This window comes from Pseudomonas sp. FSO-7 (assembly GCF_059579345.1).
Map to the genome: position 1 here is coordinate 3,325,732 of NZ_CM184193.1, position 115,343 is coordinate 3,441,074.

The 115,343-nt window shown below is 56.1% G+C and carries 101 protein-coding genes and 4 pseudogenes (2 of these 105 only partly in view); 44 read left to right on the forward strand and 61 right to left on the reverse strand.

Going from position 1 to position 115,343, the window contains the following annotated elements; all coding sequences use genetic code 11:
• Window positions 1–317: the 3' portion of a hypothetical protein gene (locus AC515T_RS14615; RefSeq protein WP_496528865.1), read on the forward strand. 310 nt of this gene lie to the left of the window's left edge; the window shows 317 of its 627 coding nt (coding positions 311–627); its start codon lies off the left edge, out of view; it ends in the stop codon at window positions 315–317.
• A 25-nt stretch (window positions 318–342) separates the two neighbouring features.
• On the opposite strand, the gene rtcR is transcribed toward AC515T_RS14615, so the two are convergent.
• A complete protein-coding gene (rtcR, locus tag AC515T_RS14620; protein ID WP_496528866.1) occupies window positions 343–1,950 on the reverse strand; it encodes an RNA repair transcriptional activator RtcR in 1,608 nt (535 codons plus the stop codon).
• Window positions 1,951–2,156: 206 nt separating this feature from the next.
• Between rtcR and AC515T_RS14625 the strand changes: the two genes are divergently transcribed.
• The 3 genes from AC515T_RS14625 (at window position 2,157) to AC515T_RS14635 (ending at window position 5,150) form a co-directional block, all read left to right on the forward strand.
• A complete protein-coding gene (locus AC515T_RS14625; RefSeq protein WP_496528867.1) occupies window positions 2,157–3,383 on the forward strand; it encodes an RtcB family protein in 1,227 nt (408 codons plus the stop codon).
• A gap of 4 nt (window positions 3,384–3,387) precedes the next feature.
• Window positions 3,388–4,419 (forward strand): RNA 3'-terminal phosphate cyclase, encoded by a 1,032-nt coding sequence (gene rtcA / locus AC515T_RS14630; RefSeq protein ID WP_496528868.1) that lies wholly within the window; start codon window positions 3,388–3,390, stop codon window positions 4,417–4,419.
• 95 nt (window positions 4,420–4,514) lie between these two features.
• Window positions 4,515–5,150, forward strand: a complete 636-nt coding sequence (locus tag AC515T_RS14635) for a hypothetical protein (protein WP_496528869.1) — start codon at window positions 4,515–4,517, stop codon at window positions 5,148–5,150.
• 42 nt (window positions 5,151–5,192) lie between these two features.
• Here AC515T_RS14635 and AC515T_RS14640 read toward each other — a convergent pair whose 3' ends face one another.
• The 4 genes from AC515T_RS14640 to tnpA (AC515T_RS14655) all read right to left on the reverse strand — a co-directional run bounded on the left by AC515T_RS14640 (window position 5,193) and on the right by tnpA (AC515T_RS14655) (window position 7,201).
• Window positions 5,193–5,738 carry a YajG family lipoprotein gene (locus tag AC515T_RS14640; RefSeq protein ID WP_496528870.1) on the reverse strand — a complete coding sequence of 182 codons (546 nt, stop codon included), beginning with the start codon at window positions 5,736–5,738 and terminating at the stop codon, window positions 5,193–5,195.
• An 889-nt stretch (window positions 5,739–6,627) separates the two neighbouring features.
• Window positions 6,628–6,756, reverse strand: a complete 129-nt coding sequence (locus AC515T_RS14645; RefSeq protein WP_496528871.1) for a hypothetical protein — start codon at window positions 6,754–6,756, stop codon at window positions 6,628–6,630.
• On the reverse strand, window positions 6,753–6,887 hold the full coding sequence (locus AC515T_RS14650) for a hypothetical protein (protein WP_496528872.1): 135 nt from the start codon (window positions 6,885–6,887) through the stop codon (window positions 6,753–6,755). Before AC515T_RS14650 ends, AC515T_RS14645 begins: the two co-directional genes overlap by 4 nt.
• Window positions 6,888–6,973: 86 nt before the next feature.
• Window positions 6,974–7,201 (reverse strand): IS66-like element accessory protein TnpA, encoded by a 228-nt coding sequence (gene tnpA / locus AC515T_RS14655; protein ID WP_496528873.1) that lies wholly within the window; start codon window positions 7,199–7,201, stop codon window positions 6,974–6,976.
• 311 nt (window positions 7,202–7,512) lie between these two features.
• Between tnpA (AC515T_RS14655) and AC515T_RS14660 the strand changes: the two genes are divergently transcribed.
• Complete coding sequence (locus AC515T_RS14660; protein ID WP_496528874.1) at window positions 7,513–8,700, forward strand: hypothetical protein; 1,188 nt, start codon at window positions 7,513–7,515, stop codon at window positions 8,698–8,700.
• A 416-nt stretch (window positions 8,701–9,116) separates the two neighbouring features.
• On the opposite strand, the gene AC515T_RS14665 is transcribed toward AC515T_RS14660, so the two are convergent.
• From AC515T_RS14665 to AC515T_RS14675, 3 genes are all read right to left on the reverse strand, one after another.
• Window positions 9,117–9,395, reverse strand: a complete 279-nt coding sequence (locus tag AC515T_RS14665; protein WP_496528875.1) for a hypothetical protein — start codon at window positions 9,393–9,395, stop codon at window positions 9,117–9,119.
• On the reverse strand, window positions 9,392–9,682 hold the full coding sequence (locus AC515T_RS14670; protein ID WP_167655374.1) for a hypothetical protein: 291 nt from the start codon (window positions 9,680–9,682) through the stop codon (window positions 9,392–9,394). The genes AC515T_RS14665 and AC515T_RS14670 overlap by 4 nt, the downstream gene beginning before the upstream one ends.
• Before the next feature lie 629 nt (window positions 9,683–10,311).
• Window positions 10,312–11,343, reverse strand: a complete 1,032-nt coding sequence (locus tag AC515T_RS14675; RefSeq protein ID WP_496528876.1) for a tetratricopeptide repeat protein — start codon at window positions 11,341–11,343, stop codon at window positions 10,312–10,314.
• 293 nt (window positions 11,344–11,636) lie between these two features.
• Here AC515T_RS14675 and AC515T_RS14680 point away from each other — a divergent pair, with 293 nt between their 5' ends.
• On the forward strand, window positions 11,637–12,092 hold the full coding sequence (locus tag AC515T_RS14680; RefSeq protein ID WP_496528877.1) for a hypothetical protein: 456 nt from the start codon (window positions 11,637–11,639) through the stop codon (window positions 12,090–12,092).
• Window positions 12,093–12,310: 218 nt separating this feature from the next.
• Here the strand turns inward: AC515T_RS14680 and AC515T_RS14685 are convergent, their stop codons facing one another.
• Both AC515T_RS14685 and AC515T_RS14690 read right to left on the reverse strand, forming a co-directional pair.
• Window positions 12,311–13,330, reverse strand: coding sequence for a hypothetical protein (locus AC515T_RS14685; protein WP_496528878.1), 1,020 nt, complete (start codon window positions 13,328–13,330; stop codon window positions 12,311–12,313).
• Window positions 13,331–13,469: 139 nt separating this feature from the next.
• Window positions 13,470–14,645: a hypothetical protein gene (locus tag AC515T_RS14690; protein ID WP_496528879.1), complete on the reverse strand. Its 1,176-nt coding sequence runs from the start codon at window positions 14,643–14,645 to the stop codon at window positions 13,470–13,472.
• A 243-nt stretch (window positions 14,646–14,888) separates the two neighbouring features.
• On the opposite strand from AC515T_RS14690, the gene AC515T_RS14695 reads away from it, so the two are divergent.
• Window positions 14,889–16,487, forward strand: coding sequence for an LA2681 family HEPN domain-containing protein (locus AC515T_RS14695; RefSeq protein ID WP_496528880.1), 1,599 nt, complete (start codon window positions 14,889–14,891; stop codon window positions 16,485–16,487).
• 107 nt (window positions 16,488–16,594) lie between these two features.
• Here AC515T_RS14695 and AC515T_RS14700 read toward each other — a convergent pair whose 3' ends face one another.
• Window positions 16,595–17,416: an NADPH-dependent oxidoreductase gene (locus AC515T_RS14700; RefSeq protein ID WP_496528881.1), complete on the reverse strand. Its 822-nt coding sequence runs from the start codon at window positions 17,414–17,416 to the stop codon at window positions 16,595–16,597.
• Window positions 17,417–17,554: 138 nt separating this feature from the next.
• Here AC515T_RS14700 and AC515T_RS14705 point away from each other — a divergent pair, with 138 nt between their 5' ends.
• Window positions 17,555–17,869 carry a DUF7693 family protein gene (locus AC515T_RS14705; RefSeq protein ID WP_038450129.1) on the forward strand — a complete coding sequence of 105 codons (315 nt, stop codon included), beginning with the start codon at window positions 17,555–17,557 and terminating at the stop codon, window positions 17,867–17,869.
• Between the two features lie 462 nt (window positions 17,870–18,331).
• Here AC515T_RS14705 and AC515T_RS14710 read toward each other — a convergent pair whose 3' ends face one another.
• Window positions 18,332–19,450: a hypothetical protein gene (locus tag AC515T_RS14710; protein WP_496528882.1), complete on the reverse strand. Its 1,119-nt coding sequence runs from the start codon at window positions 19,448–19,450 to the stop codon at window positions 18,332–18,334.
• 396 nt (window positions 19,451–19,846) lie between these two features.
• On the opposite strand from AC515T_RS14710, the gene tnpA (AC515T_RS14715) reads away from it, so the two are divergent.
• Both tnpA (AC515T_RS14715) and tnpB read left to right on the forward strand, forming a co-directional pair.
• Window positions 19,847–20,164 carry an IS66-like element accessory protein TnpA gene (tnpA, locus tag AC515T_RS14715; RefSeq protein ID WP_496528883.1) on the forward strand — a complete coding sequence of 106 codons (318 nt, stop codon included), beginning with the start codon at window positions 19,847–19,849 and terminating at the stop codon, window positions 20,162–20,164.
• Window positions 20,161–20,496 (forward strand): IS66 family insertion sequence element accessory protein TnpB, encoded by a 336-nt coding sequence (gene tnpB / locus AC515T_RS14720; RefSeq protein WP_496528884.1) that lies wholly within the window; start codon window positions 20,161–20,163, stop codon window positions 20,494–20,496. Before tnpA (AC515T_RS14715) ends, tnpB begins: the two co-directional genes overlap by 4 nt.
• Window positions 20,497–20,982: 486 nt before the next feature.
• On the opposite strand, the gene AC515T_RS14725 is transcribed toward tnpB, so the two are convergent.
• The 4 genes from AC515T_RS14725 to AC515T_RS14740 all read right to left on the reverse strand — a co-directional run bounded on the left by AC515T_RS14725 (window position 20,983) and on the right by AC515T_RS14740 (window position 26,356).
• Window positions 20,983–21,603, reverse strand: coding sequence for a PM0109 family protein (locus AC515T_RS14725; RefSeq protein WP_496528885.1), 621 nt, complete (start codon window positions 21,601–21,603; stop codon window positions 20,983–20,985).
• The gene (locus AC515T_RS14730; protein ID WP_496528886.1) at window positions 21,600–22,304 is read right to left on the reverse strand and encodes an F-box domain-containing protein; all 705 of its coding nucleotides are present in this window, start codon (window positions 22,302–22,304) and stop codon (window positions 21,600–21,602) included. Before AC515T_RS14730 ends, AC515T_RS14725 begins: the two co-directional genes overlap by 4 nt.
• Before the next feature lie 351 nt (window positions 22,305–22,655).
• On the reverse strand, window positions 22,656–24,407 hold the full coding sequence (locus AC515T_RS14735; protein ID WP_496533139.1) for a UvrD-helicase domain-containing protein: 1,752 nt from the start codon (window positions 24,405–24,407) through the stop codon (window positions 22,656–22,658).
• Window positions 24,408–24,448: 41 nt separating this feature from the next.
• Window positions 24,449–26,356, reverse strand: a complete 1,908-nt coding sequence (locus AC515T_RS14740) for an ATP-dependent nuclease (RefSeq protein ID WP_496528887.1) — start codon at window positions 26,354–26,356, stop codon at window positions 24,449–24,451.
• A 442-nt stretch (window positions 26,357–26,798) separates the two neighbouring features.
• On the opposite strand from AC515T_RS14740, the gene AC515T_RS14745 reads away from it, so the two are divergent.
• Together AC515T_RS14745 and AC515T_RS14750 are read left to right on the forward strand one after the other, a co-directional pair.
• Window positions 26,799–26,984: a hypothetical protein gene (locus tag AC515T_RS14745; protein WP_496528888.1), complete on the forward strand. Its 186-nt coding sequence runs from the start codon at window positions 26,799–26,801 to the stop codon at window positions 26,982–26,984.
• Between the two features lie 391 nt (window positions 26,985–27,375).
• The gene (locus tag AC515T_RS14750) at window positions 27,376–28,305 is read left to right on the forward strand and encodes a hypothetical protein (RefSeq protein ID WP_496528889.1); all 930 of its coding nucleotides are present in this window, start codon (window positions 27,376–27,378) and stop codon (window positions 28,303–28,305) included.
• Window positions 28,306–28,509: 204 nt separating this feature from the next.
• On the opposite strand, the gene AC515T_RS14755 is transcribed toward AC515T_RS14750, so the two are convergent.
• Both AC515T_RS14755 and AC515T_RS14760 read right to left on the reverse strand, forming a co-directional pair.
• Complete coding sequence (locus tag AC515T_RS14755) at window positions 28,510–28,755, reverse strand: hypothetical protein (RefSeq protein WP_496528890.1); 246 nt, start codon at window positions 28,753–28,755, stop codon at window positions 28,510–28,512.
• Window positions 28,756–29,254: 499 nt separating this feature from the next.
• Window positions 29,255–29,866, reverse strand: a complete 612-nt coding sequence (locus tag AC515T_RS14760; protein WP_445572013.1) for a hypothetical protein — start codon at window positions 29,864–29,866, stop codon at window positions 29,255–29,257.
• Between the two features lie 175 nt (window positions 29,867–30,041).
• Between AC515T_RS14760 and AC515T_RS14765 the strand changes: the two genes are divergently transcribed.
• The 3 genes from AC515T_RS14765 to AC515T_RS14775 all read left to right on the forward strand — a co-directional run bounded on the left by AC515T_RS14765 (window position 30,042) and on the right by AC515T_RS14775 (window position 34,720).
• Entirely contained in the window at window positions 30,042–31,106 is a 1,065-nt protein-coding gene (locus tag AC515T_RS14765; RefSeq protein WP_496528891.1) for a hypothetical protein, read from the forward strand.
• A gap of 503 nt (window positions 31,107–31,609) precedes the next feature.
• Window positions 31,610–31,966, forward strand: coding sequence for an antitoxin Xre/MbcA/ParS toxin-binding domain-containing protein (locus AC515T_RS14770; RefSeq protein ID WP_496528892.1), 357 nt, complete (start codon window positions 31,610–31,612; stop codon window positions 31,964–31,966).
• Between the two features lie 1,353 nt (window positions 31,967–33,319).
• Window positions 33,320–34,720 (forward strand): hypothetical protein, encoded by a 1,401-nt coding sequence (locus AC515T_RS14775; RefSeq protein WP_496528893.1) that lies wholly within the window; start codon window positions 33,320–33,322, stop codon window positions 34,718–34,720.
• A 424-nt stretch (window positions 34,721–35,144) separates the two neighbouring features.
• On the opposite strand, the gene AC515T_RS14780 is transcribed toward AC515T_RS14775, so the two are convergent.
• Window positions 35,145–36,212: a DNA-binding protein gene (locus AC515T_RS14780; protein WP_496528894.1), complete on the reverse strand. Its 1,068-nt coding sequence runs from the start codon at window positions 36,210–36,212 to the stop codon at window positions 35,145–35,147.
• 197 nt (window positions 36,213–36,409) lie between these two features.
• Between AC515T_RS14780 and AC515T_RS14785 the strand changes: the two genes are divergently transcribed.
• Complete coding sequence (locus AC515T_RS14785; RefSeq protein WP_496528895.1) at window positions 36,410–37,384, forward strand: tyrosine-type recombinase/integrase; 975 nt, start codon at window positions 36,410–36,412, stop codon at window positions 37,382–37,384.
• Between the two features lie 74 nt (window positions 37,385–37,458).
• Here the strand turns inward: AC515T_RS14785 and AC515T_RS14790 are convergent, their stop codons facing one another.
• Complete coding sequence (locus tag AC515T_RS14790; protein WP_496528896.1) at window positions 37,459–37,776, reverse strand: hypothetical protein; 318 nt, start codon at window positions 37,774–37,776, stop codon at window positions 37,459–37,461.
• A gap of 25 nt (window positions 37,777–37,801) precedes the next feature.
• Between AC515T_RS14790 and AC515T_RS14795 the strand changes: the two genes are divergently transcribed.
• Window positions 37,802–38,161 carry a hypothetical protein gene (locus tag AC515T_RS14795; protein ID WP_496528897.1) on the forward strand — a complete coding sequence of 120 codons (360 nt, stop codon included), beginning with the start codon at window positions 37,802–37,804 and terminating at the stop codon, window positions 38,159–38,161.
• Between the two features lie 343 nt (window positions 38,162–38,504).
• Window positions 38,505–38,702, forward strand: coding sequence for an asparaginase (locus AC515T_RS14800; protein WP_496528898.1), 198 nt, complete (start codon window positions 38,505–38,507; stop codon window positions 38,700–38,702).
• Between the two features lie 220 nt (window positions 38,703–38,922).
• Here the strand turns inward: AC515T_RS14800 and AC515T_RS14805 are convergent, their stop codons facing one another.
• Both AC515T_RS14805 and AC515T_RS14810 read right to left on the reverse strand, forming a co-directional pair.
• Window positions 38,923–39,942 carry a hypothetical protein gene (locus tag AC515T_RS14805; RefSeq protein WP_496528899.1) on the reverse strand — a complete coding sequence of 340 codons (1,020 nt, stop codon included), beginning with the start codon at window positions 39,940–39,942 and terminating at the stop codon, window positions 38,923–38,925.
• A gap of 54 nt (window positions 39,943–39,996) precedes the next feature.
• Window positions 39,997–40,503, reverse strand: a complete 507-nt coding sequence (locus AC515T_RS14810) for a 3'-5' exonuclease family protein (RefSeq protein ID WP_496528900.1) — start codon at window positions 40,501–40,503, stop codon at window positions 39,997–39,999.
• A 308-nt stretch (window positions 40,504–40,811) separates the two neighbouring features.
• Here AC515T_RS14810 and AC515T_RS14815 point away from each other — a divergent pair, with 308 nt between their 5' ends.
• The 3 genes and pseudogenes from AC515T_RS14815 to AC515T_RS14825 all read left to right on the forward strand — a co-directional run.
• The gene (locus tag AC515T_RS14815) at window positions 40,812–41,003 is read left to right on the forward strand and encodes an antitoxin Xre/MbcA/ParS toxin-binding domain-containing protein (RefSeq protein WP_496528901.1); all 192 of its coding nucleotides are present in this window, start codon (window positions 40,812–40,814) and stop codon (window positions 41,001–41,003) included.
• A 21-nt stretch (window positions 41,004–41,024) separates the two neighbouring features.
• The gene (locus tag AC515T_RS14820; RefSeq protein WP_496528902.1) at window positions 41,025–41,234 is read left to right on the forward strand and encodes a hypothetical protein; all 210 of its coding nucleotides are present in this window, start codon (window positions 41,025–41,027) and stop codon (window positions 41,232–41,234) included.
• A gap of 461 nt (window positions 41,235–41,695) precedes the next feature.
• Window positions 41,696–41,896 (forward strand): annotated as a pseudogene (locus AC515T_RS14825) (two-component sensor histidine kinase); the annotation flags it as partial.
• Between the two features lie 16 nt (window positions 41,897–41,912).
• Here the strand turns inward: AC515T_RS14825 and AC515T_RS14830 are convergent.
• Window positions 41,913–42,617: a hypothetical protein gene (locus AC515T_RS14830; protein ID WP_496528903.1), complete on the reverse strand. Its 705-nt coding sequence runs from the start codon at window positions 42,615–42,617 to the stop codon at window positions 41,913–41,915.
• A 380-nt stretch (window positions 42,618–42,997) separates the two neighbouring features.
• On the opposite strand from AC515T_RS14830, the gene AC515T_RS14835 reads away from it, so the two are divergent.
• Window positions 42,998–43,597, forward strand: coding sequence for a hypothetical protein (locus tag AC515T_RS14835; RefSeq protein ID WP_496528904.1), 600 nt, complete (start codon window positions 42,998–43,000; stop codon window positions 43,595–43,597).
• 383 nt (window positions 43,598–43,980) lie between these two features.
• Here AC515T_RS14835 and AC515T_RS14840 read toward each other — a convergent pair whose 3' ends face one another.
• The 7 genes from AC515T_RS14840 to AC515T_RS14870 form a co-directional block, all read right to left on the reverse strand.
• Window positions 43,981–45,387, reverse strand: coding sequence for a hypothetical protein (locus AC515T_RS14840; RefSeq protein ID WP_496528905.1), 1,407 nt, complete (start codon window positions 45,385–45,387; stop codon window positions 43,981–43,983).
• 273 nt (window positions 45,388–45,660) lie between these two features.
• Complete coding sequence (locus AC515T_RS14845) at window positions 45,661–47,568, reverse strand: caspase family protein (RefSeq protein WP_496528906.1); 1,908 nt, start codon at window positions 47,566–47,568, stop codon at window positions 45,661–45,663.
• Window positions 47,568–48,188, reverse strand: a complete 621-nt coding sequence (locus AC515T_RS14850; RefSeq protein ID WP_496528907.1) for a hypothetical protein — start codon at window positions 48,186–48,188, stop codon at window positions 47,568–47,570. The genes AC515T_RS14845 and AC515T_RS14850 overlap by 1 nt, the downstream gene beginning before the upstream one ends.
• A gap of 234 nt (window positions 48,189–48,422) precedes the next feature.
• A complete protein-coding gene (locus AC515T_RS14855; RefSeq protein ID WP_496528908.1) occupies window positions 48,423–51,269 on the reverse strand; it encodes a UvrD-helicase domain-containing protein in 2,847 nt (948 codons plus the stop codon).
• 278 nt (window positions 51,270–51,547) lie between these two features.
• Entirely contained in the window at window positions 51,548–52,654 is a 1,107-nt protein-coding gene (locus AC515T_RS14860; RefSeq protein ID WP_496528909.1) for an AAA family ATPase, read from the reverse strand.
• A gap of 264 nt (window positions 52,655–52,918) precedes the next feature.
• Window positions 52,919–53,251 (reverse strand): hypothetical protein, encoded by a 333-nt coding sequence (locus tag AC515T_RS14865; protein ID WP_177069346.1) that lies wholly within the window; start codon window positions 53,249–53,251, stop codon window positions 52,919–52,921.
• A gap of 385 nt (window positions 53,252–53,636) precedes the next feature.
• A complete protein-coding gene (locus tag AC515T_RS14870) occupies window positions 53,637–55,109 on the reverse strand; it encodes a Fic family protein (RefSeq protein ID WP_496528910.1) in 1,473 nt (490 codons plus the stop codon).
• Between the two features lie 272 nt (window positions 55,110–55,381).
• Here AC515T_RS14870 and AC515T_RS14875 point away from each other — a divergent pair.
• A pseudogene (locus tag AC515T_RS14875) lies at window positions 55,382–55,743 on the forward strand (DDE-type integrase/transposase/recombinase); the annotation flags it as partial.
• A 294-nt stretch (window positions 55,744–56,037) separates the two neighbouring features.
• On the forward strand, window positions 56,038–60,114 hold the full coding sequence (locus tag AC515T_RS14880) for a KAP family P-loop NTPase fold protein (protein WP_496528911.1): 4,077 nt from the start codon (window positions 56,038–56,040) through the stop codon (window positions 60,112–60,114).
• A 47-nt stretch (window positions 60,115–60,161) separates the two neighbouring features.
• Here the strand turns inward: AC515T_RS14880 and tnpC are convergent.
• Window positions 60,162–60,900, reverse strand: a pseudogene (tnpC, locus tag AC515T_RS14885) (IS66 family transposase); the annotation flags it as partial.
• Window positions 60,901–61,050: 150 nt separating this feature from the next.
• Window positions 61,051–62,772, reverse strand: a complete 1,722-nt coding sequence (locus AC515T_RS14890; RefSeq protein WP_496528912.1) for an LOTUS domain-containing protein — start codon at window positions 62,770–62,772, stop codon at window positions 61,051–61,053.
• Window positions 62,773–63,225: 453 nt separating this feature from the next.
• Between AC515T_RS14890 and AC515T_RS14895 the strand changes: the two genes are divergently transcribed.
• Window positions 63,226–64,029 (forward strand): hypothetical protein, encoded by an 804-nt coding sequence (locus AC515T_RS14895; protein ID WP_496528913.1) that lies wholly within the window; start codon window positions 63,226–63,228, stop codon window positions 64,027–64,029.
• Window positions 64,030–64,088: 59 nt separating this feature from the next.
• Here the strand turns inward: AC515T_RS14895 and AC515T_RS14900 are convergent, their stop codons facing one another.
• Window positions 64,089–64,292, reverse strand: coding sequence for a hypothetical protein (locus tag AC515T_RS14900; protein WP_496533207.1), 204 nt, complete (start codon window positions 64,290–64,292; stop codon window positions 64,089–64,091).
• Window positions 64,293–64,367: 75 nt separating this feature from the next.
• Between AC515T_RS14900 and AC515T_RS14905 the strand changes: the two are divergent.
• Together AC515T_RS14905 and AC515T_RS14910 are read left to right on the forward strand one after the other, a co-directional pair.
• Window positions 64,368–64,639: pseudogene (locus AC515T_RS14905) on the forward strand (aldehyde dehydrogenase family protein); the annotation flags it as partial.
• Between the two features lie 281 nt (window positions 64,640–64,920).
• The gene (locus AC515T_RS14910) at window positions 64,921–65,976 is read left to right on the forward strand and encodes a hypothetical protein (RefSeq protein ID WP_496528914.1); all 1,056 of its coding nucleotides are present in this window, start codon (window positions 64,921–64,923) and stop codon (window positions 65,974–65,976) included.
• 458 nt (window positions 65,977–66,434) lie between these two features.
• Here the strand turns inward: AC515T_RS14910 and AC515T_RS14915 are convergent, their stop codons facing one another.
• The 3 genes from AC515T_RS14915 to AC515T_RS14925 form a co-directional block, all read right to left on the reverse strand.
• Window positions 66,435–66,932, reverse strand: coding sequence for a hypothetical protein (locus tag AC515T_RS14915; protein ID WP_496528915.1), 498 nt, complete (start codon window positions 66,930–66,932; stop codon window positions 66,435–66,437).
• Window positions 66,933–67,122: 190 nt separating this feature from the next.
• A complete protein-coding gene (locus AC515T_RS14920; protein WP_496528916.1) occupies window positions 67,123–67,254 on the reverse strand; it encodes a hypothetical protein in 132 nt (43 codons plus the stop codon).
• A 177-nt stretch (window positions 67,255–67,431) separates the two neighbouring features.
• On the reverse strand, window positions 67,432–68,163 hold the full coding sequence (locus tag AC515T_RS14925) for a metallophosphoesterase family protein (protein WP_496528917.1): 732 nt from the start codon (window positions 68,161–68,163) through the stop codon (window positions 67,432–67,434).
• A gap of 221 nt (window positions 68,164–68,384) precedes the next feature.
• Between AC515T_RS14925 and AC515T_RS14930 the strand changes: the two genes are divergently transcribed.
• On the forward strand, window positions 68,385–68,852 hold the full coding sequence (locus AC515T_RS14930) for a helix-turn-helix domain-containing protein (RefSeq protein WP_496528918.1): 468 nt from the start codon (window positions 68,385–68,387) through the stop codon (window positions 68,850–68,852).
• Between the two features lie 1,574 nt (window positions 68,853–70,426).
• Here the strand turns inward: AC515T_RS14930 and AC515T_RS14935 are convergent.
• From AC515T_RS14935 to AC515T_RS14950, 4 genes are all read right to left on the reverse strand, one after another.
• Complete coding sequence (locus AC515T_RS14935) at window positions 70,427–71,398, reverse strand: ATP-binding protein (protein WP_496528919.1); 972 nt, start codon at window positions 71,396–71,398, stop codon at window positions 70,427–70,429.
• 13 nt (window positions 71,399–71,411) lie between these two features.
• A complete protein-coding gene (locus tag AC515T_RS14940; protein WP_496528920.1) occupies window positions 71,412–73,406 on the reverse strand; it encodes a hypothetical protein in 1,995 nt (664 codons plus the stop codon).
• Entirely contained in the window at window positions 73,403–74,086 is a 684-nt protein-coding gene (locus AC515T_RS14945) for a hypothetical protein (RefSeq protein WP_496528921.1), read from the reverse strand. The genes AC515T_RS14940 and AC515T_RS14945 overlap by 4 nt, the downstream gene beginning before the upstream one ends.
• A 520-nt stretch (window positions 74,087–74,606) precedes the next feature.
• On the reverse strand, window positions 74,607–75,779 hold the full coding sequence (locus AC515T_RS14950; RefSeq protein ID WP_496528922.1) for an NHL repeat-containing protein: 1,173 nt from the start codon (window positions 75,777–75,779) through the stop codon (window positions 74,607–74,609).
• Window positions 75,780–76,130: 351 nt separating this feature from the next.
• Here AC515T_RS14950 and AC515T_RS14955 point away from each other — a divergent pair, with 351 nt between their 5' ends.
• Window positions 76,131–77,678 (forward strand): TerC family protein, encoded by a 1,548-nt coding sequence (locus AC515T_RS14955; RefSeq protein ID WP_496528923.1) that lies wholly within the window; start codon window positions 76,131–76,133, stop codon window positions 77,676–77,678.
• 87 nt (window positions 77,679–77,765) lie between these two features.
• Window positions 77,766–78,872 carry an NAD(P)/FAD-dependent oxidoreductase gene (locus tag AC515T_RS14960; RefSeq protein WP_496528924.1) on the forward strand — a complete coding sequence of 369 codons (1,107 nt, stop codon included), beginning with the start codon at window positions 77,766–77,768 and terminating at the stop codon, window positions 78,870–78,872.
• A 52-nt stretch (window positions 78,873–78,924) separates the two neighbouring features.
• Here the strand turns inward: AC515T_RS14960 and AC515T_RS14965 are convergent, their stop codons facing one another.
• From AC515T_RS14965 to AC515T_RS15000, 8 genes are all read right to left on the reverse strand, one after another.
• Window positions 78,925–79,893 (reverse strand): ABC transporter ATP-binding protein, encoded by a 969-nt coding sequence (locus AC515T_RS14965; RefSeq protein WP_460078427.1) that lies wholly within the window; start codon window positions 79,891–79,893, stop codon window positions 78,925–78,927.
• Entirely contained in the window at window positions 79,893–80,882 is a 990-nt protein-coding gene (locus AC515T_RS14970; protein ID WP_496528925.1) for an ABC transporter ATP-binding protein, read from the reverse strand. Before AC515T_RS14970 ends, AC515T_RS14965 begins: the two co-directional genes overlap by 1 nt.
• Before the next feature lie 2 nt (window positions 80,883–80,884).
• Complete coding sequence (ddpC, locus tag AC515T_RS14975; protein ID WP_122568616.1) at window positions 80,885–81,766, reverse strand: D,D-dipeptide ABC transporter permease; 882 nt, start codon at window positions 81,764–81,766, stop codon at window positions 80,885–80,887.
• Window position 81,767: 1 nt separating this feature from the next.
• Window positions 81,768–82,784, reverse strand: a complete 1,017-nt coding sequence (locus AC515T_RS14980; RefSeq protein WP_496528926.1) for an ABC transporter permease — start codon at window positions 82,782–82,784, stop codon at window positions 81,768–81,770.
• Between the two features lie 76 nt (window positions 82,785–82,860).
• Window positions 82,861–84,441, reverse strand: coding sequence for an ABC transporter substrate-binding protein (locus AC515T_RS14985; protein WP_496528927.1), 1,581 nt, complete (start codon window positions 84,439–84,441; stop codon window positions 82,861–82,863).
• Window positions 84,442–84,591: 150 nt separating this feature from the next.
• A complete protein-coding gene (gene ddpX / locus AC515T_RS14990) occupies window positions 84,592–85,143 on the reverse strand; it encodes a D-alanyl-D-alanine dipeptidase (RefSeq protein ID WP_496528928.1) in 552 nt (183 codons plus the stop codon).
• Between the two features lie 38 nt (window positions 85,144–85,181).
• Window positions 85,182–86,036 carry a MurR/RpiR family transcriptional regulator gene (locus tag AC515T_RS14995; RefSeq protein ID WP_496528929.1) on the reverse strand — a complete coding sequence of 285 codons (855 nt, stop codon included), beginning with the start codon at window positions 86,034–86,036 and terminating at the stop codon, window positions 85,182–85,184.
• Window positions 86,037–86,434: 398 nt separating this feature from the next.
• Window positions 86,435–87,439 (reverse strand): NAD(P)-dependent oxidoreductase, encoded by a 1,005-nt coding sequence (locus tag AC515T_RS15000; RefSeq protein ID WP_496528930.1) that lies wholly within the window; start codon window positions 87,437–87,439, stop codon window positions 86,435–86,437.
• A 110-nt stretch (window positions 87,440–87,549) separates the two neighbouring features.
• Between AC515T_RS15000 and AC515T_RS15005 the strand changes: the two genes are divergently transcribed.
• The 3 genes from AC515T_RS15005 (at window position 87,550) to AC515T_RS15015 (ending at window position 89,666) form a co-directional block, all read left to right on the forward strand.
• Window positions 87,550–88,173, forward strand: a complete 624-nt coding sequence (locus AC515T_RS15005; RefSeq protein ID WP_496528931.1) for a TetR/AcrR family transcriptional regulator — start codon at window positions 87,550–87,552, stop codon at window positions 88,171–88,173.
• Window positions 88,174–88,315: 142 nt separating this feature from the next.
• A complete protein-coding gene (locus AC515T_RS15010) occupies window positions 88,316–88,945 on the forward strand; it encodes a LysE family translocator (protein ID WP_496528932.1) in 630 nt (209 codons plus the stop codon).
• A 52-nt stretch (window positions 88,946–88,997) separates the two neighbouring features.
• Window positions 88,998–89,666, forward strand: a complete 669-nt coding sequence (locus AC515T_RS15015; protein WP_496528933.1) for a class I SAM-dependent methyltransferase — start codon at window positions 88,998–89,000, stop codon at window positions 89,664–89,666.
• 181 nt (window positions 89,667–89,847) lie between these two features.
• Here the strand turns inward: AC515T_RS15015 and AC515T_RS15020 are convergent, their stop codons facing one another.
• A complete protein-coding gene (locus AC515T_RS15020; protein ID WP_496528934.1) occupies window positions 89,848–91,089 on the reverse strand; it encodes an OprD family porin in 1,242 nt (413 codons plus the stop codon).
• 240 nt (window positions 91,090–91,329) lie between these two features.
• Here AC515T_RS15020 and AC515T_RS15025 point away from each other — a divergent pair, with 240 nt between their 5' ends.
• The 8 genes from AC515T_RS15025 to AC515T_RS15060 all read left to right on the forward strand — a co-directional run bounded on the left by AC515T_RS15025 (window position 91,330) and on the right by AC515T_RS15060 (window position 99,626).
• Window positions 91,330–92,277, forward strand: coding sequence for a LysR family transcriptional regulator (locus tag AC515T_RS15025; RefSeq protein ID WP_496528935.1), 948 nt, complete (start codon window positions 91,330–91,332; stop codon window positions 92,275–92,277).
• A 91-nt stretch (window positions 92,278–92,368) separates the two neighbouring features.
• Complete coding sequence (locus tag AC515T_RS15030; RefSeq protein ID WP_496528936.1) at window positions 92,369–93,160, forward strand: putative hydro-lyase; 792 nt, start codon at window positions 92,369–92,371, stop codon at window positions 93,158–93,160.
• A 40-nt stretch (window positions 93,161–93,200) separates the two neighbouring features.
• On the forward strand, window positions 93,201–93,740 hold the full coding sequence (locus AC515T_RS15035; protein WP_496528937.1) for a hypothetical protein: 540 nt from the start codon (window positions 93,201–93,203) through the stop codon (window positions 93,738–93,740).
• A gap of 193 nt (window positions 93,741–93,933) precedes the next feature.
• The gene (locus AC515T_RS15040) at window positions 93,934–94,869 is read left to right on the forward strand and encodes a LysR family transcriptional regulator (RefSeq protein ID WP_496528938.1); all 936 of its coding nucleotides are present in this window, start codon (window positions 93,934–93,936) and stop codon (window positions 94,867–94,869) included.
• 97 nt (window positions 94,870–94,966) lie between these two features.
• Window positions 94,967–96,346 (forward strand): UDP-glucose dehydrogenase family protein, encoded by a 1,380-nt coding sequence (locus AC515T_RS15045; RefSeq protein WP_496528939.1) that lies wholly within the window; start codon window positions 94,967–94,969, stop codon window positions 96,344–96,346.
• A gap of 176 nt (window positions 96,347–96,522) precedes the next feature.
• Window positions 96,523–97,230: an HPP family protein gene (locus AC515T_RS15050; RefSeq protein ID WP_496528940.1), complete on the forward strand. Its 708-nt coding sequence runs from the start codon at window positions 96,523–96,525 to the stop codon at window positions 97,228–97,230.
• Window positions 97,231–97,364: 134 nt separating this feature from the next.
• Complete coding sequence (locus AC515T_RS15055) at window positions 97,365–98,471, forward strand: enoyl-CoA hydratase/isomerase family protein (protein ID WP_496528941.1); 1,107 nt, start codon at window positions 97,365–97,367, stop codon at window positions 98,469–98,471.
• Window positions 98,472–98,474: 3 nt separating this feature from the next.
• On the forward strand, window positions 98,475–99,626 hold the full coding sequence (locus AC515T_RS15060; RefSeq protein ID WP_496528942.1) for an acyl-CoA dehydrogenase family protein: 1,152 nt from the start codon (window positions 98,475–98,477) through the stop codon (window positions 99,624–99,626).
• A 260-nt stretch (window positions 99,627–99,886) separates the two neighbouring features.
• Here AC515T_RS15060 and AC515T_RS15065 read toward each other — a convergent pair whose 3' ends face one another.
• The 11 genes from AC515T_RS15065 to pssA form a co-directional block, all read right to left on the reverse strand.
• Window positions 99,887–100,660: an enoyl-CoA hydratase gene (locus AC515T_RS15065; protein WP_496528943.1), complete on the reverse strand. Its 774-nt coding sequence runs from the start codon at window positions 100,658–100,660 to the stop codon at window positions 99,887–99,889.
• A 13-nt stretch (window positions 100,661–100,673) separates the two neighbouring features.
• The gene (locus AC515T_RS15070) at window positions 100,674–101,801 is read right to left on the reverse strand and encodes an acyl-CoA dehydrogenase (RefSeq protein ID WP_496528944.1); all 1,128 of its coding nucleotides are present in this window, start codon (window positions 101,799–101,801) and stop codon (window positions 100,674–100,676) included.
• 9 nt (window positions 101,802–101,810) lie between these two features.
• Window positions 101,811–102,998 (reverse strand): acetyl-CoA C-acyltransferase, encoded by a 1,188-nt coding sequence (locus tag AC515T_RS15075; protein ID WP_496528945.1) that lies wholly within the window; start codon window positions 102,996–102,998, stop codon window positions 101,811–101,813.
• Window positions 102,999–103,014: 16 nt separating this feature from the next.
• Window positions 103,015–103,776 (reverse strand): SDR family NAD(P)-dependent oxidoreductase, encoded by a 762-nt coding sequence (locus AC515T_RS15080; protein ID WP_496528946.1) that lies wholly within the window; start codon window positions 103,774–103,776, stop codon window positions 103,015–103,017.
• A gap of 16 nt (window positions 103,777–103,792) precedes the next feature.
• The gene (locus AC515T_RS15085; RefSeq protein WP_496528947.1) at window positions 103,793–105,457 is read right to left on the reverse strand and encodes an AMP-binding protein; all 1,665 of its coding nucleotides are present in this window, start codon (window positions 105,455–105,457) and stop codon (window positions 103,793–103,795) included.
• 262 nt (window positions 105,458–105,719) lie between these two features.
• Window positions 105,720–107,177 carry an ArnT family glycosyltransferase gene (locus AC515T_RS15090; RefSeq protein ID WP_496533140.1) on the reverse strand — a complete coding sequence of 486 codons (1,458 nt, stop codon included), beginning with the start codon at window positions 107,175–107,177 and terminating at the stop codon, window positions 105,720–105,722.
• Window positions 107,178–107,244: 67 nt separating this feature from the next.
• Entirely contained in the window at window positions 107,245–107,538 is a 294-nt protein-coding gene (locus tag AC515T_RS15095) for a lipid-A-disaccharide synthase N-terminal domain-containing protein (RefSeq protein WP_496528948.1), read from the reverse strand.
• A 1-nt stretch (window position 107,539) separates the two neighbouring features.
• Complete coding sequence (locus AC515T_RS15100; RefSeq protein ID WP_496528949.1) at window positions 107,540–108,283, reverse strand: glycosyltransferase family 2 protein; 744 nt, start codon at window positions 108,281–108,283, stop codon at window positions 107,540–107,542.
• Between the two features lie 25 nt (window positions 108,284–108,308).
• Window positions 108,309–109,280, reverse strand: coding sequence for an NAD-dependent epimerase (locus AC515T_RS15105; RefSeq protein WP_496528950.1), 972 nt, complete (start codon window positions 109,278–109,280; stop codon window positions 108,309–108,311).
• Window positions 109,281–109,505: 225 nt separating this feature from the next.
• Window positions 109,506–110,522, reverse strand: coding sequence for an AraC family transcriptional regulator (locus AC515T_RS15110; protein ID WP_496528951.1), 1,017 nt, complete (start codon window positions 110,520–110,522; stop codon window positions 109,506–109,508).
• A gap of 11 nt (window positions 110,523–110,533) precedes the next feature.
• Window positions 110,534–111,877: a CDP-diacylglycerol--serine O-phosphatidyltransferase gene (gene pssA / locus AC515T_RS15115; protein WP_496528952.1), complete on the reverse strand. Its 1,344-nt coding sequence runs from the start codon at window positions 111,875–111,877 to the stop codon at window positions 110,534–110,536.
• Window positions 111,878–111,997: 120 nt separating this feature from the next.
• On the opposite strand from pssA, the gene AC515T_RS15120 reads away from it, so the two are divergent.
• The 3 genes from AC515T_RS15120 (at window position 111,998) to AC515T_RS15130 (ending at window position 113,803) form a co-directional block, all read left to right on the forward strand.
• On the forward strand, window positions 111,998–112,561 hold the full coding sequence (locus AC515T_RS15120; protein WP_496528953.1) for a TetR/AcrR family transcriptional regulator: 564 nt from the start codon (window positions 111,998–112,000) through the stop codon (window positions 112,559–112,561).
• Between the two features lie 44 nt (window positions 112,562–112,605).
• Entirely contained in the window at window positions 112,606–113,085 is a 480-nt protein-coding gene (locus tag AC515T_RS15125) for a nuclear transport factor 2 family protein (RefSeq protein WP_046062452.1), read from the forward strand.
• 316 nt (window positions 113,086–113,401) lie between these two features.
• Window positions 113,402–113,803: a hypothetical protein gene (locus tag AC515T_RS15130; RefSeq protein ID WP_122568584.1), complete on the forward strand. Its 402-nt coding sequence runs from the start codon at window positions 113,402–113,404 to the stop codon at window positions 113,801–113,803.
• Between the two features lie 36 nt (window positions 113,804–113,839).
• On the opposite strand, the gene AC515T_RS15135 is transcribed toward AC515T_RS15130, so the two are convergent.
• On the reverse strand, window positions 113,840–115,343 hold the 3' portion of the coding sequence (locus tag AC515T_RS15135; RefSeq protein WP_496528954.1) for a TonB-dependent siderophore receptor. Its footprint extends 920 nt past the window's final position; only the last 1,504 of its 2,424 coding nucleotides appear in the window; the start codon falls outside the window, past its right edge; the stop codon is at window positions 113,840–113,842.

Sequence of the window (115,343 nt, forward strand, 5' to 3'; positions counted from 1 at the left end):
GTTGGCTGTTGCTATACGGCATCCGCGTCGACGGTGTAGTCAACAGCGTGCTGCACAACCGCGCGCTGACGGTCCATGGGCTGTCGAATGCGCCTTCGAAATATCCGCCGGCGTTCGATATCGACTTGCACGTCGATGATTCCGAAGGCGTGCAGATTGAAGGTGAGGACCATGGCTTTCGCGTGGTCGTGGTGCATCCGGAAGATGAGGGTTGGGCGCAGAAAGTGCTGGATGCGGTCGACATCGTTCAGGCGCAGTTGGCTTGGCAGCAGATGCCCGTCCAGCGGCCTTCGTTGCGCCGGGTGCCGACTGCTTAGGACGTGATTTCGAGCCGCATCCCTTCTATACAAGCTCGCGGACTTGGCTCCATGTAAGGTTGAACCGAGCCAGAAACTTACGGATGCGGTCGGAATCGTTAGGTGATGCTTTGGCTGATCTGCTCTGTGAAAAGAGCTTGCGACCGGCGTCCGCCTGACTTGCCGCGGTGCTGCATACCTTCAACACCGACTCCAGTTGCAGGCGATCAAACAGGTCGACCTCAAGGCCTGCATTAGCCAGGTGTTCCGACAGTGGGTCCGAGGTGGTCGGCATCCGCCAGTCCAGACGCAGTCGTTCCAGTTCATCCTCCACAAGCGCCATGTCGATCCGGCCGCTGTCAGCCAATGTGGCCATCCGGGTGATCGACGCAGAGAGTTGTCGGAAGTTTCCTGGCCAACTGGCATCCCTGCCGGTAGCAAAGGACACATATCGGCGCCGAGCTTCGGCATTGAAGCGAACCCTATGGGCATGGTCCCTGGCATACCGCTGCAGTTCAAAATCGATGTTCGGCTCGATGTCCTCCCTCCGATTGGCCAGTCCGGGGAGGGCAAAGGTCCAGATGTTGATTCTGGCTAGCAGGTCCTCGCGAAACAGGCCTTCGATAACGCGCGCTTGCAGATCTCGATGGGTACCGGCGATGAGGGTGAAGTCCGACTCGACCTCTTTATCAGAGCCCATGGGCAAGAACCTCTTTTCCTCAATCGCTTTCAGAAGCATCGCTTGCTCGTCGAGCGGTAACTCTCCAATCTCGTCGAGGAACAAGACGCCTTTGTGAGCCGAGCGCAGTAAGCCCTCTCGTGCCTGTTGAGCGCCAGTGAACGCGCCTTTGGTATGGCCAAACAACGTCGACATCGCGGTATCACCGCGCAACGTGGCACAGTTCACCGCGACGAACGGACCATCGATCTGGTGACGCCCCCGTTTGAGCTCGTAGACCTGCCGTGCCAGGAAGGACTTTCCCGCTCCCGTTGGGCCGCTGAGCAAAATCGGTGCCCGGGATCGAACGGCGACCCGCTCGATCTGCTCTATCGTACGATTGAAGGCCGCGTTGCGGGTCGCAATGCCAGACTTGAGCAGTTTTGTGCCTTCCAGGCGCTCAGCGTGGAATCGCTTCGCGATCTGGTCGTAGCGCTGAAGATCGAGGTCGGTGACAACGTGTTTGCCGGCAGGCGCCGAGTCATCATTGCGCAGGCCATTTGGCTGTGTCTGTAACAGTTTGGCAGGGACGTGCCGGGACTCGGCCAGCAGGAACCAGACGATCTGCTGAACATGGGTGCCTGTGGTGATGTGAACAAGATAATCCTCGCGCTCCGTGTCAAATGGGTAGCCAGCCGAAAAATCATGGAGTGCGGCATAAACCTCCTCGAAATCCCAGGGGTTTCGCATCGCCATGGTGTGCAGGCGAACCTCGGTCTCTGGCGACACCTGGGCAATATCAGCCGCTACCTTCAAGGCGAGATCGGTGTCCCAGCGTGCTTCCCCGTGAATCAGTTCAAGGCGATCAATCACCAGGTCGGGCTGCTGGCACAGCGAGACAGTCGGACGCCATTTGTTCCAGCGCTGTTCGCCCTTGCCAACTCGGTCGAGCTTCGAGCCAAGGATTCCAATGGCGACTGTCTTCTTGATCTGCATTACGAGGTATCTCAAAAGATAGATTACGATAATGGAGTATAGTTTTTACATCCTGATTATGGGTAGCGTCGCTGCGTCATCATCCGTTGATTAGGATTTAAATCCTTCAATATCAATTGGATAAATAAAATACCCTCCGTCAGCCGTAACATTGGCATGCCGCTCGCTATAGAGCTCCCAAACAGACAATCACAGGAGCGAAAATGATGACCACTCAAACCTTCGAGCTGCTTGAAGTCGTAAACGGCAAGCCCATTAAAATGTGGACCCGAGGTGTCCCGGTTGAGCCAGAGGCCAAGCAACAATTGATGAACACAGCGCAGATGCCATTCGTGTTCAAGCACATGGCTGTCATGCCCGACGTTCATTTGGGGAAAGGCTCGACTATCGGCAGTGTGATTCCAACCAAAGGCGCAGTTATTCCGGCTGCTGTCGGGGTCGACCTCGGTTGCGGGATGTCGGCTGTGCGCACCTCGCTGCGCGCCGGCGATCTTCCCGACAGCCTGTTCGGCCTGCGTACCGCCATCGAGAAGGCTGTTCCCCATGGACGCACCTCGGGGCGTAGTGGCCGTGATAAAGGGGCCTGGGAGAGCGCCCCGGCGATTGTTGATCAAGCCTGGTCGGCGCTTGAGGGGCGTTTCAGCCTCATCACCAACAAGCATCCAAGCTTGGAAAAATCCAACAACCGCAAACACCTCGGAACGCTGGGTACAGGGAACCACTTCGTGGAGGTGTGCCTGGACGAGACCGACCACGTGTGGGTCATGCTGCACACCGGTTCCCGTGGAGTAGGCAACATGATCGGTACCTATTTCATCGAGAAGGCCCGCGAGGAAATGCGCAAGCACATGGTGAACCTGCCTGACCGGGACCTGGCCTACCTTCGAGAAGGCACCTCGAGCTTCGATGATTACGTTGAAGCTGTTGAGTGGGCCCAGGACTTCGCCAAGCAGAACCGCGCCGTCATGATGGTGGCCGTGTTGGACGCCGTACGGTCGATCATCACCAAGCCTTTTGAGTCACGGCTGATCGCCGTCGACTGCCACCATAACTACGTGGAGCGGGGCACCTACTTTGGAGAGGACATTCTTCTCACCCGTAAAGGCGCCGTCTCTGCGCAGAAGGGGCAGATGGGGATCATTCCCGGATCAATGGGCGCAAAGAGCTTCATCGTGCGTGGCCTGGGGAATGAGGAGGCGTTTTGCAGTTGTTCACACGGTGCAGGCCGGGTGATGAGCCGCACCAAGGCGAAGGCGGTGTTCACGGTCGAGGACCAGGTGCGGGCGACCGCTCACGTGGAGTGCCGTAAGGATGCGGCTGTTATCGACGAGATTCCGATGGCTTACAAGGACATCGATGCGGTGATGGCTGCCCAGCGCGACCTGGTTGAAGTGGTTCATACCCTGCGCCAAGTCGTATGCGTGAAGGGGTAACGCAATGCACCAGGATCTGATTCTGATCGACGGAACCCATGGAGGAGGGCAGGTACTTCGTACGGCCCTCAGCCTCTCGATGATCACCGGGCGGGCATTCCGGATGACGGGGATACGCGGCAAGCGCTCCCGCCCCGGATTGTTGCGTCAGCACCTGACCGCAGTACGAGCAGCGACTGAGATTTGTGGCGCTAGAGCCGTAGGGGCGGAACTCAACTCGACAGCGATAGAGTTCCATCCCGCAAGCATAAAGGGCGGTGAGTATGCATTCGCGATCGGAACTGCGGGTAGCACGATGTTGGTACTGCAGACGCTGCTGCCTGCACTTTTGCAGGCTGACGGGCCGAGCACAATCCGGATCACCGGCGGGACGCATAATCCCGCGGCGCCGCCCTTCGAGTTCATACAGCACGTGTGGTTGCCGCTGGTACGGCGTATGGGCGCGCAGGTGGAGCTTGTGCTACTCAATTATGGTTTTGTCCCCGGCGGTGGGGGCCTGGTCGAAGCCACTATTAGACCTTCGATCCTCAAACCGCTGGAGTTGGACGGAGGAATGGACCCCGTCACAATCATTTCGGCTGGAGCGCTGGTTTCAGCCATTCCTGTCTCGATTGGGAACCGAGAAGCCGATCGACTTTCGGCCAGGCTGAAGATCGAACGGCACGACCTCTCTGTGACCGATCTGGGTGACCGGGCGGGACCAGGGAATGTCGTGTCGATCACTGCCTTGAGGGCTGGCGTTACCGCAGTCTTTACCAGTATCGGCCAAGAACGAGTGCGCGCGGAGCAGGTAGCTGACGCGGCGATAGACGAGTTCACTGCGTGGGCCCAATCGAATACAGCTGTAGAAAACCACCTGGCGGATCAGATGATGTTGCCGATGGCAATTGCCGGCGCTGGCAAGCTAACAACGGTGCGCTTGAGCAATCACATCCGCACGAACGCTGCTGTTATCCAGCAGTTCCTCGATGTTGATGTACGTCTCACTCAATCTTGTGATCAAGGGGGCGTTGTTGTTGAGCTTCATGCTCGTTAGGAGTGCTGCATGATGGCCTTTTGCTTTCAAGCTGATCTCGCTAGAATCGTCTCCCTCTCTGTGAGCGACATTAATCTTTACGCAAGGAAGTCGATATGCAATTTGGAAAAGCCATAGGCCTTGCCTTGGCCTTGAGTCTCAGCGGATGCGCCAGTTTCACCAAAGATGAAGTAGCCCCCGTGAATCTGCCTTCGATGGCCAGTTACTCGAACAAGCCGAACGTTTATGTCGATTTCGATTTCTATCAAGGCGATCCCGACAATGCCAAAGCCACCGAGGTGCCGCAGGCTCGAGACATGCTCAAGCCTGATCTGAAGCGGACCTTCGATGAATCAGGGCTCTTTGGACGCGTAGTCTTCGACGAGTTCCAGAAACAACCAGGCGACTACAGTCTTCGATTGAAGGTCTACAACCATGCGCCAGGCGGTGGGCAAATGGTCCTGGCGTTCATCAGTGGCTTCACGTTCACGATCATTCCTGCGTTGGCAACCGACCAGTACACCATGAGCCTGGAAACTCTGGACGAGCAGGGGCAGCCGTTGGGCAAGACCAGCAATCATGACGCGATCAATACGTGGATGGGTATCTGGTTCCTGCCCCTGGCAGGTAATACGCCCAAGGCTGCCGTCACCGACACCTTCAACCGGCAAGTCAATGCGCTGTTGAAGAACTGGGTCGACAACAACCGCATGAAATACTCCGCCGTCGACACCCGCATTCCACGGGGCTGACGCCGATAGAAAAAGAGCCGCAATCGCGGCTCTTTTTTTTGGTCACTTCAACGCTTGAGTGAACTGTGGGTCGCTGTACAAACTCTTCAGCAAGTCTTGCAACATAGGGTTGTAGTTGTTCGCGGCAGCCGGAATGGCGATCGGACCGAAGAAACTGCTGTCCCAATCACGCTGCACGTCTTTAGTGGTTTCGTATAAAACCTGGTCACCTTTACGCAGCGTGAAGCGTGCAGCCACCTCGCCATGGCCGCTGCCTACGCCTGCGGTGAGCTGGCTCTTGACCAACTGAACCTGCAGCTGCCGGTCAGCGCGAGGATCCAACAGACCCGCTTGACGGAGCTCATCGTTGATCGCTGCCTGGATGTGCAGTGGAACGCTGCCCTCGGGCGAAGAAATCGGGTTCAAGCGCACCATCAGCGACCCTTGGCCCGTATCAGCATTGACCTGTGCCCCGCGTAGGGGCTGCATGGGCGCATTTTGCTTGAGCTGCTGAACGTTCTGGAAGTTGGGTTCATAGCGGGTCATGGTCACACCACAGCCTTGTAGCAGCAGTGCGCAGAACGGTAGAGCCAAGTAGAGCTTCTTCACAGCAAATCCTTATGTGCTTTTTGGAGGGCGTGATTATCGACTGATAGCCTTGAGCCATCAAGGGTTAGGGCATGGGGCGGTGCGTTAAGGGGAAGAAGTAAACACGACGTTTAACATAATATACATTATGTGTACTCATTAATGCTTCGGCATCACTGAGATCCAGGTTGTATCCAAGCTGTGGGCTCAGGCTGCTTCAAGGCATTCCAGTCCGCCGAACCAACCTTGACCCCAAATCTGGAAGTAATCGCGTTTTCTAGAGGTCTCGATTCCATAGGGTTCACTTTACTTCTCGCTTCATACGTTTTTCTCGGAATCACTTCGGCACGCTTGTCAACCGTTCAATGCCTATGCGTCACCGTCTTAGATTTGAATCATCCTGTAAAAGCGCTTGGAGACGTTGAGAAAGTCATTCAGGAATCGACGCTTGTAAATTTGCTTCCATGTACCATGAAACCACGCCTCACTAAACATACCGAAGAAATCGGACAAGTGGCTCCAAAAGTTTGCTGGAAGCGAACTTAGATGCTTGGCATCAAGGAAGTAATCCTAGGTGCATGGCATCAAATCTCAGGCGCGACACCTTTAATATTTAATGCGTAAAACTTCAATATAGTCCTTAATTACCGCACATTGAGTTCAGGTGGATGATCAGGTCATCGAGGCTACATTTTTGGCCATCGCACCAAGCGGATCGACACCATTCGGTAGGCTGGACACCCTCGTACATTTCGATTTAGCTTGCCGATATCGCCGCCGCTGCGGTCTAGATGTGGCCCACCCGTAAAAATGGCGCTTTAGGTGACGCCCACCGTCCCCAGCGCGAAAGCCTTGTAGGCCGGGCCTTTGCATGCAAGCAACGCCTCACGAATCTCCATAACATCGTTTTTTATTTCTGGCGGTACCGGTCAAAAACACATGGTTTGGTTCCGGACCACGATGGATGCCCGGCCTTGCGCTGATTCAAGCGTCGCGCCGCTAGCCAAATACCAACGCCGTCATGCACCAGCACCTTCATGCGGTTGGCCCGGCGGTTGGCAAAGAGATAGCCGCACCGAACATGGTAAACACCCGGGCCAGTGCAGTGTCAGTGCCGGCCCGCATGTCCATGGGCTGGGTGGCGAGCCAGATGGAGTCGATACGAATCATTGGGCCAGGCCACGAATAAAACACGCGCAGCCGTCCGGATCTGAGGCTGGCCATTTTACGGTGACGGATTTATCGCCCAGAGCCAGTTAGATGATCACCGTCTCTTCTGTTGCGCGCTTGGGTGCAGCTTGTACGGGGATAAAGGCCGGCAGAGTTGCGGGTGATTGATCCCGGTAAATTGGTAGCCACTTACGGATCACGTTGGCGTTGATGCCGTGATGGATGGCTACGCTGGAAATCGTCGCTCCAGGTTGCAGGCATTCCTGGACGACCTGGGCTTTGAATAGTTTGGGGTAAGAGCTGCGTTGGCGCATAGAAATCCTGGCGATAAGGGTTATCGCGTCCGCTTAATACGAGGACACCATCGCCCTAAATACTGGAGTTCGGTAGGTGTGTTCGCCATCCGCTTTCAATACATCAACAGGATCCGTAACAGCTTGCGCGACATAGAGCAGGAGTAACATCTCTTAGTCGGAGTGAGCCGGCCTATAGATTTGCGGGACTGATGCTTTCGCACTCTAAATGAATCATGCTAAAGTGCCATATTTTTAAGCATTGTAATTCGCGATCATTTTTCGTGAGTAATTTGCTTCCGCCTTGGTAATGGATTTTTAAGGATTGTGACATGCGTCGTATCTTAATTGCGTACAGTAGTCCAGCTGATGAAGAACCACTGCGGTTAGATCGCGAGCAACGACGCGTCAACCAAGCTATAGAAATAGAAAAAGCGGCGGCGCTAGTTGATTTTAAACAAGCGACGACCCTTGAGGATTTGGCGCGAGCGATAGCGCAAACCAAATATGATATCTTGCAGTTTTCTGGCCATGGGGACAGTGGCGGGTTCTGTCTTGATATGCCCTCAGGCGACGAGGGCCACTATGTCGAGTCCAAGCGACTGGCTGCACTGGTTGAGGCGACGCAGCCAGCGTTGTCCGCTGTCGTTCTTATGTCTTGTTATTCGGCAGATGCTGCAAAAAACTTTCTAAAAATTTCACCATATGTGATTACTGTTTCGGGGCTGGCTAATGACCAGGCAGCAATCGATTTCTCAGGTCATTTTTATGAGCACTATTTTAGAACGGGATCAGTTGAGATTGCGTTCAATTTTGCCAGCGCATTTGTGCATAACACACTGGATGTTAGTCTGACTAAGGGGGATGCGCACGAAAGAACAATTCCTCGTCTGGCGGTTTATCCTCATCCTCATAGAGATCCTCTTTATGTCGATCTCACAGAGGCGCGAGATACTATCGCAAAGCTTGATATATCCGAGGAGCGATTCTCATCAATAATGACTCGAAAATTGAAAGTTCACAAATGGATTTTTGATGGTGAGCGCGAGGATGTAATCTTACCAATTGCTGGTTACTTTGCTAGGTTTTCATGGAGAAATGCAAGGGATGTGGTTTACTGTCATTGGGTCTACAAACCCGATGCTGGGCTAAGTGTGGAGGTTTGTAGTTATATTGCGGAACTTATAGTTTGTTATAATGACATTTACGTTAGTTCTTATCGGCGCAGTGACAAGCCAGTGGCTCAGCAAGATCCACGAGCTTTCCGCTATGCGCTTAAGAGCCTTCATGATCTGAAAGATTATTTTCTGCTGAATGATTCCAAGTTCTCAATCTTCGAGGCAGTGAACCAGATTGGCGCCCGGATGTTATTGGCTACATGCGTCTCCAATTTGGCAAAGGCCGACCAGAAGGTGGCGCTTGGAGAACTATCCAGTGCCGTGATTTATGCAGAAACGGCGCTAAGCGCTATTCATGACGCGATCACGAGTCTTGTGGAGAGCATTTCGACCGGAAAATGATTTCCTATTGACGCTTTGCACATGATACCAAGCCTCAGCTGCAGGAGGGCAAGAGCGCGCGTGGATTCTTGCCTATCTTCATGAGATCTATCAGGCGCCGGTTTGGCGGAATAGCAGGTTCATCTGGAGCTTGTGGCAGTCCTGCTATCAGCTCCCGAGCTTTTGGTGAGCCGAAGGTTGCTCGCCTCCCCTGCCCGGATAACGCAGTTGAATATTACTCGATACACTCTAGTCAAGAAATGCCACTAGGGCAGCGGCTGGAAGAGCGGACTGTTTTGAGAATTCATAATCCAGGGTTTCCGTTACCCTTCGCCGCTGCTTCGTACTATTATGAGATCCGTAGCATAGCCACCATATAACTCAACTAAATGATCCATTTAGTTGAGTTAGGCGATAATGCTTTATTGAAACACATCTCAAGGTTTCATCTGAGGCTCAGACCCCACCGGCTCTGATCTTTCTATCGCGCCCTCTTTGTCCTCTGCATTCAGCAGCGCAATGATTTCGCTCGGACTAAACCCGTACTGTAGCGCTAAGTGGTCGAGCTCCCCAAGAAACCTTAAGCAATCCGCCACTCCCGGATCGTCCATCAGCTCGCAGGACAAGCGATAACGCAGCCCGATGTCCTGATTCAGCTCGATCAGCCGGCCCAGCTTCTGATGGATCGTTTTGCCTTGGCCCTCACCCATCTTCATGCCCCCCTCTCTACGCGGGCCTCACCCTCGATCAGGCTGAAGATGTGCCTCAAACGCGATACGGTCAGATTCGGTGCAAGCTCTAGATCTCCCCTCAACATCAGCAGCTCCACCACATCCTGAGAGGTAAACCCAAATTTTTGCATCAGCCCCTGAAGCTTTCCGTAGAATTCCACGTCTTGCGCATAGCCTGGATCCTGCTGGAGTGTATCAATCCGCTGCCTGAGCGTTTCGATCTGCTTTTCTGCGAGGCGAATGCCGACTAAACCGTGTGGTGAGGGGCTCATAAGGACTCCGATGCTTGACCTTCGTGATCCGATAGGGAGAGTGTACTGCACCACCCTCCCCCCTAGTACCGCCCGTCTGATTCAAAATCCAGATTGTTGCAACCTTGGTAACTCAGACCTTGCGTTAAAATGGGGGCTCAATAGATTTTTACAGATATAGGTACAATGCCAAAAATCCGTAGGCGCCCTGCAATATTTGTGGCTCCAACCAAGGACTGTTTTAAGCATATATTGAAAGAGAAAAACTGCTCAAAAATTGCCCCCCCCATGCCGTCGGGCCGCAAATTCAGTTTCCTCAGCGATGACATCCCACCACACCTGAGCCGCATGTCTTGATCGCTCGCAAACCCGTGCGGTTGCGAGAAATCGACTATTCCAATAATTGACCTCTGACGTCCCTGGTTGCTATGCCGTGCCGTCGTCGCACCGGCCAAACGCGACTGTTTGGGTGTTTAGCCGCCCGTCCTGCACAGATTCAAATGCCCAGTCAGCCGTGCCTTTACAGCCAAGAGCCATCAGGACGTTAAGGCAGCGGCGCTTCACAGCCTGATTTCGCAGGGGCAAGTGTGCTGCGCCAAGCGGTCATCAACCCGAATGGGAGAATGGGAGTAAATGGGGCGCGGCCCCTGCTACTCAGCGTTGATCCGCTTACTCACCGAAGCCAGCCTGCGCTTAACGCCAATTTTTGGATTCAAAGCCAGCGCCTCCTCATAGACCTGGACTGCTTCGGGGTACTGGCCCAGCTGTTCGTGTGCAAGCCCTTGGACTTTGAGCGCTGTTGGCTTCCAGGCAGGGTTTTCATCTGCACCGAGCGAGCGGGCACGCTGCACCGCGGTCAGGACTTCCTGGATGCGCTCGTCTGTCAGGTCGACCTCCCCCAAGATCTTTTCCGCGGCGAGGATGATGCGGTCGTAATGGGAGGAGTTGAGGTTGGCATCGCCAAGCGGATCAGCATCCATGAATTCGCCGTGAACGTTGTACCGGAAGCTCCCCATGTCCTTGAACAGCGCCATGAGTTCCCCGGTACCCTCGTCCACTTCGTAGCTTTCAGGCCATCCGGCCTTAGGCGTGACGCTGTACATTTGCACCCGATTGACCAGGTCAAACAAGAACACCTTGTTGCCATGCTCGGTTGGGCTGTTCGCGGTGGCGCAGAATGCGTATTTCCCGTGCCTAGAAATACCGCTGGTGAGAATATTTGCCGTCAACTCTTTAGCTAAGATCACAGAACCGCTGGGATCGAAAACGCTGAACGTCCCAGACAGGGTGCTACCAAAGTGCCCATCTTCCAGGCAAAACACGCCGGCGTCACACACATGGCCGTTGTTTGGCCTAGGCATGCCCCCATGGCAGACAACGGTACCGCTGCTCACATCTGCAAGCACGTAGGCCCCTAAGCCTGATTCTCTGTGACCTCCCCGACCCGCAGAAGGATCAGAGTCTCGCCAAGCGATCGCCCACTTCTTGGACTTGGACAGCTGATAAATGCCCGAGAAATCAAGCGATTCGACAGCGAGAAAAAGCTTATCTCGTCGGATCTGAGGAGCGGCACGGAGCTCTGGATGAGCGTTGAGGGATTGAGATTGAGCGGGTTGTTGCCTTGCTGCGGTATCGGATTTGACAGCTTTGGGTCTGTTGAACAGCCAGCTGAAAATGCTCATCTCCTCCTTTGGAAATTGGAGCGTGCCGGAATGCGGACGCGCATTCCGAGCAATAAATCTGCGTCTGTATTAGCTGACAAAAAACGAGAATTACCTAACCTTCCGAAAGCAAAAAGCCAGGATAGGCGCGCCGGCCCCCGCGGCAAAGCTTGGGCTCGACTACTTAGCGGAGGGCGCAGACTGCGTCCGGCGGCCAATTTCAAATGTCCACAAGGTAGTCCTGATGGGCAGCAGCCGTCTAAACTGGCAGCCTATCCTGTCTTACCGGTGGTCTAATGGTACGCGTCCTCGTAATGACTTTCGCTGTTGGCCTTCTGTGCTTCTGCGTTTACAGGCAATGGCAGCCGATCAGACGCACTACACAGTGGTTGCTCGCGACGATACTGCTTTTTGGCAGCCTGGCTTTGGGCGTTGCCCTAGGAACTGTGACTGAATTAGTGCTGCCTGGTATCGGAGGGATCGTGCTGGGTGGCTCCACAGGTGCTTTGCTAGGCTGGCTCACGTTCTTGCTGACAGGAACACTCGGTATTGCCACTGGCGGAACCGCATTTGCATTGGGTGGTGTAGCCCTGGCATCGATATTCTCGATCGTCGGTGGCCTTGCCGCTACAACAGCAGGTTTCGGAGTAAACGCTGTTCATCAGTGGGTGATTGCAATACCAGTATTGATTTTGGCACTTGCACTCTTCGTACGCAGTCGGCACCGCATGGTGCCGGTGGCTGACTCATCTCCACCCCGTCAGTCCTAAAGCCTAAGCGAGGGCATCCAGGCCTTACCTAGGTTTCAGCGCCAGCTGCTCTTGCTCCATTGCCCCTGCCAATCTGAGTTCTTGTTTGTCAGTCAGAGCCCGGGAACATCTGGCCTCAAGGTGTCCCTGCAAGCAACGAACCGGTTGGGAGCAGCTTACTTGATTCTCAAACCGGCATCGGATCCGCTGCCTGAACCTACCTAGGCAGATCTGGTGATCTAAATCCCCGCTCCGTCGTGGACGTATTCAAACGTCCAGTCAGCAAGTCCTTCACAGCCATGAGCTAGATAGTCTGGTGGTGTTACCACTCTTGGGTCAGTCCCCACTGACAGTGCGGCAAGTCCTGCACTCTGGGCGGATGGGAGTAAACCGTCCCACCAGGAGATTCGGATAGCATGATTCTCACAGGCCAGCGAAAGCCGCATCAGCATATCCTCAAGCTTTGCACCCCTTTGAAAACCTTCTTGCATGGAATCTCGTACCCACTGGCAAGCCTGGTCACTTGACTCATGCCATGCCAGCACGTACGCCCAACCCTCATCTGTCGGGGCTGTAAAGAACGTCAGTAGATCAAGCACTTCGGTCTCATGCCCTAAATCCTGAAGCTTGCGGCCCAGAAAGTCATAATCAGGAAAAAGCAGCCCTGAGGCTTGAACCGAGCAAGGGGAACTCGACTGAAATGCGATGAATCTAAACTCCGCGAAATTGCTTTGAGAGATCGCAGCATCGTAGATCAGTTTGTGTCGGTGCAGGTGTTGAAAACCAAATGCCTGTCCTTGAGCTGAGTCCACCAGCAATTGGCGATTTGCCTGAGGTACCTCAGGATGCTCAATCATGGCTGCTAGAGAGCGGGCGGCGTTTTCTTTGACGAAGTACTCACGACAGATGCTGCGGTAGGCATAGAGAGCTATCTGTTCGTGATCGAATGCCAGTGGTCTGTCATCGATCGGTGCGAACAACCTGTTGTCATGATGTTTGCACATGCCACGGAAGGTGGACACTTTGTTGATACCCACTTTCTTCAGTTGAGGCTTACCCCCGGTAGATTTCAACGTGGTGAGATCGGCGGACAGCTGGTAAACATGACCCTGCTCTACTATCAGGTTGAGCTGGCCACCCTTCTGAATGGAGTGCGCGGAGATGATCGCGTCGCAGCGGGCTCCATTGTCGTAATGGAGGCATCGCCCCCTGTTGCGTTGCTGAGCCATTGCTGTCTGATGCGCATGAGTGAAGGACATGTCGGTCTCTACTGGGGTGTTAGCTGGAGTAGCACTTGTTTCGGCATTGCTAGCGATGACTAGGGTGCCATTAAACTACGTCGGAAGGTCGAGCTCGATCAGACCCGTGTGCTGGATTCAGTATTCAAGAGCCTCAGCCCTAATACGGCCACTGATACGGCTGTGGCCCTGATTCACAGGCTTGGCGTAGTCGCTCTGCGAAGAGCGGCAGCCAAAGCGCGGACTCAGCAACCTGCCACCAGACTTTGTTTTCATCCTCGTCGGTGGCTGACAGCAGATTGTGGGCCAGAAAAACCTCAAAGCCCGCCCTTGCAACCTTGTCTTCGGCGCTGAACTCGTAAAGCCCCGCTTGGTAAAGCAGCTTCTTGACGATCAGGGGCAACAACCAGGCGGAAAAAATGAGGTGATTGTGGCGAGGCCAGATGCTTCCCTTCTCACCATTTGCGGGGCCATGAGCTGCGGCGTTTCGAGCGGCACAGAAATCGTGAACCCAGGCGTCGAGCGGGCGATTGACGTTTTTGTCCCAGTGCTCGCGCCACCACGATTCGTCTAGGTTCCCTTTATGCCAAATGGGAGGGTTCGGTAGCTCATCGAAGTGTTCGTTGATAGCCCTGCGGAAGGCGGCTTTGTCATGTGGGACATTGAGTAGCGTGTCTATGGCAATCCTCATCAGGATCAGCTCAGATCGCTCATCCATGGATGTGGCATCGGTGTTTGCTCTGAGGAAGGAAACCACCGCCTCGTCGATGCGTTCCTTATGCTCCCCATTAGGTAGCTTGAGTAATGCTTCGAGCAGTGGCGTGTCGAGCGAGATCTGCGTGCGGTTGTCGACGACGTGGTAAGGCCGAATGAACTTGAGCCCCCCACTCCCCGCCAACATGTTTTGTGTTCCACCGTCACGCCGGCGCGTGGTCATACAGGAATGACCCGGTGAGGCGACATCGAACCGCTGCGCCACAACTTGGAGAGTGTCGGCGTTGTAATACCCGAACGTTGAACATAGCGATCGGGCTGCCATGGCGGAGAATGCGAGGTAGGAGCTCTGTACCAATCGCTGCTGGATCTGAGCGTCTGAAACCTCCAGTCCTGGTGTGTCATCATCCCAGATGATGAGCGCCGCCTGATGTATCGGTTGAGAGGGGTGAGATCCGAATCCCCGGTCGCCGTAATTGCCAAGGACACCGTCGAAAGCTATTTGCGGGATTCCCAAGACCTCACCAGGCAAACGACCCCGTTCGTACGGGATCAGGCGCATATCTGCGATTCGCAGCTCTTCGGCAGCAGCCACCCAGGGTAGAAAGAACACGACTGCCATCGTTGCCTCGCTCAATTTTTCGCACGTTGAATGATCATAGCCCGCCGATCAGTGCTCAACGGGGCTGGTAACTGTCGAAGCAGAGAGCGCCTCAGGATCAACGCGGGTCGTCCAGCTCTATGAGCGATGCTCGTGCATGAGCCATTCAATTAACGCTGACATAGCAACCTTTCGACTACGCGTGTAGGCGCTGAATGTTTAAAGGCAGCTAAGATAGTCAGCTTCTCATCGCGGTGATTACCCATGGACGATTTCGCTCGCCGTTTTGCTGAGCAGGGTTATGAACCCCACGCAGACGACCGCTCTCACCTTCTGAAGGCATTGAACGAACAACTCGGTAGCCCAAGCGATGCTCCTCGTCTTCGACGCCTCTATGACTCATTGATCGATGCTGCAGACGATGGCGCCGATGACGGCATCTTGCGGCATGCGACGGAGCTAGTGGATTTTGTGGCTTCGCGCGTCGAGCCGGAGAACAGATGCCTCGTTTACTACTCGTGTTCCAACGCATGGGCCGCGCTGAGGAAGCTGGAGGTGCAGTCATGGGAGGACGATACCCTTGAACACCCTGCTCTGCTCAAACAGCTTTATTTCCTCCGCGCCTCCATACAACATTCCGGGTTTAAAGAGCTGGCACCAATGCTTCGCTCCAGAATCCATTGCAATCTGGGCAATGCGCTCAAGGTGTGTGGCCGATGGATTGAGGCGCTTAGGGAGTGGCGTAACGCCTTGGAGGACAATCCGATCTTGGGTATGGCCCTGGGCAACCTTGGCATTGGCTTGGCTCAATATGGCAAGGCGCTATACGACCCTGGTCACACCTATTGGCTCCTTGTGCATGCACGGCGCAAGCTGGAGTTAGCCATCGCGGGTGGAGTGGGCCGTGATGGCGCTACCTATCCTGAAGCGATAGAGTTTTTCAAATGGCATCACGCCAGGCTAGCCGAGTCCGTCGACGACGATGATGATGCAGAGCTGTTAGAGCACAGCCTCGGCTCCTCGAAGGAGGAGCGGCGTTACCGGCGATGGTGCCTTGAGGAAGAGTTATTCCTCAATCCCATGAACGACCTGGGAGCGTTCCCCGCCGCCGCTCAAGACGTACTGAGGTTACCCGATCATGGCGCCGACGCTGGAATCACGTACCTAGGCTTTTACAACCAGCTGAAGCAGGAGTACGGGTTCGCCCGTCATTGTATTTACCTAGGGGAACACGCCAAACCCGGTCATGTGGCAGACAGGGGCATGTCACTTGCCTTCAATTGCGATTACGCGCTCTATGGCATGGGTCTGGAGCAGATCAAGACTGCCTATCGCAGCGCCTATTCGTTGCTGGATAAGGCTGCCTACTTTATCAATGCCTATTGGAAGCTGGGCATACCCGAAAAGGCGGTAGGCTTCCGGACTGTATGGTTCAAATCGGACAAAAATGGTCGTCTTCTCCAGCCGCGGGTTGTGCGTGATGAATTCATGTTCACCCGGAATCTTCCGCTTCGCGCGCTCTATTGGGTATCCCAAGACATCTACTCCAAGGAGCTGAAGGACGTAGCTCGACCTGATGCTCAGGCGCTTGATGAATTGAGAAACCACCTTGAGCACAAGTACGCCAAAATCGTGGATTCTTGCCATTGGATTGGCGAGTCCTCAGAGCTCTGGGCTGATCACTTGGCATTTGTGCTCGACAGGGATGACCTCGCCGCAAAGAGCCTGTTGATGCTGAAGCTGTCCAGGGCCGCGCTGATCTATCTGTGCCTGGCAATGCACTTTGAGGAATCGCAGCATAAGCCTGAGGGCCCGGTTGGCCAGTTGCCAGTCGAAGACTACCCGGACGATCTCAAAACCTGAGACCAGCGCCCATACGATGAAGAACCGTCTTGAGCCGCCCGCGGCCACATCAGAAAACCTAGCGAGCGGCACCCAAGCTGAAGGGCTCAGCAAGCCTACGATGAGCCTTACCGCAGCCCAAAGCCCATCCGCGCCAGCTCACCCAGAAGCTCCTCACGCCCATGCAGGCTCGAAACATTCCGGAGTCTGCTGACCACTTGCTCCGACCAGCCGGAAGCCTTCATCCCCTCGCGCTGATAGAACGCACCCAGGCGCGCATCGTATTCCGAGAGGACGCCCTCCTCGGCGGCGATAGAATAGGTTTCATGATGCAATACGGCTTGCTGCGGCAGCCGCGGCTTTACCTTTGCAGGTTGGTCAGGTGATGGGTAGCCGACGCAGAGGCCGAAGACGGGATAGACCTGTGGCGGCAGCCCCAACTCTTTTGCGACCCCTTTAATGTCATTACGGATACCACCAATGTATACGCTGCCAAGCCCCAACGACTCCAGAGCAACCACAGCGTTCTGAGCTGCCAAAGCTGCGTCGATCGTGCCGAGCAGCAAGCTTTCCAAGTACGGCAGCGCCTCCAGCTCTACCCCTGCCTGCTCCGCGATGCGCGAGACTCGGGACAGGTCTGCAAGCCATACAAGGAACAGTGGGGCTTGATGGATATAGGCCTGATTGCCCGCCAACGCCGACAGGCGCTTCTTACGATCGACATCTTGAACAGCGACAACACTCCAGACCTGCAGGTTTGAAGACGTAGAAGCGGACTGAGCGGCTGCGACCAGGGTCTCGATCGTGCCTTCGGGCAGAGGTTGATCAGTGAACGCCCGGACGCTCCGGTGATCCAGCAGTTGCTCGATGACCCCATTCCATTGGGTGGCCGGCGAAATGTCAGGGGCGCCATAGCGGGCGTTGAGCTTGGACTGGGGATCGGCTTTCATGAGTGTGCTCCAAAAGGCCGAAGGCTACCAAATTGATGCCCGCGCAACACGCTCAACACGCAAGGTTTCATTTACCATTCGGTCAGCCCAGGTCGGACACGGATAGACCGACAACACCCAGATACAGGTACCGTTCTTTTGGAAGCAAAACCACTGACAGCCCGCGAGGCTTATCAGATCCTGCGGGACATCGCTCTCGGGGTTCGTAGCATGAGACGACTAGGTCAGCAGTCGTGGGCTGAAATCTACTGCGGTTTGATGACAGTCGAGGCCGATGGCTGGGTGCTCACGTTCTATAACGACTGCGACACGCTCGACTATTGCGACAGCTGTTACAGCCCAGAGGGGCGAGCCTACGTTTTCGACTCGATGCAGTCGTACAGCACTGACCCTGTAGAGCTGCTGAGCACCTGGGAACATGCGCAGCTGGAAAAGCTGTTGGGCGTCGCGTAGTCGGCCATGGGAGACCGGCTGAGGCTGCGCTAGCAGGTGTTGTAGCAGCGCCGACCTGAGTTTGAACATCGGTGTTTGCCCTTCGCCGGCACGAGCCATGCAAGATCGCTTCTTTCTGGCTGTATCTCAGCTCGTGACATGAGGTTGTGCCTAGCATTGATTGTCGTCGACTGCTTTGCGACCAGATGCTGCGGATTGCGATGAGTCGCTACTGGAGCTCTTTCGCAGATAGGCGATGCTAGCCGGCCAGCCAAGCCACCCGTGAACCGAAGCCAATCGTAGACCTGTAAACCTGCTTTCTATACTGTTAACCAGCTTGGTTTACAGTGTGAAAAAGTGGTTTACAGTCAATCTGACTTGCCATTCCGACAATTATCCTAACCAGGCGCGGAGCAAGCTCGGCCGCCTGAGGGCGCCACCTATGAGCGCTCTTTCAAAAGAGCAGCGGCCCTATGGGTTTGCTCAGTCAAGCGAGGTGGTGGCGTCTTTGCCCAGAGGGTCGAGTACATCGACGTGCTCCCTCGCCCACTCCACCCACTCCTTCACATGACGCCCCTCCTCCTCGCTGACCTCTCCAATGCCAGCTGCTACGGCATCAATGAACCTTCTCAGGCGTACCGCTTGCTCCCACTTCTCCATGTTCTCCACTAAACGCAGCTGCAGCGCTCGCTGGTGCTCTGCTTTCATGATGGCTTGGCGTCGAATGGCTTCTTCACTCTCACGCTGACGGCGCCACTCCTCCATGCTCGCCCGATACGCCCTCATCCGCTCTATTACTTTGGCGAGACCTGTGCAGAACTGATGAAGTTTGTCTTCCAAGTGGCCCGTCTTACTGTCTGTCCAGCTTCTCTGCGACCCTACGTCTGGCTTTTCTTGAGCAATCAGCGTCAATTCGCCAGTCGAGCTATAGACGTAGATTTCCCGTCGCCCCAACCACATCACCGGCTCACGCATCCGGCGCCGCTTGGGCTGGGGCTCTGGGGGTGGCGGAGGTTTCACTGCTTTTGCAATACGCTCTCGCAGGGTCACGTAAACCATCTCGCCGTCGAACGTTACCGTGGTTCGGTTGTGATCATCCACCGCCCAAATGCATCCGCGTTTTGAGCTGTCTTTTATCAAGGCGTCCAGAAGCAATGCAGCGCGATCGACCATGTCACGCGAAATACGGGTATACAACACCCGCTCGCGCCATAGCTCCACCCGTCCTTCAACATCCTTCGCAGCCCTGACAGCCTGGAGCCATTTACGCACCAGCGGGTGGGGGTCTATTAACTTGTCCGGCACACTGAGTTTCTCTAGCTTGGGAGTGCTGGGCGGTTTGGGCGGCGCTGGAGGTAGCAACGTCCTGTCCAATACTCGAAACGTAATCAGCTCGGTAGAGTTCGGCGGAGCGGGCTTGCTGGGGCGGTTCTCGGCGGGCTTGGCCCAATGTCCACGAGCCGGCAGTGAAATGCCAGCCTTCCTGCATGCTTTGCTCAGCGCGACATCTGAAACACCAATCTCCCGCGCCAGCCTCAGAACCGGTGTAGACCAAGCCCGATCGAATAGCTCGCGAGCCGTAAAACTCACGTTCTTATACATGCGGTCTCCTTGAGCGGCCTGACGATAAGAAGAATTTCTAAGATGGACTCGCATCAAGGTACATTCGTACCTGGCTCCTATGTCGGCTATCGGATCGGTGTTCACCAAGCACATCACCAGGAGCTGGTGTACCACTTCACGCCCTGCTCCGAAACCCTCAGTAAAGTGCGCTCTCACGGCTACCACACTCGCTATGACGTCACCTGGTCGCAGCTCAAGGATTCGCGGCAGCAGTAGTTGAGGAAGTGATGATCCTGGAAGGAAGTTTGCGAACAAGGGTCAGCGGGCACTGCAAGGTAAGCGGCCAGCGAACACACCTTCAGAAATCCTGAATTAAGGACGATGGTGTCCGCCTATTTTTAAGCGGACGCGATCACCCTTATCGCCAGGATTCTCATGCGCCAACGAAGCTCTTACCCCAAACCCTTTAAGGCCCAGGTCGTGCAGGAGTGCCTGCAACCAGGCGCCACTGTGTCCAGCGTCGCCATCAACCATGGCATCAATGCCAACGTCATCCGCAAGTGGCTGCCGATTTACCGGGACAAACCCGTCGCTCCACTTCCCGCGTTCGTACCGCTGCAACCGATACCTAAACGGCACGCTGATGAAGCGGTGGTTATTGCACTGCCGATGGGCGACAAATCCATCACGGTCAAATGGCCCATCTCCGACCCGGACGGCTGCGCACACTTTATCCGCAGCCTATCGCAATGATCCGCATCGACGCCATCTGGCTCGCCACGGAGCCCATGGACATGCGTGCCGGCACCGACACGGCGCTGGCCCGCGTGGTCGCAGTGTTCGGTGCGGCGAAGCCGCACTGCGCTTATCTGTCCGCCAATCGTCGTGCCAACCGGATGAAGGTGCAGGTGCATGATGGCGTGGGCATCTGGCTTGCCGCACGGCGGTTGAACCAAGGGGAATTCCATTGGCCTGGCACTCATCGCGGCCTGGAAGTCGAACTCGACGCTGAACAACTTCAAGCGTTGGTGCTCGGTTTGCCATGGCAGCGGGTTGGCGCTAACGGAGCAATCACATTGATTTAGCCTTATTTTTACGCTGTGGCAGGTGGATCGCTTAGGTAAAATCCACTGCATGACTTCCTCGCCCAATCTCGACCAGATGACACCTGAACAACTGCGCGCAACCGCAACGACCTCGATGCCCTTCTTCGGCATTGTCGTGAGTTCGCCCCAGGTAGTGGGGATGCACGGGAAGATGGTCGCTTGGCCGACGCCTTGGAAACGCTCGCTACTGCCTTGGAAGAGGCAGCACACCCGTCCTTCGTAGAACACCAAGAATGATCTGATCGAGGAAGGAGTACATTTGTACCCCTGTGGGCTCGACGCCAGAAACTGGTCTCTCGGGCATAGCGCGATTCAACCTTCTCGTTCTGCCGGGGGTGGCCGTCAGCATCATGTCTGACCAGCACGCTGGGTGCTTTTGACAGGCATAAATTGCCCCATAACAGCCTGTCTGCGTAGGCGGCTTCAACCAATCACCGGAACGATGCGGCATTTTCAACCCTTGAGTCAGATGAGGGGCACACCTAGCGCAATTGCCGCGTCTTTTCGCCATCTCCCGATGGCTGTATCTACTGAATGCTGGTCGGCCAGCTTAGCCAGCTCAATACTCTTGCTATATACGCGATACCCAGGAACAGACTCGCTGCTACCCACTTGTCCATCATCTGGATAGGGAAGTGGGTTCCATACTTTGTTGAACCAGTTCCCTATGATATCGTTTGGCTCATCACAGATCACAACAGATAGAACGAGGGTGCTAGTGGATGCCTCGGCTGTTTTCGTTGTGTAGTGGCCTTGATACTTGTCAAATCCTGTATCACTGCGCACCCAAGCACCAAACATCAAGTCACCAGGTAGATGCTTATCCCAGTATTCCTCTTGGTTTTGGTGTCGGAGCCATATCGCCGAAACGTCTAGGAAGGGAAGAAAACGCAAACCTGCATTAGCTTGGTTTTCCAATCCGCGCAGATCACCTGGGCGAGAAAATGCATAGTCCTGATAATAATTTACAGCTTCTAGTTTGTTGCGAATATAGGAAAGCAGATCAAACTGACGCTTTTGGTAGTTTGCCAGCAAGCGATATGCTCGACGAACATCAAGCAAGGCGGCGTCAAGTTCTTTATTCATTTCAGGTTCCATCGTTCGAAAATGCTCGGTTGGGTAGTCAGATGCATTGCCTCTAATGCGTTTAGCCATAACGTGCGATGAGTGCGCAAGCCATGCCAAGAATAACAGTCAGAAATATCTGAGAGCATTCGTTGTAACCCTGAGCTTGATTCTTGCTTCAGCGTGTCTTCTAGCACGCTGAATAGTCGCTGCCAGCTGCAGCAGGCCAGCTTGAATCGATATTCGTTGCCCGGAGGGAGGTGCGTGACGATCTCACTGTACAAGTCTTCATGTGCGCTGCGGCTGAAATCGGTTAAGCCACCTAACGTGAGCAGTATACAGTTTTCAGCCAGTTTCCCCTCACACCAGCCTGCCTGGAGCTCTGCCGCCAATTGTCCTGCAGATTGTTGCCGATAATCGTCATGGCGCTTGGCTTCAACTAGCAACGATTGATTCCCATCGCTAATCACTACATCAGGTTCGACGCGACGGCCATCAGCCAGGTACCACGATGGCCAAAATTCGATAGTTTCAATGGCTCCAATACCTACACCTAACACCGTGGTAAATGCCGTGATGAATAAATCATCTGGTAAGTAAGCAATGCGCTCGAAGACGCTCGCGGTGAGTACATCTTCCGCACCTTCGGCTTGCCCAAGCTTCAACAGGCTTCCTTCAAAACCAGTTCCACGCTTCTTTCCAGAAATGACAGCAGTTAACATATTCTTCTCATGTAGGATTCCGCTCTCACCAGAGCGGCTGATTTTAGCGATTGATATTAACGCCAGTACGATCCGGGGTGCGATGGAAATGGATGGTTAACTCGGTGTAATTGCCTAGCTGAAACCCGGTCGAACGAGGCAGAAGTGGGAGGATATATGTCATTCTGATCCCTGACGGTCTCGCTCGGATGCTCATCCTCCGCCATGGTCTTCTCTCCACATTAGCTTCTGAAAGGATCTTGCCCGTTGGCGTGATCCCCTGGCTCGATGCAATAGAGCACATTTGTACTCCGTCCGAAATATGTCCGATCCCTGCTAATCGTCCTCCACATGAGCGGGCAGCAGATTCGGCTACGGGAGTTCAAATCCTAGCTGTGTCAGTACGTCCCGTTCCTTGGGCTTCAGCTTTTTCACGGCCCAGAACAACCTGTGCTGCGGCCGTGAACTGGCAACGTAGGCGAATCGCGCGGCCTCCGCACTGCGGTCGCGTAACCAATCACGCCAATGCGAGAGATGAACGCCTGGCTGCTGTGATGAAACGAGAACCGTGACATCGTGAGTTTCGCCTTTCACCTGGTGGATGGTCTCGTAACGTAGGCTATCCGGCCGGTACTCCTGGCGGTCGTGACTCATAAGGCGAACAGACACCTGGTTTTTACCCTCCCCGGCCCGGGCAATTATGTTCAGCTCACGTAGACCTTCCAGATCCTCACGAATCTCTGCGGGTACGAATGCCTGATCAGGTAGCTGGCGCAGCGCAAGCTTGGCATTCCGTGCCCAGGCAGACCACGTCATGTTCGGGTCTGCAGCTCCATTGGCGGCCATGAACTTGAGGCTTTCGTAGATGAACTGCCGCCACGCCAGCTTGGACTCCATTGCGACCGGGCAATGAGGCCCTGCCCGGCTTACCTGCATCTCCAGTTTACCGGTCAGCCATTTGGCGAACGCCCGAAGGCTCTCCTTAATGTCCTTGAGTGAGCCGGTGCTGGCGCTAATGAACGCTACTGCGAGTACCTCGATACCTTCGAAGGCATCGCCGCTGCGTAAACGCTGTAGGGTGGTATGTCCCCGGGCAACCAGCACGACTCTCCGGTACTCCCGGGTTAAGTCGCGAATGGTGGGCAGAAGCTCCGACGGACATTGCTGGTATTCGAGAATTTGCGGGGGGACTGAGGCTATCTTAGGGTTGCCCTTGATTCGGCCGATCCCAAGTAGGTTACTGCACAAGTCAACGATCGCCTGCCCGCTTCGCCAATTCGCCGTCAATTCGTAGGGCTTGAAGTCGAGCTTGACCATCAGCTTCTCGACCCTTTCCGGGTTTGATCTCCGAAAGCCATAAATCGACTGATTGAGATCCCCGACAAAATGAAATTTGACCCCACGATCGTGGAGCTTTTCGACGATCCTGAGCTGCTCTTCTGAGAGATCCTGGCACTCATCCACTATCACCAACGGGAATCGGCGGGCCAGCCGGGTGAAGTAGGCGTCGTACTTCGCCTCCCTCAGTACCATGAGGGCGAGCATGTCGATATCACCGTAGGTTGCGAAGCCAGCCTCCCATAGCCTTTTCTTAGTAGCTATGAGGTCTTGCCGGGTAGCTTCGTCGATGATGGCGCCGTTAAGCTGCTGATCCAGTGACCGTTCACCGGTTGAAAAAACGAACCGAGCTGAATCTAGGTCATAGTTAAACCGGCACGCTGGGATTCGTCGACCGCAGATGGGGTTGCGTGTAGGGATAATCTTCGCTGACTTTTCAAGAATACGGATCCGGTAATCCCCATCCTTCCCTTTGTAGCCCGTCAGATCATGTGCGATCTTCCCCACGAGCCTGGTGAAAACAAAGCTGTCAAAAGTGGAAATGCTATGCGGATAGCCAATGGGCCCGCGTAGGTGCTTGTGTACCCTGGCCTTGAGCTCGTCCGTTGCACTGTTCGAAAAGGTCAGCACTGCGATACCCGAAGGGAAGTGACACCATTCGTCCACGATCTTGGACACCATGGCTGCAACAACCTCGGTCTTACCACTACCAGGGCAGGCTTTCAGGTAAACGTGTCGATCGAGAGGGGCGTCGAGGTAGTCCAGCTGCTCCCGCGTGAAATCCAATTCATCAGCAGCCGCGGCCTTTCTCCCATCATCAATCACAGTCATTGCTCTGCCCTTTCCTGCAGGCCGCAAGCCCAGAGGACAGCCTGGCGAATGTAATCCGGTACTACGAACTCGCCTTCGAGGGTTTCAAGCATGTCGGCAAAGGCTTGCGCGTAGACACCCTTGCCGATTTCGTCCGTGTCAATCCGACCCAGTAGCGCGTGCGCATACGGTGCTTTCGTTTCTGGCTTCATTGATTTGAAATCAAGTTCGGCGTCACTGTTGAGCGCCCTGACCACTGGCCCGTCCGCAACCGGCCACAGGTTGGCTGCAACGGGCATCATCCATCGGAGATTGTTGCCCTCCAGGGCAATGTCGTACTCAAACGTTTTGTATTTACCGGCAAACAGACGGCCGAATTCGGACTCGTTGATGACGGCTTGGAGCCCTAGCGCAAGATTCTCACCGAGCTGGTAGTCATCGGCATGAGGCTGGTAGGGCACATCTTTTTTCCCACCTTTGCCATCATCGATGGACACAATGGATTTGGGAGGATCATTGTCTGTCAGTCCGGCACACCTGATTGGGACGTTCTCGCCAGGCTGCTCACCAGTGACGTCACAGAAGAGCTGCATGAAATGCTTGAAATAGATGCCGCCGAGGTTGATCACGGAGACACCGTAATCGTCCAGTGAGTCCTTGCCTTCGCCGTATTGGCGCAGAACGAAGCGTGCGAGCTCTGGCACGACAATCGCCTCGGCAATGCCCTCAACCAGAATCGCGCCTTTGGAGAACAGCAGATTCGACTTGGTTGCATCCAGCCACCGATCGACAAAGCGCCGACTGGGATCGGGCAGGCCACAGCCCTGCAGCGACACTGCCCGAGGTCTGCCCTCGTTGGAAATGTGGAGTATGTGATTGACGGAGACGGCAGCCGAAAGCACGGTCGAATGGGTGGTGATGATGACCTGGATGCCCCGTCTCTCTGCGACGGTTTTGAGATGTCGAAGCAGGCGCAGTTGGAGCTGCGGATGCAAATGCGCCTCAGGCTCCTCGATCAGTAGCAGCCGCAGGTAGGTCTTTTCGCCCTGCCCCTCGTCCTCTTCTAGGATCAGCTCTGCCAGAATCGACGCGATGTACAGGAGGTTGTTGTAGCCGAGGCTGTTTTCCTCAAGCGAGCGGAACTGTGCAGGATCCACCTGAGTGAGATCCGGGAAGTAGAGCAGCCGCAACCCTTCCACGATCCGCGAGAAGCTCACCTCCGAGAACTGTATTACCGTGCTTTGGGACAGGTGCAGGCCCAGGGCAGCCTTCAGGCTTTCCCCGATGCGCTGGTTGGCAAGTTTGATGGCAAATTCGTCGCTCTCAGCAAGCTCACGGTTGAACTCCCCTACTCGCTTTTCCAAGGGGTGAAGTTCTTGCGATTTGCGGGCAGCGTCCAGATCCTTGCGACACAGGGCTTTGAGCAGGCGAGCTAGCCTGGACTGTCGCCCCTCTCTCAGCTTGGTTTCAGCGTCACGCAGCGGTGGTAGGTAGATACAGTGTATGAGGTCAAGCGTCTCGGTTTGTAGGGGGTTGGTGTATTCGTGACCACCGTACGAGTGATGCTTGAAACGCCCCCTGGACTCCTGGTTCCGGGCTTCGAATGTCAGCTTCGCTTCGTCGTGGTGTCCACACCAATCCTCGAAAGCCACCGCATCATTCGCATCCAGATCGCTAAAAGTGGCCTGGATGTGGATTTGCTCCGATGCGACAGCGCCGGCGTCAAAGCCGCGATGGAAGTCACGCTCACTGATCATCCGTTTGCCAGACTCAGAGTCGTTGAACAGCTGCCGTACGGCGCTGATAACGCCTGTTTTCCCTGCTCCGTTTTCGCCAACGAGGACATTCAAGCCGTCATTGAACTCGATGGTGAAAGGCTCACCGAAACATTTGAAACCGCTGACGTCTAGCCTACGCAGGTACATGTGAGTCCTTTCAGAGTGGGTCGTCTCATGGCAGAGATTGTTGAATCGCCTGAGATATTGGAGGCAATTTAGCCTAGTTTCCTCAGCTCGGGAACGCTTCGATGACCCACCATGCCAGTGGATAACGAGGTTCTAACTCTTGGGTCGCAGGGGCGATATCACCTCAAATGATTGTCGGGCCGCTAAGCCGCGAAAACCCTAACCGTTTCGGTAGTTAGATCTGCGCATGTTGAGCCAGGGGACTTGCATGGCGTCGGTTAACCAGGTGCAATCGATAATTCAGAGGTGCGAAACTGGTCTGATCCGGAGCACCGCTTGTGAACGTGGTTGGTCAGTCCGCACTGGCCAACCTACCCGCGCTCAGGCGTGGGTTGCGACTGTCTTTTGAATCAGGCGGAGATATGCTCCGCTGTCTATACCTGCCCCTATGGATTCGCCAACCATGAAGTCATTTATAGATCGCAACCCGAAGGAAAAAGCTGTGGAGGAAGCATTCGCGTTCTTGGCGCGCAACGGCTATGAGAGCGAGCGTCCGGATCCAGCAGACAACGTGTTCGTGGTCGCCGAGCAATTGAAGCGCGAGCAGGATCAAGTCAAGGCTTCACCCTCCGTACCTGAATCACCTTGAGGTTTTTCGGAGCGTGCGGTTCTTAGACAAATACCTCAGCACCATCCAGTGATCGCACCCTGCCCCCTCCGCGTGACCTAGCGCCCTCCTACGGTCACAGCTCACACCTGATTGAACGCCCCTCGCGCAGCCTCCCCTCCCAACCCGGCAGCCTCGCAATCCATCACCCATCCCTACCCATCAGAATCGCCCCCTTATGCCCCTCTAAAGCTCTCCTGATGAAACCAGGCACTAGTTTTCGTAGTGTGCCACGTTTACAGTTACTACTTTCCAGGCAGCCATCTCGCCCCGCCTCAAGCGCTCCAGCAGCTAACAATTGCTAAAGCAGCTTTCAGCGGATTCGCATGGTTCTGTGAACTTACTATTCTTCACTGCACACGGAGAGTTGACAGTGACTGCACACGTGATCATTTCAAACCAAGAGCGACAGGCAGATTCATCCCTGGAACTACTATTTTCCGGTTCAACTTCTATTCCATTCCCGAATCAACTAAACTCACTGGCCCTTCTAGACCCGCGACACCCTGCAGTCGATGAAAGCCTGCAGAAGCAAATTCTACATGCCAGGTATCACAAGCAACTGATTGCCGACGGCATTGAAACTGGGCACTTCACTCCAATAGGCAACGATCTCGTAACATTCCGTACCAAGCTCCCGCTTCATTCCTTTGCCGGCTTCATCTTCGAGGCCTACACTGTAAACACCTTCAACAACAACATGAGAACCATTGGCAGAAAAGCGTTCTCATGGTGCACCAATCGGGAAAAGTGCAAAGATTCGTACATCGACCAATTCAAAGTAATTGGCACCGGCTTTGTTACAACCCAAAGCCAATACCCAAATTTTTACGCACCCCAGAATAGCTTCGACCTTATATTTATAAGAAGAAACAATAAAGCAGACGTAGACGAACCTGCCACATTCATGGGCACGACTAACACAGCTGGAATCCAGATAAAGGCCATTACCGGCGCAGAAGAAACCGAGATCATCCAGCCCCTATTATCTGGAAAGTACTGCCACGTACTAACAGTCCTTCGCCACGCCGATGGTGTTCACAGCCATTCACGCTGCATGGACATAATCAAAACGATGTACAGCAGAGGAACCATTCAGTTACATCAAAAAGACCATCTTGAATCTCGGATCGCCTGCCCCGAAATGTTTGGTATCGACCAGCGGAACATTGACGACTATTACCAGTATGTTAGCTATTGGTATAGCGGACACGCGCAACCGGATCAGTTTATTCGTCAAGGTGTTGGCTTAGAAGTCAAAGGCTATAAATACCTTAATGGCCTGCTTGTACCTGACAACTGAAATATCATGAGGCGCCGCCCATCCGAGCCCCTGCACATGCCCCGTCAATTGGAGTGCTCCCAGACAGAATGCTAGAGCCACAACAGACAGCTGGCGTCCTTGAGCTACATCCTAAACTCCCTGGCCATGGTGCTGACGACATAAGGATGTGCTGTGGGTTGATTGTCGACGTCCAAATCGAAGCGAGCTGCCTGGTAATCCGGCTCAAACGCCACGGGATGCTTCGCTGAAGTTCGCTCTGACTGGAATGTACGAGCCTGTGCCGGGAATTCGTAAACCACTTTGACAAGACTCCGCTCGTGCGGCCGGCAGATTCCAGTAGCCATTGGTACTAGCGACGGTGCCCACATAGAGGACGCCGATGCCGTCACGCAGATGGCGCTTGCCCTTTGGGAGCGGCGGGAAGTCCATCAGCGTCAGCAGGACAGGCAGCACATCCTGAACACCCATATCTCGGTACCGCCAGATGCCGTGTCGATCAGCGTATCGGAGAACGGAGACGAAATCGAAGACCGAGGCGTAAGCTTGAATGACCGTGGCTATGGCCTACCCAGACAAAGGGCAATCCCAACAAGCACATCGTCGTCCACAATACTGCGCTCCTGGCTTTGGATGCATGGTTCACAAGCGCCAAGGAGTATCTGAGCCATCAAGGAATGGGTCAGGACCAGCGCTATCCCGACAGTGCATTCAAGCTCTACCCGTGATTTGGATACGGGATGCTGTGTGTGGCATCCCGCTCCATTTCCTAGCGCTGGCCGGTTGGGTTTTCAGGCCCGCAGTAACATCAGGTCATGGCGACGGACTGACCATACGAGTTTCGTTCGTCGTTGTACGCGGTGCATAGCACGTGGATCACCTCAGCCAGTGTCATCCACACTCCACTCATAAATTAACGGTGAGCACAGCATCTCGGCCACCAAGGGCACCCCGGATCAACACTTCTAAATCAATTGTCAGCGTTGAACCAGAGAAATTTGTCGAACACACGTTCTTGGAACCAGAGTGACGAAACGACGTCTGAGACCTCCTGCTCGTCTTCGTCATGCGCCATCGAGTAATCCAGAACATTCACAAGCCCGGAACACGCGTGGTCTATCTCTGCCCTATGATCTACGAATGCGCAGAGCCACTGTTGTCGATATCTGGTGTAGTCGTTTGCAGGCACCTTGTACCCATTTTTGTTAAGCCATTTTCTTGCCCGAGAATCGAAAATCACCACGGGACTTTTATGGCGTAACCAAAGGAATTTCGATGCCGCTGAAATCGCGTTTTTACCGTAACGGCTCTCAAACTCCGAAGCCAGGCGATCCACCGTTTGGCACACATTCTTCTCAGTCAACGCACCTCGCCTAGCACTAACCAGGTCAAGTGCGGCCTGGAGTCGGCTCTCGGACGCGTCAATGGGAAAGTTTCGAGTGACCTTGTAGTACTTTGCAGCGTGGTGGAAGGCATCCAAGCTATCCTTGTCGTCGTTAGAAAATATGCGCTCCGAGAATGGCTTATCCCAAAACTGCCAGTCATTCAGGTACATAAGTGCAAAATACTTGAAATTTTCCAATACGTTCTCTCACATCATAATTTGGTTGATAGACGTGGCGCAGCAGCTGCAGACGGGATTAACTTCTCTCAAGCGATTCGCCCCTGAGTCATGCATTCGTAGCAGATAGATCACCCGTCTGGAGTATTTCAGAAACGTCGAGTGACTTCATCATCCTGAGAAACCTCTGAGATTCATGAGTATGACAGCCACTAACAGCCCCCAACCCTATACCGGCCAGGCGATCATCTACCTTGATCAGAACGTGCTCGACATGGCAGTCAAAGGTTATGACCCAGAGTTCTTCACGTCCCTATCCGAGCCTTTTCAGATCATCTACTCCGACGACACACTTCGTGAAATCAAGCGCAGCAATCAACCTGAAAAATTTCTAGCGGCACTGGGTACGCTCAATGCACTGCACTTCAGGTACCAGCTGGACGATCGTTTCGAGCCTACCGGAGAGATGATCCTCCATGCCCTACACCCCGCCGAAGCCTACGCCAATTATCTGCAGGTTGAGCCGGTCTACGACATCATGCTGGCCGCATCCCACCAGACCACATTGAAGCTTTACGGGGGGCGGGCCGAATCAGCGTTTGCAGATATCGCCTCCGAGCAGGTCAAGGCATTCGGCGGCCTGTTGGAGAGCATGTCGGATCGAATAGCCGAACTGGACGACACCCACCCAGAGCTGCGGGCGCCGATTGAGCAATACCTGCGACACCTACAATCCCAATACGAGCAAGTCTCAGCTATGGCTGGTGCCGAAATGACGAAACACGTTGGTGAAGGCTCAGGTTTGTCAGGAGTGAATACCTATCGGGCTGGTGTGGGGATTGGGCCGAAGGAACTCAACAACGTTAAACCACCCCGGGTCATCGAGAAAATATGGCAGATCTATCAAGATCTTGATGGCTATCGTGGCCAAGGCTATTCGATCGAAAACTTTCTAGGCATCGCTGGTAGCCCGCTTTACAACCGTGAGATGCACATCCCCGAGAAGGTCACTGCCATGTATAACCTCCTCAATGTCATCGGCTATCGGACTGACAGTAAGCTCAACCGTGAACATCGACATATCGCAGCTATCAGCGACGCTGCTCATGCTGCAATCGCTTCTCGCAGCAATTGCCTGCTGAGCGCAGATGAGGTATTCGTAGACAAAGTGCGCGCCATCTATGAGTACCTTGGAGTGACCGCCGAAGTAGGGCTTGTAACGCTGGTCGATGGCAAGATCCTTGTCAGAAGCCAGGACTAGTCGAAGGTAACAGGCGGCCAAGACCGCAATCAGGCCAGCATTGCATCGCCCGCTTCAACACCCTAAATCAGCAGCAAACCTGAGCCCACGCAACGGTGGGCTGAGCACGTCGACGGTAATGCTTGCAGCAGTGCACCGAAAAGTATCCTGTGGCATTTACAGTAGAACGGGACTTCCCGACCGGGCCGTTGGATGGCCGACCGTTCCATATGACCACCGAGATACAAGCAGAGTCTATTGATGAGCAGCCCACCGTCGATGCACAGCCAGCTAGGTGTCGTAACAAACCCGTGTAAAGAGCTGTGCCGGTCATATTGCTCGCGCAGCCAGCGACCTAGCCCCTCTTCCCCCATGATATCAAGCGCTAAGCTGTACAGCTTACGCTCATGGCTCCAGCTATCCATTGTCCCGGTTGACCTCAAGTAATTTTCGGAATCCAGCGCATCGGCTTCGAATGCCAGTATCATTTCCATACCCCCTCAGCCCTACGGACATGCATCGAGATGCTGATCGAACTCGACCTGAACATGAATGACTCCGAGTCACTTCTGCGCCACTGTGCTGACTTTCGGCCGGCGTCTGGGGACTGCAAAGAGGACTCCCGACTCGCTGACGCTTTGTCAGCCCTGGCTTTTGCGATCAAAGACTCTATGAACGCGGAGCGCTCAATCGTTGAGCCGGTGGAAGCGATTGATCCCAAGTTGCTGGGCGCAGCGATTGGCCTGTTTCAAGACAAAGCACTGGCGATTGGCTGGTTGACCAGGCCAATGCGGGGGTTAGGTGGCAAGCGCCCGCTGGATGTCCATATTGAGGAAGCCCTCGCACTCGTCGCGCGCTTAGAACATGGGATTGTTGCCTAAGCGTTGGTGGACAATGCCCTCTTTTTTTCCCTCGACTATGTTTAGCCGGCGATACACCTTCCACTGCTTGCCCAGAGCTCGATGGCGCTCCTCCATGATCAGAACAGTACCGGGAAAATAACGCTCACCAAGCATTAGGCGGCGTCGGTTAAGCAAGTGCTCTGCAACAGAGGATTTAGGGCAGCCCACCAATGGCACTTTTGCAGGATGGGCGCTCCACCAAGCCAGACTGCTGTCGCGGATGCCCCGGCTCGTCCGGAGAGCGCGTCTTCTTTAGGTTCGTTCTGGAAATTCCTAGGTGCACGACCGCAGTAATTACTGATGCTGTGAGCTCATTCCCCGTTCTAGGCTCCCGGCGCTTAGCGCGCACATCTGGACGCCTGCGCGCTCCGCTTACCTTTCAGAACTCCATGCACGGTGCTCACGACCCAGAGCTTGGTAACAACAACTCCCCAGAGGCTGCCGCATTGGGGTCTTACGCAACCCCACTTTAGATAATCAGTCCCAGGGGCGTTCCATTAACGCGGATCTAAAAAGCAGGATCATAAATGAATCGCGCGGCGAGCACCGTGACGATCTCTTTGATGTCTGGCTGCTTACGGGTGACCGATACAGACAGTCGGGTGCCGGAGCCTTCACGTTCGGAAAACTCCTCTGAGCGCACTACAAGGGGGCTGGGCCAGACTCAGTGCCCACCACGAAAGTGATTTTGGCAAGGCCGGCAAGCTTGAGTCAGCAATCGGTTTCACTCGGCACAGCTGTACTCAAGAACGCGCGGACAGCTTTTCGAGAAGGCATGGGCAGAAAGCCAAGAACTGTAGATCGAAGCCGATGCGGTGGTGGAAATCCAAACCCGGGTGCCGCACCATTGGCGAGAGCAGGCAGTTCGAGGCAGCTGAAGTCGCTCACGCGTCACTGCAAGAGCTCCGCCCCCCCCCACCCGCTTCAGAAAGTCTGATGAGGTTTGCGAGGATGATGATTGAGCTTGATTTGAACCAGAACGACGCTGATGCCCTCCTGCGTCATTGTCAATCATTCACGCCCGCGAGCGGAGATGCGCGGGAAGATCGAAGGCTGGCTGACGCGGTTCAGGAGCTGGCGGAAGCGATTGAGAGGGGGTGCGGCTCTCAAACTCCCCTCACCTGACAATGCCTAGCTACTCCAATAGTAGGCTGCCTGTAGACCTGATCTACTCTCAATACTCCGGCTGATCAGGTCGAGACCGAGCTATTCTCAACCCTCTGACACACGCCAAAAACTTCCTTAGCGAGTCGTGCCCCAGAGCCATCCGCCATAAACGAATGGGCGCTGGGCTTGATCAAGACTGTGGCCAACGCCCAGACGGAGAAATAGATGATCAATGTGCCGATCACCAGCATGGACTTAAAGCGTTTCTCAGCACTTATCGGTGAGTCTCGCAGCCCTATGACGGAGTTTTTTACCCGAGAGATCGGATGGTTTTCCAACCAAGAGGAGACGGTTCTTGGTGTTATCCTGATCGATATTATTGATCGCGATTTCTCCGCCATTTTGCTAGGGAGAGATGCGGTTGGACGGTATCGTTGCATTGACCAGAAAGTGTCAATGGAAACGCCTCGCGACGCACATAGCTGGCTGGTGGACAGAATAACGGCCACGACCTTGAGCGGCCAGGCGGTCTTCCTGCAAGACGATGAAAACGGTGAGGCATTGGATCTGTTTGCTCCGGTCAAGGCGGAGGAAAAGCTTCATCCCTACTTCCTCATCCTGTCAACGCAACTTTCCCATGTGGCAGCTAGAGGCATTATCCGAGAAATGATGCCCCACTACGTCGATATCGATGGCAACTTCATCGAGCAATTCCAGACCACCGGGTTTGATGCCAGGATTTGGGAACTGTACCTCAATGCGTACTTGGTGGAAGAAGGTCTTTTTTTGGATCGCAGCCACCATGCCCCTGATTTCATGGTGCAAAAATACGGGCATACCGTTGCGATCGAGGCAACCATCGTGGGGCGTAAAGGCAAGCTGACGGACGCGGACATAGCAAACATCACCCAACTGACGCCTGAGCAGATTCAGGAGAAAACTCGGAATGAAATGCCCATCAGATTCGGCAGCCCGCTCTTCTCCAAGCTGCAGAAGAAGTATTGGGAGCTTGAACACGTTGCTAGCAAGCCTCTGGTCATCGCGATCGCCGATTTTCACGAAAACCAGTCGATGCTGTGGACGTCAACGGCCCTCATCAATTACCTATACGCGGTGCATCACGATCATCACTACGATGAGTCGGGGAAGCTGGTAATTACCTCTCAGAAAATAGATAAGCACATCGTGGGCGAAAAAGAGATTCCGTCGGGATTTTTCTTCCAGCTTGGCGCCGAGAACATCAGTGCAATCATGTTCTCCGCAAGCGGCACCGTCTCCAAGTTCAACCGCATGGGCAAGCAAGCAGGTTTTGGGGGTGACAACGTTAAGCTCTTCAGAATGGGGACTTACCACGACCACGATCCTGATGCTTCACTGCCGAAAATGTTCACCTATGAGGTCAACGAGGACTGCGCAGAAACGTGGGCGGAGGGCATGAGCATGTTTCATAACCCGAATGCCCTACACCCCGTGCCAGAGGAGTTATTTCCTTCGATCGCTCACCACTACTTCCAGGACGACCGTATCGTGAGCCATCTCCCCGAGTTTCACGTCTATTCCTCAATGACCACGATCCTGAATGTGGTAAGTGACGAAGAGTGGGAGCGCCGAAAGCAAGGCCAGTAGATTCAGGCTTTAGGGGAGCGGTGGCGCGCTGACCCGACTGGGCACGTCATCTGCGATATGGACGACTACGAGGCCAGGCTTGGGGCTGCTTCTACTCTGTGCCACTCTATCTGCCAGTCAGGCGTTATCAACGGGGTGTTCGTTGAGCTTAAACCCCTGGCGCTGACTTGAAGCACTTCTCAACAAACGAATTGGCCTCAAAGAATGCCGGGGCCTGTGACCTCGCCTTTGTCCCACCAAGCCCTGCGTCAATAGATGGCGTGAGGTTCCTCGCACCTAAGCGAGTTATTTGCAACCGGGGGCGCCTTACGTCCCAAGGCTTCATCAAGAAGCCCGCGCCCAACCAGTCGATGGATCTTCTCGTGGGCCCACTGCATTCCGATATCCTTCTGACGACCCTTCGCTGATTCTTGGCAAGCAGCTTTCATGGCTTTTTCCCTCTTCGATTGTTGGGCGGTACTTTCGGCGTTGGAATGTCCCGAGTCGCAGCAACAGGTTCGGCCGGAGACAGGACTGAGCCATCATCATTGCTCGTATAGCTGGCAAGCTCTATCTGCAAGTCGACGATCTGCCTGCTTAGGTCAGCCTCTCGGCCGGTCGCCATTGCGGCCGCAATGTTTAACCCTTTGACCTCTTCACGAAGCCCCAGCACTTGGGCCTGGTGGTGTTCGATGATTGCGCCTGCTTTCGCTTCGGAGAGTGTTAACGCTTGAACCTGAGCGGTGAGCGATTGCACCTGATGGGTTTGCGTATGTAGTGCTTTAGCTTGCTGGCGAGCCTCGCCGATTAGTCGCTCGTTGTCTCGGTTCAGTCGTGTCAGCTCATCCTGTTTGACTACAAGAGTCTCTCGAACCTGGCGGAGTTCTCCCTGGCAGGCCTGGAGCTGGCTTTCATCTCGGCGTTGGTCTTGTTCACGCTGTTCCTTGATCGCCTCGCGGTAGTGCTCTAGGGCGTTGCGCGCATGCACATGTTTTTCTTCCAGGGACTGGATCAGCTCATCCTTTTCGCGGATCCGGCGCTCCAGCTCTACACACGTCTGGCTCAATCGAGCGTTGCGGCCCAGCTCTTCCCGCAGGGAAGCTTCACTGACTTTCAGCTCAGCAGTTTGAGCCTCCAGCGCAGAGTGCTGGGCCTCGAATTGACGCCTCAGCGTTGTGAGCTCTGCCTGCAAATTCTGATTGCTCGCCTCCAGGGCTCGTACCTGCTCATCGAACTGGGCTTGAGCAACAGAGAGTTTCTCGCTGCCCTCTTCCATAACCTGGTCGAGCAGGCTCTCAACACTTGCTTTAAGGGCGTTGCCAATGCGATCGCGAAGCTCGATGGCTGGGCGCCCTGACGCTTCGAGCTCTTTCAAATAACGCGAAATCGTGGACTTGGAGCCCGTATTTCCCAATTCGATACGCACAGCGTCGATGCTCGGGTGCGTACCCTTCGCCAGCAGCGACTGCCGTGCTTTTTGCACCACAGCCTTATTGATTCCGCCCCGAGCCATGCGCCTCTCCTACGATTTCGTACTGTGTTACATGTCATGTAATTACATGAAACGATCATCAAATTTTAGCTTCATTTACGTTGATAGGCTAGGAGTCTATAATTGAGAGTTATAGCTTCTTTACTCTCGAAAAGGCTTTTAGCGGTCGCTAAAAATATGGAATGCTGGGATCACTCAGATTTTGAAGGCAAAAGGTGATGGACAAGGCTGACCGGTACCTCATGGCAGGCACCAGAGAGAACACCCGGAAAAGCTACCGGGCGGCGATCGAGCACTTCGAAGTGACGTGGGGCGGCTATCTGCCCACAACCGGCGACGGCATCGTTCGCTACCTGGCCGAGTATGCCGACAAGCATGCAATCAGCACGCTCAAGCAGCGGTTGGCCGCGCTGGCGCAGTGGCATATCACCCAGGGATTCCCAGACCCGACCAAGACGCCTAACGTGCGCCAGATGATCAAGGGCATCCGTGTCATGCACCCCGCCCAAGTCAAGCAAGCCGCTCCCCTTCTACTTAGGCACCTCGAGCAAGCCGTGAAATGGCTTGAAGTGGAAGCCGCTGCCGCGCTTGATCGCGGTGACTACAAGACGCTGCTGCGCCACCGTCGCTCGGTTGCAATGGTGCTGATCGGATTCTGGCGGGGGTTTCGCGGGGACGAACTGGCCAGGCTTACGGTGGAGAACACGCAGGCCTATAGCGGTGAGGGCATCACGTTCTTCCTAGCTCACACCAAAGGTGATCGCCAGTATGAAGGGACAACCTTCCAGACGCCGGCGTTGACGATGCTCTGTCCGGTCGAGGCCTATATCAATTGGATCACCGTCGCAGGCCTTGTGAAGGGCCCTGTCTTTCGCCGCCTGGATCGTTGGGGGAATTTGTCGGACACCGCCATCCAACCTCACAGCCTGATTCCGATGCTGCGCCGCATCTTCAAGGAGGCCGGGTTGCCTGAAGAGCTATACAGCACCCACTCGATGAGACGAGGCTTTGCGACATGGGCGTCGGCTAACGGGTGGGACATCAAGGCGTTGATGAGCTATGTGGGCTGGAAGGATATGAAGTCGGCGTTGCGTTACGTGGATGCTGGGATGTCCTTCGGCGGTTTGGCTGCGCGCGGTGCTCCGTCGCGCCTGGAGACTTCTGGCCATGCCGCACCAGGCGCAGTAAAGTGAAATCAAGAGCAAGAGTGGCCCGAGGCAAGCGGCCTGAATAAGTGCCGACCTCCGCACATCTGCATGACGACGGATCAGAAAGCGGATAGCAGGTCATGAGGAGAAACATCTGTCCGCTCAAACTGAATCTCTTCAGGGCGACCATCGATGCCCACCACTTTGGCCGGCCCAGCCTGATGACCATGCAGACGGACGAGGGTGATGGTGACGTTGTTGGCGGGAACGATCGCTTCATGGAACGTATGCGCCTTGATCATGTAGCTGTCACCCGCGACTAATTGAAGCCGTGCTGTTTCTTCGACATGCAGCCGGGTGTCAGTTCGACGCAGCAGGTTGACCGCCTTGTCCTTTGTAGAGGTGGTCGATATCGGGATCTCGCCCGATCCAGACATCCTCCTTCCCACAGCATTGGACTGGATGAAGGAAAAGATTCGTAACCTCGACTTGAAAGGCTTCAGCCTCGAGCATTCTGACTTTCTTTCGGATGTGTCTTACCGCTCTAGCCTGTTCCTGCACAGAATCGATGCCAAATTCCGATTCAGCACCTCGGGCCTCGATGGTGATTGCGTGATCTCTCTTGGCTTCCCAGAATTTTCTGCGGCCCAGAAAAAAGACAGTGAGATTGAACTGAGGATCAAGCAAATCAGCTTTGACAACACGGGCCGATCTATCGACAAGAATGACGCCAAGGAAACGATTCTGAAAGAGTTGGAGTCCGAGAAAATTGAGACCTTCAAGACCCTATCGATCCCTGCCGGCGGTGCGTTTGCGCCTTAACCCTGATGGCCGAACGCAACAGAAGGCGACGAGATCGATTTGCTGTAAGCACCAATATCTGATGTTCTCAAGCAGTCAAGGATTCACAGCAAGATGGATCTCGTCGACACACTACGTTGTAAAATTCAGGTCTTGGGTGACTAGAATGTGTCCCTGGCCTTAGGGCTGTCCTACTCCACATAGAACAGCGTTCAAACACCTGTCACGAGGTCAACAGGAAGGTGAGGGCCCTGCTTCACTGTAACCGTCCGGGCAACACATCTTCCTGATGCCATCGCTTAAGGCGATGGTGTCCACCTAAATAGGCGGACACCATTGCCCTTAATTCCGGATTTCTGAAGGTGTGTTCGCTGGCCGCTTACCTAAAGTCGGTGCAGATGGTGTCTACACGGTTGGGATTCGTAGTCGCGGCCTGGGTATAGCTATTAAAATTGCAGACGGAAGCCTAGGGCCGCTTTACACGACTGCTGTCAGCGTACTACTACAGCTGGGCTTGATTCGCGAACATGAGCTTCTAAACCATGGGTTGATCCAGCTGTGAGGAGCATTGCGGGTGAGTGCGTAGGTCAATTGCAGACAAGATTGAAGCTAGCCAAGCTCTGAGATCGGCCACACGATTCCCGATACCCAAGCTGCTCCATGGTATGTTCGTTACAAATCCGCAAGGTGGGTTCGCCAGACGCTTACACCGCAACGGCGGTAGCCGTAAGACTACGAGAGGAAGATTCATGCTAGATAGCAGCTCCTGACCTAGCCTTCGGCTAGCACCTTGGTACCGACATGATTCGCTGCATGAGCTCAGTTGCTGGCAAATGGGGTTCATCAAGCCATATGGCAGGAGGTAGCACTGTTTTCTGCTCTTCTGGCACTTGACTCAATGCCACTACTACCAGTGTCTGCTTGCCAACCTCTCGCATCAGAGCTTCTTTCCCATTGACCACGGCACTGATGTCTTCATCAATGATCAAAACGTGAAGTCTTTCGAATGGCTGAATCAGCCCGCGATCCTGAGGACGGTGGATGGAACTGTGCATGTTTTTGTGCCAGGCGGCATCCGAAAGGCTTAGAGCTAACGCCTGCACACGCCCCGCGAGCTCAAAGGAAAGGATGTTTAGCCTTACTGAGCTCCAGACGCTCGCCCCTATGCTGCTCGGCGCTAATTCGTCGCCAGTGAAGCAAGCCCGCACAAGCGCCTCTCCGATGGGAACAAGCTTGTTTTCGCGGACAATCTTAGCTGCTACCAGTGATTCGTAGTTGAGCTGTTCAATCTCATCACTGGAGCTGAGGCCCAGGAACTCCCGTTCCTCACGCTGCCCCCCTCCTTGTTGAGGTTTAAGTGAGTGTCGTTTGGCTATGAATGCCTTGCGCGCCATTTGCAGCTGGGCGTGGGATAGATCCTTCAGCGCCAGAATGAGAAACCGCTTTTCTCGACCGTTTACTCTCCCTAGCGCGATAGCAGAGGCCATTGCGCCGTATAAAGCTGCTTTTTCGGACTCCATTTCGTTAAGGCAGGCGCTGAGTAGCGCGTGGTAATCTTCAATATCCAAATTCTCGGCAGTGAACTCGTCGAGCTTTTCGCCTGCGATCAAGCGGCCATGGAACTCCTCACATCTCTTCTGGGCTCTGCGCTCCATGTATTCAGCCATTTGTTCCGCGCCAAGGCTGAGCAGTTCGTAGATTCCGACTGCGACGCTTACGCCCGGGACAAGCCCTAAGCCAGCTTTGGTTATGCTTCCAGTTACGCTTGAGATGATCTTGCCGTTGTCTTTATCTTTGCTCATCAAGAAACCACCTTCTTGCTGGGACGGTAGCTATAGTCAAGCCGTAGAGCTTCGTCACGAGCTATCACTCTCTACCCTGATTGGAGCTGCCGCCAGGTGGCGGTAAAACGCTGCAAGAATCCTGGCATCGAGCAACGCATGATGAGGAAGTTCTGGAAGTCCTACATCATCGATATCGTCTGCCCCAAAATGCCTAAACAAATGGATCAGATTGATGGGCCGGTTGGTCACGTGACTTGGCCACCTGTGCTCCACATACGCTAGCTGACAGAAAAAATCCCAATCCCAATCCGGGGCGTCGGAACAGACTTCCAGCTGGCATTCAAAATTGCCAAGGAAGGCCTTCAGAGCGGCTTGAGCTTCCAACAACGACATCCCATAGCGAGGCAGGCTCAACTGCGGCAGGACATTATGGATTACGAAATCACTACACTCCTCGAGCCGGTATGTATCCGTCAACTCCACATAAAACTCGTCGCCAGTCTCCGAGACCAAGGCTAGCGAGATCAGCTTTGTATTTTGATTGAGCTGAGTGAACTCGCAGTCCAAAATTAGCTTCATCACATATCCTTCCAGTGCGTGCTCATCCGTGCTCCAGACGCAGGTGTATCCTGGTCAGGGCGAACGCTGGCTGGTGTAATCTGCTGCCCCAGCACCACGCTTTTGACAGCTAAAAAGGTGTCCTCCTGGCCGTGGGCTCGAAACCTATTGCAAACAACCAGTCGTCTCAGCCGAAGCAGGCCCAGTTCCTGAAATCGTCTGGTTTTGCTGGCATTAGTATGCCACTAATCTCATGCAGGGAAAGCGACCATGCAGGCAAGAGCCATAATGGATACTCTCACCCGCACCAACAAGTATGAGAGCCAGAAATGAACTACGTTGAGTTGGTACAGCTCCAGGTCGAAGCCGTCTTTGGCAACAAAACAAAAGCCGACAATTGGCTGATCCAACCGAAAAACACCTTCGGTGACAACACACCATTGGAGCTCGTTCACACTGAAGAGGGATACGAACTCGTAAAGGCTGAGCTTGAAAAACTCAGTCACGGATTCGCCTGTTAACTGTTCCACGGAGGAATCACGATGTCCAACTCAGACCTACTTCCTTCCCTTCTCTACAAAATTAATCAGAACCAGCTAGCGCTCGAAGCGGCGATCATGGAGCTTACGCTGTGGGTCGAACGACAGGGTTCAGCGGAGGTTGCTGTCAGCGTTCGGGGCGCTTTGGATACCATCAGCAAGAATGAAGAATTCATCAACATGACTCTTGCAGTGCTCATGACTCCGGAGTGAACAGATTCGATCTGAAATTAGTGCTCTCGCCCAGTTCTCCAGAGCCCAGTGGCTCGCTTAGGGCAAGCTTGAAAACTCAGGCACGGATTCGCCTGCTAATTCGAGTTCCCCACTTCCAAGCCCAGGACTCAACATGATTGTTTGATCTCAACATAAAGGATGCGGAAGGGTCGCGGTAGGGATGGCAGGTACCTGCCACCCCCCCCCATAGATCCGTATACCGCATACGGCTCCTGCCTTGGCTGCGTGACGGGAAGCGATCCTCAGGATACGGGTGTGCATTTTTTGGGCTCGGTATGTAGTGAACCACCACGATGAACACAAATATCGGATAGAAGATGGCCTTCCCATTGTCATCACGGAAGGCAACAAATGGCTGACCGAGCAAACGTACTGCCGCGAGCTCACCGGTCAATTGCGAGGATGGCAGGACAGTTGCTACCTGGAAAAAACCAGTGTCCGAATTGGCTACATTAGTGCGCGAGGAACTTGCCGAATTGACACCACTTGCGCTGGAAAAAGATGTCGAAGTGGTTTTGGACGGATATCACAACTGTCTGATCGAAAGCTATCCTGTCGCTCTGGCCGTTGCCTTGCAGAACCTGATCACCAATGCTCTCAATCTTTCCCCGCCAGGCAGCGAAGTAAGGGTTCAGGTTCGATTGCATCGATACTTTTTTAATTTATTCTCAGCGTCCTTTTATTTAAGAAGCACGTGCTATTCGGCGCAGCATAAGGATTATCTATCGACCATTTATAGTCCGGAACATCCATTCCATTAAATAAAATGTTCAATTTACCAGAGCAACCACCATAGCTTCCATTTCTTACTTCCACCTCAATGACATTTGTGCCCTTTTTCAGCTCTGCCAATATATCAAAAAAGGGCGGAGTATCTCCATAATTTACTTCAAGCAACTGTTTTTCATTAATCCGCACAATCATTGAATCGTCAACATTTGAAATCTGGGCCTCAGCCTTCTTCAAACTCTTTAACTTTCCATCCCATGAAGGTGGAGGTGGTGGCGGATTATCAGCCGGATTGTATAATATTGAGCCTAAGGTAAACGCAATCAAAAAAGTTGCCACCCCTCCTCCCGCACTGAATTCAGCAGTGTAAGCTTCAGGGACGAATGGAATTTTCCCTTTTGCCGCAGCGTTTCCACCTATAAAGGCCCCGGAAAAAGACAAACCAAATGCAATTATTGTTATAACGATAAATCTACTACCTGGCGGGACGACGAGTGCAAAGGTAGACATTATTACAAGCGCCATAAGAAAAAACATTGTTATTGCCCCTAATGCCACCCCTACGATTAACACCCAATTTTTTTCAAGAAACAGCTGCTTGCTCTCTACCTCATATTGGGGAGGCTGTTTCATATCGATATCCTCTGCAATTATGCGGATGCGCTTTGGCTTGAGCGTATTAGACAAAATAAAATCGTCCAGATTTTTTTATGATGAATTGGAATTAAAAACCAATTTTAGTGATCGCAATTAGTCCAGCTTTAAGCATCTCAGCAGTGACAAGCACTGGCATTCCAAAGCAGTTAATTGTCCGCCGAAGAGAGAAATTAAGCATTCGTGTGGCGGGCAGCTCATCAAATTTTATAATGCAACGAACAAAAGTGTAAACCCAATGAAACAGATTATGGAAATTTGTCTCCATTGGTCATTTTTTCGCCACTCCAGATATTACCTACACTAAATTCTACTGTATTCTTCCGTTCAGTCTGGTTCATGCCTAGGAGTTACCTATTATGTTATCACCAGAAAAGCCAAGACTAAGCACCCCAAAACTTTTAGAGCTATTGGAGCCATATAATATAGATCGTAAAACTTACCCTCTGATTGTAGTTGGCATTCGAGGTTACTACAGGGAACAAATGGGAGCCCCAGAGGTAAATGACAGGGGGATATACGACGATGCAATTTTCATCTGTTCGCCTCAAGCAATGGTGGCCTATAACGGTAATACTGACCCGTCGAAGTACCGTAAAGGCGAAGGGGATGGGGCTGAAAAAGGAATGGCCTCACTAAATCCTGGAGTGTGGTATGCGCACCGCTTCGACTACCACAAGGGAGAATATCTCGCGCTTTGTCAGCGTGAAGGGAAAGTTTCAGTAACTAGAGATGGTGACCCGCCCTATCTAGACACAGGGTATTTTGGGATTAATATACATCGGGGCGGATATAATACAACCTCAAGTGAAGGGTGCCAGACCATTCACCCTTCTCAATGGGATAGTTTTATACAATTAACTGAAGACCAAGCAAAGCGATACTACTCCAGCTCATGGAAATCTGAAGTCATCCCGTATGTACTGCTGGAACCTGACACAGTTTTAATTGACGCGTAGAATTCTTGTTAGCAATCTGCGCGGGCAAATTTCAGCTAGTTGTACTGGGTTTGTACTCTGGAGGACAATTACACCTGCTTTTTCCTAGACGCTATCCGTCGTTTGACCATCCAAACATCTCGTTGCAGTGCATCGGAGGTGGGTAGCAATTTGCTTCGGTGACGATCATAAAATCTATATAATCGTGCGGGTACGCACCAAAGTCATGGCTTCTGACATGGTAATCGGAATTTCGGAGCTATTCGATCATGGTAGCGTGCGAGGTCAGGACGAGGTCAAATCCACCTTAGCCACAACAAAATCCGTTCCCAAACATAACAATGCGCTATGCCTGAGCGATAGCACGGCATAAAAGTCACTCCTCTGCGTATGCATACGGTTGCTCATAAGTTAGCTAGCCCGTACTTCTGACGTTGTTCATTGATGCATTGTTTGACCCCGCGAATATCTTCATAGTCCTTATCAAAGTTTCGACTCAAAGAGATATGCCCAACCTTAGAAAGACTCCCAGTAGCTGCCTCTTGTTTTGTATACTCCCTATCAACTGATGCTCGGACATAATACACCCTAGAATTAATGATCTGAATATATGCAGCCTGGTTAAATGCTACATAAGTATGACAAAGCGCAGAGGTGCTACCAGCAGACTTCAAATAACTCTCCATATCTGAAACACCAAGCTGACCATCTTTATCGTAAAAGGTAGCCCCCTCCTGCAAGACCTTTTTTGCCTGGCCATCATATAGATAGTTTAAAAAATGAGTGTCTTTTTTATTGTTTGGAATATCAAGAACTTCATCTGCAAGCACTTTAAAGCTGAGCGCCTCCATCGGTTCATTTACCGCATAACCGAAACATCCCTCAATACTAGCTGCTGTCAGTGCTCCACGGTGATTGTTTAACAAATAAGCCTCGAGCAAGCGCTGCATATCTGCTTCGTTAAGCCGACTTTGATAGGTTGATTTCAAATACGCACACTCGTTTTTTATCAGAACCAAATCGCCTGAATGGGAAGGCAATTTTTCTTTGGCTCGCCGGATCTCCAAGGCCTCTTGCGGTCTAACACCACTGTCCAATGGCTGGGTCATGATTGACGCAAATCCCTTACTAGAGAATAGGTCATCGTTAACGGTCAAGTAGAAATGGAACAACTGATGTTTCGACTGTCCAATATACCCCCACAAAGTCTCCTGAGTAAATTTGTCATTACTTGGCATTTGGAAGATGATGGAATGGTCGTCCGCCGAACTTGCCGCCGAAGCGAATGCAGCATCTAAGAATGGAGCTACTCCCGCAGCAATTGGGCGGGCTAACAACTGTCCTGTTACGTTGGGCAGTTGAGCACCCATCTCAACAAATTTCTCGAGCGACTTTATATCATCACGGGACGAATAAATTAAGTTAAGCTGGTGTTCTTTATTTGCGTTTCTGCTTAACTCAAACCCACTAAAATCTCTCTCCTGCCACGTAGCCTTTGTACATTGCTTCGTTTTATCGTCATATTCCAATTTCATGATTGGAACCTTATCCATCGTTAATACCAAAAGAGCTCTATTGTTTTTTCCAATTAAATTTCTGGCAAATGAATTAACATAACTGTCCTTGCAAAACCCTTCGATGCCCGCCGTTTTGATCGTGATTTTTTGATATGCCTCATCGTTTATTTCTCTTGGGGCAGACGGCTTTAGATCCAGCTTTACCTCTTCGGTTTTATCCCAGAAGGCGGCTCCTGCAATTGTCGGCATTAAACATCCCGCCATCATTACCCAACCCACTAGAATTTTAACCATGTTTCTTATCCTTACGTGCCTGTCGCGCCAGTGGCGGATTGCCATTAATGGCTATAGACGAAAGATGCCAAAGCTGCAAGTCAGGACGTGGCAATACGCATTCTGCGCCACAATATCGAGTGCTCTCCGCCTTTCCCAGCAGGAAAACTCCATCAGCGTGGTGTGCAGCTTTACGCCATACGGAGAATCGTGCGGCCTGATCTGGGGGGCTGAACAGCCAATTGCTCCTTAGCCCCGGTTGACCAGGCTCAGAAGCCCTCGCTGCGTTCGAGGTCATTCGTCGTTGAGCAGAAACCATGGCACTCGATCGGGGAAGATCAGTGATGCGCAGATGGCGCCGATCCGCGTTGCAGGGTTTTGCAGCGATGTGTCTTGAAGCATCTGGGGCCTGCATACTTCCTCCCAGCGCTGAACGACATCCGCCACCGTCCATACCTTCTGGCCGACCTGGAATACGTGATTTATACCGTTACGAACGAATGGCTGGCTGAACTCCAGGTAGCTTTGCGGAAGGAAGATGTTGAGGTGTGCGTGATCGAGGCTTGCCAGGTTGTAATCCAGCTCTTCTTCAAGGGAATGACGACGGCTGATGAGCAGGACAAGCGCCAAGGTCTCCGAGGGTGAACTACTCAAACGCTTCAACTCGGCGGGATCTTTGTCGGCGCGTGCTTTGAGATAGCCGAAAACGTTCTCTGCCGACAGCAACGGCTGGGCAAGTCGCCCCTCGTGCTCAACGAGCGCGTTAATCAGCGTACTGACGACCAATTCGCCAAGGCCATTCGCGTCATCCGTTTTAATGGCTGTGAGGAACGCGGCCCAGTACGGTGCTTCGTCTTCGCTCATGCCCGCACAGGCGCTAGCGTAGTGCTCCACCAGTAGGGCACTCATTTGCTCCAGAGCCTCTCTGAGATTAGCGTCACTGACGCCAAGCTCCCGAGCCAAGTGCACCGCTGCGCCTGCCCAGCCTAAAATTCGAGAAATGCGTTGCGGGAGGTAGAACAGATCGGGAATGCCATGCCGGGACAGCGAACAAGGGTTTTCTCGAAGCCCATTGACGATGTCCCACAGCCGGTACTCAATCTCTGTCACGATCTCGTGAGCGAGTCCCAGAATGCAGTCGCGAGAGGCATTGTCCTTCTGGGACGACTGAAGGAGCAACGCTGCGCACGTTGCGCTCAGATCGACCCGAGAAAAGCTGTTGGTGTGGCGCCCTGCGCCCTTCTCCAAGGATTGCCAAATGCCGCCGATAAACGCGCCGGCTGCGTTGGGTATGTCGGCCAGGCTATCAACGCACGTGGAAAGGACAGGAAAAAGCTTTTCGGCGGTGAGTTCATGTTCCGGGGCAAACATCAGCTTGTACAGCTCGGCGGAATGAGCACTGATGGCTTGTCCGGCCGGGGACGCGGGGGAGATGCCTGTGATCCCCAACAAAGAGGACGCCGGATTGTCGGAAGTATGCGGATTGCCGAACAGCGGCATATGACCGTATAGGTTGACGCCCCACACGGAAGGCATCTGTCCTCCCCGGGTCTGCTCCGACACGAAATGTGCAGCCGGTCGACCAATATCCAGTAAATCGAGAACGCCCGCTCGCGACCCGGTATCGATCTCGCCACTCAACACTTTGAGCAGTGCAAGGGTTCCACACCCGCCTTCACTGGTTTCGCTGGCGTACTGATCTGCTGCTGACGATACAAAAAACGACACGCCAAATGTCTTGGCCTTACCAATCACTTCAGGCTTGAGCAAGATACCGAGGTTGGACACCATGCCACCGGCGTGGCACGCATCAATGATCACATTGCAGTGGGCAGCTTTGAGTTCGTTAAAGTATTCGAAGAGTCGACTGAGCGCAAAACCCGTGGTGGAGAGACGATCTGCACGAGTGTCGCTGAGGCAGAGAAAATAGCTGTCGTTGGCCTCACCGCCATGCCCGGCGAAAAATAGCGTGAAGCTGTCGATTTCATCGTACTTGTCCTGAATCTCAAGCAGCATTGCATCCAACTGACTCCTGACAGGAGAGCGTAGCAAGTACGCGTCCTCTGACTGGATACGGCTCAATGGCCCTATCGAGAGTGCAGAGTGGATGGAGAGCGCGTCATGCTCGGCTCCGGACAATTGGCTGAGCGTTGGAGATTGGTAATTGTCACAACCGATGCACAGCAAAACCCTGGCGCCCATCACTGCCCCCTACTACGAAATTTAGATTTTCGCGCGGCTTCCGCTGCCAAAGCCTGGGTGATTTTGATCTTCTTCACCTCCTCGACCCTGGCAAGCAATTCTGGCTCATGCAGCGAGGGATCCGTATGAAGGCGCTTCGCGAGGCTGGGATGCATGCGAAATTCTGGAAGCGATACCTGACCATCCCGATCAACCGAATATTCGACTGTTTCGATAGCCTTGAGCATCTGTTCGCCAAGGCTGCACGCGGAACCATCGATGACATTGCCGTGCTCTTCGCAGGTATCGGAGAGCATCTTGTAGAACGCCTTGGCGTAGCTGTCGGCCATGCTGCTGGATATTTCATCAACCGTGCGCTCGATGACGTCTAGCCGGCCTCCCATTATGTCCTCAAAGCGCAATCTTGTTTCGTGCTCGATCGTCTGCATCTGGTCGACGCGATCAGGGTCGTAACTGTGATGCGACTGCCACGAGCCACCGTGGCTGAATCGCTGGACGTTATCTCCCCCACTGACCTGTCTTTGTGCCCGATTGAGTTTCTCTCCTGTGGCTTGCATGAACGTCTTCATGACGATTTCTGCTTGCGCATCAAAGGGGAAAGGATGGGCTTTATCCCTCATGTCTGACTCCTGACTGACCAAGCACGAATTATTAGACGCCATGATGCAGAGAGATCTTCCCAGCTCCCTCTTCGTGGCATGGCAATAGTATGACCTCAATCCTCCACTCAATGCGCTGAACAACCTCCATGGAATGAAGGGGTGGCAATGGATGGAAATTGAAGGCTGAAAGCAACTCAAGCTCTCCTGCGCGCCCGAGTCGCCTTGCCCCCAACCTTCTGGTTTTGAGGCCCGCTACACGCGGAACCTTTTTTTGCCGTATCGATTGCCTGTATACCGAGCTTTCTTCGCGGGCTTTTTCTTGGGAGGCTTGTAATCGCACTCCGGGAAGTTGGTGCATCGAACGAACGGGCCGTTCTTGCTCTCCTGCACGACCAAGTCGCCGACGCAGCAACGGGGGCATGGATGGAGCCTGACCGGAGCTCCGTGTACGTCCTCAACCTGAAGCGCACTGTCGATCGCCAGTTCCTTTATGAAAATCGAGACCTTGCTCGCAACGGTGTACATCACCACTGTACGTCTAGCCCGGGTCAACGCAACGTAAAAGAGGCGGCGCTCTTCTGCGAACGGATAAGAATCCCCATTGGGCATGACGAGACCAAGGACTGGGTCGTCAGTCATGGTGCTGGGGAAGCTGCGGCCACGCTTCATGCTCACCATCGATGGCAAGATCACGTAGTCAGCCTCGGTACCCTTGGAGCGATGTACGCTTAAGAATGACACTTCAATAAATTGACCGAAGCGCGCCTTCCAGTTGCCGGGGACGAATTTGATCTCTTTGTTGTACCTTCCGAGAATGCAAACCTTGATCAACCGGTCATCTGCTTTAGGGATCGTGCCATCTTTCAGCCCAGCTACCAGGCCTTCCAGGAAGCTGTTGATGCCGTGATCAATACTATCTGCATCCGGCACCATTACCGCCCTAAGCGCAGGCCCCACAGCGGGAGTCTTCGAGTACACCGTCTTAGTCAGCTGCACCGGGTTTCTACTCACGAAGCGGCTGGATACGTCACACAAAGCCTGGGGGCACCTGAAGGTCTGCTCCAGCTTTAACAACTGGCCAGATCCGAAGTACTCCCTGAACTCAGTCATCACAGACACATCAGCGCCGGCGAATCTGTTGATAGATTGCCAGTCGTCGCCGACAGCAAAGAAGTGGCGACCCGGGACGCTCACCAGCGCCCGACAAAGGCGCGCTCTCGCTTTTGATGCGTCTTGAAACTCATCGGCCATGACCAACCGGAAGTTCGGTACGCATCTGCCCTGCTCCACATGCTCGGCGGCCTGCACCAGCATGTCCTCGAAATCGAGACCTTTATCATCCTTGAGGGCCTTGTTCCACGCTTCCATAACCGGCCAGAATATGTCGAGGAACATCTTGTAGCGATGTTTGAACAACCCCATAGGAAGCTCATCCACCCGCTTGAGCAACTCATCTTCCGTCAGGCAGTTACTTTTGACATGGGCGATGAAGGTGCGGATGAGACCAATCAGCTTGGTAGTGGATAGCGGCGGCTGGCGGTCTGGGGGAACGGGACGATCGGGGTTCGGGTCGAGCTCAATCCCCCGGCTGGTGAGTTCCTGCGTGAGATGTTCAACCCACGTGTTCTGTCGGATTTGGTGCGATGTTGTTTCGATCAGATGGGTACCACGCTCACGGTGCAGCGCGCGCTTCCATAGCGCGTCTTGCAGATACCCCTCGAAGTGCCCCGGTGGCTGTCCCTGCTCGTCCAAAGCAAAATGCTCGTGATACAGGCCAATCTTTGGGTAGTAAAAGTCAGGACGGTACTGGCTATGAGTCGCAGTAGCCGTGTCATGCTCGTAGGGGCGCTCATAGACGTACTCGACACCGTTATAGTGGAGCCAGTTCGCAATCATGCACTCCTCCAGGCTCTTCACCGGATCACCTTGGATCGGATTGAGCCGGCCAGCTTTTGTCCCGGCCTTTGGAGGTGCTTTCATGGATTTAAAGTCGGGAAGATCCCGACCGAACACTAGGCGGAACAGATCCCAGCGACTGCGGAATGCCACCGAGTTGTCCTTGAGATGATCGACCAATTCCTCCAGCTTCTTAAATGCCAACGGCTCTTTTACAACCCACTCAGGAACTCGTGGTTTCTTTTTGGTGGCATAGCCAATGATGGCGAGGCCGAGCCGGTGGAACGTCTTGGCGCGTACCGTGACGCCCTCCATCTTCAGCCGCTTGAACGACTCCTCAGCGCGCTCCGCCAGCTCTTTGGCTGCATCCTTGTTGAAGGCCAGCATGACGATTTCTTTTGGCTGAAAAAAACCTCGATCAATCGCGTACGCTGCCTTGGCAACCATGGTAGAGGTCTTGCCGGAGCCCGCTGAGGCCGCAACCAGAACGCGATTATCAAAGCAGATCACCGCCCGCGCCTGCTCATCGTTCAGAGGCCGCTTTTCGACCTTTGACAGGAGCGGTTCACAAGCAACGAGTTCTCGTTTGGTGTGTTCTTTGTTGAACTCGCGCCACTTAATGCTCCAGTCCGCTCGCCAGAAAGTAAGCACGCGCTCGATATCTTCAAGGCGAATGCTAAGAGCAACCCTCAAGTCATGGTCTTGAAGTAGCTCATTCAAATCTGTCTCAGGGATTCCCAATCTTGGCCTGGTTGCCTGCAAACCCATCTGCTGCTCATGAGTTACCCATCGCCGCTGGGCCATCGCATCATTGAAGATACGAGCAGCTTCCCCAAGCCAGTCTCGAATCTGCATGTACGCGATTCGAAAGCGTTCATGCCGCGCCAGGGTGCGTTTCTCGGCCTCACGCAGCGTCTCCTCGCGCAATCGGTCGTGGGCCTTGGTGACATCTTTTATGACCGCGTTGAGCCCCGAAACTGAAGCTTTCGGTAACCCGCCTACGCTGCCGCCCGGGTAACTCACTCGGCCCGAGAACAGACCTCTTGTCGCTTGCATGCTGGATACTTCGTCGGATCGAATCACAACGCGCTCGCCATGAACATCCAGCTCAAAAAAACCGTCTGCAAGGCGCATTGACCATGGTGGTGACATCGACAGTATCCGGCCGAAAAACGAAGGGCCCCAAACGTATTCCTTACTCAAACCTTCCTCCGTTACGACGATTGATCGCGAGCGAACAATTGCTCGTGCCCCTGTGGGATCGTCATTCATACCTTAAAAAAGATCCGGCCCCAACGGCCCAAAATTAAACACCGACCCTAATGAGCCACCCTGATTGATCATAGAGTGGGTTGAAGGCAGAGCAGCCCCGCATCATGAGTTTCGGCCAGATCATAGCGATGGTAATCAGTCACAGTGCCCTGCGGTTCGGTTAACGGCCCTATCAACTCCCAGTTGCCGATCTGCAGGCGTACGCATGGCTATAACCGATAATCAACGAGCTCTGCCGCCAATCGACGTATCTCGTCCGCAGCATGCGATTCGGGGGAGATATCCAGGACGGAATCGAAGTACGAAAAACCCTCCATGAATGGTTGGTCATAGTTGTATTTGTCGATCACGACTTCATGAGCGTTGGTCAAGTGAGTCATCAGGCGAGTCAAAGGCAAGGACTTGATGTCCTTGAGAATATGTTCTCGGAATTTACTGGAGCTGAGCCGCCTTGCTTCCAGCCCTTCTACCAGCGCAGGAGGAATCTCCAAGCCTCCACAAAACTCCTCCAATTCTTGGCTTCTGCCACCTACATCATTGCGCGTGACTAACCCATAGCATCTCGGTGTACGGCGTCCGCCCTTGCTTGTGAGCAATCGCACATTCAATCGCTGGGCGCTATCCACTGATTGATGGCAGGCGCTGTCGATAATGATCACAACCAGGTCTGAATGGGCACGAATGAGGTCGACCTTGAGATTGAGGTCAAGCAGGACATAGTCATAGTCGGCCTTGATGTCCTTGAACATTCTGGAGGATGCAATCCTTTCGACCATTGAACCCAGCGTTCCACCCATTTCGAACTCCAGTCCGCTGCGATCCATGGGGGATCCATGATCCACGATGTGTCGCAGTCGCTTGGTGAAACTGCTTTTTTCGGCCACGCTAAAAAATACGTCTGTATAGCCAAAGAAGTCGACACCGGCAGCCAGTGAATGGGCCTTGGGGTGCTTCCCATTTGAAACGTCATCCTCATAACAACAGTCGTGCGTAATGATTGCGACGTTGCTTCCTCGCTCCACCAAACATGCTGCTACATCAACGGTAATGGGCGACTTACCGACCCCTCCCTTGAGAGATGTAATGCTCAGCACGCGGGCTGATCGCGCAACCTTAAGCAGCTTGACGATGTTCGAGGGCATCGAAATGCCCGATCGGTCAAAAAAATTTCGTACGACGCTTTTGCGCGGTGAGCGCTGACCCTGCTCGTAATATCTCCAGGTTCGTTCGCTCACGCCTGCGCATTCTGCGGCCCTGAATCTGGACATCGAATGTTCGATCCGGGAATTCATGAGCGCAGTGGCCAGTGGGGACATAGCAATTCTCCTTGTCTGTCGAAACAGCCTAAGGGTTTGCGAGACGAGAAAAAAGATGGCACAGAGTTCCGCAGGATTCGCGCGCAAAGGGCACTAAATTAGTCGAGGGCAGAGTACCAAGCGTGATCGTTGGATTGATCTCGTAAGAGGATGGAGGAAGGGATGGAGATGAACCTGACCACCCTGATGTGGGCCAGCGTCGCACGTGGACAATCACTCAGGCTCAAACCACCGAGCATCAGGTGATCATGCCGGCGTCAGCGACTACATCGACTTAACCTCCACCACCTCGACGTAGCGAAATTTCTTCCGGGCAGCCTTCACCGCCTCCTGCTCCGCCAGCAACTTGCTCAGGGTGTCGGCTTGATGGATCAACTCAAACATCTTGCCTTCGTATTCGTTGCCGACCATCAGGGTCACTTGCAACCTGGGTGTAAAGGCCTTTGCCACCTTCTTTTTCTGCAAAGACGCCTTCGGTTTCTCGAACACGAGTTCACCAGTCGCCTCCGGCACTGGTGGAGGCGTCACCAGCGGTGCGGGCTCAGCATCACCAAAAAGCGCCCTGCGCATTTCCTCTTCACTTAGATCTGAAGTCATCGTAATTCTCGGTGGGGGTCATCAGATTCTACTAGGATTGCTGCACACGGCTATCGGCGATGCTCATGGGGGTAACGCTCAATCTCTAAAGGTCATTTGTATGGGAATGGACATTGTTTCACCCCCATAAATATTGCGCGTTGCCGATTGGTATGGACGTCCATAGCTAGAACGGCGTCCATGAAGATAATTGGCTGTTGGGTGGCTAACCTAGTTTTGAGAATACCGGCCAAACGCTTCCGCCGATGACGGTTTGGGAGAATATTGACTCTCGCGTTTGATATTGGAGCTGTGAGCATCTGATAGGAGTGGTCGAAGGGACTTGAGAGAGTGCTCCCTAACACTCTCTCAAGTCCCTTCGACCACTCAGAACGCCTTTTTTGACCTAAAGGGTTCGTTTCCACTCAGCGAGTGCGATAGCAATAGAGCTTTCTAACCACTCAGCGAAACGTCGCTCAGTGCTATCGATTTGCTCAACATAGTTGAATTGGAAAAGATCTGTTGCCGCAGGTCTCAGGCTGATTGACTCTGATCCACCACCTTCTTTTGGCGCCTTCAGGTTAGTGAAGGCCGACACTGCAAGGATGCCACTTTCCCCAAATCCGTAGCCATGAAAACTCAGAACATAATCGATTTCGTGCTCAGTGATAATCGTCGCGCGCACCCACGCTCGATAATTATCGAAGTTGGCAAAGTAGTCGAACTGCTCATTCGCAATCGAAACAATTTGCTTCTGGAAATAATGCCGCTGATCAGAAGAATTATCTGCTGAATTTACACGAGCATGATACTTGGGCTTTCCTGGGGGAGTTACTGAAACCAACTCTTTATCAAGTGCACTGAAGAGCTCTTTGAACTTTTCATTTGCCACTTTAAATAGTTTATCGGCATACCCATAAACTGCCGACGCTTTGACTTTTTCTTTAGAAAGCTTGTCACGCAGAAGCTCTAGAGCAGAGTTTATGATCTGCCCAGCATAGTTACCCTGTTGTACCTGCTGCTCCAAGCCCAGAGCTCTGAGGATTGCTTCGCGTTGGCGACGCGCGAAATAGTTTACAAGAGGGCGAAGATCTCCATCGTCAGCTGCTTCAAGCCCACCTATATATTCCTCGCGATCTGAATCACGAACAACAAGAGGGAAAAGTCCGTCCTTCAGAAACACCAGCGAAGCGAGCGCTCTAGCTACCCTCCCATTGCCATCTTGAAACGGATGTATCTGAGTAAAACGGTGGTGAAGCCAAGCGGCCCGAACTTCTGGCTCAAAACGGGACTCGGCCCCTCGGTACATTTCTATCAGGGCTTCCATTTCCTCTTTAGTTAGCTCTGGCGGGCAGTATGAGTGCATGGCGCCATCGGCACGGCGCGGATTGTTGGGAAGCTTTTTATACTCACCTTTGAGCAGGGCGACGCTTATTATATCTCCTGCTGCTGTTACTGCCTCCGTGTGATCTTGGTGGGCAGTAAACTGGGCTTGCAGGCCTCGGATGAAGTACTCGGACAGAGGATCTTCACCCTTGACGTAGCCAAACAATCCCTCGACCACCGACAAATGATCATCGATCATGGACTTTATGTGTTCCGCTTGCCCCTGCGATACGCCACCTTGGTGGGAAATAATGGATGATTCAACACCCTGTTCGATAAGGGCTTCAGTAACACCGCGATCCCAGTTGTAAAGGCGTTCTATGATCCCAGTTTCAATAGCCCACTCACGCTGAAGTTTTTTCAGGAATTCCTTGTAAGCGCCATTCTGCTCCAACTCGAATTTACGCTCTTGCCATACTGCGGAGAGCGCTCGAAGCTCAGGAAATGCAAATTCTTCAGCACCATCGAAACCCTTGATCTTTTCATAAGTCATTGCGGATCGACCCCTTCTGTCCCTAAGATTTGATTATCCTGTGTTGCAGAATAGTAGGATCGCATGCGTAGGTGATTACAGCCAGAGCTTTGGCCAGTTGCGCGATACTGCAGAGCACTCAGTTCTGGTCACGGCACTTCCCCGCCCTCTGTACCCGCTTTCGAGAGCACGCCGCGTACGCCACCATAGCTAGACCAAGACCGTAGGGAGGCCCGGATCGGCCCTCCACCAATTTGTAGCCAGCCTTCTGCTTTGGTGAAAAATGTCGACAGCAGGCGCTGGACATGACCTATGAGCAGCGTGGCCGGCCTCAAAAATGTGCTACTTCACAGCGATGAGGGCAGTCAATACGGCAGCCGGAGCTTCCGCCAGAGACTATGGCGATACCGCTTCAAACAGAGCGTGAGCCGGCGCGGCAACTGCCACGAGTACGCGCCGATGGAGCGGCTGTTTCGCAGCCTGAATACATAACGGATACTGACGTCGGGTCACATGAGCGCTGCGCTAGCGCAACAGAATATCGTCCGATTCCTGATAGAGCGGTACAGCTGGCGGCGACCGCATCGGTTCAATGATGGCTTGGCGCCTGCCAGTGCTGAGGAAAAAACTTAGCTCGGTGTCCGGGATCAGTTGACCACTACACTTCGTCGATGCATGGCGTCGGTACTAATAACTGATCGAGAGGAGAACATACCCGCATCTCTTGGAATGGCGGTGACCAGGCCTCTCGCTTCGACCAAAGTCGCCGGCATCAGGCTTTTCAACCCCATCGTTGCCTAGGTATCTGAGGTCGGTCGATGGTTAATCCAGCATTTACTCAATGGCGGCAATATCTTTCCAATTCATGGTTGTCTTGAACTTCCCTACTCAATTAGGCTTACGGCATTCTGGCGTAATGCCACCCCTGCGTTTTCAAGGAATTCGGCGAATGGATAGCTCGCAAGGGTCAATGCCCGCTGTACTCGACCGGCAGATTGACAGTGCTGACCAGGACGCGTTCGGTCATCGGCACCTTGCCCAAGCACTGCGTAGCCTTGTCGAGTCCGACCATCATAAACCTCCCTTCAGCATCGGCTTACTCGGCGGCTGGGGTACAGGGAAAAGCTCGATCAAAGAGCTTTACACCAAGAACCTTGAGCTTGATGCATCGGTTTCACCCGGCAAACCTGCCCGTAAGGATCGCGTCAAAAGCATCACGTTCAATGCATGGCGGTTCGGTGGCAAAGATCAGGACATCAAGCGAGCACTGTTGCGCCATGTCTTTATGGAGCTTGGTGGAGACGAACAGGCGCTCCACGACCGTCTGTTCAGAAATATCACCCAAGTGGAGCACCAGTGGAAAGGCTGGAAAGACTATTGGGCGCAGCTCTGGCGGGCTTGGGCTATGCCGCTGCCCGCCTTCATTGGCGCGATGCTGCTGCTGTTCGGCTTGATTTCATTGGGGCTTTGGCTGCTTCCCTGGACTGATCGGTTTTCACAGTCGATATTCGTGGCCGCGATCTCCGGTGCATACAGCTACCTCCTAAAGAATCTGAAGCCCTCCAAGGTCGAAAGCTACAGATCGATCACCAAGGTATCGCTGCCCAGCGCCAGTGCCGAGCAGTACGAAGCAATGCTTCTTGAGCAGCTGGATATATTCAAGAATAAAAAAGAAGGGCTTCTTAGTAGGCCCAACTCCTGTGAACGCCTGGTCATTTTTGTAGATGACCTCGATAGACTGTCTTCTGAGGAGATGGTTCTAGGGCTAGATGCGGTCAGAGCGTTCATGGAAATCCCTTCGGACAAACTTCCGCAGGGCTTGGGGCTGGTGTTTGTTATCTCCTGCGACGAAGCGAAAGTCGCAGATGCACTCGCGCGAGGCCGAGGCAACCCTGAACAACCTGGCAGCGTCTTCACACACATGGACGCTCGTCGGTATCTCGATCGAATCTTCCAGTTTCGCCTGGACATTCCGCCGCCGCCACGAGGCGATATGCGCCAATTCGCACTGAAGCATCTGTCCGCGTTCGAAGATATTGTCGCGGATCTAAAGATTCGAGGTTTCACCCCGGAGGAGATAATCGACCGGATGATCCACGTGAAAGTCGCGGATCCGCGCAATGCCTTGCAGATCGTGAATGCGTTTGCCCAGTCTTGGTGGCTCGCGAAACGGCGGGAGCACGAGGGAATAATCAGCACACTTCCGGGTGGTCTGCACGAAAACGCGGTCACCGGACATCCCATTTCGTTGGGCGCGCTGAGCGCGGCCCGGGTCAGTTTTCCTGACTTTTACGGTGATCTGCAAGACGATCCGCAACTGCTGACGAGGTTAACGGCGCTACTGGTCAACGACGGTTCGGTCATGGATCAGCCAGTTGATGCGCGGCCGTTATTGCTAAAGCGCTATGTCAATCACGACAAGGAAGCCAATGTCACGACCGCTAAAGAGAGCTGCCGTGACCTTCGTCAGTTTTTGGCGAGCCTGGTCGGAGTTCGTTGGCCTGACTCGCTGCAGAGCATATTGCTGCTCTCCGAAGATCCGATCACCCGCAAATTTGGCGCCGGCGCCAATGCGCTGTTTGGCCTGCTCGTTTCAGGCGACACAAAGGGGGTCATTGAGCAGCTATCCTCCAGAACTGACAAAGTATCGCTTAGCGAAGACCAGGCACAACTGCTGCACCAACTGATGGGTGACCTGCACCTTGAGTCTCCTGCACGCAGACATAACGCTCTGCGAGTGGTGGCAAGCCTCATAGGCTATCTGCCGGAAAGAACCACCCGTTTGATGCTGGGCAAGCTCTGCACCGAGCTCGCAGCCTCTGCCAACCTACGGTCATTGGTGGGTTTAGACAAAATCGGCACCGTCATCGCACTGGCCACTGCACAAGAACAACGTCAGATCGCCACCGCTCTGATTGACGATCTGCTTACTACCAACCAGAAAACGGAATTCCGCCTCTCGACGCTCGAATCCCCCAGCCTCGACGAAGCCAAAGCAATGGTTATGCAGGCATGCGCCATCGTACTTGACGTGCGTAAGAAACACGGTCTACCGGAGCGACAAGATAAGGTTTTCAATGAATGGCTGAAGGTTCGGGATGTGGCCACTGCATCAGGGGCTTACCATTTCGGATTCGAAAAGTTGGAGCAATGGATTGCTGAGAATCCAAGTATGTTGCTGGAGATGCTCGGCGATGACTACGTCTCGCTGCTCGCCTCCGAGGTCTCATCCGGTCGAGGACGGGCCATTGACCTGGAAGGCGCAGCGAGCCGTGTCGATCAAGTCTTCGAGGAATTGGCGAACGGTGGTCAGGAGAGTCGCGAGAAACTTTGGCCGCTTGTAATCGAGCTGGTCTCATCTCCATCAGTTGAGCTCCAGGGAAGCGCCCTGACTGCTTTGGAACTGCATCAGCATCTCGCAACAGGAAGTGAGCTCAGCCAGTGTGTAGGGGCGGTAGCTGCGGTGTTGCGCGATCACCCCAAACCGGAGGCAGATTACAAGCGGGGGTTTGCCTGGCTGCTGACAACGGCTACGGCGAAGTTCGAACACCTGCAGCAGGACACGAAGGATGTCCTATCGGCCCTGAACACCAGCCTGTCGACAGCGGAAGGCCTCCAGCAGGATTCAGTCGCACTCTTTGATAAGGTCATCAAGCAAGACCGTGCCCTCCTCCATGAAGTGACAGGCACCTGGGTGGAGTGGCTACCTGACACCCTTTCCATGGGCTGCGCGCAGGCGCTGTTTGAGAGCTTCGAATTACTGGAGGACTCAGCCCAGGAAGGTATCGTAACGTACCTGGACTCGGGTTTTGACACGAACCAAACGCCGCTGCGCTACGACGAGCTCTACGGTATGGCGATCAATTCCATTCCTACTGCCGCGTGGGACAAGGGCCTCCTGCATGAGCATCTGGATCGATCTCTGGGCAAGCTCCCATCCAAGGCCAGTAATGAACTTATCGAGCTGCAGCCGATTGCAGAGGGGATATCCAAGGTCTACCTACATGGTACGCCTGCCATTGTCGCCGCAAGTCTGAGAGATACGTTCAACACAGCCAGAAGCTATCCACCACAACACAACTTACTTCATGAGTGTTTTGCGGGCACATGGCCATCTCCTGAAACGATCACGCCGGGATACGATCCGGAAACCATATTCACCCAATCCATCGCGGTGGGAACCCGCTATCCAAGCGACGCTGAGAAAGGATTGCTTGCTTCCTTGGATTCGATGATAAATGCCGGCTGGGTAGACACAGCATCTCAAGCAGCCCTTATCGAACTGGCATGTGTCATATGGCAGACCCACCTAGCCGAAGCTCATCCATTTCTTGCCAAAACACGTGCGATTTTCACACCCGCACAACTAGTTACGTTGGCTGATGCCGTAGATTGGGAAGACGGCGGTGAAGTCACGATGCTCAAAGAGGCTTGGACGAACCTGACCAGTCATGTGCCTGCATCTGACAAAGCGTTAGCGACGCAGCAATTACTTGCTAAAGGCCCGCTGGGTACCGCCGCTCTTCCCGACAAGGGTCTCACGCTATGGGTAAGCGCCCTCGAAACCGGCGCTTATTCAGCTCTCAAAGATACAGTGTTGGATGACGCGACGGCTGATGAAGGACGCCGGCGGCTTTGGCGGCAGATCATCTCCCTCACTACCCAGCCTCCACTGCGTGACCTCATCAATCTTGCGTGCAAGGTTGTCCAGGCCCCAAGTGCACCGCAGACAGTCATCCAGGTCACTCAGGATCTGGGGGCGATTATCCAGCGTCTCTCGGATCAAACCAGCAAGCTTGAGGTGTCTCAGCAACTGATGCGAGTCCTGCCACAGTGCGCCTTGCTCACGACAAAGCAGGCACTGGCCAAGCATGCCTTCGACCATGGCAGCCCGGCTGTGCTGACCTCCGTAGACGCATCAACCTTGAATGAGGCTGATGTCGAGATTATCGAGGCAGTTTTTGGCAAGAAACCGAGTGAAGTGAAGGCATTGAAAAGGCGGTTTGCGAAACAGCGGTCGGCTTGATCGTAAGCGCTCCATAAACCCCACCGAACTCTATATGGCTGGTGCGCTCAGCTAGGCGATTTGGGTGAGCAGTTCCACGGCAACAAGGCTTCGTAATCTTCAACCGATGTCGCTGTTGGCAGCCGTTCGAGTGCGTGGCGCAGCCACGCATAGGGCTTCTGGTCGTTGGCTTTGGCAGTCTCGACCAGGCTGTAAAGTTGAGCGCTGGCCTTCGCGCCTCTAGGCGTGTCGTTAAAAAGCCAATTCTTTCTCCCTATCACGAAGGGGCGGATGGCTCGTTCGGCGGCGTTATTGTCGATAGGCAGGTAGCCTTCCTCGACATACCGTTCAAGCTTGTCCCAGTTGCTTGCCAGATAGGTTACTGCTTGCCTAGTGCATTCTGCGTAGTCACATAGGGCAGCGTTTTGCGCAACCACTCTTTGAGTTGTCCCAATACGTGGCAGCTCAAGTCCTGACGAGCTTTTTTGCGCGCCTCATCGCTTTTCTCTTTGTAAGCGATTTCGATACCGTACAGTTTGCTGATCAGTTTCAATGCGATATCTGCGCGTCCCGTCTTGCCTTTGGGTTGCACTTTTGTGCTTCAGCAAACTTGCGACGAGCATGGGCCCAACACCCCAGGCGCTCAACTCCAGCTTGTGCGCCCAGCGCATTGTAACCGGCATAATCATCGGTCATGACTTAGCCACGATAGCCATCGAGCAGACGCGTAGGCACCTCCTGCGCTCGGCTGGTGGAGTAATCAAAAAGGATCACCGGCTTATCCGGCGGCCCGCCGGTTTTGCACCAGGCTGCTCGTCAGAGCCCGGCTAGCTGCGCAGCATGCGCAGATTTCTGGATTGAGAGACCGATCGCGATGCGCCATGTGTAGTCATGCTTCCGGTTCGTGCGGGCAACATTGGACGTTTACTACAAACTGACCAGTCGTCTACAAGCCCTTCACAAGCCATTGCATTCAAGCGTGGCTCTCGGAGCGGCCCATCTTGGGTAGATGATTGAGCGCCAGTCGATAGGCCTCTCCTGGTCGAATTCATCGCCCATATGGCGCAGTTGCTTAAGGTGCGGAAAGTCCTTCGCGGCTGCACTCAATGCTGCCAACGCACCAGGCGAGTCGCCAGCCAGTCGGTATCGCTCGGCCAGCGCGAGCCCCATGCACGCTTCCACGTTCTGCGACACCTTGATACCGGTCTTCATGTGGCGTTTTTTGTAATATTGGTCGAGCTGCTTTTTATGCTCGGAAGGTGCCCAGCCAGTATCACTTCCCATCAGAGCCTGGGCGATCAACGAGTCAACGCCTGGCCGGTTCAAAAGGTCGACCTCAGTTTGGGAAAACACCCTGTGTGTCTGCTCTGTTCCCAAGAAGAAATCGGACAGGTAGGCGAACCCCAAAAACGACACTCTCATGGCTTCGGCCATCTGGGACTGAATGCTGAATCCCTTGTCGATGACGCGCGTTGGGTGATGGAGCTTGCAATTGGGGAAGTCGACCAAGCATTGATCAAGTAGAAGCACGAGCCCTTCTAGATGGTGTCTGGGCGTCTGGCTGTTGAAGGCCTCGGGATTGTAGATCCAGAGCGATGGGTCAAGTTTCATTCTCAGCAGGTGTGGATTATCCCACTCGTAATGGTACGGCTCATGATCGACTTTCTCCGCCTTGCGAACGTATTCAATGATCACCGCGCGCGTGAGACGGAATAGCCCCTGAAAGGTAAAGGTGAGCTTGTCATCGTCTTCACAGGTTTCCCGGTGACTGGCGAAATGAAGAAATTCCTTGGTCAAAGGCTTAAGCGTGTGAACGTAGCCGGAGCGTACGCCATAGAGGTTTTGCAACGCGGCTTCCAAATCGCGACGACCAATCGGATGTTTTTGCGCATCGGCTTGCACGGTGAAGTAGTCGGCCGGCAGGTGAGCCAGGATGAACTGTCCAAACCGGTAACTTAGGCGAGGATGAATGACGTCCAGTACCGCGCCCCTCACCGCTCGCGCAGGATCGTGATCGACACCCTCCAAAGCCTTCTCCACCCCTCGTCTCTTTTCTTCGGGAATGTCCGACCACTGGGGTTCGTGTCCATCAAATTTCTGAACCAGGGATTCGATGCACATGACCAGCAATGTGTACGCAAGGTTGAGGTCGTCGCTCATCCTGTGAACGGCAGCGACGTAGGTTCTGATCGACTGAATGACCGCCATGTAGGTCACGCGCTGCAGTCCGATCAACTGTTCGGTGAACTCGTTGAAGGCTGCAATCTCGGCAAGATCCGCCCGGACTGAGGCATCGTAAAAACGCGCAAGGCGTTCACTGGGGTGCGGCTGCCCTGGCCGGCGCCGTTGATTCAACAGGCGCTCGGCAATATGGACATCAGGCGAGCAAATGACCCGGAGGCTGAAAGAAGCCACGTCTGCAAAGTCATCGATGTAGGCGCCCATGGTTCGCGAGACGAGAACGCCCGGCTCGGGTTCAGCTGCCTCCATGTACTCCGTCATTTCATACCCGAGCGCTGTTGGGGTATGCGAGGTGTCCATGCTGGTCAGCGTCCCTACCTTGGTGGTGACCTGGTCTACCACTGCGAGATCAAGGTTGGTGTAGACGACTCCCTTCAGGAGCGTCGTCCTTGGATTTTCACGGTTCGTGAACAGCTTTCCGGTCGCGGCTTGCAGCATAGGCACTCCTTGCTCGATGGTTCTCTGGTTTCAGGCCGCGCCTCACGACAACTTCGACGCTAACTCACCACCATTGTGCACGCCTTCAGGCGCCTCAGGCCAGCAGGCGCAGGTGTCAGAGTCACTGCGCTGCATAATTGCGTGGGCTTGATAGCGATTTGCAGTCGAGGTGATCTGCGCTTGCGATGAACTTGACCCGTACGTTGGATGGCTTCGACCGTCGAAATTTCGACCAAAAGCGGACGCCCTTTGTGGGGATCGGCAGACAGTGGATTCGGGCTATGCCGGAGCGCCGATGTGGCGAGTGGTGTGCCCCAAAGTGATGGGCAGAGCGCCAGGATAATGCCTACCTTCCCCAGGCACGGGTAACCGCCACACGTGCCCCCACTCCCACCCTATGGCCCCGGTGTACAATCACGATTACAATTTCCCGAAGCTGAGCATAAGCACTCGATGAGCAAAAGCACCGCGATCGACAGCCTGGATCACGAATTTTCAGAGACCTGCAGGAGCGCCTGCGCCGATTATCTTAAATACTTGGACACACTCCTCCTCCCCGTTTTTGAAGAGCTCAAAAGCCACTCTGATAGCCGCAGCCTGAAGCTGCATCAGGTTATCGGGGCAAATCTCTGCGCCGCACACGCTATCGACTACATCATCGCTATCCGGCGCGTGCTCGGTTTAAAGGAGGGCCGGGGAGCTCTGATCCAGGTGTTTGACGCTGAATATGCAGTTGCTGGTGCTCGGATCCAGGGCGGAAAGATGACGCTGGTGGATGCAGTAAACAACGCCATGAAACATATACGCATTGAGCCGAAGCGGTATGAGGACTTAATTCGGCAGTACGGCCAGGTCAGCTTCGAATGCTTAGTCGAGGACGACGGCAGGATCCTTTGCCTTCTGGACGGATTTCGATTTGACTACGTCCGAGTCGTGCTTCTTCCCGTCTTGGAAGCACTATGCGCCTGGCACTTCGAAGACGAGGAGGCAGTCGCGGAGTTCGCCCGAGGCGGTATGGAAGACATGGATTTCGGAGCGCACAGCGGGATCGATGACGACGACCCGATTGATGTCCTGATCAACGCTTGCAACCCCACGTGCATCAACTGCGGTGAGGGTGAAGACTATTGCCAGTGTGCGGAGTACGTGTTCGCTGGTGAAACAGGGGAATTTGAAGCCCGGTTTGCGACCAGTGCAGAGCTTGACACCCTCTTCTACGCAGTGTCCGGCTCCTACCGGCGCGACAGGCTAGTCTGAGCAAGTGGCTCAGAGGCATACAAGGGGGCGCGCATCCCTGCACATTTTGGTTCCAGCTACTACGAGATCGCTTCCGCAGCGTACTGAAAGGAGCGGCAGCGTGCGACAGGGTCATAAATCCTGCAATCGATCATCACCTCATCGGCGCCCGTCTGCATGATGAAGTCGGTAAGCCATGCACCTTCCACTTCCTTGTCACCGATGGCCGAGCATTCCAGCGTTTGCGCAAGGTCGCGCCGACGGACGTCGTTCAGACCGGCCAAGCACCCGTCGATTGGTTTGCTGAGCGACCAGGTCGGCCCATATGCAACTGCGCAAACCAGTGCCTGTGCGAGCTGAATGCCCCCTTCATCGTGTTCGATGACGCCGACCTAGACAAGGCAGTCGAGGGCGCAATCGTCTCCAAATTCCGCAACAACGGTCAGGCCTGCGTTTGCGCCAATCGGCTGGCCGAGGCCCCGAGTACGGCATGGTAGGCATCAACACGGGGCTGATCTCGAACGAGGTGGCGCCTTTCGGGGGAATCAAGGCTTCGGGATTGGGCCGTGAGGGTTCCAAGTATGGGATTGAGGACTATCTGGAAATCAAATACCTCTGCTTGAGCATCTGAGGTTTTTGGCTGTAGAGACTGAGTCATTCAGCACTGCGCCGGTGCCAGTGCTGGATGTCTGACTTGGATGTGCGTATACGGGTCATGTCGCGCCGAGACTGCCACCCCCACTCTGGCAGGTTCCAGACGCAAACCCGTGACATCGACCCGGTTTCCTGAGCTAGTGCCTACTTCGATTATTGCTGCAGCTCATGGATGTGCCAACGTGCTTCTCTGATGGGGTGATCTATCATTTGGCGGTAGCCCAAAGACCATTTTCTGAGAACGTACAAGGACGTCCTATGACACGCGCCCTGCACTACCCATCAATTGAATTTCAGGATACGGAGGCACTTAAACGGTCGCTGCTGGTTTGGGATGGTATCCATCGGATAGTACCTACAGGATATGTGCCACAAGATGACGCGGAGGTTCGGGAGGCGGTGCAAGCAGGAGCGGTAGTTGATCTGACGCTAGAACCGATCGAGAAGCACAGAGCAGCCCATCGCTTTCTGGATTTCTATCACCTCCGAGCGCGCACGACGAGTCCACTGGTATGGCCTGCAGGATGCTCGTCCGAATCATTCACGCGGATAAATCCGGATAAGATCGAAGCCAAGCTCTTGCCATTGTTTGAAAGTCTGACCCAGCGTCTGAGCGCAGATGGCTTTCTAGAGGTGCCAGAAGACTTAGCGGGCGGTTACATGTTCTACCTTGCAACGTCAGTGGCGGAACGACGTTCACTGCAGCTTACAACGGACTCGTCGGACTGCTGGGCAGTCGGTACCTACTTCGCCAACGAAGGGTGTTTCACCGAGGCCGTCTACGATGATGACGCCAATGCTTACCTCGCAAATATGGCCATCAACGACCTTCTGCCGCGCAGCCTGGCGCACGTGAACATCGACAAGCTTTTGAGGTTTCGCGAGGAGCACGTCGAGGTCAGGACGCAGTTTCAGAACGAATTGAAGCTGTTGAAAGCTGAAATCTCAACGTGCAACAGCAAAAGCCATGCTCAGTACATCGTCGGTGATTTCGTTAAACGCTTTGAGCGCGCTAAAGCTGACTATAGGGATTCGATTGGATTTTTTCGCACCGATGATATCTGCAGCATCTTCTCAGTCGGAATCCCAGTGGCAGCCACGATGATTGCCCTGCCAACCTTCGGCTCCGGTGACCCCTACGAGCCTTGGAGGATTTGCACGGGGATGTTGATTGGTGCCGTATCTGCTTTGGCCGCTCGCGAGCCGGGACGAAAGCCAAAGACCATCGCGTCATACCTGGTGGGAAGTGAGCGCATCTCCAAATATCCCGGGCACACACTCCACCGGAAATTTGAAGAGTTCATCAACGACTGAAGGGGCACCAGATAGTGTTCATCCTCGATGGCTCTCTGCGTGGCCTGCAATCCCGTCGATACGAAGACTAGTTTCTGCAAGAAAAAAGGCGGTGAACTCGGGCAACGAGAGGGCCATCGAGTTCACCACCTAAAGCCTACCTAACAGAAGATCAGTGACGAAGTGATCTGCCCGCCCGCTCGGTATAAATCACGTCCGGACGGGAAGCAGGTCATCGCTTGGGTCTGGTATCCAAGCGCGGCCTGGGGCAAACAGTATCGGCCACGTTCCGATTAGGGCGGGTTTGGCCGAAGATCGTATTGTCAAAGCACGAAGCCATGCTTCGTCAAAGCCGAAGTCTTTTCGAGACAACTAAATGGCATGTCGAGATTACATGAACACCAAAGGTTCTTAGTTTCGCGGAGCCTGGTGCGACGCCGGCTCTTGGGACTACCAAATCCTGAGGGACGCACTCGTCATCACTGCACGACAACACCATGAGATGCTAAATCACTGACCAAAGTCTTACGGCGCAACATTTTCGGTATTTTGAAAATGTTCCTGTAGCTGTAAAAAAGGCCCACAGGAACGAGCAGCAAGCCGAATCCATATGTGGCTGTGCCAACAATCACACCTACTGGAACAGCCGCCAGCCCGTACAGAATGCCCCTCAGAAAGGTCGATCTGGCAACGAGTCGCATATGATCAAGGTCGTACTCAACCTTCCCATTGCCCTTTTCAAATGCAACCAGCACGATTGATTTTTTCCCTAGATGCTTGAAGAACCAAGTTCGGGGGGTATCAGTCATCATCGCGCCGTGTCTCTTGAGGTAGTTCAACATCACGACCTCTTTGAAGTGGTGAGTATTTCCTTCCTCATCTTCGCATCGCACCATTGTAAAAAGCGCGTCAAGATCTCCACTCGCTTGCAGATTGAAATTCTTGACAACAACTGTAATTTTTTTGAGTTCCGACATACCTTTCCTTAAATATTTGTGGAACGTTATCTGCTGAAAGTTGGCCATATAAAAGTTTCGAGGCAGGTAAGTGCGCCCCTCGTGCATGACATAGAATGCCAATCACCAAAGTTCAGATACTGATACAACTAGTCAACCAGCCTCGTGGATCTCGCCCCCTGCCCCGCGCTGGTGCTGCAGCACAGTGGCTTCAAGCGTCTCCAGCATCACGTTCCGGGAGCTCGGTGACGATGACATAATGATCATCACCACTCCGGCTACGCACCAGCGTGAAGCCGCTGCGCTGCTCGATAGCGCGAACCGGTGGAGTGACGACGGTCATGCCATCGCTAATCGTTCCTGACTGGTCTCCATAGACAGTGGCTGCGTAGCGATCCCCCACCCGCGCTGCGTCTACTAAATAACCATCGACGGTCACGCCCCAACCTATGGCGCTCGCCCGTACAACTCTCGTTGGGAGTTCGATCAATTCACAGGCACTCACGCTGTTCTCCATACCTCATACAATTTCAATGATTTTGCCTGGGTCAAATCCGCAGACTTCACCTGGATAGCCTCGTTGGTTCGACACCAGTCGGCACCCGCCCAATACGGTGTCGATCGAGTAATGGGTATGACCGAACGCCCAGAAGTCGGCCTGCTCCACCAGAGAGTGCCATGTGTTGTAGTATGCGGCGCTGACATGCCCATCGTGCTCATCGCCCGCCACCTCAGCCAATGGGGCGTGGTGAGTGACAACGAATGTTTTCCCCGCGAATGGCCGACTCAACTCTAGGCAAAGAAACTCCCGTGTCGCGTGGTTCTTGGCAATAAGGTCGGCCGGCCGCAGGCGCCGATAATTCGAGTCGGCTCTGATCATTTTGAAATCGTTCATCACCCGGCCGCAGGTCATGGATGCGGCGACCGTATCGCCCGTCGAAGAAAAATCCGTCCATGCGGTACCCACCAGGAATCTCACGTTTCCCAAGGTCAAAACCTCGTTCTCCATCACATGGACGTGGGGGGCCGCCGCCGCACGCATTTTCTCGATTGTTCGGTCGAGGTGCCCTTTGTAGCACTCATGATTCCCAGCGCAGTACACGACTGGAGCTTTAAAGGTCTCGTTTGCCCACAAAACACCCCGCGCTTGCAGATCGATGTCGCCGGCGAGCACCACCACATCCGCCGACACATCTTGTGGGATGAAGCGGTCGAATTCGCGATGCAGATCTGAGTAGATGAGGACTTTCATGGGCTGGTGGTTTTGGCCTTGCTGGTAAGATGCGCAGACTGGGTTGAGACCGGTTCAGGGCTGTCCGGAGCTAAATTCGGTTTATGCATAAATTGGCAAAATCCGCTAGCAATAAGGGCCCGCTGTCGACCAGCCTACCCCAATGCAAAGTCGCGTGACTATAGACACTTGCGTATGACAAGGCAAATTCAGCATATCGTTGCGTTTGAACGGTAACGCTCATGTCGCTTCGCTCTGCCTACGCTTCTGCTTTGCAGTATCTACGCAACCATCGCGAATCCTCGAAGCAAGAACTGGCTCGTGCGGCCGATCCTTCCTACCTCAGCCGACTGGAAGCAGGTACGCGCTCAGTTACCCTTGACGTCAGTCAGCAAATTGCTGAAGCCCTTGACGTTGATCCGCTCAGCCTTTTGGTACTGGCCTACGCTGCGGAACGCGGGGTGACGCCGCAGCAGATTTTGGAGCACCTTGAGAGCGACCTGAAAGCCACAGGATTGCTCCAGTGTGAGATCCCTCCGCTACCGTCAAAGGCTATTCATCCTGTAACCGCTGCTGCTGAAGAGTTGCGCGCGCAAATAAAGGGTCTTGCGGCTCAAGGTTTAAGCCAGGCAGAGGTTGCAAGGCAGCTAGGGATCAGCCGTCAAACTGTTAGTAACCATTTAAAGAAACTCGGCTTGCAGGCCACCTGACACGCGAGTGAGAGTCAGGGTGACTAAATGGTTTCGAAACACACAACGGAAGCAAACTGCTGGCGAGTTTATTCATCTGCAATGGTCAGATGTAAAAATCGCACGAGCCTGAGGCGCCCTTTGAAAAGTTGTAAATGGCACAGTAGATCGTGTGTCTATCGAGCCTTCGAAGCCCTACTTCATCGCTATCGATGACCAGTCGGTACGGGCTCTGGCTCTTGCTACAAAGGCTGGCTAGGATTTCTGGATTTTTCATAAATAAGTAGGCGCCCTCACGCGCAGGGAGGCCGCGATTGCGACCGATTTCGAAGATGCCCGAGTATCTGCATGTCCGCTTGGAACAAAAGAATTGAGAGCTGAACATAATGCATTCTGCGCCGGTTTTTTCGTAGTTAGCTAAACCATCGAGCACCTCATAAAAGGAACACAATACGCTGACAGCGTCCAACTCAAAGCTTGCCCCAATACCTCCATCATTCAAATTGATGGTTCTTTGCTTAAATCCGGCTGTGCAATCATAAGAGCAAGTGCCTCGAAAAAAATAATAAGGAGAAACCTGCCAATACTTTGCACAAACCAAAGCATAAGCAAGGACGCCAGGGCATATCGCTCTTGCATCCATTCTTACCCACTCTGCTTTGCCGAGTTCTTTGAGCTTTTTGAGACAGGATCGATGAGGCTTCACATATACGCGAAAAAGGTACCTGCGCAACGCCCGGATAACCGCTCGCATTTGAGTACTAGATATCACCCGACTGCCTGCTGACATCAACTCATTATTGCAACATGCATAAGCTGGGAATTCCTGCGAGCGCAAGGTTTAAAGGGAAGTATTTCTGAAGACAACAGTCGACTCAGAATGCCTCGTAGTGAAGCCTGGAACGCCCAGTCGTTCGACTAGGTACCCAAGCGCTACGTGGACATCTTGCAACGCACAGGCATGATTTACAGCGATTACATCATAAGCTGTCTCGCCTAACAGTTCGTGACCTCGTTGAACCCACGTAAAAAACGTATTGCACCAAGTCCGTATAACGTCAGCTAGATCTGCAGGCAACGGGTCGTTTTTTGCAACCCTTAAGATAATTGGAATGTGTTCACAGAGATTTTCAGCATTATAAATTCCCTTTTGTATACCCCACTGCTGATCAAGAATCATTGAGCACTGCTCACACCGCTCTAGAGTATCTCCATGCCAGGGGCAGTGGGTGACAACGCCAAAGTAAAATACTACAGAATGGTAACCGTGCTTTATGCATTGAGGGCAATGTCGGATCTGAACTCGCTCCCTCTGACTTGTTAAATCATGCTCATATGGTTTGGGGGGGGGAAACCAACCATCGACGAATGACAGTTTCAGCTCTACAGGTGACACTCCCAGCTCCGCGCTCAAGTAATGCAATGAGCCTGAGCAGTTCCACCATGTCTCCTGGCTTGGGTTGCCCAATACGAAAGCCTGTAGAGCATGATAGTCTGCGAGGCAATTACACCTCAGAATATCTAAGTAGACCTGCCATGAGGAAGGATATGACGCAATCATGGCAGGGTAAATGAGCATATTGCCACCTGGATAATTATTTTCTAGTCAGATTAGTTGTGTAGTTTGCCAAATTTGCTTCCGCTACGGCTGCTTTAACGACATCTTGTGGAAGTTCAAACCCAGCGTGATCTAGTTTTTTTGCGCGAATTAAGATCAGCCTGCATACTTCTAGCACATGAGCAGTCGGAAAAAGCTTCAAGCTTGCCTCGCGAATAGCTTGCTCCATTTGTAAAAAAATTAGCTTTGCGCTATCAGCCAACCTGAAACCGCCTGCGAAGGCTAGTGGTAGAAAGAACTCCGTATATGTGCATTTACTATTCGGAGGGTAGGTCATCTTCTCGTCAAAAAATGTGAGGGTTTCCGTAAGCCATCCAACATTCGTGCAGTGCGGCAGGTCGTATACTTCATTCAGAAAACGAACAAGTAGTTCGGGTCGCCCTTGCTCCCTCAGCAAGGTAATTGAGTCATTCACTTGTGTCTGGGCGAATCCGATCACAGTCATACCGATCCCCTGCAAGGCGAGTTCGTTCTGCAAGAACTGGAGGTGTTCATATTCCGGAATCAGCAATGCCTGCATTTCGTCGATCAACAGAACGAAATGCCTGCCACTCACCGACCTGAGCTTGTTCTCGATTGCCGCCAGAGCATCTCTGCGCAGGTTTTCGAGTTTTGGCTGATTCGGGATTGCAAGATTCAAATTCCTCACAATCGTGCGGATTATATGTTCATGGCGGCGTGGATCCGCAGTGATCATTAAGCAAAAACGATCTTTGAAGCTCTGCCCTTCGTCAATGGCCGCACGTGAAAGCCGGCAGGCTGTGGATTTTCCCATTTGGGGATGAGCCCGGAAACAGATACTCCTCTTATGCAGCATGACGCTTTCTACGACAATATTTAGAACTGGGGGTATACTGGACGTGACAATCGTATAATCTTTTATAATAAGAGGGTGGCTGGGAAAGTACTTAAGCTGCATCGCCAAATCTGTCGGCTCATAAACTTCCATCGACCGTTCCTCGTTAAATCTTCTTGATTAATGCATCAATGTCTACACTATCCTCAGGCAACACCCATTCCCGCTCAGGAGCAGGGCGAGCAGGAACATCTGTCGTGGAGGTTGTCCCCCCACCGTTTTCACTGTTCGTGCTCCATTCCATCTCATGCCTCAAACGATCCAGTTGCGACGCAAGTTTTTTCGACTTCGGTTTGGTTTGAACGCTGTTCTCTAGCTCCGCTGCTAGATGGTTATGAAAAACCACCACAGGGCTTTGGCCCTCAACATTACTTACAGTTTTTTTGCGTTTGCCGCTATTAACTGCTTTGCGGGTTTTCCTAGAATGTTTAACATCTTGCCAATGACCTTCAACTTTGAGAGCTCCTAGAGAGCGCCCATCCAAGCGATACCCATAAATCGTCCGCACGTCACTTTCATTGACTTTGAGAATTATTACTTGATTGATGAGACTACTTTCCTTTCTGAGAGCGTCATTGGAATAGCGGGCCCGCTCAAAATTCACATAGGGCCTGATGCCCTTTTCAATACTGCCTCGTACTGTGCGCCTTTCGGATCTCAGCGCCAAGGCGATCGTATTCATTTTGTCAGCAGGTAGAAATCTAGGTATGAAATGATTATTCCCCTGGCGTAGTCGCTGCCCAATAACTTCCAGCGGGCTTAAGAATCCTTTCCCTTCAGTTGCCTCTACATTATGATTGGCAAAAACAGTGTAGCAGAGCTGCTCTAAATAAGAGCTTTTAATATTATACTTCACTGCTGCTTTATCTGCGCTGTTTCCTGTGTTTCCTCCAGGTCGAGACCCCACTGTGCTTACCAAACGTTGAAACAATTCGTGCTCAAAATCTAAAAAATACCTTTCAATCCCAGGGCGTCTTTCAAAATGTCTAGGCGGGCCGTATTCCACAGCCCAACCTAGCTCCTTCCGGAGCTCGCAACTGACTTTTGTGGACAAATGTGCCAGTGCGTTATCCAGCCGCAAAACTGATGGTATTGCGCAGGCAATTTCAGGATGAATCTCTGTGGGGAAGCCTGCACCGGGCTTGAGCTCTAGATCTGGAATAAGTACATCAGGCTTTGGCAAATTTCGACTTAGCATCTCCCGCAACAATGAGATGACATCTTCTGCATCTGCGTCCAGCCCGTACACCACATGAAACCACAATACTGCGTACGAAGATGGCTCCAAAGCCACAATCACGTGGAGGCGCTTAAGTTCCACTGAGCTTACCAGGCCTGACGAATTTTCGAATTCGATTACAAACTCGGAATCGATCGTATGACTATCAATCACTATAGAGTCATACAAGTTTTTGAGGTTCGCCAATGTGGACTTACCCCTCCCTACTGCCAAATGCGCAACTGCAGACACGTCACCTATGATATGAACGGCACGATCAAAATTTTCAGCGCGAACTCTGCGAGTGAATTCTGAGATGGTTTTAACGCCGTAGCTTTGGGTTGTGTAGGGCCAGGCATCGTTGGGGTGGGATTTTTTCTCTAGAAACTTTATGAAGCTATGATGAACCGCTTTTGGCTTGATTGCAGCCTCTTGTATGACCACATTCCCAGTACCAGGCTGAGGCTTCGTGCGCTTCAAGATCAATGCACGTAGATAGTCTTCTAGATCGGGGTATTGTTGAAATAGGAGACCAAGCACTCCGGAAAGGCCACTCCCACCTATTCGTGGTTTAACGGGGGCCGTTCTTTTATAGATTTTTATTCGAATATTTGGTATCAACGCCGTATATCCGTATACGACGCCACGCGCATCAACGAGAAGACATTTTGCGATGAGCTTTCTTAGATAGTTGCCGCCAATCTTGGTTTGTAGCTTTATCACTGAAAGTGAAGCACCTGCCATATACACTTCCAAGGCAGAAACCCTACGATTGTACGTGCTCAGTGCATCCTCAGAAAACAAATCAGTACAAACAGGCTCCCATGGCATCGTTGACTCAAGAACCCGTACCGTGGTCGCACGACTGTTTCGTGCTGTCATGGTAAAGACCACCGGGTATTGTTACCAAATCCATCGACGCTTGCTTCCACTTTAATGGTGCCCGATAAGATCATTTGGCACATCGCACCAAGCGCGAGCGCAGTATCTTGAATCGGGGTACTGGCTAAGAGGGTGCGTACATCCCCGCCCTTTTGCACTGTCATCGTCGAGTGGATTAACTCCATCTCGTGTTTAAGATTGTAGCTGCGTACCTGCGAGGCAAACGCATTGACTTTTACCCAAAAGCCGAGGTGCTTACTCGCCAAATAGAAGTTTGTGCTTGGCAGGTCTACAAGCGTACCTGTTGAAACGGAGCTGCCGACCTCCTTGAACCAGACGGAGACGCGGCGAACCTCATCCTTCACATCGTCGCTTTTGAAAATCCTGTGCAGCTCTACAGCGCCATCCACGCAAAAGACTTTAGTGCATTTTATGACTTCGAATTTATCGTCTGCCACTGGTTCCTCTGCCGAAACCTCGACCTCTACGCCAAGCGTGAAGCTAGCCACCTTTGGATTGGGTTCCAGATTTGTAACCCAGTGCAAAACCTCACAATCACCAACCAGTGCAATATCCTCCTGCACCTTGTGGCTATAAAAAAGCCAAATACTGTAGTTATTGCCCGTCGCCTTTCGTGAGGCTGTGAGCTGCCGTCGTAGGTGGGTTCTCGGGCTCGCCATGCTAGTTACCGTGTCACGAAGGGATGTGAATTGCTTCCGAAAGCTTAGCTTTGCAGCACTACGGGCATAGGAACTATTCGCAACATAGTTGAGGGTTGAAATTTCAATCGGCGATGAAAACCGGGGGTTTACGACTGTCGGTGGTGTGAATATCTAGAAACCGTGGACTGAAGGGTTAACAAAGCTGCGGCCATGGGGTCACTTTTACTTTTCAGTGCGTCCAACGGTTCACTTTTATTGCTGGCGAGCGGAAACAACCCTAGTGGCTTATGTGCACGCGCGAGTGGCTGGCTTTTACCAAACTGCTGATTTATGGGGGGGGTTGTTGGAGGGCTATGAGGGTCAGGTTTACTTCGGCGGACTATTCCGTGAGAAAGCCCTCTTGGCCGTTCTCGTAGAACCCGCCGCATGATTTCGGTAGCGACGTTCTACAGGACACAACCTGCGAGGCCTTTCAGGCAGATCTCCGCACTGCAGGGAATTGAGCACCCGCTTGATCTCCGCAATTGGATCTTTATGCCTATGCAATATAACGCACTATCCCTTGTTCATTTCCCCAAACCCAACCGGATACCACAATCTTTCCGTCAGGTTGTATGGCAACCCTCCTAGCCATATCCATTCCTCGCATGTTCGTTATGACCCTGCCTTGTGTGCCGAACTCAGTATCAAATGCTCCGTTGGGAAGCAATCGTGTCAATCCGAAACCGACGCCGCCAGCCCCCGACGCAGGCGCTGTTGCCAGGATTTTATGGTCGGGTTGTATGGCGATGCCACTGCCTTGAGTGTCGTAACCGGGAAACTCAATGACAGCGGGTTCTCCTTCGTTAAAAGTATCGTCCATGGTTCCGTCGGAATTAATTCTTGTTGCAATTATCCGCCAGTGTGATTCGATACTAGCCCCGCCAATGCCCATGATTTTCCCATCCGCCTGTAGTTCTATTGCGGTAATCTCCGATAGGTTATTCGAACCGACTTCTATGCGGACCACGCCGCTCTTGCCAAAGTCGAGGTCGCGTCGTCCATCGCTCAGAAAAGCTGCAAACAAGGCACCACTCCATCTTCCTCCGAGCACCAGCCGGCTGTCGGGGAGTACAATGACTGACGGAAATTGATACCCTCCCACTACAGACACCATACCGGCTTCACCAAAACTCAGATCCGGGTTGCCCGTGCGGTCAAGGCGAAAGAGCTCTGCAGCAGGTAGGCTCGGTGGCTCGGTTTGTGCGACGAGGATAATTTTTTCGTCGGGCTGGATAGCCAGCGCACTGGAGGAGTAGGACTGACCCGGAGTCGGAGATCTCACATAGGCGCATCCCCCTTCGCCGAAATCGCGGTCCAATTCGCCCCCAGGCAAGATACTAGCGACATAGAGCATGGTTAAGGCTCCCACTTTAACAATGCCAAATATCAATGCACGGCCACCGGGTTGGGACTTCACGGCGGTGACTTTTACGACCGAGCCGTTCAAAGTGATGGTTTTTCTTCCTTCTTCGCCAAAAGATACATCTACGTTGCCATCATCAAGATGTTGGATTAGCAGGAGGCCAGGACGATCATCCCGCCTTCCTGCCGTAAGTATTTTTCCATTATCGAGTAATGCTGATACCCCTTGAATGGGGCCTATCACTTTCCCTCCTTCGCCAAAGCTCGGGTCCAACTCACCAGCCGATGCCTTACTTTGAGTAGCCATGTCTGTTTCTCCTTATCTGATGGAGCTTGATTAAAAAGAGGCGGCTTCTGCATCGCTACTGTCAACTTTGACAGTAGCGACCAATGGTTGGGGCGTTTTGATGTACAGATGCGATTGGCAGCGTTCACATCAATCGCCCCTGTCAGATCCTGTAATAAATCGCCTCGTATGAAGTATTGGAAACCGTTGTAGGATTTCTTCCCCAATTATTTCCAGGTCTGTATGAACACCCTCCAGGAACCTCCCAGTCGCCTTTCAAAGAACCGTTTTCTCTTTTGCGCCCCTGCGGCCTGCATACGCGTGTTGCAGCCCCCTTCCCTCGCCTTGATCGTCCGAGGGAACGAATAAGCCATGGAATGGATCGTTGACCCCACGGCCTGGCTGGGCCTGCTGACCTTGATCGTGCTGGAGCTGGTGCTCGGCATCGATAACCTTGTATTCATCGCCATCCTGGCCGACAAACTTCCGCCCGAGCAGCGCGACCGTGCCCGTATCATCGGCCTGTCCCTGGCGTTGCTGATGCGCCTTGGCCTCCTCGCCAGCATCTCCTGGATGGTGACTTTGACGAACCCGCTGTTCGAGGTCTTCGGCAAGACGTTTTCGGGGCGGGACTTGATCATGCTGTTCGGTGGGGTGTTCCTGTTGTTCAAGGCAACCATGGAGTTGCATGAGCGACTCGAGGGCCACGTGGCGCAACGGTCCGGCAATGCCGCCTACGCGATGTTCTGGCCGATCGTTGCGCAGATTGTGGTACTGGACGCAGTCTTTTCCCTGGATGCGGTCATCACGGCCGTGGGTATGGTGGAGCATCTGTCGGTCATGATGATCGCAGTGATGTTCTCGATCGGCTTGATGATGATCGCGAGCAAGCCGCTGACAAAATTCGTCAATGGCCACCCTACCGTGATCATGTTGTGCCTGGGCTTCCTGATGATGATCGGCTTCAGCCTCACGGCCGAAGGCTTGGGCTTCCACATTCCGAAAGGCTACCTGTACGCCGCGATTGGTTTCTCGATCCTGATCGAACTGTTCAACCAGTTGGCGCGTTCCCGTCGCAAGAAAAGCCTGCAAGGCCTTCGGCCGATGCGCGAGCGTACCGCCCATGCGGTGTTGCGCCTGCTGGGCGGTCAAAAGCTGGGGGCCGATGAAGTCGGCGAGGAAATCGCCGACATGTTGGAAGGCGACGAACCGGAGCAGGTTTTCCATCGGCGCGAACGGGTCATGATCAGTGGCGTGCTGCAATTGGCCGAGCGCCCGATACGCAGCGTGATGACGCCCCGTGCGCAAATTGACCACCTCGACTTGGCCAATGCGGCGGAAGAAGTCCGTACGGCGCTGATGCACTCTTCCTACTCACGCTTGCCGTTGATCCGGGAAGGACGTGTGGATGAGCCGCTAGGCTTTGTCCATAAGAAAGAACTGCTCAAGGAAATACTGGCGGGCAATCAGCCGAACCTGGAGGTCATGGCGCGCAAAGCCATCAACCTGCTCGACAGTTTCACGATTCTCAATGCACTGGAGCAAATGCGTAAGGAGTCGACCCACATCGCATTCGTGGTGAACGAGTTCGGTGATTTCGTCGGCCTTCTCACCATGACTGATATCCTGGAATCCATTGCAGGTGAACTGCCGGATGCCAGTGAAATCGAAGGTCCGAATATTGTCGCCCAGGATGGAGGTTTCCTCGTCAGCGGTGCCCTGAATCTCAGTCAGGTCCGCGAGCACATTGGCTTCCAGGCGAATGCGACGGAGGATTACCAGACGCTTGCCGGGTTGGTGATGAGCCTGCTGGATCGTTTGCCGATCATTGGCGACACGCTCAGTTGCCAAGGGTGGAGCATGACCGTGATGGAGGTTGAAGAGCGTCGGGTGACCCGGGTGCTGTTGCGTAAGGAATAAGGACAGGACGAGGCCGCCTTCCTCGCCCGCAACCTCTCCCGAATATCGCGCCTGGGTGGCCTCTAACGATTGAAAGGAGCCGTGACGGTGAGTGTCGATATCGATTGCGTAGTGGTGGGTGCGGGTGTCGTCGGTCTTGCCGTCGCACGCGAAATGGCCCTGGCAGGTAACGAAGTACTGGTGATTGAAGCGGGAGAAGCGATTGGTATCGGCACAAGCTCGCGTAATTCGGAGGTAATCCATGCCGGGATCTACTACCCGCCCGGCAGTCTTAAAGCCCGGTTGTGTGTCGAGGGCAGGCACGCCCTCTATGCCTACTGCGACACCCATGGCGTCAGCACACGTAAAACTGGAAAGCTGATTGTCGCCAAGGATGAAGCGCAAACTCGCCAGCTGGAAGTCTTGCTTGAGCGAGGTCTGGAGAATGGCGTGGATGATCTGCGCCTGCTCGATCGTGAGCAGGCCCTCGCGCTGGAACCTGCGCTTGAATGCATCGCAGCTTTGTATTCGCCTTCGACCGGCATCGTGGATTCACATGCATTGATGTTGGCATTGCAGGGCGATGCCGAAGCGGCGGGCACCACCATTGCGTTCTACTCGCCCCTGATCAGCGCCCAGGTTACCGCTGACGGTTTCCTTCTAAACGTCGGAGGGACGACACCGATGGCGCTGTCCTGCCGCCTGCTGATCAACGCGGCCGGCCTTAAAGCGCCTGCACTGGCCAGGCGCATGGAGGGCTTGCCGCAACAGACGGTACCTCAGGATTACCTGTGCAAAGGCAGCTACTTCAGCCTGGCCAAGCGCGTGCCCTTCACCCATCTCATCTACCCCGCGCCGGAGGCCGCCGGCCTCGGGGTTCACATGACCGTGGACCTGGGCGGCCAAGCGCGTTTCGGCCCAGACACCGAATGGGTCGAGACCGAGGACTATCAGGTCGATCCAGCGCGGGCCAATGTCTTCTATTCAGCGATTCGCAGCTATTGGCCTGATTTACCGGACAACAGCTTGCAGCCTGGGTACAGCGGGATTCGTCCGAAAATTTCCGCTCCTGGCGAACCTGCCAGCGACTTTCTCATCAGCAGTGAACGGCAGCATCACGTTCCGGGACTGGTCAATCTGTTCGGGATCGAATCGCCTGGGTTGACCTCTTGCCTTGCCATTGCCAAGCGGGTTCGGGCGTTGCTTGAGCACTAGCCGCACGGCACGTCACGTGCAGAGCTGGTTTGAGATTGGCGAAGCCAGTGACTCAACCCTGTAAATGACAGCGCACACACTGCTGCTCATCTCCCAGCAAGGCCTGAGGCTTCTCGCAGCCAACGGTGCATAGACTGCACCGTTCACGGAAGAAGCAGCCACTCGGTAGTTGGCGGTTCCCTGGTAATTCGGTAGGCGCCGCGACTTGCTCGTCGTGCAGTGGCACGCCCAGTCGTGGTACCGCCTCAAGCAACAAACGGGTATAGGGGTGACGTGGCTGATCGAGCACTTGAGCCGCGCTGCCCAGTTCAACGATTTGCCCCAGGTACATCACCGCCACCCGATTAGCCATATGACGCACCACTGATACGTTGTGGGATATCAGGATGTAAGTCAGATTACGCGCACGTTGCAGCTCGGCCAGCAGGTTGAGAATCTGCGCCTGGACCGAGATGTCCAGCGCCGAGGTGGGCTCGTCCAGGACAATGATATCCGGGTCTGATGAAAGGGCTCGGGCGATGGCGATACGCTGACGCTGCCCCCCGGAAAACTGGTGCGCGAAGCGGTCCAGGTACTCCGGACGGATGCCGACCTGGGCCGCGACCCTGGCGGCTACCTCACGCATCTGCGCATGGTTGACGTGGCCTCGGGCGTATAACGGCTCGGTGATGATTCGCCAGATAGGCAGGCGCGGATCAAGGGACGACTGTGGGTCCTGGAAAACGATCTGAACGTTGCTACGGCCTTCGCCGCTGCGATTGGCCCAGTTCAGCGCCCCGCTGCTGGGCGGCACCAGGCCCATCAACAGCTGGGCCAAGGTGCTCTTGCCGCAACCTGATTCGCCGACAATACCCAGGGTTTCGCCTGCCCGCACCTGAAGATCAATACCGTTCAGGGCGTGGGCATATCCACGCGGCCGCCCCAACCAGTCATTGCTTACGGGGAAACGAACGTGAACATCGTCAAGTTGAAGAATCGTGGAGGCCATCTGAGTGATGGGGCGAAGCACGGCACTGTTCATCACGAAAGCTCCTTGACCGGTAACCAGCACGCACTTTTACGTTGATCATTACCGTTGATGGTGTTGAGACTCGGGCGCTGGGTACAAACCGGCATGGCGTACGCACACCGCTCCTGAAACGTGCAGCCCACGGGCAGAGAGGCCAGGTTCGGCACTTGACCGGGAATGGTCAGCAGCGGTTGGCCCGGCTCGACCATTTCCGGCAGACCACTGAGCAAACCTTGCGTATAGGGGTGTTGCGGACTTCCCATGACATCGGCCGTGCGGCCCTCCTCGACCACTGCCCCTGTGTACATGACGTAGACCCGGTCGCAGAACTGCGAAACCAATGCCATGTCATGGGTAATGAGCAAGATGGCCGTGCCCCGCTGCCTGGCTTTTTCTCGTAACAGCAACAGCACCTGGCGTTGCACGGTCACGTCGAGGGCCGTTGTCGGCTCGTCGGCGATCAGCAATTGAGGTTCGCAGGAGAACGCCAGGGCGATCATCACCCGCTGACGCATGCCGCCAGACAGTTCGAAAGGATAGCTCTCCAATACCTGTTCCGGACTGGCGATGTGCATGTCGCGCAACAGTGCGATCGCCTTGAGACGGGCTTGGGTGGCGCTGATCTTCTGGTGATGAATGATCACATCGAGCATTTGCCTGCCGATACGCCGGGTCGGGTTCAAGGCGGTCATCGGCTCCTGGAAAATCATCGCGGCATCGCGCCCACGAATCGTCAGTAACTCTTTTTCAGGCGCTGCCAGCATGTCGCGACCGAGCATGCTCAGGCTGCCGGCGGTGATGCGATAGCTGCGCTCGGGCAACAATCGCATGCTGAGCATGGCCGTGACTGATTTGCCCGATCCGGACTCGCCGACGACGCCGACGATTTCGCCGGGATTGACGTGCAGCGACACACCGTTCAGGGCTTTGACGTTGTTTTTGTAAGCCGGGAATTCCAGGCTCAGATTGTCGATGGACAATACTGGACTCGACGCATGCATGGTCATTTCCCCTGTTGCCGTGGATCGAGCAGATCGCGTACGCCATCGCCCAGCAAGTTGAACCCGGTGGCCGTGATCAGAATCGCCAGGCCTGGAAAGGTCGAGTACCACCAGTTATCGAGGATGTAGTTGCGCCCGGTGGCGACCATCGCCCCCCACTCGGCCGTAGGCTGCTGCGCCCCCAGGCCGATAAAGCCCAGAGCCGAGGCCATGAGGATCGCGCTGCCGATATCCAGGCTCAACTGCACCAGCAATGGCGGCATTGCATTGCGTGCCACGTGCCAGTGCACGACGTGCCAGCGCCCTGCCCCGAAGGTTTGGGCGGCTTTGACATAGCCCATCTCGCGGATGCTCAAGGCTTGGCCACGGGCTAGTCGGACATAGGAAGGAATTCGTACTAGCGTAATCGCCAGCATCGCGTTGAACAGACTCGCGCCCAACGCAGCCGCCAAGGCCATGATCAGCACCAGCGATGGCACCGACAGCATGATGTCCATCAGGCGCATGATCAATGCGTCGAAACGACCACCGATGACCCCGGAAAAACATCCCAGCAACCCGCCGATAAAACAGGATGCAAAAGCCACGAACAGACCGACACCCACCGACTGCTGGCTACCGAACAGTACGCGGCTGAACAGGTCGCGCCCGACTTCGTCGGTGCCGAACCAGTGGGCGCTGGACGGCGGCGCCAGGCGTTCGGCCAAGTTCAGCGCGTTGGGATCGTGACTGGCGAGCCAAGGGGCGAAGACCATGCACAGCAAGACAATACAGGTGATCGCCAGCCCCGCCATGGTCAACGGACTGCGGCGGACGCGGTAGGTCAGATAGGCGAGTTTTTCGTTCCAGCGCGGGCGACGCGTGGCCATCAGGGTAGCGGACATTTCAACTTACCTCGCCGATGCGTGGGTCGATCACGCGGTACACAATATCGATGGCCATGTTCAGCAGCACGTAGATGAACGAAACCAGAATGGCGAAGCCCATCACCGCCGGGAAGTCCAGCGACTGGATCGACTTGACGACATAGGCACCCATGCCGGGCCAGGCGAAAACCGTTTCGGTCAACACCGCGCCATACAGCAAATCTCCCAGGGTCAGCCCAAGGACAGTCACCGAAGGGATGAGCGCGTTAGGCAGTGCATGGCGCAGGATCACAGTCCATCGGGACAAGCCGTAGGCGCGGGCGGTGCGAATATAGTCTTCGCCAAGTTGATCAAGCATGGCTGAACGAATCTGCCGTGCGACAACGCCCAAGGTCACGAACCCCAGGGTCGCCGCCGGCAGGATCAGATGCTCCACGGTATCGAGAAACAGCGCGCCCTCACCGGCGAGCAGCGAGTCGAGCAGATAAAAACCGCTGATTGTCGGCGGCGGAGCAAGCCCTTCGGACAGCCGCCCGCCTCCGGGCAACCAACCCAGATGCCCGTAGAACAGAACGATTGCCCCCAGGCCGAGCCAAAAGGCTGGCGTTGAAATACCGGTGACCGCCAGGGTCCGGGCGATCTGGTCAATCGCCCGATTGTGGTAAACCGCTGATAGCACGCCAAGCGGCACGCCGGCCAGGATCGCCAGCACCAGTGCTACCAGCGCCAGCTCCAGTGTCGCCGGGAAGAACGTCTGCAAGTCCTCCAGAACGGGACGGCTGGTGCGTATCGAGGTTCCCAGGTCTCCTTGCACCAGGTCCATCAGGTAACGACCGTATTGTTGATACAACGGCAGATCCAATCCCAGTTGATGACGTATGCCGGCCACCAACGCATCGCTGGCACGGTCGCCGGCGATCAATCGAGCAGGATCACCCGGGATCAGGTGCGAAATTGCAAAGGTAATCAGCGAAACGCCGAACACGACCAGTAACAGGCCGAGCAGGCGCTTGCGCAACAAAGTCAGGAAGGCCATTTTGGCACCTCAGTAACACTCGCGACGAAAATCAGAAGCCGCGCCAGCCACGAATGACCAGCGCGAGGGAGCCGGTTTACTTGCTCATGCTGCCCAAGTTGAACACCTGCTCGAGCATGGGGTTGAACACGTAACCCTTGACCGAATCACGCATCGGCAAGGTATAGCTCTTCTGATAGAGGTAGGCGTAGACGCTGTCCTTGAGCACCATTTTCTGCGCGGCCTGGTACAGTTCGACGCGCTTCGCGGTGTCGCTGTTAGCGGCCGCTTCTCGGATCAGTTTGTCGACTTGCGGGTTGCTATAGAACGAGCGGTTGCCTTGCAGACCCTGCATCTTGGAGTCGAACCAGAAGTTCATGAACATGTACGGGTCGGCAAAGTCCGGGCTCCAGGCACCGACCGCGATGTCGTAGTCCGCCTGGCCGACGCGCTCACGCAGCGTGGCATTGGCGAGCTTTTCCAGTTTGAGGTTAATGCCCAGCGGCGCCAACGCTGCTTGCAGGGTCAGGCCGATCGGTTCCCAGTTAGGATCCTTGTCTGAATACATGTAGCTGAGGTTGGTGATTTTCTGCGGTGTTTTGGCGAGGCTGTCCTTGGCCGCTGCCATGTCCTGCTTCATCGGCGGCAACGAGCTGTCATACGCCCACATGCCGTCCGGGATCGGTCCGTTCAGGAGCTTGGCCTTGTCCCTGAGAATGCCTTTGACGATGCCGTTGTAGTCCACCGCTTCGGTGATCGCACGACGCGCATCGACGCTGGCCAGGGGCCCCTTTTTGTTGTTCAGGTAAAGATAGGTGACCCGTAGCGACGGGAACTCCTTCACCACCACGCCGGGCTTGCTGGCAAGCACGCCGAGCTGGTCTTCGGGCATGTCTTCGATGATGTCCAGGTCACCCCGCTCCAATTGCAAGCGACGCACGGAGGGCTCACCGATGATCTTGATGACCACGGTTTTCAGCGCAGGTTTGGGACCGGCGAAATAGGTGTTCGGCTCCATGGTCAGCGACTGGCCTTTTTGCCAGTTGCTCAAGCGGAAGGGACCGGAGCCTGCGGTATGGCTCGACAGCCAGGCATTGACGTCCGCGCTTTTATTGACCACAGCGGGGTTGATGATCGAAGCGCCATTGTGGGCCAGGGTAAACAGGAACGGCGAGAAAGGCGTCTTCAGGGTGAACCGGATGGTCAGCGGGTCGACAACCGCGACCACCATGTCCTCCGGAAATGCTCCGGAAGGTCCCTGCTTGAGCGTCATCAAGCGATCAAAGGAAAACTTCACCGCGGCGGCATCGACAGGGGCGCCGTCGTCAAATTTGTTGCCTGGTTTGATTTTGAATTCCCAGACCAGATTGTCCGGAGAAACGGTCCAGCTCTCGGCCAGGTCACCCTGAACTTCGGTGCTGCTTTTGTCGCCTTCGACCTTGTAGCCGACCAGGCGCTGATACGACGGGTAGGTAATGGTCCAGTCGTTGTTATCGAAGGTCACGGCCGGGTCGAGGGTCTGGGGATCAGCGGGCTTGCCGATGACCAGGGTGTCTTGTGGTACAGCCGCTGTCGCGGCCTGCCAGGCACCGAGGCTCAGTGCACTGCACAAAACGCTCAGCAATAGCTTGCCAGCGCCGGGAAAGGGTTTGCTGGTCACGGTGTTCATTGGGTTCATGCCGGTTTCCTTGATCATTCGATAGAGGGAAGTACGTCAGGTTTTTTATAAAAGCTATAACCGGGCAGTTGCAGGTGAAACGTAAGTAACGCTGTCTTGTTATTTTGTTATCAGCCGCACTAACGTGGGCCGCGCGGCGTTGCAGGGCTATCAATCCGTGGTTTGAACGTTCTCCAGTAATGGGTAGTCATCGGCATTCGGAAGTTCGTAATGCCACCACTCGGTGGCAATCGTCTGGAAGCCGGCGGCGAGCATGATCCCCACCAACAGCAATCGATTGCGTTGCACGTCTACTGGCAAGTCGGGATAGAACTGGTGGGACTTCTCTTCCATTGCGTCGAATTCAGTCCCCATATTCAGCGGCTCGCCATCAGCACCGACCAGAGTCAGGTCCACTGCCACGCCACGGCTGTGGTGGGAGCCCAAATGCGGGTCACGTACATAGTCGTTGTTGGGCAGCGCGTCCCACAGCAGGTACTGGGCATAAGGCGGCCGATAGGCGTCATAGATGCGAAGAGTAAACCCGGCCTGACGCGCAAGCTGACTGGCCTTGTACAGACAGCCGGCAGCCTGGTGATGTAACAGGCAACGGGCGTCTGGATAAATCACTCTTCCTGCCAGGTTGTCTGCACCGGCGTAGATCAAATCGATTTGCACCTGGTAGCGCTGGGCATCGATCTCTACAAGGGGGCTGTTGTTCACGCCAATACTCCAGTTGGGATTCGGTGGGACGATGAGGATCAGCCTTCGAACTGCCCGAAAGCTTTTTGCAATTGACGATTCTTGGCCAGGCGCTCATCGAGCCGATCCCCGTATTTCTCGGCGACGGCTGACACGATGAGGTTTAACAGGCAGGCCAATGGCGCTGGAGAATCCCAGAACTGCCCGACATCGGTTTTCAGTTGCAAGAGGTCGAGTGGGTAGTCTCGGGCCCAGGGGCACTGCAGGTCGGTGATCAGCGCCAATGGGAGTTTGTTGTCTTTGGCCGCGTCGCAGAAGGTCTGAGTCACGCTGGAATAGGCACGGAAATCCGCAATGATCGCGTAGGGATTGGCGAAGCCGGAATTCAGGGTTTCTGCGTAGATGCCGGATAGACCGTCGACGTAGTAGACCTTGGGGCGGATGTACTCAAGGTGACTATGGAACGCGGTGAGAATTCCTCGCGTGGACTGAATGCCGAGAATGAACACTGCGTCGGCGTCGTAGATACGTTGCACGATATCGGCGAAGGCGTCGCTGCGTGCCAAACCGTAGACATACCGAATGGCCTCGATCTCGCGGCTCAGGGAACGATCAAGAGCATCTTGCTGATTGTTTTCGGCACGAAAGGCGCCGATGCGATCAGTGATAAGCCACGACGCTGGTGTTTCAACGCGCAAGCTTTGTTTGACTTCATCAATGTTCTGGTAGCCAAGGGATCGAAAAAAGCGCCCTACGGAAATCCCAGTGGTGGAGGTCTGCTGCGCGATGCTATCAGCCGACTCGAACGGAAGCTGTTCAGGGTTACCCAACAGATAGCTGGCGATCCGCTTGCCCGTCGGGGTCAGGTTGGAGAACTCTCGCTCCAGCAGCTGCAGGAAGCTGTTTTTTTCCATGGATTTCAGAGCCCCCGAGCGCCAAGTGTTATTAGGTTGTCATTATTTATATTCCTGTTATTAGGGTAACATTCGATTTCGAGGCAACACAATGGCTATCTTTCAGTAGACGTCCTGTGATGGTCAGACGAGAGCAACTGACGCTTTTTATGTGCTTCGATGAGACGCCGGGCAGGATTTCCTGGCTCGGGTATCTGCGCCAGTGAATTGGTAAACGGACAGCCTCTATAAGACGCCGCCGAAAGATCCTGGGCGATGAATTCGGCAAACCCGAGAATCTTTGCCTTGGGATCGGCCGGAAAGCTATAGCCTCTCAGCGTCAGGTCTGCTAGCCGGTAGCCAGCTAGCAGACCTGACTAAAGGGAGGAAACGCTCAGCACACAGGCTTGCCTAGTTGATTACGCCTGCAGCTTGCGCAACTCACCACCCTCCTCCTCCAAACGTTCCAGATAGGTGGCGGCGTCCAACAGTTGATAAGGGAAATAAAGCCCTGGCGGCGTCGGTGGCTGGCCGTCCAACCCGAGCAGGCGCTCCAGAGTCATTGCGACGCTGAGGCCAGTCAAGGGTGCAGCGCCTGCTGGGTGGATGACCGCATGACGTGTATGCAGCGGCTCTCCCTTGAGACCCTCGCCAACGAGTTCGATGATGATCTCGGTAGACATCGGCCTACCCTGACGGCGGCTTGAGCTCACCGCGGTGGCCAAGTTGAACTCGACATTTGCCGCACCCGTCGCCGCCGCCAGGCCGACGACATCAATGGACGAGAAGCCGGAAGCCTCGATTTCCGTACCATCCACCGCGTGGAAGCTTGCCTTGGACTCTTCCCCTTCGCGCCAGACGAACACACTGTCGCGCCGTGTCAGCGCGGCGGGCAGCATTTTATTCAGGTGTTCAAAATCGGTGGCGACGGTCGGGCCGCCCGTGTCCTGCTCATCGACCAGTGCGTTGATACGGATGTCGTGGACCCGGCCGAATGCCTGGGCAATGCTCAGCGTCGACACTGTCGTCGCGCCTACCAGCCATTCGTAACCGAGGACAATGGGCGAGGCGTCAGGCCTGTGCATGTACGTCGCGATTTCCGGCGCGATCTCGAAAACGCCGGAGGAAATGCTAAGGTGCGGCACGCCGCGCTTCTGCGCAAAACGCAATCCGGCAAGGGCGTGGTCCATATAAAAGACCACGACGGCACTGACTGGGCGACCGCCGAGGCCCAGGTCATCTGCGGCGGAGTCAATCACCACGCCCCGCGCCCCACCCATGTGCTCGGCGGCGCGCTGGGCCTTGGCAAGGTCGCGGCTACCGATCAGCAGTGGCACATCGGGATGAGCGGCGCGCAGCGCCCGAGCGGTGTGATGGCCAATGGCGCCAGAACCACCCATTAGCAAGATAGGATCAAGTGACATGGTACGTTCTCCTTGTCTCTGGTTTAAACCTACTTTCAGTAGGTAAGCTAACACACCATCACATACTTAAACCTACCATTGGTAGGTTTTTGTCGACCAGGAACGAAAACGTGCAGAAAAACACTGAGCACAGCCCTATCAGTTCCCCGCCTCGCCGGCTTACCAAAGCCGAGCGGCGGCGACAGTTGCTGGATACCGCGTTACTGATCGTGCGCGAAGAAGACGCGGATCGGCTGACCTTGGGGCATCTGGCCGTTCGCGCTGGCGTGTCCAAACCGGTGGTCTACGATCATTTCGGCACCCGTTCGGGTCTGTTGATCGAGCTCTACAAGTGGATCGATACCGAGCGGGTCAGCGCTTTCCGTGACGCCATGTCCAAGACGGCGAGGAGCCTGGAGGAGACGGCCCGGGTCCTGGCCAGCGCCTACATTCACTGCGCGGCCGATAACACCGACGAATTCCATGCCGTGGGCGCTGCCCTGGCAGGCAGCGAAGAGAAGGCGGCGGTGTTCCAGGAGCTTCTAGATAACTGCGTGCAGATGTTCATATCTGTGCTCGAACCTCATACGACGTGGCCAGCGGACGAACTCGAGCGATGCTGCATTGGCCTGGTTGGCGCGGGAGAAGCCCTGTCCGGCGCGTTGGTACGGGGGCGGCATGGCGAGGACGGGGTCATAGAAACATTCGCTTCACTGATCCGCAGCGTCGTAAAGCCGACAGAGGCGCAGCTTTAGGCACTGGGCATGCTGGTGTTTTCGCCAAGCTCGGTGGATTCATCGCGAGAGACGACTGTTGCTATCAGATAAGCCTGGACTGTAACTGACGCCCTCCTCGCCCTTCACTTACTGTCGTGGCTCATCCCACGGAGTGATCCCCATGCAGGATACCGCTAATCTCTACCTGTTCGTGGTTGCTGTCGTGCTTCTGTTGATCGTTCCGGGGCCCAACATGGCCTTTGTCACCAGCCATGCGTTGGCCCACGGCTGGCGTGCTGGCGTCGCGGCCGCCCTCGGCATTTCTTTTTCGGACGTGCTGATGACGCTGATGGTCAGTGCTGGCATTGGCGCGCTAGTGATGAGCTGGGCACCAGCGTTCGACGTGCTGCGCCTGGCAGGGGCCGGTTATCTGCTGTGGCTGGCCTGGCAAGCCCTGAGAACGCCGGCGGCGACGCAGGACAGCCAGCTCCAGGCGGCTTCGCTGTGGAAAATCTTCTGCCGAGGTGCCCTCAACAGTCTCTTGAATCCCAAGGCGCTGCTGTTTTTCATGGTGTTCCTACCCCAGTTCGTCAACGTAAAGAACGGCGGCGTAAGCCTGCAACTGATCTTCCTCGGCGCGCTGCTGGCACTGATTGCCCTCGTCTTCCATACGCTGCTGGGTGTTTGCGCCGCACAGCTCAGGACGAAACTGGCAAGCGGTGGGATTTCAAGGCGCCTGGGCACGTATGGCTTTGCCGGGGTCATGACAGCGCTGGCGGCACGCCTGTTGTTTCTTGATCGGCCGCTGTGACCTGGGCCAACGATTGTCCTATGCTGACCCCATTCACTGCGGAGCTGGATCCATGTCGACCTCGGAAACCACCCTCCTCCAAAGCTGGCACCACAACGCCCAAGCCTGGATCGAAGCCATTCGCACGGGTGCCATCGAAAGCCGCCAAACGGTCACCGACCAAGCCATGCTGCTCGCGGTACTGAGCCGTCAGCCCGAGCGCGTGCTGGACCTGGGCTGCGGCGAAGGCTTGTTGTTGCGGGCGCTGGCCGAACGAGGCATCGAGGCGGTGGGTGTGGATGGCGACGCGACGCTGGTCGAGGCGGCCCGGGCGGCAGGTTCCTCGCCAGTGCATCTGGCCAGTTATGAAGCGCTGGTGGAGGCGAAGGTGGACGTCGGCAGCGGTTACGACCTGATCTGCGCCAACTTCGCCCTGTTGCATCAAGACATCATCCCGTTGCTCGCCGCGATGAACGCTCTGCTCAGCCCAGGCGGCGCGCTGGTGGTCCAGACGCTGCATCCCTGGGCGGTGGCGGCGGGCAATTATCAGGACGGCTGGCGAGAAGAAACCTTCGATGGGTTCAAGGGCCAATGGCAGCCCATGCCGTGGTACTTCCGCACCTTGTCCAGTTGGCTCAATGCCCTGGACATGGCCGGTTTTCGACTGGTGGGCCTGCAGGAACCGCAGCACCCACAAAGTCCGGTGCCGCAGTCGTTGTTATTGGTGGCCGAGCGCTGGTAAACCCGTGGCGAGGGCGCTTGCTCCCGCTCGGCTGTAGGAGCTGGCGAAGCCTGCGATCTTTTGATCTTTCGCTTGAAACTCAAGTGTTTGGGGAAAGATCGCAGCCTCGTTGCACTCGACAGCTCCTACGGCGCAGCCCAGCGGGAGCAAGCTCCCTCGCCACAATTTGCCGGAGGGTTTCTTACCACAGCGCCATCGTATAGCTGACGATCAGCCGGTTCTCATCCAGGTCGTTGCCAAAATTCGAGCGCACCGTCGCGTTGCGCCATTTCAAGCCCAGCCCCTTCAACGTACCGTCTTGCACCACATAGGCGATATCCGTGTTGCGCTCCCACTCCTTGCCTTCGCCCGCGGCGCTGCGCTGGACGTTGTCGCCCGTGATATAGCGGGTCATGAAGGTCAGCCCGGGCATGCCAATGGCCGCGAAGTTGTAGTCATAACGCGCCTGCCAGGAACGCTCGTCGATGTTGGCGAAGTCGCCGATCTGCACGAAGTTGACCAGGTACGGATCGCTGCGGCCGATGTAGGGGAACGGATCGTCGCCGCTCATGCGCTGGTAACCCAGGCCCACGGCATGGCCCGCCAGGCTGTAGGTGAACAAGGCGCCGAAGGCCTGGTTGTCGAGATCGCGGAAACTGCCGTCTTCGGTGCTGCGCGAATAACGCACGTCACTCTTGAATGACTGGCCTGCGCCCAGGTCCAGGGTGTGGACGAACCCGAGGTAGTTTTGCTGGTAGATGTCTTCCAATTGGCTGTAGCGGTATTGCGCCGTCAGGTTTGGCAGAAACTGATAGTCCGCCCCGGCGAACTGGAACTTATCGCTGCTTCCACCGATGCGGTTGGCGGTCATGTCCTGGTAGTCGGTGGAGTCGACAAAGTTGATCTGTGTGAGTTGCCCGGCGGTCAGCTTCAAGCGGTCGATTTCCTGCACGCTCAGCAAGCCGCCCTTGAACGTTCCCGGCAACAGGCGCGTGTCGTTGGAACTCACCGCCGGGTCCTTGATCTGCAACGTCCCCAGCTTCAAGGTGCTCTTGGACAGGCGCACCTTGGCGGTCAGGCCCAGTTCGCCGTAACGGTCTTGGGAACCGCCCGACAAATCCGCTGGCAACAGATTGGTGCCGGCCGTGCCGCCCCCGGAGTCCAACTTGAAACCGGCCATGCCCAAGGCATCGAGGCCGAAACCCACGGTCCCGGCGGTGTATCCCGATTCCATCCGCAGCAGAAAGCCCTGGGCCCATTCCTCGGCCTTGTCCCTCGCCCCTTCCTGGCGAAAGTCGCGGTTGAAGTAGAAGTTGCGGGCCTCCAGGCTGCCTTTGCTGTCGGCGATGAAGTCGGCCTGGGCGCACGGCACGCCGATCAGGCTCAAGCCCAGCAAGGTGCCCGCCGGAGTGCAGGTCCATCGAGGGAATGTGGCGTGTTGCATGGCGCGCTCCTTTTATGGGCGCGAGCGAACCCTCCAGGGCTGTGCGCACGCCTCGTTATTGTTGTCATGGGGATGCCGGCGCAGTGGACCTGCGTCGTGGAGCGGATTCTTTGCGGCGGATCCGCACAGCGTCAAACGGGAAAAAAGCCGGATCGGGCATAAGAAAAATTGATGCGCCCGCTGGCTCGATCTGGAGTAACAATTGCAATCATAAGCACCACACGCACACCGAGAGCCTTCATGAACCTCAAATTCCTCGAAACCTTTGTCTGGGTCGCCCGGCTGCAAAGCTTCAGCCTCACCGCCGAGAAGATGTTCAGCACCCAGGCGGCGATCTCCAGCCGGATCGCCTCGTTGGAGGAGGAATTGGGCCTGCGCCTGTTCGTGCGTGATTCCCGCGGGGTCTCGCTGACGCCCGAAGGCCTCAAGGTGCTCGACTACGCCGAACAGATGCTCGAAGTCCAGCGGGCGTTGAAGCAATCACTGGATACCAGCAGCCCGCAGCAAGGCCTGGTGCGCATCGGCGTGATGGACACGGTGATCCACACCTGGCTCAGCCCATTGATGTCGATGCTGATGCAGGCCTTCCCCGCCGTGGAAATCGAAATCACCGCCGATGCCGCGCGCAACCTCTGTGAGCAATTGCAGAAAGGCTACCTGGACATCGTGTTCCAGACCGATCTGGTCCGCCACGAAAGCGTGCGCAACCTGGAACTGGGGCACTACCCCATGCACTGGATCGCTGCCAGCCAATCGATCTATGCCCGGCCCTATGCGTCGCTGGTGGAGATGGCCAGCGAGCGCATTATCACTTTCGTCAAGCATTCGCGACCGCACCAGGATGTGCTCAACTTGCTGTACGCCCACGGCGTGAGCGCGCCGCGGGTCAGTTGCGTCAATTCGGTCTCGGCCATGACCCGGCTGATTCGCGATGGTTTCGGCATCGGCGCGTTGCCGTCCGCGCTGGTGGCCAAGCCCCTGGCCAGCGGCGAATTGATCCAGCTCGAACCCGGTACCGCCCTGCCCCAATTGGACGTCGTTGCGTCCTGGCGCGCGGGCGTCGGCCTGGAGTTGATCGAGAACATCATTCAAATGAGCCGCCAGGTGGTCAGCCAGTACGCCGTCGATGTCGGGCCGTTGCGCATGGTGGCGGCCCCCGGCCTGAACGGCCAAGCGCCTCTCGAATAACTTTTAGTTGTCGCGGGGTACCAATATTCCTTGTTGGACGTCCTCACCGCCGTGTTCTCAAAGTAGCGAACGAACGCCAGGAGAACCCGTGATGACGTCCTTCGAACAACTGCAGCAATGCACGCCTCTGGCCCTGCGCCAAAGCATCGCCGCCGGCCAGTACCAGGGCCATACCAGCGGCCTGGGCCAGGGTCGCGTGCAAGCCAATATCGTGATTCTGCCCGGCGACTGGGCCAATGAATTCCTGCGCTACTGCACCCTCAATCGCCAGGCCTGCCCGGTGCTGGACGTGACCGAGCCAGGGGACCCGTTCTTCCGCAACCTGGGCGCCGCCATCGATATCCGCCATGAGGTGCCTCAATACCGGGTCTATCGCCACGGCGAGTTGAGCGAATCGCCGCTGGACATCGAACACCTGTGGCAGGACGATCTGGTGGCCTTCGCCCTCGGTTGCTCCTTCTCCTTCGAACAACCCTTGCTGGAGGCTGGTATCCGTTTGCGGCACATTGAACTGGGACGCAATGTCGCGATGTTCCAGACCAACATCGACACACGCCCCACCGCCCGCCTGTCTGGCAAGATGGTGGTGAGCATGCGCCCGATGAAAGCCGCCGCGGCCATCCAGGCGATCCAGATTACCGGGCGCATGCCCAATGTTCACGGCGCCCCGGTGCACATCGGTGATCCGTCACTGATCGGCATTCAATCCCTGGACACGCCGGATTACGGTGATGCCGTGCCGGTGGAAGCGGACGAGATCCCGGTGTTCTGGGCCTGCGGTGTGACACCTCAATCGGTGGTCCAGGCCTCGCGCCCACCGCTGTGCATCACCCACGCCCCTGGCTGCATGCTGGTGACGGACTTATGGAACAGTGATTTGTAGGCCTCGGACGAGGCTGTTTTTCAACCTGAAGGGAGACACGATGAACACTGCTCAGCGCTCGATTCAACACTACATCCGTGCCAAGGACTGCAACCGCCCGCACCTGCTGGACCAGGCCTTTACGCCGACGGCTGTTCTGGACATGGTCGTGCGCACCGGTTCCATCAGCTTTCCCGACCACGTTGAAGGGCGTGCCGCCATTGGCGATGTGCTGGTCAGTCGCTTCGGCCAGACCTTCGAAAACGTCTACACGTTCTGCCTGGCCGCCCCGCCACCAGCCAACGTGGAGGCGTTCCAGTGCAAATGGCTGGTGGCGATGTCAGACAAAAACAGCGGCGAGGTGCGAGTCGGTTGCGGCCTGTATGACTGGCAGTTCGATCCGCAGTCGCAATGGGTCGAGCGATTGACCATCACCATCGAGCACATGAAAACCCAGCCGGCGACCGATCTGCCGACGATCATGGCCTGGGTATCGAAGTTGGACTATCCCTGGTGCCGGCCTGAAGCGGCTATCGATAATGTTCCGGATTTAGCCGAGTTGCGAGAAGTCGTCCTGTACCTGGCTAATGCCGAGCAGTGAAGAATATGAAACCTGCCTAGCCACTGTGCGAGGGGACTTCCCTGTGGGAGCAAAGCTTGCTCGCGATGCACGCACCTCGATTTCCAGGAAGACCGAGTTATCTTCAGCGCGGGCAAGCCTTGCTCCCACAGGGAGGGGATACGCCCGTCGCCACTGTTTCTATGCTTCATGACTGTGCCAAGGGAACTCCGAAGTGAACATCAAGTTTCTCGAAACCTTCGTCTGGGTCGCCCGCCTGAAGAGCTTTCGCCTCACCGCGGAAAAGCTGTTCACCACCCAGGCCTCCATTTCCAGCCGGATCGCCGCCCTGGAGGACGAAATGGGTGTGCGCCTGTTCGTGCGCGATTCCAAAGGGGTGTCGCTGACCTCCGAAGGCCAGCGCGTGCTGGAGTACGCCGAGCGCATCATGGACACCATGCAAAGCATGAAAGCCGTGATCAAGGACCCACGCCAGGTGCGTGGCCGGATCCGCATCGGGGCGATGGATACGGTGATCCACACCTGGCTCAGCCCCTTGGTGACACGCCTGATGGAGTGCTACCCGGCCCTGGAGATCGAACTGTCGGCCGACACCGCGAGCAACCTCTGCTCACAACTGGAAAAAGGCTACCAGGACATCATTTTCCAGACCGATATCCTGCGCCTGGACAGCGTGCGCAATGCACTGCTGACCCGTTATCCGATGCACTGGGTGGTGCGCACCGGCTCCGCCTATGACCGGCATTATGCGTCGCTGGAAGATGTGTCCCAGGAACGCATCGTGACGTTCTCGCGCAACTCGCGGCCCCACCAGGACATCCTCAACCTGCTGCATTCGGCCAACATCGTCTCGCCCCGCATCAACTGCGTGAACTCGGCCTCGGCCATCACCCGTCTGGTTCGCGACGGCTTCGGCATTGGCGCCATGCCGGCGGCGCTGGTGGTCGGCGAACTGGCCCAAGGCACATTGACCTTGGTGGACGGCGTGCCGCTGCCATCGGTCATGGACATCGTCGCCAGTTGGCGGACCGGCGCCGGCATGGAACGGGTGGAGGACATCGTCAGCCTGACTCGGGAAGTGGTCAGCGAATTTGTCGCACAATTGCCAGCAGCGTACCGATTGGCGGCGCAAGACTTCAGCGGACTGTAAGTGAACTGCAATATCCCCGACTTATTCTGAACCAAGCGCACTGCGGCGAACGCTGGTTGTGCATGTCGCTTACTCGGAATGATCCAGGGAATCCGCCATGAAGATCAGTGTATTCGGAAGTGGTTACGTAGGTTTGGTGCAAGCCGCCGTGTTGGCCGAGGTGGGCCATGACGTGGTGTGCATGGACATCGACGAGCGCAAGGTCGACAGCCTTCGGCAAGGCCAGGTGAGCATTTTCGAGCCCGGCCTGGCCGCGCTGGTGCGTGAAGGCCTGGAGGCCGGACGCTTGCATTTCACCTGTGACGAACAGCTTGCCGTGCAACACGGCCAGGTATTGTTTATCGCGGTAGGCACGCCTTCCCGGGACGATGGCAGTGCCGACCTGAGCCAGGTCCTGGCCGTTGGCGAGGCCGTCGCCCGTTATCGCGAGCAACCGCTCATCGTGGTGGAGAAGTCCACCGTGCCGGTGGGCACCGGTGACGTTCTGCGGGCGCACATCGACAAATGCCTGCTCAAGGCCAGTCGTTTGCTGCAGTTCGATATCGTTTCCAACCCCGAATTCCTCAAGGAAGGCTCGGCCGTCGCCGATTGCCGTCGTCCGGACCGCATCGTGATCGGCTGCGAACGTGATGAAGTGCGCGAAACCATGCGCGACCTGTACGCACCGTTCAACCGCAACCACGACCGGGTCCTGTTCATGGACCTGCGCAGCGCCGAGCTGACCAAATACGCCGCCAACGGCATGCTGGCGACCAAGATCAGCTTTATCAACCAGATCGCCGAACTGGCCGAACACCTGGGGGCCGACATCGAATCCGTGCGCTTGGGCATCGGCGCCGACTCGCGCATTGGCTACCACTTCATTTATCCGGGATGCGGCTACGGCGGCTCGTGCTTTCCCAAGGACATGCGCGCGCTGATCCACACCGCCGAGCAGGCCCACTGCTCCAGCGACCTGCTGCAAGCGGTGGAAGCCATCAACGATCGGCAAAAACACAAGCTGTTCGAGCGGATCAAGGCGTTCTACCAGGGCGATCTGCGCGGCAAGACCTTCGCGCTGTGGGGCCTGGCCTTCAAACCCAACACCGACGACATGCGCGATGCGCCGAGCCGCACCCTGCTGGAGTCGCTGTGGGCGGCGGGCGCCAGTGTCCGGGCCTTTGACCCGGAGGCGATGCAGCAGACGCAACTGCTCTACCCCGACGAGACCCGACTCATGCTGATGGGCACGCCGGAATCGGTGTTGCCGGGGGCCGATGCGCTGGTTATCTGCACCGAATGGCAGCCCTTCAAGGCGCCGGACTTCGACTTGATCCGGCAACGGCTCAAGGCCCCGGTGATTTTCGACGGGCGCAACCTGTTCGACCCGGAGCGCATGGCCGACAAGGGCTTCACCTATTTCCCGATGGGCCGCGGCCAATCACGCAACCTGCCCATTGCCCAGCAAACGTGGTTCCCCGCCTCAAGAAGCGCCTGAGCCTGAGCGTTACCTCAAAATTAATGCACTCAACCAGCATTAATATGAATTTGTAAGCAGGGGTTGTGACCGGCACACTGTGCACCGTTCCTCCCCCAACTGTTGGAACACTTAAAGGGCTTTCTGGGACTCTCCCGTAAGCCCCTTTTTTTGTTCGTTTTTTGGATTGTGGCTTAATGCTTTCTCGTTGGTTCCCCGCCGCTATCAATACCCGTCCCACCGAATGGAGCCGCGCCGCCATCGGCATGGCGTTGGGGACGATGTTCAGTGTCTGGTCATGTGGTCAGGTCTTTGGCCTTGAGGTGGCGCAACACCTGATCGGCCCCCTCGGCGCCTCGGCCGTGCTGTTGTTTGCCGTGTCCTCGGGCGCCCTCGCCCAGCCCTGGTCGATTGTCGGCGGTTACCTGTGTGCGTCGGTCGTGGCACTGCTGGTGGCCCATGTAATGGGGCGGACCCTGGGCAGCGCCTGCCTGGCGGCCGGCATGGCGCTGGTGTTGATGTGTTGGCTGCGTTGCCTGCACCCGCCGGCAGGCGCCCTGGCGGCGACGTTGGTACTGGCGGATCCGTCCATCATTGCATTGGACTGGCAGGCCGTCGGCGCGGCCATGCTGGCCGGCTCCGGGTTGCTCGTCTTTGCGCTGGCCTACAACAACCTGACCCGGGTGCGCTATCCCAAGCGTGCCAGCGAGCCGGCAGCCGTCATACCGGCTGACCACCCGCCCGTCGATCGACAGGCCATCACCGCCGAAGACCTGAAACTGGCCCTGGCGGAAATGGAGGCCTTCTTCGACGTCACCCCGGAAGATCTCGAACAATTGATCCACGTCAGCGAGCGAAATGCCAAGCGCCGCAGCATCACGGAGGTCCTTTCGGGTCGCGGCTGAGCCTGTGGCTGCTATAAATATGCAGACAGGACCTGCACGTATCCCGGTTGTGCAAGGCAAATTTGCACTGGTACGATCCTGAACGGGTACGCGCGACACAATTCATAAAAAACAATAAAAGCAGGGAGTTAGCGATGACAGCTCAGGTTTCATCCCAAGCTGCGGAAACCCTCGAATCCGTGGCCCATGAGGTGCTGGTCGACGTTCGTAATCACATTGGCCACTTGACCCTGAACCGCCCCGCCGGCCTCAATGCCCTCACCCTGGGCATGGTGCGCAGCTTGCAGCAACAACTCGATACTTGGGCAGTCGACCCACAGATCCGCGCCGTGGTATTGCGGGGCGCGGGCGACAAGGCCTTCTGCGCCGGCGGTGATATCCGCTCGCTGTACGACAGCCACAAGCAGGGCAACACCCTGCATGAAGATTTCTTCGTCGAGGAATACGCCCTCGACCTGACGATCCACCACTACCGCAAACCGATCCTCGCCTTGATGGACGGCTTCGTCCTGGGCGGCGGCATGGGGCTGGTGCAAGGCGCCGACCTGCGGGTCGTGACCGAACGCAGCCGCCTGGGCATGCCGGAAGTGGCCATCGGTTATTTCCCGGACGTGGGTGGCAGCTATTTCCTGCCACGCATTCCCGGTGAGTTGGGGATCTACCTGGGGGTCAGCGGTGTACAGATCCGTGCCGCCGACGCGTTGTATTGCGGGCTCGCCGACTGGTACCTCGACAACCACAAGCTCAACCAGCTCGACGAACGTCTCGATCGGCTTGAGTGGCACGACACGCCGCTCAAGGACCTGCAAAGCCTGCTGGCCAAACTCGGCCAGCAACAGCTCCCTGCGCCCCCCCTGGCCGACTTGCGGCCGGCCATTGACCATTTCTTTGGCTTGCCCGACGTGCCCAGCATGGTCGAGCAGTTGCGTCAGGTCACTGTCGCCAACAGCCACGAATGGGCGCTGAAGACCGCTGACCTGCTGGACAGCCGCTCGCCCCTGGCTATGGCCGTGACCCTGGAAATGCTGCGGCGCGGCCGGCATTTGAGCCTGGAAGACTGTTTTGCCCTGGAACTGCACCTGGACCGGCAATGGTTCGAACGCGGCGACCTGATCGAAGGCGTGCGCGCCTTGCTGATCGACAAAGACAAGAACCCGCGCTGGAACCCGCCGACCCTGGAGGCGCTGGACGCCGACCATGTGGCGAGTTTCTTCGACGGCTTCGACCACCACGGGAACTGAGCCATGCACGACCTCGAACTGACCGAAGAACAAGTGATGATCCGCGACATGGCCCGGGACTTCGCCCGAGGTGAAATCGCCCTCCATGCCCAGGCGTGGGAAAAGGCTGGCTGGATTGACGACGGCCTGGTGGCGAAGATGGGCGAACTGGGCCTGTTGGGAATGGTGGTGCCGGAAGAATGGGGCGGCACCTACGTCGATTACGTGGCCTATGCCCTGGCGGTGGAGGAAATCTCCGCGGGCGACGGTGCCACCGGGGCGTTGATGAGCATCCACAACTCGGTGGGTTGCGGGCCGGTCCTGAATTTTGGCACCGATGAACAAAAACAGACCTGGCTGGCCGAGCTCGCCAGTGGCCAGGCCATTGGCTGCTTCTGTCTGACCGAACCCCAGGCCGGCTCCGAGGCCCACAACCTGCGCACCCGGGCCGAACTGCGCGATGGCCAGTGGGTCATCAACGGCGCCAAGCAGTTCGTCAGCAATGGCAAACGGGCGAAACTGGCAATTGTGTTTGCCGTGACGGATCCGGAGCTGGGCAAAAAAGGCATTTCGGCGTTCCTGGTGCCCACCGATACACCAGGGTTCATCGTCGACCGCACCGAACACAAGATGGGCATCCGTGCCTCGGACACCTGCGCGGTCACCTTGAGCAACTGCACCGTCCCCGAGGCCAACCTGCTGGGCGCTCGCGGCAAAGGCCTGGCGATTGCGCTCTCCAACCTGGAAGGCGGCCGCATCGGCATCGCGGCGCAAGCCCTGGGCATCGCGCGCGCAGCGTTTGAAGCGGCGCTGGCCTACGCGCGCGATCGCGTGCAGTTCGACAAGCCGATCATCGAGCACCAAAGCATCGCCAACCTGCTGGCCGACATGCACACCCGCATCAACGCCACCCGCCTGCTGATCCTCCACGCCGCCCGCCTGCGCAGCGCCGGCAAGCCATGCCTGTCGGAGGCTTCCCAGGCCAAGCTGTTTGCCTCGGAAATGGCCGAGAAGGTCTGCTCCTCGGCCATACAGATTCATGGTGGGTACGGGTACCTCGAGGATTATCCGGTGGAGCGCTACTACCGCGATGCGCGGATTACCCAGATCTATGAGGGGTCGAGCGAAATACAACGGATGGTCATTGCCCGGGAGTTAAAGAACTACCTGGTGTGATGGCTGAAAAAGCATCGCGAGCAAGCTCGCTCCCACAGGTTTGGTGGTGTATGCAGATGCTGAATACACTTCAGATCCCATGTGGGAGCGGGCTTGCTCGCGAAAGCGCTGGGTCAGCTTGCATCAATGTTGAATGTGCCACCGCCTTCGCGAGCAAGCCCGCTCCCACACTGAGTCTTAGGCGAACATAAATTTTGTGTTCACTGCAGATCCACTGTGGGAGCGAGCTTGCTCGCGATGGCGTCAGTAAGGACACCGCATTACTTGTCCTGAAACTCCGCCGCACGCTTGGCCACGAACGCCGCCATGCCTTCCTTCTGATCCTGCGTCGCAAACGCCGCGTGGAATACCCGGCGCTCGAAACGTACGCCTTCAGACAGGCTGACCTCAAAGGCGCGGTTGACGCTTTCCTTGACCATCATGCTGATGGGCACCGACTTGGAGGCAATCAACGCTGCGGTTTTCAGCGCATCGTCCAGCAGCTCATCGGCTGGTACGATCCGCGCGACGATACCGCAACGCTCGGCTTCCACCGCGTCGATAAAGCGCCCGGTCAGGCACATTTCCATGGCCTTGGCCTTGCCTACCGCCCGGGTCAGGCGCTGGGTGCCGCCCATGCCCGGCAGCACGCCGAGGTTGATTTCCGGCTGGCCGAACTTGGCATTGTCGCCGGCCAGGATGAAATCGCACATCAACGCCAGTTCGCAGCCACCGCCCAGGGCAAAACCGTTCACCGCCGCGATGATCGGTTTGCGACGGTTGGCCACGCGGTCACTGTCGCTGAACAGGTCGTCCAGGTAGATCTGTGGGTAGGTCAGCTCGGCCATTTCCTTGATGTCGGCACCGGCGGCGAAGGCTTTTTTCGAGCCCGTCAGCACGATGCAGCCAATCCTCGGATCCGCCTCCAGGCTATCCAGCGCCTGGTTCAGCTCGCTGACGATCTGCGCATTCAAGGCGTTCAACGCCTGGGGACGGTTAAGGGTGATCAGGCCGACGCGGTCCTTGATCTCCAATAAAATCGTTTCGTAGCTCATGCAGGACTCCTGTTCAAAGATTGCGCGAAATGACCATGCGCTGAATGTCGCTGGTGCCTTCGTAGATCTGGCAGACCCGCACGTCGCGGTAGATGCGCTCCAGCGGGAAGTCGTTGAGGTAACCGTAACCGCCCAGGGTCTGCAACGCCATGGAGCAGACTTTTTCGGCCATTTCCGAGGCGAACAGCTTGGCCATGGACGCCTCCACCAACGCCGGCTGGCCATTGTCCCGCAGGGCGGCGGCGTGGTGCACCATTTGCCGGGCCACGGCGATCTGGGTCGCCATGTCCGCCAGGCGGAACGCCACGGCCTGGTGCTCGATGATCGGTTTGCCGAAACTGGAGCGTTCCCGGGCATAGTCACGGGCAGCCTCGAACGCAGCGCGGGCCATGCCCACCGCTTGCGCCGCGATGCCCACCCGGCCGCCTTCCAGGTTCGCCAGGGCGATCTTGTAGCCTTCGCCCTCCTCCCCCAGGCGATTAGCCAGCGGCACCTTCACATCCTCAAAGAGGATCTGGCAAGTGTCGGACGCGTGCTGGCCAAGTTTGTCTTCGACCCGCGCCACACTGTAGCCCGGCGAATCGGTTGGCACGATGAACGCACTGATGCCACGCTTGCCGGCGCTCGGATCGGTCACCGCAAACACAATCACCACCCCGGCGTTCTGTCCGGAGGTGATGAACTGCTTGCAACCGTTGAGCACGTAATGATCGCCCTCCAGCCGCGCCCGGGTCTTGAGGCTGCTGGCGTCCGAGCCGGCCTGGGGCTCGGTCAGGGCGAAGGCGCCAAGCATCGCGCCGCTGGCCAGGGGCGTAAGGAATGTAGCCTTCTGCTCATCAGTGCCGAACTTGAGGATCGGCACGCAACCTACCGAGTTATGCACGCTCATGATGGTCGAGCACGCGCCGTCGCCGGCGGCGATTTCCTCCAGGGTCATGGCATAGGCCAGGTAACCGGTGTCACAGCCGCCCCACTGCTCTGGCACCAGCATGCCAAAGAACCCCAGTTCGGCCATTTCAGCGATGGCTTCCCGGGGGAAACGGTGCTCACGGTCCCACTCGGCGGCGAACGGTTTCAGGCGTTCCTGGGCGAACTGTCGGGCCATGTCGCGGATTTGGGTCTGTTCTTCAGTCGGGAGCATGGTGGTTCCTTAATACAGGCATTCAACAGCCATGGCCGTGGCTTCGCCGCCGCCGATGCAAATGGCCGCGACGCCGCGCTTGAGACCCTTCTGGCGCAGGGCCGATAGCAGGGTCACCAGGATCCGTGCGCCAGAGGCGCCAATCGGATGGCCCAGCGCGCAGGCGCCGCCGTGGACATTGACCTTGTCATGGGCGATTTCCAGCTTGTCCATGGTCACCAGCCCTACCACGGCAAAGGCCTCGTTGACTTCAAAGAGGTCGACCTGGTCCAGCGACCAACCGGTCTTGTGCATCAGTTTCTTCACGGCACCAATCGGCGCGGTGGGAAACAGGCTCGGGGTATCGGCAAACGCCGCGTGACCGTGAATCACCGCCAAAGGCTTGAGGCCGCGCTGGACCGCTTGGCTCTGGCGCATCAGCACCAGGGCGGCGGCACCGTCGGAAATGGAGCTGGCGTTGGCCGCCGTCACCGTGCCGCCCTCGCGGAACGCCGGCTTGAGCGAGGCGATCTTGTCGATCCGTGCTTTCGGTGGTTGCTCGTCGTGGCGAATGGTCACTTGTTCCTTGCCGACCATGACCTGAAGCGGCACGATCTCGGCGTCGAAACTGCCGTCCTTGATCGCCTGCTGGGCGCGGGTGGTGGACGCAATAGCGAAGGCGTCCTGAGCCTCGCGACTGAAACCGTTGGCCTCGGCGCAATCTTCAGCGAAGGTGCCCATCAGCCGACCTTTGTCGTAGGCGTCTTCCAGGCCGTCGAGGAACATGTGGTCAAGCACCCGGCCATGGCCCATGCGGTAACCGCCACGGGCGCGATCCAGCAGGTACGGCGCGTTGGACATGCTTTCCATGCCGCCAGCCACCACCACCTCGGCACTGCCGGCGATGAGCATGTCATGGGCCAGGATCGCCGCTTCCATGCCCGAACCGCACATCTTGTTGAGCGTGGTGCAGCGGGTTGACTTGTCGAGCCCAGCGCCCAGCGCGGCCTGACGTGCCGGTGCCTGGCCCTGGCCAGCGGCGAGCACGCAACCGAACAGCACTTCTTCAACCGCACCCGGTGCGATTCCGGCACGCTCGACGGCGGCCTTGATCGCGGCGGAGCCCAGTTGCGGGGCGGTAAGGCTTTTCAGTTCGCCCTGGAAACCGCCCATGGGGGTGCGGACGGCACTGACGATGACAATAGGATCGTTGGACATCATGAATCCTCCTGACTTATTGGGCGGCCATACGCAAGGCGCCGTCGAGACGGATCACCTCGCCGTTGAGCATGCTGTTCTCAATGATATGCCGGACCAGCGCTGCGTACTCGGAAGGTTTCCCAAGGCGCGGCGGAAACGGCACGCCGGCGGCCAGGGAGTCGCGCACTTGCGGGGTCATGCCGGCCATCATCGGGGTTTCGAAGATACCCGGCGCGATGGTCATCACCCGGATACCGAAGCGCGCCAGTTCACGGGCGGCCGGCAACGTCAGGCTGGCGATGGCGCCTTTGGAGGCCGCATAGGCGGCCTGGCCGATCTGGCCGTCGAAGGCCGCTACCGAAGCGGTGTTGATGATCACGCCACGTTCGCCGTCGGCGTTGGCCTCGGTTTCGGCAATGGCCGCAGCCGCCAGGCGCAGCAGGTTGAAGCTGCCGATCAGGTTGACATTGATCACTTGGCTGAAGCTGGCCAGCGCGTGGGGGCCGTTCTTGCCGAGGATCTTCTCGCCGCGCACGATACCGGCGCAATTCACCAAACCATTAAGGCCACCGAACGCATCGACGGTAGCCTTGACCGCGGCTTCAGCAGCCGCCTCGTTGCTGATGTCCGCCACCACGCTCTGGCAGCCCAGCTTCTGCGCTTGGGCAGCTACGGCGTCGGCGTTGAGGTCCACCAGCATCACTTTGGCGCCAGCCTTGACCAGCATTTCACCGGTGGCCGCGCCGAGGCCGGAAGCACCGCCGCTGACGAGGAAAATCTTGTTGTCGATCTGCATCATGGTTTCCTTGGGTTCAAGCTGAAACGTTGTGCGCCAAAGTCTCTTGAACCTTGGCGATCTCCTGGTTGCGCAAGATAAAGCGCTGCAACTTGCCGCTTGGGGTTTTCGGCAAGTCGCTGACAAATTCGATTTCACGGGGATAGGCATGGGCCGCCAGGCGCTGGCGCACGTGTAGGCGCAGTTCCTCGGCCAGCTCCGGTGAGGCGCGGTATTGGGTGCTGAGCACCACGAAGGCCTTCACCAACTCGGTGCGTTCCGGATCAGGCTTGCCGATCACCGCCGCTTCCACCACGGCCGGGTGTTCGATCAGCGCGCTTTCCACGTCGAACGGACCGACCCGGTAGCCGGAGGTGGTGATCACATCGTCGCTGCGGCCGACGAAGCTGATGCTGCCGTCCGGGTTCAGTTCCACGGTGTCGCCGCTCAAGTAGTAATCACCGACGAAGGCCTTGGTCGGCGCGCCTTGGTAACCGGCGAACCAGCACATGGGTGACTGGCTGCGGTCCACCGCGAGAATGCCCGGCTGGCCCACGCCCAACTCGCGCTGGTTTTCATCCAGCACGACGATCCGGTGGCCCGGCGAGGCGAAACCGGCAGCGCCCAAGTGCACTGGGTGCTCCAGCCCATGGTGGTTGCACAGCACCATGCCCAGTTCGGTCTGGCCGTAATGGTCGTGGATGACCACGTCCAGGTTGTCGGCGAACCAACGGATCACCTCCGGGTTCAACGGCTCGCCAGCGCTGCTGACGATGCGCAGCTTGCCCTTGATCGAGCGGGCAAACTGCTCGCCGCCAGCAATCAACAGGCGATACGCCGTGGGCGAGCCGGTCAGGTTGGTGATGGCGTATTTGTTGATGATCCGGCAGGTGCTTTCCAGGGTGAACGGGCCATCGTAGAACGTGATGGGATGCCCCATGGCCAGCGGCCCGGTCACACCAAAATAGATGCCATAGGCCCAACCCGGGTCGGCGACGTTCCAGAACGCGTCCTCAGGGCGCAGGTCCACCGCGTCGCGCATGTAGCTCTGGAACGCCACGATGGCCTTGAGCGGCACCGACAACGCTTTGGCCGGCCCTGTGGTGCCGGAGGTGAACATCAGCAGGAACGGGTCTTCGCCGGTGAGCATCAGCGGTTCGCACTGGTTGGAGTGGTTCGCCACTTCGGCCCAGAAACTGTAGTCGCCGCGCACGATGCCCTGGCCCTTTTCGCCGCCCACCGTGACGATGGTGGGGCAATCGGCGACTTCGTTGAGCTTGGGACGGTTGACGGCGTCGGTGACGACGACTCGCGCGCCCGAACTGCCGAGGCGGTGCTCGATGGCCTTGGGCCCGAACGCGGTGAACAGCGGTTGATACACCGCTCCGATGCGCCAGGTGGCGAGTACCACGATCAAGAGCTCTGCGGTGCGCGGCAGCAGGCCGGCCACTTTGTCGCCCCGGCCGACGCCTTGGGCGCGCAGAAAGTTGGCGAACCGCGCGGCGTTGTCCTGCAGGTCACGGTAGGTCCAGGTGGCTTCGCTGCCGTCACGGCCCTCCCAGAACAAGGCGATGCGACCCGGCAATGCATGCCGGTCACAACACTCGACACAGGCATTGAGTGCCTCGAGCGAGCCGTGCAGCGCAGCATTGACGGTGTGCAGGTAATCGAACTGCGACGTGGCGGACGAATAATCGCGCATGACCAGAATCCCTCTGTACTTTTTATTGGTTGGGGGAACCGTGAAGAGCAGGCAAATACTCGCGCCGAAGGACGGTGGCGGCAATGGTCAAAGCCATCAAGTTGCTTGACTGGTTTGGCCATGGTTCGAGGGATGTGGTGCCCGTCAGGCCGTCATCGCGAGCAAGCTCGCTCCCACAGGGGATTGGTGGTGGGCCTAGATTCTGTGAACGCCCAAGCACCCTGTGGGAGCGAGCTTGCTCGCGATGGCGGCGGTCCAGCCGCTACAAGGGCTGCTTCCAGGCAAATGAATAAACCTTTTCCGGCGCCGGGGATTGGCAGCGCTGGTTGTCAGCATCAGCCCCCACCAGGAACCACTCAGCCCGAGAAGTATTCCCAACCCGACGCGCCTTTTGCGGGTCGTAGCAGCGGGCCATGTCCCGCCCAGGCACCAGGGCAAAGGCCTGGGGGTGGCTGCGCAGCCAGATGGCGGAGCGTTCCAGGGACTGGCGGTCATGGAAGCCAAAATGCACGATGGGTTGCCGGGCGAACAACCAATGGCCCTCGCGCCATCCCACGAGCACCAACTCGGCATTCGAAGTCAGCCCCGCGACATCACGCATCAAGGTCTGGTGGGGGTTGACGCCTTCCCGGTGGGGCTCGATGAAGCCGCGCACAAACCAGGCGCCCAACCACAACACCGTCAAGGCAGCGAATACCACCCTGCCCCTCGGCCGCTGGCTGAACCAGCGGCGCAGCATCCACGGCACAAGCGGCGCCACCAGCAGGATCAAGGCCGGCAACGCGGGAAAGATATACAGTTTGCGCTTGCCACTGCTCAAGCTGAAGAACAGCAGCACCAGAACCACCCACCCCAGCAACACCAGCACCCGACCGTCGTGCTTGAGCAACTGCCTGCGCCAGGCCGGCACCAGCCATGGCAGCATGAAAAAGATCGGCAGCCAGTACTTCGGAATCACCTGGACGAAGAAATACCAGAAAGGTTCGCGGTGCTCCCAGGCATTGGCATAACGCCCCGCCGTCTGCTTCAGCAGGATCTCCTGGGCATACGCCAGGCTGTCGGAGCTGCCCTGCCAGACGATCCACAATAAAGGCCCGAGCCACAGGGCGATGGCCGCCAGCGCCACAATCAGCCCCAACCACCAGGCCCCCGCCTTGCCCGGCATCGACACCAGGCCTTTCCACCCTCGGCGCAGCCCATAGGCATAGGGAATCAGCATCAACACCGGCAGGAAACCCACGCCTTTGCTGATGATCCCCAGCCCCATCGCCCCACAGGCCAGGTAATACCAGCGCCACGCCGGGCCGAGCAGCAAATGCCGACACAAGCCATAGATCCCCAGGATGGTCCAGAGCGCAAGAAAACCATCGATCTGCCCGGTGCGCAGGATGCTGTAGGTCTGGTAGGTGGCGAGAAACAAGAGTGCGGCGATCACTCCCACGCGTCGCCCCCACAAGCGCCGGCCCAGGTCATACAGACACGCGGTGGTGACAGCGCCGGCCAGCAGCGCGGGCAGGTACAGGGCGACTTTCGGCAGGTGGGTCAGTTGCACGAACGACGCCACCGCCCACATGAACAGCGGCGGTTTGTCGGCGTAGATTTCCCCGGCGCGATGGGGAATGAACCATGAGCCGTTCTGCAGCATCTCCAGGGCAACGCCGAGGAAGCGCTCTTCATCGACGTTCATCGGTTGGCGCCAACCCAAGCCGGCACCCACCATGATCAAGGCCAACACCACCAGTGCCAGAAGCTCCAGGCGCGGGGAGGACAATCGTATCCGCACCGTCTCAGCCCTTCTCGGCGAGTTCGCGGTTTTCCTGCCCGTGATGCTTGGCGATCAACTGCAAGTTGCGCAGATAAACAATGAAGCCAAAGGACTGGCCAACAATGAACACCGGGTCTTCGCGGTAGATGGCATAGGCCAGCAACAGCGCGCTACCGATGATGCTCAGGTACCAGAAACCCACGGGTATCACGCTGCGCTTCTTGTACTCGCTGTACAGCCATTGCAGGGCAAAACGCCCGGTGAACGCCAATTGTCCCCCGAAGCCAACGGCCAGCCACAACGTTTCTCTGCCCATGTCACACCTCGGTTTCTTGCGCGTTGATATCCAGGCGGGTGCGCTTTATCAGCCACCACACCCCGAACAGATCGACAATGCCCACCAGCGCCCGGTCGAGGTTGCCGTAATTGGACACCCCGGCCCCGCGCTCACGGTGATTCACCGGGTGCACCAACATCCGGCCGTTGTGACGGCGGATCAGCGCCGGGATAAAACGGTGCATGTGATCGAAATACGGCAGGCGCAGAAACGCCTCGCGCTCGATCAATTTGATGCCGCAGCCGGTATCGGGCGTCTGGTCCTTGAGCAGACTGGCCCGCAGTTTATTGGCGAACCGTGAGGCCCACCGCTTGCTCGCCGTGTCCCGGCGGTTGACGCGATGCCCCGCCACCAGCTTGACGCCGGCAGGCGTGCCCTCCGAACCGCGTACCAGGTCGAGCATCTTCGGCAGGTCGGCCGGGTCGTTCTGCCCGTCGCCGTCCAAGGTTGCCAGCCAATGCCCGCGGGCCACTTCAGCCGCGTGGTAGATCGAGGTGCTCTGCCCGAGGGAACGGGCATGGCTGAGCACCCGTAACTGGCGATAGCCACTGCCTTGCAACGCCCGCAGTTCAGCGGCGGTGGCGTCGGTGCTGCCATCGTCGACCACGATGACTTCAAAAGCCACGTCGGCCAGCGCCGCCCGTACTTCTTCCAGCAGCGCAATGAGGTTGCCGGCTTCGTTCTTTGCCGGAATCAGGACCGACACATAAAGGGTTTCGTGCATGACGCTCCAATAAACAGCTGAGGGGTTAAACGCGGTAGTACTCGCGGTACCAATCGACAAACGACTGCACGCCGACGGGCACCGCAACCTGTGGGCGAAACCCTATGTGTTCTTCCAGTTCACGTGTGTCCGCCCACGTGTCGACCACGTCACCCGGTTGCAACGGCAGGAAATGCTTGATCGCGGGAATGCCCAGGGCCTCTTCCAGGCACTCGACAAACTGCAAGAGCTTCACCGGCGCGCCGAAGCCGATGTTGTAGAGCTTGTGGCGCACGCCCGCTTCCTTGGCCGGCGGCCGCGGCAACAACCGCACCAGGCCTTCGACGATGTCGTCGATGTAGGTGAAGTCCCTCGACATGGCGCCGTCGTTGTAAAGATCAATGGCGCGACCGTTGAGGATGGCCTCGGTGAATTTGAACGGCGCCATGTCGGGCCGTCCCCAAGGTCCATAGACGGTAAAAAACCGCAGGCCGGTGGTGGGAATCCCGTAGAGATGCGAGTAAGCGTGGGCCATCAGTTCATTGGCGCGCTTGGTTGCGGCATAAAAAGACACCGGCTGATCCACCGAATCGGTGGTGGCATACGGCAGGCGGTCGTTCAAGCCATACACCGAGCTGCTCGAGGCGAACACCAGGTGCGCCGGCCGATGGGCACGGCAGGCTTCCAACACGTTGAGGAATCCCACCAGGTTGCTTTGGGCGTACAGGTCGGGATTATCGATGGAATAGCGCACACCGGCCTGGGCCGCCAGGTGAACGACGTACTCGAATGGGTTTTGCGCAAACACGTCCAGCAGCGCCTGCTTATCGGCCACGTCCAGTCGCAGGAAGCGGAAGTTGCGGTATTCGGCCAACAACGCCAGCCGTGCCTGCTTCAGCTCGACGCTGTAGTAGCTGTTGAGGTTGTCGATGCCGATGACCTGATGGCCCTCGCGGCACAACCGCCTGGCCGTATGAAAACCGATAAACCCTGCGGCGCCGGTGACCAATACGCTCATACACAGCCCAAAACGGTCACGTGCATACACTACCCTGATGGATGGCCCGGCTTTTCCGGCGCCTGCACAGGCTTGTATCAAAGAAAAATGACGGTTTTATGAGCGTGCCGAACAAAGCCCCCCTTGTGGGAGCGAGCTTGCTCGCGATGGCGGTGTGTCAGTCAACATCAATGCAGCTGATCCGACGCTATCGCGAGCAAGCTCGCTCCCACAGGGGTTCTTGGATCAGTCGGACTCGTTGAGAATCAAGCTGCGATAATGCCCCGGGTTGGACCCGGACCATTTGCGAAACGCCTTGTAGAAGGAACTGGCATCGGCAAAGCCCAGGCGCGAGGCGATTTCGACGAAGCTGATGGAGGGTTCGGCCAGCCAGGAGATCGCCAACTCCTTGCGCACGCTGTCCTTGAGGCCTTGGTAGGTCTGGCCCTCCTCCGCCAGGCGGCGGCGCAGGGTCGAGGCGGACACGCACAACTGTTGGGCCAGGGCCTCGGTTTCCGGCCACTGTTCGGCAGGCAATTGCCGCAGGTCGTGGCGGATACGGCTGGCCAGGCTTTGCGGGTTGCGGTATTTGACCAGGATGTTGGCCGGGGCCAGGGCCAGGAAACGCTTGAGCTCATCGGCGTTGCGCCGGATGGGCTGGTCGAGGCATTCGGCAGCGAAAATCATCCGGGTACGGGGCCGGTCAAAGCGCAGGTTCTGGGAGAACATCACCCGGTAGTCGTCGCAGAAATCCGGCGCCGGGCAGCGCAGCTCGACGGAAAGAATGGGAATGCGCCGCCCGGCCAGCCAGCAAGCCACGCCATGGACGATCATCCAGTAAGTGAAATAGGTAAAGGCCCGGCGCGGGGCCTGGTCATCTTCCAGCAGCACAATCTCCGCCAGACTTTGCTGGCGCATCCACTGGGCCGGCAGGTGCTCGAGCATCAGCGACAGAAACCCCAGCCCCGCCGTCAAACCGCTCGCCAGCGTGGGCTGGGCCATAGCGCACTGGCAGAGAAACGCCAGGCTGCCGGACTTGAGTTTGCGCGGGTCCATGCCGAAAAACTCGTCATCCAGGCGCTGGGCCAGCAAACGCCAGAGCCGCGCATAGGCATGGGCCGGGACCCGCGCCTGGGCGTCGTCAAGCAGCGCCGGATCTATGCCGACCTTGCTCAGGACCTCCTCGGTAGCCGCCCCTGGGGCGCAGCTTTGCAGCAACGCCTCACGCACCAGCTGGATGGAGATGGTGTCTTTTTCCGACATGGCGCGGGTGTTCACAGGATCCGGTAAAGCAGCCGTTCGATCCGCACCCGGCTGACCCGTTTCAGGAACCGGGCCACAGCCTCGGGGTAATCCGGCAAGGTTTCCAGGTCCAGGTAACGCTCGATCCGGCGGGTGTGGCGGTAGATCTGCTCAAGTTCGGCCTGGCGCGGCGCCAGCAGCTCGCCCTTGGGGTCGTCCAGCAACAGCGCGTTTTCCAGGTCCAGGCGAAAGGCCCGCGGGTTGAGGTTGTTGCCGGTCAGCAAGGTGTAGCGCTCGTCGACCCACATACCCTTGAGGTGATAGGTGTTGTCCCCGTCACGCCAGAGGTGCAGGTTCAATTGACCGCTGTCGATCGCGCGCTGATGCCGTTTGGCGAAGCGTCGCAGGCTGATTTCGTAGAGGTATGGCAGCGCCGCGATGATCTTGAACGGTTCGCTTGGCGGAATGTAGAAATCGTTGGCGGTCTTGTCGCCGACGATGATGTCGATCTTGACCCCGCGGGCCAGGGCGCGGTTGAGCTCCCGGGTCACGGCCAGGGGCAGGTTGAAATACGGTGTGCAGATGGTCAGTTGCTGGCGGCTGCTGGCGATCAGTTCACCGATCACCCGGCTCAACGGATTGTTCTTGCCCACACCCAGCAACGGGCTCACCGACAGGCCGCTCTTGTCGAGGCTGCCGACGCTGGTGTCATAGGTCGCGTATTTGAGACGGCTGCGCAGGTCACCGATGTCCTTGCGCAAACTGCGGGTGCTGGGCAGGTTCGGCAGGTCCAGGCGATGCACGGCCCGGGAGGTGATCAGGCCGTGCTGCACCAGGTGATGCATCGAGTCGGCCAGTGCCGTGTTCTGCAACAGGTGATAGCGGTCGTAGCGGTATTTGTCGAACTTGTGCAGGTAGACGTTATTCAGGCTGGCACCGCTGTAGAGCACACAGTCATCGATCACGAAACCTTTCAAATGCAGCACGCCGAACAGTTCGCGGGTCTGCACCGGCACGCCGTAGATCGGCACTTCGCTGGCATGGGTGCGGGTCTGCTCTTGGTACCACGCCGAGTTGCCCGGCTGCTTCTTGGCGCCGATCAATCCGCGCTGGGCCCGTAGCCAATCCACCACCACGACCACGTCCAGTTCCGGACGCGCCGCTTTGGCGGCATGCAGGGCATCGAGGATTTCCTGGCCGGCCTCGTCCTGTTGCAGGTACAGGGCGACGATGTAGATGCGCTGGGTGGCCTGGGCGATTTTCTCCAGCAGGCAACGGCGGAACTGGGCAGCGCCATCGAGGATGGTCACCGCGTCGGCGGTCAGTGCAAAGCTGCGCAACTTGGGCAGCAGGGAGCGTTTGAAGAGCGACGGCATAGGGCTCGCAAAAGGTCGATTCCAAAGAACGCATGAGCTTACACCATGGATGGGTTCGGGTCTTCCTGTCGTCAAGAAAAAAGACTTGACCAAGGAGAACGATCATTCTACTTTCGCCCCATGAACGAAATCACTGGTAATGAAACACGAGACATCATCCTCGATGTCGCCGAAAAGTTGATCTATAGAAGTGGCATCGCCGCCACCGGCATGGATCTTCTGGTGAAAACCGCTGGCGTCTCCAGGAAAAGTGTCTATCGCTACTTCACCAACAAGGACGACCTGATCGTGGCCGCCCTCAAGCGGCGAGACGAGCGCTGGATGCACTGGTTCAGCAGCGAAGTGGACAAGGCGCCCACGCCGACTGCGCGGCTGCTCAACCTGTTTACCGTGCTCAAGGGCTGGTTCGACAGCGAAGGTTTTCGCGGCTGTGCCTTCATCAATACCAGCGGCGAAACCGGCAATCCGCAGGACCCGGTGCGCCAGGTGGCGAAGATGCACAAACAGAAATTGCTCGATTACGTGACCCGGCTGTGCGTCGAACAAGGCGTCGAAGACCCGGACGCCCTGGCCCGCCAACTGCTGATTCTGATCGACGGCGCCATTACCGTGGCGCTGGTCATGGGTGACCACAGCGCGGCTGATCACGCCCAGGACATGCTGAAGATATTGCTACACGCCTGACCCGTTGAACCCTGTGCCATTCATCAACTCATTGGAGATTCGCCATGTCTGCCTCTTCTGAAGTTCGTCCGCCGTTGCCACCGTTCACCCGTGAATCGGCAATCGAGAAAGTTCGCCTGGCCGAAGACGGCTGGAACTCTCGCGACCCGCAAAAAGTGTCCCTGGCCTACACACTGGATACCCAATGGCGTAACCGCGCCGAATTCGCTCACAACCGCGAAGAAGCCAAGGCGTTCCTGACCCGCAAGTGGGCCAAGGAATTGGATTACCGGCTGATCAAGGAACTCTGGGCCTTCACCGATAACCGCATCGCCGTGCGCTACGCCTACGAATGGCACGACGACTCGGGCAACTGGTTCCGCTCCTACGGCAATGAAAACTGGGAGTTCGACGAGCAAGGCCTGATGTACAACCGCTACGCCTGCATCAACGACATGCCGATCAAGGAAAGCGAGCGCAAGTTTCGCTGGCCCCTGGGTCGCCGGCCGGACGATCATCCTGGCTTGTCTGAGTTGGGACTGTAATTTCCGCGACTGACCCATCGCTATCGCGAGCAGGCTCGCTCCCACATTTGGATTTCAGCGAACACACCTGTTGCGTCCGCCATAGATCCCCTGTGGGAACGAGCTTGCTCGCGATAGCGTTGGATCAGTGGCATTGATGTTGACTGACCCACCGCTATCGCGGGCAAGCTCGCTCCCACAATAAAGCGCTGGAGCACACAACAGCGCCAGACCAGCGGCCCCTCCAACAGGCTTGACCCACATGCCGCCAGGCATCACATTGCCTGGGCCGGCGATAAGCTCGCTGTTTCGTTGTGCAGCAGACTTTGTGGAGCCCATGACCGCGTCGATCCCGATCCGTCCCCCCTGCCCGCCCGGCGTCTGCGATTGCGGGCGTGATGCCTTGCTGCAAGCGCCTGGCAGCGACCTGCGCATCCTGTGCCTGAATCGCCAGGAGGAAAAACGCCTGCTCGAGCGCCTGGAGAACATCCAGAGCCTCGACGAACTCCAGCGCCTGCAACAACGCCTGTATGAAAACCTGGGGATCCGCCTGCGCGTCGAGCCTGGCTACAACGAAGTGCGGACCATGCGCGGCATCGCCATCGAATTCCAGGATCAGCCCGGCCTGTGCCGCAAGATTCGCCAGTCGATTCCCGCCGCCATCCGCCGTGGGCTGGAAAAACGCCCCGAGATCGCCTGGCGGCTGCTGGATGCCCACGATCTGTTTCGCGACATCTGAACCCAGTCAGCTCCCTCCCTGGAGCGGCACATCGGTCTAGAAATCCACCGTCGCGGAAAGCAGGTAGGTGCGCGGGGTCGACAGCGTCAAGCCCGGCTCACTGTCATCCGACGCGCCGGCCGAACTCCAGTAGCGCTTGTCCGCCACGTTTTCGATGTTGGCCCGCAGGGTGATGTTTTTTTCGTCGACCTTGAACCCGTAGCGGGCCCCCACATCGAAGCGCGTCCAGGCATCGATTGCCTTGGTGTTGGACTGGTCCAGGTACTGCGAGCTGGAATAAATGCCGCGACTGGTCAAGGTCAGGCCCTGTACCGTTGGCACGTCCCATTCGGCGCCGAGGTTGACGTTGTACTTCGGCGTGGCCGGTGCGCGGTTGCCATCGAAACTGCCGTCGGTGGTGTCAGTCAGTTCACTGTCGATGAACATCACGCCACCGAGCAAGCGGGTTCCCTTCAGTGGCTCGCCAAACACACTCAACTCCACGCCGGTGTTTTCACGCTTACCGTTCGGGCCGAAGACGCGTGTCGTGGCATCGGTTGCGTAAGCCGGCTGCTTGATCCGGAACACCGCGGCGGTGACGGCGAACGGGCCGGCGTCATATTTGGCGCCCACCTCGACCTGACGGCTGATGAACGGCGGGAAAATCTCATCCTCGTTCACCGACGTCGACGGCGCGATCTTGCCCTGGCTCAGGCCTTCCATGTAGTTGGCGTACAGCGACAGCTTGTCAGTCGCCTTGAACAGGATGCCGCCCGAGGGCGAAACCTTTTCCTCATCGTAGGCGGTGTCGCCCTTGACGTTATTCGTCCAGTCATCAACCTTCACCCGTTGCCAACGGGCGCCGAGGGTCAGCAGCAAGCGATCCTCGAACAACCCCAGGGTGTCGGACAGCGCCACGCCACTGAAGCGGTTCTCGGTGTAGACCTTGTCGTCCTGTCGGGTCGGGTTGCTCGGCGTCGGGGTCTGCACCGGGTCATACAGGTTGCTGCGACCGTTGGCGTAACGGGCGCCGCCATTTTCGAAATCCATGTAGAAATAGCTGGCCGCCAGGTTGACCTCATGGCTCACCGGACCGGTATGGAACCAGTTGCGCATCCCGGCCGTGGCCGTGCGGACATTTTCTTCCCGGGTAAAGTCACGGGGCTGGACAGTGAAATCCCCTGCGTCGTTGGTCACCGAAACGTTGTGCCGAAGGAAATCGTGGTCGCTTTTGCGCTCGCCAACGCCGCCGTACAGCATCACCGAATCACTGACATCGAACTCAGCGTTCACCGTGCCAAAAGTGTCCTGGGTGCGCGCCTTGCTCCACGACTGGGCGTAGTTGTCGCGCACATCACTGGCGTGAGGGATCTGGGCATTGACACCGACCTGCACGCGTTCCTGGGGCGCGTCGGTGTTGCGTTCGGTGTGGCCGATGTCCGTCGAGAGTCGCAGGCGTTCACCGCGAAAATCCAGACCCAGCACCGCCATCTCGCGATCCACGCTCTGGTGATCCCATTCGGTGTCGCCCGCCTGTTTCACGCCATTGAAACGAATCCCG

Excerpts from the sequence above, each read along its gene's own strand:
- rtcR (WP_496528866.1), bottom strand. The coding sequence starts at position 1,950 with ATGCAGATCAAGAAGACAGTCGCCATTGGAATCCTTGGCTCGAAGCTC.
- AC515T_RS14625 (WP_496528867.1), top strand. The coding sequence starts at position 2,157 with ATGACCACTCAAACCTTCGAGCTGCTTGAAGTCGTAAACGGCAAGCCC.
- rtcA (WP_496528868.1), top strand. The coding sequence starts at position 3,388 with ATGCACCAGGATCTGATTCTGATCGACGGAACCCATGGAGGAGGGCAG.
- AC515T_RS14635 (WP_496528869.1), top strand. The coding sequence starts at position 4,515 with ATGCAATTTGGAAAAGCCATAGGCCTTGCCTTGGCCTTGAGTCTCAGC.
- AC515T_RS14645 (WP_496528871.1), bottom strand. The coding sequence starts at position 6,756 with ATGAAGGTGCTGGTGCATGACGGCGTTGGTATTTGGCTAGCGGCGCGA.
- AC515T_RS14650 (WP_496528872.1), bottom strand. The coding sequence starts at position 6,887 with ATGATTCGTATCGACTCCATCTGGCTCGCCACCCAGCCCATGGACATG.
- tnpA (WP_496528873.1), bottom strand. The coding sequence starts at position 7,201 with ATGCGCCAACGCAGCTCTTACCCCAAACTATTCAAAGCCCAGGTCGTC.
- AC515T_RS14660 (WP_496528874.1), top strand. The coding sequence starts at position 7,513 with ATGCGTCGTATCTTAATTGCGTACAGTAGTCCAGCTGATGAAGAACCA.
- AC515T_RS14665 (WP_496528875.1), bottom strand. The coding sequence starts at position 9,395 with ATGAAGATGGGTGAGGGCCAAGGCAAAACGATCCATCAGAAGCTGGGC.
- AC515T_RS14670 (WP_167655374.1), bottom strand. The coding sequence starts at position 9,682 with ATGAGCCCCTCACCACACGGTTTAGTCGGCATTCGCCTCGCAGAAAAG.
- AC515T_RS14675 (WP_496528876.1), bottom strand. The coding sequence starts at position 11,343 with ATGAGCATTTTCAGCTGGCTGTTCAACAGACCCAAAGCTGTCAAATCC.
- AC515T_RS14680 (WP_496528877.1), top strand. The coding sequence starts at position 11,637 with ATGACTTTCGCTGTTGGCCTTCTGTGCTTCTGCGTTTACAGGCAATGG.
- AC515T_RS14685 (WP_496528878.1), bottom strand. The coding sequence starts at position 13,330 with ATGTCCTTCACTCATGCGCATCAGACAGCAATGGCTCAGCAACGCAAC.
- AC515T_RS14690 (WP_496528879.1), bottom strand. The coding sequence starts at position 14,645 with ATGGCAGTCGTGTTCTTTCTACCCTGGGTGGCTGCTGCCGAAGAGCTG.
- AC515T_RS14695 (WP_496528880.1), top strand. The coding sequence starts at position 14,889 with ATGGACGATTTCGCTCGCCGTTTTGCTGAGCAGGGTTATGAACCCCAC.
- AC515T_RS14700 (WP_496528881.1), bottom strand. The coding sequence starts at position 17,416 with ATGAAAGCCGATCCCCAGTCCAAGCTCAACGCCCGCTATGGCGCCCCT.
- AC515T_RS14710 (WP_496528882.1), bottom strand. The coding sequence starts at position 19,450 with ATGTATAAGAACGTGAGTTTTACGGCTCGCGAGCTATTCGATCGGGCT.
- tnpA (WP_496528883.1), top strand. The coding sequence starts at position 19,847 with ATGCGCCAACGAAGCTCTTACCCCAAACCCTTTAAGGCCCAGGTCGTG.
- tnpB (WP_496528884.1), top strand. The coding sequence starts at position 20,161 with ATGATCCGCATCGACGCCATCTGGCTCGCCACGGAGCCCATGGACATG.
- AC515T_RS14725 (WP_496528885.1), bottom strand. The coding sequence starts at position 21,603 with ATGAATAAAGAACTTGACGCCGCCTTGCTTGATGTTCGTCGAGCATAT.
- AC515T_RS14730 (WP_496528886.1), bottom strand. The coding sequence starts at position 22,304 with ATGTTAACTGCTGTCATTTCTGGAAAGAAGCGTGGAACTGGTTTTGAA.
- AC515T_RS14740 (WP_496528887.1), bottom strand. The coding sequence starts at position 26,356 with ATGTACCTGCGTAGGCTAGACGTCAGCGGTTTCAAATGTTTCGGTGAG.
- AC515T_RS14745 (WP_496528888.1), top strand. The coding sequence starts at position 26,799 with ATGAAGTCATTTATAGATCGCAACCCGAAGGAAAAAGCTGTGGAGGAA.
- AC515T_RS14755 (WP_496528890.1), bottom strand. The coding sequence starts at position 28,755 with ATGGGTGTTCAGGATGTGCTGCCTGTCCTGCTGACGCTGATGGACTTC.
- AC515T_RS14765 (WP_496528891.1), top strand. The coding sequence starts at position 30,042 with ATGAGTATGACAGCCACTAACAGCCCCCAACCCTATACCGGCCAGGCG.
- AC515T_RS14770 (WP_496528892.1), top strand. The coding sequence starts at position 31,610 with ATGCTGATCGAACTCGACCTGAACATGAATGACTCCGAGTCACTTCTG.
- AC515T_RS14775 (WP_496528893.1), top strand. The coding sequence starts at position 33,320 with ATGATCAATGTGCCGATCACCAGCATGGACTTAAAGCGTTTCTCAGCA.
- AC515T_RS14780 (WP_496528894.1), bottom strand. The coding sequence starts at position 36,212 with ATGGCTCGGGGCGGAATCAATAAGGCTGTGGTGCAAAAAGCACGGCAG.
- AC515T_RS14785 (WP_496528895.1), top strand. The coding sequence starts at position 36,410 with ATGGACAAGGCTGACCGGTACCTCATGGCAGGCACCAGAGAGAACACC.
- AC515T_RS14790 (WP_496528896.1), bottom strand. The coding sequence starts at position 37,776 with ATGTCTGGATCGGGCGAGATCCCGATATCGACCACCTCTACAAAGGAC.
- AC515T_RS14795 (WP_496528897.1), top strand. The coding sequence starts at position 37,802 with ATGAAGGAAAAGATTCGTAACCTCGACTTGAAAGGCTTCAGCCTCGAG.
- AC515T_RS14805 (WP_496528899.1), bottom strand. The coding sequence starts at position 39,942 with ATGAGCAAAGATAAAGACAACGGCAAGATCATCTCAAGCGTAACTGGA.
- AC515T_RS14810 (WP_496528900.1), bottom strand. The coding sequence starts at position 40,503 with ATGAAGCTAATTTTGGACTGCGAGTTCACTCAGCTCAATCAAAATACA.
- AC515T_RS14815 (WP_496528901.1), top strand. The coding sequence starts at position 40,812 with ATGAACTACGTTGAGTTGGTACAGCTCCAGGTCGAAGCCGTCTTTGGC.
- AC515T_RS14820 (WP_496528902.1), top strand. The coding sequence starts at position 41,025 with ATGTCCAACTCAGACCTACTTCCTTCCCTTCTCTACAAAATTAATCAG.
- AC515T_RS14830 (WP_496528903.1), bottom strand. The coding sequence starts at position 42,617 with ATGAAACAGCCTCCCCAATATGAGGTAGAGAGCAAGCAGCTGTTTCTT.
- AC515T_RS14835 (WP_496528904.1), top strand. The coding sequence starts at position 42,998 with ATGTTATCACCAGAAAAGCCAAGACTAAGCACCCCAAAACTTTTAGAG.
- AC515T_RS14840 (WP_496528905.1), bottom strand. The coding sequence starts at position 45,387 with ATGGTTAAAATTCTAGTGGGTTGGGTAATGATGGCGGGATGTTTAATG.
- AC515T_RS14845 (WP_496528906.1), bottom strand. The coding sequence starts at position 47,568 with ATGGGCGCCAGGGTTTTGCTGTGCATCGGTTGTGACAATTACCAATCT.
- AC515T_RS14850 (WP_496528907.1), bottom strand. The coding sequence starts at position 48,188 with ATGAGGGATAAAGCCCATCCTTTCCCCTTTGATGCGCAAGCAGAAATC.
- AC515T_RS14860 (WP_496528909.1), bottom strand. The coding sequence starts at position 52,654 with ATGTCCCCACTGGCCACTGCGCTCATGAATTCCCGGATCGAACATTCG.
- AC515T_RS14865 (WP_177069346.1), bottom strand. The coding sequence starts at position 53,251 with ATGACTTCAGATCTAAGTGAAGAGGAAATGCGCAGGGCGCTTTTTGGT.
- AC515T_RS14870 (WP_496528910.1), bottom strand. The coding sequence starts at position 55,109 with ATGACTTATGAAAAGATCAAGGGTTTCGATGGTGCTGAAGAATTTGCA.
- AC515T_RS14880 (WP_496528911.1), top strand. The coding sequence starts at position 56,038 with ATGGATAGCTCGCAAGGGTCAATGCCCGCTGTACTCGACCGGCAGATT.
- AC515T_RS14890 (WP_496528912.1), bottom strand. The coding sequence starts at position 62,772 with ATGCTGCAAGCCGCGACCGGAAAGCTGTTCACGAACCGTGAAAATCCA.
- AC515T_RS14895 (WP_496528913.1), top strand. The coding sequence starts at position 63,226 with ATGAGCAAAAGCACCGCGATCGACAGCCTGGATCACGAATTTTCAGAG.
- AC515T_RS14910 (WP_496528914.1), top strand. The coding sequence starts at position 64,921 with ATGACACGCGCCCTGCACTACCCATCAATTGAATTTCAGGATACGGAG.
- AC515T_RS14915 (WP_496528915.1), bottom strand. The coding sequence starts at position 66,932 with ATGTCGGAACTCAAAAAAATTACAGTTGTTGTCAAGAATTTCAATCTG.
- AC515T_RS14920 (WP_496528916.1), bottom strand. The coding sequence starts at position 67,254 with ATGACCGTCGTCACTCCACCGGTTCGCGCTATCGAGCAGCGCAGCGGC.
- AC515T_RS14925 (WP_496528917.1), bottom strand. The coding sequence starts at position 68,163 with ATGAAAGTCCTCATCTACTCAGATCTGCATCGCGAATTCGACCGCTTC.
- AC515T_RS14930 (WP_496528918.1), top strand. The coding sequence starts at position 68,385 with ATGTCGCTTCGCTCTGCCTACGCTTCTGCTTTGCAGTATCTACGCAAC.
- AC515T_RS14935 (WP_496528919.1), bottom strand. The coding sequence starts at position 71,398 with ATGGAAGTTTATGAGCCGACAGATTTGGCGATGCAGCTTAAGTACTTT.
- AC515T_RS14940 (WP_496528920.1), bottom strand. The coding sequence starts at position 73,406 with ATGACAGCACGAAACAGTCGTGCGACCACGGTACGGGTTCTTGAGTCA.
- AC515T_RS14945 (WP_496528921.1), bottom strand. The coding sequence starts at position 74,086 with ATGGCGAGCCCGAGAACCCACCTACGACGGCAGCTCACAGCCTCACGA.
- AC515T_RS14950 (WP_496528922.1), bottom strand. The coding sequence starts at position 75,779 with ATGGCTACTCAAAGTAAGGCATCGGCTGGTGAGTTGGACCCGAGCTTT.
- AC515T_RS14955 (WP_496528923.1), top strand. The coding sequence starts at position 76,131 with ATGGAATGGATCGTTGACCCCACGGCCTGGCTGGGCCTGCTGACCTTG.
- AC515T_RS14965 (WP_460078427.1), bottom strand. The coding sequence starts at position 79,893 with ATGAACAGTGCCGTGCTTCGCCCCATCACTCAGATGGCCTCCACGATT.
- AC515T_RS14970 (WP_496528925.1), bottom strand. The coding sequence starts at position 80,882 with ATGCATGCGTCGAGTCCAGTATTGTCCATCGACAATCTGAGCCTGGAA.
- ddpC (WP_122568616.1), bottom strand. The coding sequence starts at position 81,766 with ATGTCCGCTACCCTGATGGCCACGCGTCGCCCGCGCTGGAACGAAAAA.
- AC515T_RS14980 (WP_496528926.1), bottom strand. The coding sequence starts at position 82,784 with ATGGCCTTCCTGACTTTGTTGCGCAAGCGCCTGCTCGGCCTGTTACTG.
- AC515T_RS14985 (WP_496528927.1), bottom strand. The coding sequence starts at position 84,441 with ATGAACCCAATGAACACCGTGACCAGCAAACCCTTTCCCGGCGCTGGC.
- AC515T_RS14995 (WP_496528929.1), bottom strand. The coding sequence starts at position 86,036 with ATGGAAAAAAACAGCTTCCTGCAGCTGCTGGAGCGAGAGTTCTCCAAC.
- AC515T_RS15000 (WP_496528930.1), bottom strand. The coding sequence starts at position 87,439 with ATGTCACTTGATCCTATCTTGCTAATGGGTGGTTCTGGCGCCATTGGC.
- AC515T_RS15010 (WP_496528932.1), top strand. The coding sequence starts at position 88,316 with ATGCAGGATACCGCTAATCTCTACCTGTTCGTGGTTGCTGTCGTGCTT.
- AC515T_RS15015 (WP_496528933.1), top strand. The coding sequence starts at position 88,998 with ATGTCGACCTCGGAAACCACCCTCCTCCAAAGCTGGCACCACAACGCC.
- AC515T_RS15020 (WP_496528934.1), bottom strand. The coding sequence starts at position 91,089 with ATGCAACACGCCACATTCCCTCGATGGACCTGCACTCCGGCGGGCACC.
- AC515T_RS15025 (WP_496528935.1), top strand. The coding sequence starts at position 91,330 with ATGAACCTCAAATTCCTCGAAACCTTTGTCTGGGTCGCCCGGCTGCAA.
- AC515T_RS15030 (WP_496528936.1), top strand. The coding sequence starts at position 92,369 with ATGACGTCCTTCGAACAACTGCAGCAATGCACGCCTCTGGCCCTGCGC.
- AC515T_RS15035 (WP_496528937.1), top strand. The coding sequence starts at position 93,201 with ATGAACACTGCTCAGCGCTCGATTCAACACTACATCCGTGCCAAGGAC.
- AC515T_RS15045 (WP_496528939.1), top strand. The coding sequence starts at position 94,967 with ATGAAGATCAGTGTATTCGGAAGTGGTTACGTAGGTTTGGTGCAAGCC.
- AC515T_RS15050 (WP_496528940.1), top strand. The coding sequence starts at position 96,523 with ATGCTTTCTCGTTGGTTCCCCGCCGCTATCAATACCCGTCCCACCGAA.
- AC515T_RS15055 (WP_496528941.1), top strand. The coding sequence starts at position 97,365 with ATGACAGCTCAGGTTTCATCCCAAGCTGCGGAAACCCTCGAATCCGTG.
- AC515T_RS15060 (WP_496528942.1), top strand. The coding sequence starts at position 98,475 with ATGCACGACCTCGAACTGACCGAAGAACAAGTGATGATCCGCGACATG.
- AC515T_RS15065 (WP_496528943.1), bottom strand. The coding sequence starts at position 100,660 with ATGAGCTACGAAACGATTTTATTGGAGATCAAGGACCGCGTCGGCCTG.
- AC515T_RS15070 (WP_496528944.1), bottom strand. The coding sequence starts at position 101,801 with ATGCTCCCGACTGAAGAACAGACCCAAATCCGCGACATGGCCCGACAG.
- AC515T_RS15075 (WP_496528945.1), bottom strand. The coding sequence starts at position 102,998 with ATGTCCAACGATCCTATTGTCATCGTCAGTGCCGTCCGCACCCCCATG.
- AC515T_RS15080 (WP_496528946.1), bottom strand. The coding sequence starts at position 103,776 with ATGCAGATCGACAACAAGATTTTCCTCGTCAGCGGCGGTGCTTCCGGC.
- AC515T_RS15085 (WP_496528947.1), bottom strand. The coding sequence starts at position 105,457 with ATGCGCGATTATTCGTCCGCCACGTCGCAGTTCGATTACCTGCACACC.
- AC515T_RS15090 (WP_496533140.1), bottom strand. The coding sequence starts at position 107,177 with ATGGTGGGTGCCGGCTTGGGTTGGCGCCAACCGATGAACGTCGATGAA.
- AC515T_RS15095 (WP_496528948.1), bottom strand. The coding sequence starts at position 107,538 with ATGGGCAGAGAAACGTTGTGGCTGGCCGTTGGCTTCGGGGGACAATTG.
- AC515T_RS15100 (WP_496528949.1), bottom strand. The coding sequence starts at position 108,283 with ATGCACGAAACCCTTTATGTGTCGGTCCTGATTCCGGCAAAGAACGAA.
- AC515T_RS15105 (WP_496528950.1), bottom strand. The coding sequence starts at position 109,280 with ATGAGCGTATTGGTCACCGGCGCCGCAGGGTTTATCGGTTTTCATACG.
- AC515T_RS15110 (WP_496528951.1), bottom strand. The coding sequence starts at position 110,522 with ATGTCGGAAAAAGACACCATCTCCATCCAGCTGGTGCGTGAGGCGTTG.
- pssA (WP_496528952.1), bottom strand. The coding sequence starts at position 111,877 with ATGCCGTCGCTCTTCAAACGCTCCCTGCTGCCCAAGTTGCGCAGCTTT.
- AC515T_RS15120 (WP_496528953.1), top strand. The coding sequence starts at position 111,998 with ATGAACGAAATCACTGGTAATGAAACACGAGACATCATCCTCGATGTC.
- AC515T_RS15125 (WP_046062452.1), top strand. The coding sequence starts at position 112,606 with ATGTCTGCCTCTTCTGAAGTTCGTCCGCCGTTGCCACCGTTCACCCGT.
- AC515T_RS15130 (WP_122568584.1), top strand. The coding sequence starts at position 113,402 with ATGACCGCGTCGATCCCGATCCGTCCCCCCTGCCCGCCCGGCGTCTGC.